This is a genomic window from Psychrobacter sp. CoH-33_TS_01, assembly GCF_058189395.1.
In genome coordinates, this window is record NZ_JBVGQI010000001.1 from 461,371 (window position 1) to 576,713 (window position 115,343).

The following is a 115,343-nucleotide window of genomic DNA, read 5'->3' on the forward strand; positions in this document are numbered from 1 at the left end:
TTACGGTTATATGACCGAGTACCCAATCGCGCGTCTATATGCTGACTCTCGCGTCCAGAAAATCTACGGTGGTACTAACGAAATCATGAAAGAGTTGGCTTCACGCTTTATGTAATGGCCACAAGGCTGGGTATGGGTTAATGAACACCAGATCAATCATTAGCGTATAAATAACAGCCTACACATTATTTTATTTATTACTTTCATTGAGAAGGCGTAGGTCTTCTCAATACCTTAATTTATTAACATCATTAATTACCGATAAAAAAGGATTTTTCATGACTGAGACAGCTTATATTTACGATTATGTTCGTACGCCACGTGGTAAAGGCAAAAAAGGCGGCGCATTGAACCAAGTTACTCCTATTTGGCTGGTGCGTGGTCTATTAAAAGCTCTAGAAGAACGTAACAATCTAGATACCTCGCAAGTAGACGATGTGGTACTGGGCTGTGTGAGCGCGGTCGGTGAGCAGGGCTCAGATATCGCTCGTGTCGCAGTCATTGATGCCGGTTGGGACGAGTCAGTTGCGGGCGTTACCCTTAACCGCTTTTGTGGTTCAGGACTAGAATCAATCAACCTAGCCGCTGCCAAAATCATGTCTGGAATGGAAGACATGGTAGTCGCCGGTGGTATCGAATCTATGAGCCGCGCAAAAATGGGCTCAGATGGCGGGGCCTGGTATATGGACCCTCGCGTTAATGATTCGACGGATTTTGTCCCTCAAGGTGTCAGTGCCGATACTGTCGCTATGATTGAAGGCTTTAGTCGTCAAGACGTCGACAGCTTTGCTGTTGAATCGCATAAAAAAGCGGCCAATGCTTGGGAAAAAGGCTACTTCGATAAGTCGGTCCTCCCTGTCAAAGACATTAATGGCATGACCATACTTGAGCGTGATGAGACTATTCGTCCTGACAGTTCGGTTGAGTCGTTGAGCAGCCTTAACCCTTCTTTCACTATGCCAGGTCAAATGGGTTTTGATGATGTGGTCTTAAGAAAATACACTCAAATAGAAAGCATCGATCACATCCACCATGCCGGTAACTCTTCAGGTATCGTTGATGGTGCAGCCTTGATGTTGCTAGGTAGCGAAGCTGCGGGTAAAAAAGCAGGCCTAAAGCCTCGTGCCAAGATTGTTATGGCCGCAGCGATCGGTTCTGAGCCAACCATCATGTTGACTGGTACTACGCCATCGCTACAAAAAGCTTTAGATAAAGCGGGTTTGACGGTAGACGATATCGATCTGTGGGAAGTTAACGAAGCCTTTGCAGCAGTACCACTGAAGACTGCAAAAGACTTGGGTATCCCATTAGATAAAATCAACGTCAATGGTGGCGCTATCGCCATGGGTCACCCACTAGGAGCTACAGGGGCCATCTTATTAGGCACGGCTTTAGATGAGCTTGAGCGTCGCGGCCTAAAATACGCTGCAGTGACTCTTTGTGTGGGTGCTGGTATGGGTGTTGCGACTATTATTGAGCGTCTTTAATTATTGATTGCTGCTAATCGCTTTTGACCGCTTAAATGCATTCCCATATCCAGACTGACTGATTATTAAATTTATAAGGACATAACATGACTACTGATGTTTGCGCTACCATGAACGCGCTACCAAATTTCTCTGCTGAAAAAGACGCTGATGGCATCGTTACCTTAACGATCGATCAAGCCGATCGTAAAATGAACGTGCTAGGCCCTGACTTTAACCCAGCTTACGCCACTTTAGCAGACGCTTTCGTCGCTGATGATTCAGCCAAGGGCTTGATCCTTACCTCAGGTAAAGACACCTTTATCGTCGGCGCTGATATTGACTCAATGACTGCTATTGAGACCGCTGAGCAAGCTTTTGAGCTGGTCGAAGACATGAAGAGCAGCATGCGTAAGCTTGAGACTTGTGGCAAGCCTATCGTAGCGGCTATGACCGGTACAGCGCTTGGCGGTGGTCTAGAAGTGGCGTTAGGTTGCCATTATCGCATTGCTATTGACTCTCCTAAGACCAAGCTCGGCCTGCCAGAAGTAAAAATTGGCTTGCTACCAGGTGGTGGTGGTACTCAGCGCCTACCACGTTTGGTCGGTATCCAAAAAGCTTTAGAGCTTATGACCCAAGGTAAAGAGCTGCGCCCTGGTGCTGCGAAAGATATCGGTCTGATCGATGACGTCGCTACTGACAAAGACGATTTGCTAGCCAAAGCCAAAGAATGGATCAAAGCCAACCCGAAAGTACAACAACCTTGGGATAAAAAAGGCTTTAAGATCCCAGGCGGCGGTAGCATGACTCCGCAGGTTGGACAGGTTTGGTCTATTGCACCAGCCATGGCCAATCAAAAGTCACAGGGCAACTATCCGGCGATCAAGCACATTATGTCTAGTGTATTTGAAGGCAGCTTGCTGGATATCGATACCGCGTTAAAAGTAGAGTCACGTTATTTCGTCGCTTGTGCCATGTCACAAGAAGCACGCAATATGATCGGCACTCTGTGGGTACAGCTGAACAAGATCAAAAAAGGCCAGTCGCGTCCTGAAGGCTTTGCGCAATATAAAACCAAAAAAGTGGGTATCCTTGGCGCGGGTATGATGGGCGCAGGTATCGCTTATGTTTCGGCCAAAGCCGGCATGGAAGTGGTCTTATTGGACCGTGATATTGAGTCTGCAGAGAAGGGTAAAGACTACTCGACCAAGATTCTCGATAAAGCGATAAGCCGTGGTCACTCGACCAAAGAGAAAAAAGAAGCGCTGCTTGGCAAAATCAAAACCACCGTATCCTATGACGATCTCGAAGGCTGTGATCTAATCATCGAAGCGGTGTTTGAAAATCGCGAGATTAAAGCGGAATGTACTAAGCAAGCTGAAGCTGTCATTCCAGCGACAGCGGTTTATGCCTCAAACACCTCTACTTTGCCGATCACAGGTCTAGCGAAAGTATCACAGCGTCCGAACCAGTTTATCGGTCTGCATTTCTTCTCACCAGTTGACAAGATGCCATTGGTCGAAATCATCATGGGTGAAGAGACTGATGATGAAACTTTGGCGAAGTCTTTTGACTATGTGCTACAGATTGGCAAAACCCCAATCGTGGTCAATGACAGCCGCGGTTTCTATACCTCACGCGTATTTGGTACTTATGTGACCGAAGGCATGGCTATGCTAGGCGAAGGTATCACGCCACGTGCCATCGAAGTTGCCGGTATGAAAGCGGGTATGCCAATGCCGCCACTAGCCTTGCAAGACGAAGTGTCTTTAGGCTTGACCATGCACGTAAGAGACCAAACCAATAAAGATCTGGTCGCTGAAGGCAAAGCAGCATTGACCCATCCTTCTGACATCGTGATCGACAAGATGGGCGGCGAGTTAAAGCGTCTAGGCCGCAAAGAGGGCAAAGGCTTCTACGAGTATCCTGAAAATGGCAAAAAACATCTATGGCCGGGCTTAAGCGATGCTTTCCCACTATTAGAAAAACAGCCACCAATGCAAGACTTGATCGATCGTCTGCTGTTCATTCAGGCCAATGAGTCTGCGCGCTGTGTCGAAGAAAACGTGGTGCGTTCAGTAGCCGATACCAATATTGGCTCGATCTTTGGTTGGGGCTTTGCGCCGCATCAAGGGGGTACGCTACAGTTCATTAATGCCTATGGAGTGAAGAACTTCGTTGAGCGCAGCCGTGAATTGGCCGCTAAATACGGCGAGCGTTTTGCCCCTGCTCAAATCGTAGTGGATATGGCCGAAAAAGGTGAGGAGTTTGTCGATGCCTAATGCAGCCAATACCCCCATTGACCTAATGGCGGATTGTCTAGCAGGGTTGCGAGTCGTTGATTTGACTCGTAACCTGCCAGGTCCTTTTGCGACCCGTTTGCTGGCCGATTTGGGCGCAGACATTGTCAAGATTGAACCTGAGAATGGCGATCCTGCCCGTGCTTTAGGCGGCCTGTTTACCGCTTTAAACCATGGCAAAACCACTGAGAAAGTGAACTTTCGTGATCCAGCCGGTATTCAAGCCATTAAAGACCACCTAAAAGACGCTGATGTGATGCTAGACAGCTTCCGTCCAGACGTCTTAAAAGGCATGGGACTAGATGCTGAGACCTTGCATGAGCTCAACCCAAAACTGGTCATGGTATCTATCACCGGCTTTGGGATGGCCGACAGTGAGGTCCAGCACGATTGGGCCGATAAAGCCGGTCACGACATCAACTTTATGGCGATGAGTGGCGTGCTAGATCAATTAAAGACTGCCAAGGGTGAGCAAGCCATGCCCAATATCCAGTTTGCTGATTTGGCCGGTGGTAGTGATACCGCAGTCATCGCGCTATTAGCCGCCGTGTTTGCCGCGCAGCGTACGGGTAAAGGTCGTCATATCTCTGTGAGCATGACCCACAGCTTGTACAATCATATGGTGATGCCAAAAGCTACTGGAGATCTGGTCAAGAGCTTCTCAGGGGTGAATCCGCCACCGCAGTATGATTTCTTAGGCGGTCTGTTGCCTTGCTACCGTCTGTACAAAACCTCAGACGATCGCTATATGGCGGTAGGTTCGCTGGAGCTGAAATTCTGGCAAGGGCTGTGTGATGTGCTGGAGTTGCCTGAGTTAAAGACCAAGCATTGGCAGATGGGTGTCATGCCCAATATGCCCGACAGCAAAGACGCGGCCAAGCAGGTTAAAGACACCTTTGCTAGCAAGCCACTAAGCCATTGGGCTGAGGCCTTTGCCGCCGCCGATGTCTGCGTGACACCAGTCTTGACGCTAGAAGAAGCCAAGGCGCATCCTTTATTTGCGCATCAAAACGAGCATTTGGCGACCCCAGGGTGGCAGGTGATCTCAAGCGTTAAATAAGCTCGGCCAGTTATTGCTATTGAGTCAGTTGGCTCACTTGTCAGTCAAGTGGGCCAGTATTAAAGCTGAGTGAAATCAGTTGAAGTTATTTTTATGAGAATGAGAATGGCCTGCTAAGGATTAGCGCCTTAAAGTCAGCAAACTTAAAGCAAGCAGACCTTTTTTATCCTCATAAACTTAATTTATTTCAGCAATGATAGGGCAATTAATATATCCAACTGAACAATATTAAACCCCTAATTATATTTAACCCACCCTTAAGCTAAGGAAAGCAAATATGGAAAGATTTTGGACCAAGAGTTATCCTGAAGGCGTTGATGCCAACGTTGATATTGGCGAATATAGCTCGTTGACCCATTTTTTTGATGAGAATCTGGCCACTTTTGCGAATTATAAATTCAGCACCAATATGGGGGTGTCTTATTCTTATGATGAAATTAATGCTACAGCTCGTAATATCAGTGCTTGGTTACAAAGCCTTAATTTAGCGCCCAAGTCCACGATTGCTATCATGATGCCGAACGTCAATCAGTATATTCCAATCTTGCTTGGGGTGATTCGCGCCGGTCACGTGCTAACGTCGGTCAATCCGCTCTATACTCCCCGCGAGCTCAAGCATCAGTTGGCAGATTCTGGGGCGGCCGCAATATTTATTTTAGAGCCTTTTTGCGCGACTTTAGAGAAGGTGGTAGACGAGCTAGATATTCAGCATGTGGTGATCAGTAAGATAGGCGATATGCTGGGCACTCCCAAAGGCACGATAGTGAATTTGGCGGCAAAGTACGTAAAAAAAGCCATTCCAAGCTATTCGCTTAAATCTAATGCTCATCATAAAGTTACTGATCTAAAGACGGTGATTGCCAAAGGTAAAAAGCTGTCTTATTCACGCCCTATTCAGGCTCTCGATGACGTGGTATTTCTTCAGTATACTGGGGGTACCACAGGCGTAGCTAAAGGCATCTTGATTACCCACCGTAATATCATCAGCGCCTCAGTGCAGTTTGATGAGTGGTTTGGCCCCATGTATAAGGAGCTGCCAGATAGTACGGTTATTAATGCTGTCTTAGCGCTACCGTTGTATCATATTTTCGCTTTTATCGTGACTATGTTGGGCATACGTCGTGGCTTTAACTTTACCTTAGTCACCAACCCGCGTGATATTGATGGCTTTGTGAAGACTTTGGCAGAGCAGCCTTTTCATATCTTCCCTGGCGTCAATACCTTGTTCCAAGCCCTGTTGAACCATCCTGATTTCAGCTCGGTAGATTTTTCGCAATTGAAAATCTCTATGGCTGGCGGTATGGCCTCGACCCCTGCCACAGCCGCCAAATGGCGCGAAGTGACCGGCTGTAGTATGCTAGAAGGGTGGGGCATGTCAGAGACCCTAGGCTGTGGTACCGCAAGCCCTATTACCAGTACTGAATACAGTGGTAATATTGGTTTACCTTTACCAGGTATCGATATTAGTATTCGCGATGAACAAGGTAAGCCACTCGGAATTAACGAAGAAGGCGAGCTGTGTATCAAAGGCGCCAACGTCATTGCAGGCTATCATAATTTAGACAATACCAAATTCTTCACCGAAGATGGTTTTCTCAAGACCGGTGATGTGGCGGCTATCGATGAGCGAGGCTATATCAAGCTTTTTGATCGCAAAAAAGACATGCTGATTATCAGTGGTTTCAACGTCTATCCTAACGAAGTCGAAGGCGTATTAGGACTGCATCCTAAGGTCAATGAGGCTGCGGTAGTCGGGATTGACCATCCTGAAAAGGGCCAATCGATAAAAGCCTTCGTCGTCAAGTTAGATGCTAGCCTAACCGAAGATGAGCTAAGAGAGCATTGCAAAGAAAACCTAACAGGCTATAAACGCCCTCGCACCTTCGAGTTTATCGATGAGCTGCCTAAGTCTACAGTAGGTAAAATCTTACGCAATGAGCTGCGCGGCTAATGCTACGAGACTAATTTTGCAAGATTAGCAAAGGCGCAATAAATAAGGACTGGGCTAATACAAGCTAGTAGTTGGCAAGCCCAGTAAGATTTAACCTAGTAGTATTCATGCTTATTTCGATAATAATAATGGCTCATCAACTTTGGTGGGCCATTTTTTTGTATTTAGCGGTGAGTTTTCAGCTTTAGCATTAAGTTATGGGGTCATTAGCAGGTAAGGTCTTGGTGAAAAATATTACTAAAAGTTATGCATTGACTGTACATACAAAGATATAAATTGACGCAATGGGTCGGGTCTAGGTAGACTCTATCCTATAGCTGTTATAACCACTCAATTACTCTAAAATAATAGTAGTATCAAGAGCCTATATTACAATCTGCCTGAGCTATACCGCTTAATAAGTCTAGCCCAATACAGCAAGGTAGGCGTACATTATTGCTGCTATCCTATTACTCTAGCCTAAGAATATAGACTATAGCTGCCCAACCATCAAAAGGATTCGATTATGCTAGCCAAAACTCTCGTACAACGTTCAAGCGATGCCATCCATAACCTAGTACCTGCCAATGTCAGCCATAATGGCTATCTTGCCATTGCAAAATCTCGCGCCAAAATCATGGGTGTGGCGATGAAACACATCCCTATGCCTCGCCCGATGCTGTATACCGGTGAGCAGGCCACAGAGGAGTTGTGTGCGTCTATGGTGCAAGCGGGGTGCAAACATGTGCTTATTGTGACCGATGAAATCCTAACCAAGCTCGGGGTGATTGACGGGGCGGTAAACTACTTACAAAGTCATGGTGTGCAATATACCGTCTTTGATGGCGTCACCCCCGATCCTACCTATAGCGTAATTGAAGCGGGACTGGCGATCTCTAAAAAAGCCGGTTGTGATTCTGTCCTTGCTATCGGTGGTGGTTCTGTTATTGATGCGGCTAAGATGATTGCCTTATCGCAAGGTAGTGGTCGTAGCCCACAGAAATTAGTAGGTTTATTTAAAGCTAGAAAGCCTTCATTGCCGTTATATGCCTTGCCATCTACTTCAGGGACCGGTTCAGAAGCAACCATCGGTGCAGTAGTATCAGACGATGTCACGCATCAGAAATCTATCGCTATTGATCCAAAAATGGTGCCTATTGCCACTGCGGTAGACCCGCATGTGATGAAAGGCATGCCGCCTAAGGTGACTGCGGACACGGGTATTGATGTGTTGACTCATGCTATCGAAGCTTGGGTGAGCCTCTTCAATGATCATGATTCAGACTATTATGCGGCGAGTGCGACTAAAAACGTCTTCAAATACCTACCAAGAGCCTATGCTGACGGTAATGATTTAGAAGCCCGTGAAGCTATGGGCATTGCCGCGCATAATGCAGGTATAGCCTTAAATAAGTGTAGCTTGGGCTATGTGCATGCTATCGCGCATCAGTTGGGCGCCTATCATGGCATCCCTCATGGCCGCGCTAACGCTATCGTACTGCCGTATGTGCTTGAGTTTAATGCTAAGGCTAGTGAGAAGCGTATTGCCAAGCTGGTCAAGCGTATAGGTACTGCAAAAGATCCTAAAGCGAGTGATGAAAAAATTGCTGCAGAATTTGTCCAAGAAGTTAAAGACTTAATCACCTCGTTAGGGATTGACCCGGTCGTCAAAGGTATGGATGAAAACAACTTTGGTGCTATGGCCAAAGCCGCGGCCAAAGAAGTCAGCGATACTTATGCAGTACCCAAGTATATGACTGCAGATGATATCAAAGGTATCTTACGTAAAATTAAAGCGGCTAGCGAAGCATAGGCTTAGCTATTAGTATTTATTAGGTATTAATGTTGGAAGCTAGAGATATTAGGAGTCAGCTATATCCGAAATATGCAAGCTTAACACAAGGGATTTAAAATCCCTTGTGACTAGCAAGTCTCTGAACCGATACTCACGGCTAATAAATTCAGCCATAAAAAAAGCTCATCACCAATCGGTAATGAGCTTTTTTTATGGCTGAGCATTTTTAGATATTAAGCAACAGGCTTTTAGCTGACGAAAGCACGCTCAACTAGGTAATCTGCAGGCACGCCCATACGTGGCGATACGGTCAGACCAAAGCCATCTAAAATCTCTGAGATTTCAGCGTTAAACGGCATACTACCGCAAATCATGACTCGGTCATCGTCTTTATTCATCGCAGGCAGGCCGATATCTTCAAACAACTTACCTGATTTCATTAAATCAGTGATACGACCAGTATTGCGGAAGTCTTCGCGAGTGACCGTTGGGTAGTAAATAAACTTTTCACGGAACCATTCGCCGAACAGCTCATCATTGGGTAAGGTCTCTTCAAACATCTCGCGATAAGCCAAATCTTCTACGCGGCGCACACCATGGCATAAGATAATCTTATCGTACTTCTCGTAGACCTCAGGGTCACGAGCAAGCGATAAGAATGGTGCAAGACCAGTACCCGTTGACATCATATAAAGATGCTTGCCGGGTAATAGGTCATCGACGACTAGCGTGCCTGTCGGTTTCTTACTGACTAACAGCTCTTCGCCAACTTTGATATGCTGCAAGCGCGAGGTCAATGGACCGTCTTGAACTTTGATCGAAAAGAACTCTAAATGCTCTTCATAATTGGGACTGGCGATAGAGTAGGCACGCATCAGCGGCTTGCCATCGACCATAATCCCAATCATTGCAAACTCACCGTTACGAAAGCGCAAACCTGCGTCCCGAGTCGTCTTAATCGTAAATAGTGACTCATTCCAGTGGTGCACATGCGTCACCGTCTCAGTGTGAAATTTTGACATACTACCCTCAGTGAATAATGACAGCGGCGTTCTTGCCCCGCGGCATTCATACAATCAATGAAAATGATTCTCAGCTCGTAAGGCGTCATATCATAACAAATTTATGCCTATAATAACGGCAAACTGCCCGAAAATGATGCAAAAAACCATGATAAAACGGAATAACGCCCCTGTTAATTGCGATAACGGGGGTGTTTTTCTGTTTGAAAATGCGGTTGTTTGTGGTGATTCGTGGGTTGTTACTCATGTTATGGGCGATTGTAAGGTAGTGACCCCACCCAAACCCTCCCCTGACCAGGGGAGGGCTTCAAAGCCAAAGCAACAATTATTAAGAATGTTCCTTCCCCTGGTTACTGCGGGCACAGCCCTTGTCTTGCGTCGCTGCAAAGACATGCTTTGCTGATCACGACTCAGGAAGGCTAGGATGGGGTTAAGGGTCATCAAAGAAATACTTTGTGTAGAGTTTAAAATACCGTGCGTTCCATCCACGCTACGGTATCTTTATTCAAAATCATGTTGGGTGTCGTAAACTCCACCCAACCTACGCAAATATGTTATTAAATGGCTGTAGGGTGCGTCCTACGCACCGTTTAAATCGGGGTGTTTATTGGTGCGCTGGGCGCACCCTACACGTAATTGTATAAAAAACAGAGGGTTTTACACCCCCTTTTTTAAAGGGGGTCGGGGGGATTTTCTTAAAATGATTATTTATATTTTATGAGGATGATTTCCGTGGGTTATCACCCACGCTACGGTATCTTTATTCAAAATCATGTTGGGTGTTGTAAACTCCAGCCAACCTACGCAAATATGTTATTAATTGGCTGTAGGGTGTGTCCCACGCACCGTTTAAATCGGGGTGTTTAATGGTGCGCCGGGCGCACCCTACGGGCGACTGTAAGGTGATGACGCCACCCTTGCGAAGCAGTGCTTCTCACCCCTAACCAGGGGAGGACTTCAAATCAAAAGCGGTGTTATTAAGAATGTTCCTCCCCCTATTTTTAGGGGGAGGTTAGGAGGGGGTTATTATCACGATTCAAGAAGTCTAGAAGGGGTTACTTTTTCCTAAAACAAAAAAACCGCCTAAAAAATTAAGCGGTTTTTTATTAATCTAAGACTATTTTGTAAGCCATTATTTATCTAGAAACGATAATTATTGGTTTGGATACGCTCATATTCTGCCGCATCCACACGAGTAAATTTATCATCTTTTGGCAAACATACCCATAAGTCATCATCGGTTTTGGCAGGGTTAAACGCGATGTCTTTTAGGTTGGTTTTCTTATATTTAAATGTGCCTGTAGTTTCAATCGTTTTTAGCAAACGAATGAAGACCGGCACAGCATAACTTGGCAGATGCTTGTTTAATTCCGCTAAGAATGTCTTGCTAAAGGCTTCATCAAATACTACGCCATCGTCTAAAGTAATCGCGGCCATACCAGCACGGCCATTGGTGCCTTCAATTTCTACACCATAGACAATCGCCTCACTAATGCCCGTACAGTCCGCGATAATACTTTCTACTTCAGTAGTCGAGACGTTTTCGCCTTTCCAGCGGAAAGTATCGCCAACTCTGTCAACGAATTGACAATGTTTAAAGCCAATATCGCGCATCAAGTCGCCGGTATCAAAGTAAGCATCGCCTTTTACGAAGACATCTTTAAAGATTTTTTCTTGGGTCTTTTCGACATTGGTATAGCCGTCAAACGGGGCTTTATCCGTGATTTCACCCAATAGCAGACCTACTTCACCCACGCGAATCTTTTGCATAAAGCCATCTTTACCACGGATTGGCTCACCGGCTTCTTGATCATAAGCGACTAACTTGAAAGGAATAGGGCAGACGCCGACAGTGTTATCAAAGTTTAGTAGGTTAGAAAAGCCCACGTTGCCTTCACTTGAGCCATAGATTTCTAACACTTCTTTGATGCCAAAACGGGTTTTGAAGTCTTTCCAAATACTTGGGCGCAGGCCATTACCGACGACTTTGGTCACGCGGTTGCCTTTTTCAGCTTCATTAGGTGGGGTCTCAATCAGATAGCGGCAGAGTTCGCCTACATAACCAAAGCTGGTAGCGTCAAACTTTTTGATATCTTCCCAGAAAGTACTGGCAGAAAACTTTCTTTGTAGCGCCAGAGCGCTGCCCCCTGCGACCACACAGCTCCAGCACACCACCATGGCCGTCGCATGATACAGAGGTAGGGTCACATACAGGGTATCTTTAGCATTTAAGTTAAAAGAGTGACCAAACAGACCAAAAGATTTCATCCAGCGACCGTGGTTAAATATGACCGCTTTGGGCAGACCGGTAGTGCCTGAAGTATAGACGTAAAACAGCGGATCTTTTAAGAAGATATTTTTGCTGGTTGCAGGACAGACTTTGGATTGCTCATGAATAATAGGCCCAATTGAGTTCATACCACTAGCTACCGGGCTGGTATCGGCTTGATGGTTATAGGTATCTCTATCATCCCACCAATAATAGCCATCATCAGGGACGTCAAGCTCTGCACGCACATCTTGCAATACATCCGCCATCTCTGCCCCAATAATCAGCAGCTTTGGTTTGACCAGATTGACACTATGAATCAGGACTTTACCCGATTGTGAAGTGTTGATTAGCGCCACTATTGCACCGGTTTTAGCCGCTGCCAAACACGCACAGAGTATTTCAGGACGGTTTTCTAAAGCCACCCCAAAGACATCGCCTTTTTTCATCCCTTGCGCTAATAAATAGTTGGCCAATTGGCTGGACCACTCATCAAGCTGCCGATAGCTCAGCTGCATATCTTCGAATTTAACCGCGATAGCATCGGGATGGGCTTTGACCGCATTGGCAAAAGTAAAGCCGAGGCCGGTATGTACGTCAGTATACTCATTAGTGGCGTACTTGAGGCCTTTTTTTAATTTAGAAAATTTTCTAAGCAGGCTAGGGATTTTGGCGAGTATCTGTGAGGCAGTAATGATGTCAGGGTGGCGCGAGGTCATAAGATATCCTTATCTTCTTTTAAGTTAGCGGCTAATGAAACTGAGGCGATCATCCATGATCTAAAGTTTTTCGGGTAGGGTCTCTAAACAATAACATAATGCCTTGAAAGGATAGCTTGTTCTGGTTTGGGTGTACACTCGTTAGTCATTATAAAAAATTTATACGGCCGTGCTAATAGTAGAATAATAGCTTATCTAGTAACCCTGATAAGTAATATTGATTTTAGAGATTGTCCGCGTAACAGCAGTAGTAGCTTGGTTTTAGTTACGGACTCCTTGCTTATGACTACTCGGGCTAGGATTTAGAGCCTGACAATGATTGAGTCTCTCGAGGCCATAAAAACACTCTGAATACCACCCCTTTGTGTGTTACTAGCGTTTCTACTATTAGCGCGTCCATACAGGTAGTATGGCGTATCGAAACGAGTTATATGGAGCAACACTGATATGGATATCAAAGACAACGCAAAACCGAAACGCACCCCCAAAGACCGCATTTTCGATCTTCTTATGGAGGCCGAGCCTACTCGCCGTCTGAATCATTTAAAAAGACTCGCGGCTGGACGCTCATTTGCAGATGAGCTGCGTCATAAAGTACAAGGCAAGCGCATTCTAGTGACGGGCGCCTCATCGGGTGTCGGTCGTGGTGCCGCTTTAGCACTGCTTAAAGCTGGGGCGCATGTGCTACTCGTCGCGCGCCGTAGCGAATTGCTACAAGAAGTGGCGGATGAAGCTGCCGATTATGATGGCAAAGCTTTTATCTACACTTGTGACTTAAGTGACGACGCCGACCGCGAAAAACTTATTGCCCAAATTATCAAAGAGCACGGCGGTGTTGATACGATTATCAATAACGCAGGTCGCTCTATTCGCCGTACTATCTACCAAGCCGCTGACCGTCTACATGACTATGATCGAGTCATGAAAATCAACTATTTTGGTGCCATCAACCTGACCATTCCTTTGGTAGACCGTATGCGCATTACGGGTAGCGGCGGTCACATCATCAATGTCTCTACGATGGGCACGCAGCTCACTGGCACGCCACGCTTTGGCGCTTATATCGGCTCAAAAATGGCGCTAGACGGCTTTACTGAGAGTGTCGCTTGTGAGACCTATCACGATGGTATCAACTGGACCACAGTGCATTTGCCTTTGACGCAAACCGATATGATTGCTCCTGCACAAAACGCTTGGAGCGGCTATCCTAAACTGTCGCTAGAGGCCGGTGTGGATATGCTGTTATATGCAGTGGCCTATGAGCCCATTCGTGTTTGGCATCCAGGCATCTTAGCTTTAGGGGTGGTTGACCGCTTATTCACCAAGCAAATGCTGAAGTTTAAAGCCAGTGAATTTCCGCGTTATCAGCCCGAAAAGCCTTTGCCCAGAGTCGCTATCATCGGGGCGGGCATGTCAGGTATCGCGATGGCGAAGACCTTAAAGAGCGCTGGCAGTACTGACTTTGTGGTCTATGAAAAAGCCGACTCAGTAGGCGGTACTTGGCGCGATAACACTTATCCGGGCTTAACTTGTGATGTGCCTGCGCATTTTTACTGCTACCAAGACGACTTATCGCCTAAGTGGAGCCAAGTATTTGCTCCGGGCAATGAGCTGCGAGACTACTTTGAAGAGGTGACTGAAAAGCGCGGCTTAACAGAATATATCAAGTTCAATAGTGAAATTGACCAAGCCAAGTTTGAAGAGGGCCGCTGGAAGATTAAAACCAAATCTGGTGAGACGGATGAGGCCGACGTGCTAGTCTGTGCGACTGGGGTACTGCATCATCCGAATATGCCCGATATCCCAGGCAAAGATACCTTTGAAGGTCCTAGCTTCCATAGCGCGCGTTGGGACCACAGCGTCCCGTTAGAGGGTAAGCGGGTAGGTATCATTGGTAATGGCTCTACGGGCGTGCAGATCGTCACCGCCTTGTCTGAGCAGTGTGAGCAAGTGACCTTATTTCAGCGTACGCCGCAGTGGGTCATCAGTATCCCTAATCCCACAATCCCTAAGCCTGTGCGTAAATTGGCCGAGAAAATCCCAGCGATTCAAAGACTGTCCTACAATTCATTTGGGTCACTATTTACCAATCTATTCCAAGCGCCACTCAGCCCAGGTTGGCAGCGCAGCTTCTTTAGTAAGGGAGCCAAAGGCAGCTTGTCTCGCGTCGCCAACGATGGCTTGCGCGCGCGATTGACCCCTGACTATGCGCCTATGTGTAAGCGTATGATCAGCTCATCGAGATTTTATGATGCCGTGCAGCAGCCCAACGTAGAGGTCTGCACCAGCAATATCGAGCGTATTGATCCGCAAGGGGTGGTCACTAAAGATGGTCAATTGCATGAGTTTGATATTTTAGTGTTTGCCACAGGCTTTCACGCGCAGTCCTATATGCGTCCTATGCAAGTGACAGGTCGTGACGGTATACCGCTGGATGCGGCTTGGAATGAAGGCCCCATCGCTCATAATACGACGATGATCCCAGGCTTCCCGAATCTATTCACTTTGATGGGTCCCAACAGCCCTATCGGCAACTCATCACTAGTGCCTATTGCTGAAGCGCAATCGAGATACGTGCTAAATTGGATGGAGCGGATGCGCCGTGAAGGGATTAGCGAAGTGGAGCCAACGCAAGAGGCTACCGATGCTTTCTATGAAGAAGTCAACGAAGCGCTAGGCGGCACAGTTTGGACCAGTGGCTGTAACAGCTGGTACTTAAACGAGGATGGTCGTCCTATCTTATGGCCATGGCCGCTTGATGAGCTAACCCGTCGTCTGACCCAAATCGTCGAATCAGACTTCCATCTAAAACGTGACGATGAGATGGATGCCCAGCTAGCCGATGGCTATAGAGCAGACTCAGAAGAAGAGTTTAACAGTCAGCTGCTAAAGCCAGATACTTTGAGCCCTCGTCCAGACTTAGCTGCTAAAAAGCAAGACACCAAAGCACAACCTGCTAAGGCTAATGAGAAAGATGCGAAAGCTATGGATGCTAAAAGTGAGAAAGGTGCTGAGGCTAGCCAAGCTGAGCAAGCTAAGTCGAAGAAAGCAGACAATGCAGCTATGAAAACTGAAAAATCTTAGGATTTTTGCTTAGCTTGCTAGTTTAGTAAGCGTGCATTGAATGATTTTAATACCAGCAGCCACTACCTCTTGTAGTGGCTGTTTGCGTTTATTCCCGTTAAAATGGCCAAATCGTGTTAAGCCTGTTAGCCTATTTTCTTATCTAAAAGGCTATTAGATTATTGCTCCTATACTGCTGATATACGGCCTATATTTATGTCCCATGCTCCTGCTGTGCCTCCTGCTATTAGCGTACCTATCATCGGCTATCACCGCTCGCCACTATCGCAAAAATTTGGGATTCCACGCCAGCCCAATCTGGTCGAGGTGCCCAGTTATATTGAAATGTTGGCGCCGTACAATACGCCCGATGCTTTCGTTGGCATAGAAGACTTTAGCCATCTTTGGCTCACTTGGCATACCCATCATAATCGCGCGCAAGCCAACTTTAAGCCGCAAGTACGGCCACCAAGACTTGGCGGCAATACTAAGCTCGGCGTATTTGCCACGCGCAGTACTTATCGCCCCTCACAGATGGGGCTATCTGTAGTGCGATTGGTTGGGGTAGAGCAGACGGACACAGGCGTTATCTTGCAGATTGCAGGGGCGGATATGGTCGATGGTACGCCCATTATCGATATCAAACCTTACGTGGGATATAGCGATGCGCTAGTAAATGCGGTGAGCGGGTTTGCGCCGGATAAACCTAGTATTAAAAAGGTTAAGATAAGCGAGGAGGCACAGCAGCAATTCGCGCAACTGATTGAGTTGGCCACTGATAAAAATAGCCTAAGTAATCCACAAAGTAGATTGAGTTCACTATTTACTGCAGCAGATATCGATATTATTTGTCAGCTTATCGCACAAGATCCACGACCGGCCTATCGTCAGCAAGATACGGACAGCGTGTTTATAATGCGCTATAAACAGTGGGACATTAGCTTTGCCATGGACGAATCAGAAGTTATTTGGATAGTGGCTGTGGTAGAGGTGGTTTAGTATGATGATAGCAATGGTTTAATTAGCTTGGTTGATATAGCCTAATAATAGTAGTTTGACCAATATATAGTTGATTCAATTTGAAACGAATATAGTGCAACTGGGAGAAATTTTTTGCAGCCTTTGAAAGCTATATGTATACAACCAGCCATAAAAATTTTTACCAGTTGCACGGCCTACTATGACTCGAATTCATTAAAACTTCCCTATAAGTGACTTTATGCCGATTCCTGATTTTTCAATGAGTATTGATTTGCGCTGGTGTCTAGACGAGCTGTTAGCGGATGGCGTGATAGACCAACGCGACTATAATCTGGTGATGACCAGTCGCCGCGATAAAGACAAGCATGCGCTAATTGTCATTACCGAATTTCAATTAACGAATAAACGCGATGGTAGCCAAAAGCTAGATTTAGCGTGGCTTAATCGCTGGCTAGCGGATAAGGCACAATTGCCTATCGTGCGTATTGACCCCTTAAAGGTTAATGTCCCTGCCGTCACCCGGATTATGTCGTTTGAATACGCGAGAACGCATTATATCCTGCCGGTCGAAGTGACCGATACGGAAGTGGTCATCGGTACCGATCAGCCCTTTTATCAAGATTGGCACAGTAACATCGAACAAATCATCAAGCCTAAGCACTACCGCACCGTCTATATTAGCCCAGAGCAAATTAACCGCTATCGTCGTGAGTTTTATCAGGTTACCCAAGCTATTGCGGGGGCGAATAATGCTCATAAACGGGCTGCATCAGACATCACCAACGTCGAAGCGTTACTGCAGCTTGGCGATAGCAGCAATCCTGATGCTAATGACCAGCATATCGTGCGGGTGGTCGATTGGTTGCTGCAGTATGCCTTTGAGCAGCGTGCTAGTGACATCCATTTAGAGCCGCGTCGCGATACTGGCAACGTGCGCTTTCGCATTGATGGGGTGTTGCATACGGTTTATGAGATGCCAGCCGCTATTCTGACGGCGGTTACGGCACGAATTAAAATCTTAGGGCGCCTAAATGTGGCGGAAAAGCGCAAGCCGCAAGATGGCCGCTTAAAGACCCGAACCCCCAATGGGCTAGAGACCGAGCTGCGACTGTCGACCCTACCGACTGCCTTTGGTGAAAAACTGGTTATGCGGGTGTTCGACCCTGAAGTACTGGTGCGCAGTTTTGCCCAGTTGGGACTATCGGGGAAGCAGCTTGAGACCTGGCAGACCATGACCTCGACCCCCAATGGCATTATTCTGGTGACCGGCCCCACAGGTTCAGGCAAGACCACCACGCTATATAGTACCCTCAAGCAACTGGCGACCGAGCAGGTCAACGTGTGTACGATTGAAGACCCTATCGAGATGATCGAGCCGGCCTTCAATCAAATGCAAATTAATGCCGGGGTAGATTTGCACTTTGCCGACGGTATTCGCTCACTTATGCGTCAAGACCCCGACATCATCATGGTGGGGGAGATTCGTGATAAAGAAACCGCAAATATGGCGGTGCAAGCCTCGCTAACTGGGCATTTGGTCCTATCGACTTTGCATACTAATGATGCGCCCAGCGCTTTAACGAGACTGCATGATTTAGGCGTGCAGCCTTTTTTGACCTCGGCAACTATCCTAGGGGTAGTGGCGCAAAGGCTAATACGTACCTTATGTCCGCAGTGTAAAAGTGGTCAGGCGGTCGCTGCCGATAGCGAAGTGGCGATTCAATGGCAGCAGTTGGTTAGTCCTTGGTCAGCGCCGATGCCTAAGCAATTCTTTCATGCAGTAGGCTGTGAGCACTGTCGCAATACCGGCTATCAAGGCCGGGTCGGGCTGTATGAAATTATGCCCATGACCAACACACTCAAAAAACTGGTCGCTGAAGATGCCAAGCTGGATGTGTTAAAAAGTGAGGCGTATAAGGAAGGGGTGCAGCCACTCAGATTGGCAGGAGCTAAGCGAATATTGGAAGGAATCACTACCTTGGAAGAAGTGATGCGGGTGGTGCCATTAAATTAGGATGAGCTGGGCTAAAGCCACAGCCTACGTTACAGCTAAACTAGCCCTTGATATTAACGCTCCCAACGGACGCCTTCACGAATGACCTTGGCTGGCGTGCCAGCGAGCATAACGTTGGGGGTCGGCACAGATTTATTGACAAAAGATCCGGCGGCAATAATACAACCGTCAGCAATCTGCACATTTTTAGAAATTGTCACATTGGCGGCAATCCAAATATGATTACCGACTATGACATCCTGAGTCGCGGTATTAAGGCGCTCACCTGACTCTATATCGTAAACTTTATGCACATCAGTCGCTCTAATCTCAATACCCCGCGATATCATACACTCAGCCCCAATCTTGACGTTTCTATCGCGAGCGAGCACGTAGCAACCAATAGCGGTGGTACGCTCGCCAATCTCAATCTGTAAGTCATTCCCGACGATTAATAATTGCCCTGAAAACTTCACCTTGTCTGCGATAGACACGATATTATTATCACCGCGGATATCGATTTTTAAATTATTAAATTTGCCATCTGCCCCAATAATCACTTGATTGCTATCGCCTTGACGAAAGGTAATTACCGAATCCCCGATAATTTTATTACCTTTACCGATAATAATTTGATTGCGCTCACCATTATCCATGACCATAAAGCGGCCGCGGTATAACAGTCTTTTAGTCGATTGATACAGGTTATGCAAAATAGCCGTCCGTATAGCAGGGAATTAATAATTAAGGGATAGTGGTTTTTAATTAAGAAGTGCGAGGGCTGTTGTTAGTGCTTAATTAAAGCCGGTTATAGGTAAGTTTAAATAAGACTGAGTCAGCATAGGCCGTGCAACTGGTAAAAATTTTTATGGCTGGTTGTATGCATATAGCTTTCAAAGGCTGCAAAAAATTTCTCCCAGTTGCACTATATCTGTTTTAAATCGAACCACTTATATTATACGGTAGCACACAACAATGTGAACCAAGTTGCCAACCTATGCTTAACCCAATGCTTGAAATCTAAATTTTGACACCAATGATATACTACCTCATTCAGCGAATCAGTACGGAAGTCAGCCCTTATGTTTACCGATACCCATTGTCATCTTAACCGCCTCGATTTAACCAAATACGATGGCGAGCTTAGCGGTGCTATTGCAGCTATGAAAGCAGCCAACGTCACCCGCGCAATGGCGATTATGTGTGACTTTGCCGAATACGATGAGATTTATAATATTGTGACGACTTTCAGCGATGATGCGCTAAATTTAGGCATGAGCGTGGGCATTCATCCTTGTGAAGATTTGGCAGTATTGCAATCGGCTACCACAGAGCGTCTAATCGAAACCGCCACGCCTGAGCACGTTTGGGCGATTGGGGAGACTGGTCTAGATTATTACTGGAGCGATGACAATAAACAAGAACAGCAAGCCAGTCTCGCGCGTCATGTCTATGCCAGTCAGGCTTTAAAGAAGCCGTTGGTCGTGCATACCCGCGAAGCCAAGCACGATACCATGGACATCTTAAAAGCAGAAAAGGCGGAACACGGCATCATTCATTGCTTTACCGAAGATTGGGACACCGCGAAAAAGGCTTTAGATTTGGGCTTTTATATTTCATTCTCGGGTATCGTAAGCTTTAAGACCGCGCAAACCATTCGCGATGCTGCTCTAAAAGTCCCTCAAGACCGGATACTTATCGAGACCGATAGCCCTTATCTAGCGCCAGTGCCGAAGCGCGGCAGACCGAATGAACCGGCATTTGTACCGTACGTCGCTGCCTGCTTAGCCGACTTATTGGGACAGACTCCAGAATACATTGGGGAAATGACTGCAAAAAACTTTGAGAATCTACTGGCACAATATAACTAAAATCGTTATCCTATGACCACTCAGTCATTTTATAAGGCTTTGTAAGGTAAAATAGAGTTGGATTTCTAGAGTTATCTTGACGCAGCGCTATAAGATTGAGAGACTTTTAATGTTAGGTAATGTCAGTTTTAGGAGTGGTCATGAGTCGTCAGCATCAGTTCAAAATGCGAGAAGAGAGCATCCTTGCAATGGCAGAGCAGTTACTGCTAGAGTCGGGGGATGGAGACATTACTCTTGACAGCTTAGCTGATCAGTTGGATTTGGCTAAAGGTACACTATATAAACATTTTTCGAGCAAAGATGAGTTGTACCTACGCATCATCATTCGCTATGAAGAGCAGCTGTTTGAGATTAATCGTATTGATGACTGTCCTTCTGCTGGTATAGCAAGAATGATATTGCAGCAACTGTTAAACCCACAAAAAGCGATGCTGCTCAATCAGATAGAAGAGCGTTTGGCGGCTTCAGTGACCGGCTTAAACCGTCTGTTTGCTGAGTTATATGATATTCGCCGTCAGCGTATGAAACGTCTGATCGATATCACTAGTGGCTATCTACAACAGACCCGTAGTAGTATGTCGACTCGCGACTATTTATCTTCTATTTGGGCGATGGGCCAAGGCGGGGCAGGTCTGCTAAACTCGAGCTTCTATCAGCGTTATTTGGGTCGCCGCGATACCTTGCGTTATGCCTTAATTATGCAGATGTTGGACCTACCAAGCCGCTATCCGACTCAAGAAGGTGAGCAGGAAGATGAGGATATGCAGGAGTTGGTGGAGCAAATCGAATCAGAGTCAGAGGCGCATAAGAATAATACTTATACCAATTAATGTTAGAGCGCTATAGTGAATTGACAGATTGTTTAAGAGAACGCTTTTTTATAAAGCGTTTTTTTATGGCCTAAAATTAGGGTGGGTTACCAAGGTCAGCGTTTAAAGCTATGGGCTAAATGGTTAGTTAGACTGCCGGCAAATATAAAAGGGATATTTTAATGGGTTTGCTTTTGAGCCTGATAGTTACGATAAATTGCGTAAGTGTATTTTGTGAATACAATGTTATGAAATCAAGCTAGAATAGAAGCCACTTTCAGTAAGCAATAAGATGATATGGGCGCTAAGCAGTCACAGCAGGGCTTTACTCTAATAGAGATTATGGTCGTCATCGTTATCCTATCTATTTTCGCAGGGATGATGAGCCTATCGGTGGGCAGTAGTGAGTCGCGTAAGAACCGTGCTTTTTATGAGCATCTTATCGATAGTATGCAGTACGTGCGGCTATTGTCTGCAGAAAGGATGCAACCGATGGGACTCAGTCTGCAAGCAGATAAGCAAGGTCAAGTACTGCCGGTTATCGTTACTTTATCAGACCCTTATAGTGCCTATCGCCAAGATACAGCCGGACAGCAAGATGGCAATGCTAAAAATGCGATGGAGCTGAGCGCGATGACGGATGATAATACGAGCAAGCCGACTTGGCAGGTAGAGGCGGGTGTGACCTTGCCGGAGCTGCCTGCTAATGTGAGTATCGCTATCAATCCCTTAGATGGGTTGACCAACACTAGCGCTGGGGCAGCAAGGCCTTTGCAGCCTTGGTTTGCCGGTCAAGAAGTCCCGCAAGTGGTCTGGTTTGGTACGGGAGAGGCCACCCCAGTCGCTATCGAAATTCTGCATGATAAGCGTCCGGTAGGTGAGGTAATCATCGTCGAGCCCAATGGCAATGTCCGTATTGGTCAATCCTCATGACTAAAAATTCCCTGCTACCAAAAGCTTCTCTACCTAAGACCCCTCTAACTGAGAGCGTCCCCCGCACCAAAATAGCCTATGGTCGCGCGCAGCAACAAAAGGGTTTTACGCTCATCGAAGTTATGGTGGCCTTAGCCATATTAGCAGTGGTCGCAGTGGCTGCCAGTCGGGCGAGCTCAGCTTACTTACGCTCAGTAGATATCTTAAAGACGAGAACCCTAGCTCATTTTGTCGCGCAAAATACGGCGGCTGACTTACGTATTAATCAAACGTGGCTTAGCGATAATCAAACTAAAAAAGTCAGCGAGCAAGGTCGTGAATGGCAAGTGGTGATGACTGTCGGAGAGACCATGACCCCTGCGATTAATAAAGTCACTATTGCAGTAGCGCCCATAGTCGATGGCACGGTGCAAAATAGCGTCACTGACCTGACTGTTATGGTGAGTAAGGCGAATACGGCCAGCACCACGGATTTACGCGGGGCAGGGCAATAATGGTTAAGCGCATCAGTAATTCAGCAAACTATCTCACAGCGGATAGCCAAACGATTAATAAGCCATCTACTAATAACAGAGCTTTTGGCAATAACGTAGCCCAGCAAGGCTTTACCCTATTAGAATTGCTGATTGCCATGACTATCTTTGCCGTGTTGGCCTTAGCCGGTTGGCAGGTCTTTGATGGGCTTAATCGTGCTAAAGAGCGCGCCCAGTATCATGCGGACCAACTGTCTGAGTTGCAGTATGCGTATCTACAGATTCAGCAGGATATGAGCCAGATTGTACCTTATCAAAAGGTGACCGCACAGGCTGCAGCGCCGACTGCTAATCGTCCTGAAGGGGAACCAGAATCACCTGCTCCTGAAGTGAAAAAGACTGCACCAACCTCACCACCGTTATTGCAGCTAGAGCCTGAGCAATTGAGCTTTGTCCGTTTCGCTGACCCTGATCCGCGCTATCAAAGCAGTCCGGCAATCGTACAAGTGACTTATCTCATTGAAGGCGAGCAGCTGATTCGTCGCCAGTTTACCCAAATTGGGGAGGCAGAGCAGGCGGTCAGTCTCGATAGTGTCTTGCTAACAGAAATTAGTGGTGCTGCTTGGCAAGCTTATACCCCAGAAGTCAGTAACCGGTTTCCCAGTGATGATAATAATGGTGGGCAGAATACATCCGCTAGCCTATTGCCGAATGCTAGCTCTACGCAAAAGCCTGTGGTAGCGCAATTGCCTAAAGGGGTAGGCTTGAGCTTTACTTATCATGATATACCGCTGTCGTGGCAATTTGCACTGGCTACACCGGCTGCGCCTAGTAAAGCGCTTAGCACGAATAATAATACTCCCGAAACTCCCAACGAGAACACTGGCGAAACACCACCAGAGCCGCCAGAAGAGAATCCTGCTCCATAACCCTAGGTGCGGATACCTGTACAGATTATGACTCGTTTATAAAACCTATTAGACTTAGCAAAGTAAGGATACTGTCCCTTTGAGCTTACCGCGTTCTACCGTCTCACTACCTACGAGTCGTCACTCTCAAGACGGCGTGGCCCTATTGACGATACTGCTGTTGGTGGTGTCGATTACGGTCGTGGCAGGGGCGATGCTGGCGAGTCAAAAGATTGCTATTCGCCAAAGCGAGTTATTGTTTCAGCAAGACCAGTTGCTACAAGATGTGCAAGCGGGCAGTCAATTTGCCACGGCTGTCATTAGCGCGGACAGCAAGCTCAATGATACGGATAGCGCGCAAGATATTTGGGCACAGCCTATCCCTCCATATCCCTTGGGTAATAATATCATCACGGTAGAAATCTATGATGAGGCGAGTCGCTTCAACCTGAATAACCTGTACCACGATGATGCCGTGGATGTAAATGCGTTGGCGGCTTTTAAACGGTTACTAAAGCAGCTCGGTATAGAAGAGAGCGTGGCCACTGCCGTGTTAGATTGGCAAGATCCTGATGGTAGTGTTTATGAAGACAGCGCAGAGGAGTCGGCTATTTATCAGTCCGCATTGGCCAGTGGCAATGGTGCGGCTGTTGCGCTACCCAACCAACCTTTTTTTAGCGTGGAGCAATTGGCCTCAGTAGATGGCATTACGGCTGAAGGCTTAGCGGCGCTACGATCCTATGTCAGTGCTGTGCCTTATTATCTGCCCATTAATGTGAATACAGCTTTACCTGAAGTGTTAGCAGCCATTGTGGAAAGCAGTACTCCAGAGCAAATGCAGGCGTTGGTACGCGGTAGAGAGTCACAGACCTTTGCCGATATAGAGAGTCTATGGCAAGTAGCGCCGTTTAATAGTTTGCCTGAAGAGTCGCGTGGTAGTGTAGAGGGGTTATTAGCAGTAGATAGCCAAGCTTTTACAGCGTTGATTACTGCTGTAGAGTTGCAAGCGGATGTAGGTCAAGCCCCTAAGCAGCGCTTTGCCACAGTGATGATTAGCAAACGGGTTGCCGATGACAATAGTGGGGGCAATGCTGCCAATACGCCTCAAGGTGTCGGAAGTAATGATGCCGAGGCTAAAAAGGATAGAGTAGTGCAAGCTTTTTCACAGCGACTCTGGCCTTATCGTCCGATAGCTTATGCGCCAACGAATAAACCGCTCAAAAATTAATAGTGTTTAAAAATTAATAACAGCTAAAAATTTATTAATGCGTCATCATCATTTCGTAAACAGAAATTACTGAGCAATAAGCTAGCAAGACACCAAATCAATAAACCATAAAAAAGAGCTACTAAAACCTTAGCAGCCCTTTATTTAACTTAGCCTATATTAAACTCAATTTTGACGTCTAGTCATTCATCAGCGTTTCTTCGCTCGACTTCCAATTGTACGCGCCATAGAACAACATTTGCGCTTGGCGAGTACAATGGAGGAGCATTTCCTGTTTTTTGGCTTCGATTTCATCATTATCGGCCTCATCATCGTGGAACTCGCTATAGCTAAGCTCAAGCCAATCGATAATCCAAGAGAAGAATAAGTTCACGCCGGCCTCTGCCAATAGACGACGGTCAAAAGCATTAATATGGGCGAATGCGGGTTGTAGCACCAAATCTTCACCGACGATAATAGACAAGAGCTTAATCTGCTCATTCAAAGCACGGCGGACGGCCTCTGAGCCGCCAAAACGTTCACTAACGGTAAATTGCCAAAAGCGCGGATGCTCATCAATAGCTTGAAAAAATATCTTAATACTCTTAGCAATCTGACGATCAAAGCTGCGCTGACGACCAATCTGTAGACGATCTCGTAGGACTATAAGGGCTTGCCCCAATTCTTCTTCGACCAACGACTTGCCTAAGGCTTCCATATCATCAAAATGACGATAAAAAGCGGTAGGCACCACGCCCACTTCGCGGGTAACCTGACGCAAGCTGATAGAGCTAAAAGCCTGGCCGGTCATGCAGAGGTCTAAAACGGCATTAAAAAAAGCACGGCGGGTTTGCTGTTTTTTTTGTTCACGAGTATTTAAGGTCATAGCGACGCTCATCTTAGGATAACGATTGGTGTGGAGTATCATACTGCGTTAGGCCACAAAAAACGAGTATCACGGCCAATTTAGCGCATTTAATCGCAGAATTAGCCTGTTTTTAATGTTAATTGGAATGATTTTACAATATTATTATAACAATTATTTTGGTTTTAGGTGAGTTAGTAGCTTTAATTGGGTCTAGCACATCGCTATGACCTTAGGATAAGTCTTACCAAACGCCGGCGCGACTGCCATTTAAATCTTGCGCTAGGCTATAGGCTTCATGGTCGTTCATCCCAGTGACGTAATCTAAAATGTTTAACACATTCTCATAAGTGTTGTCCGTCAACTGGCGATGATGGTCGGCAAAGTGGCTGTCAATTAAGCGTAGCAAGCGCTGCTGTTCAAAGGACGTTGCGCTATCAAGAGGTGTGGTTGCCAAGGGCATCAGGGCATCGAGTAGGCGCTGTAAACACTGGTTGGCCATCAGCTCCATACGTACTTTGCTCGGATGATTAAAAATTTGCTCTCTGGCCAAGGTTTTGGCGCTGCTAATCCCGGAAGCTACGGAGCGGTCGCAATGGTCAAACAGGCTGCCTTCTAGGTGACCGGTTAATAAATCGCCTGCATTATCGACAAAGGCATCCGTGACTTTATCCACCAAGCGCATCATCGCGCGACCTCTAAGTGCCGCTAATTTGTGACGGACGGGAGCATTGTTAATGACTTCGGGCGGAGCACCTAAACGCTCGCCAACCAATTCCAATAGCAGCGGCTCCACCTCGCGATAACTGATCATATCTAAATGAATGCCATCTTCTAAATCAATCAGCGCATAGCAAATATCATCGGCCGCCTCTAATAAGTAGGCTAGGGGGTGGCGGGCAAAACCATCGTGGTGTGGTGAGCGTGGCAACCGTAGACGGCTGGCGAGACGCTCTAGACTATCGGCTTCGCTAGCAAAGCAGCCGTACTTTTTAATCGAGGTGCTGGAGGTTGTGTTGAATGACTCTTGCGGCTGTGGCGGATTGCTATGACTGGACAACCAAGGGTATTTCATAAACGCACCGAGGGTGGCACAAGTTAAGCGCATCCCACCTTTATCGGGGTGATGCTCATTGCGCACTAATAGCCTAAAGCCCTGAGCATTGCCTTCATAACCCACTAAATCCATGCGTTGGTTGGGCGTCAATTGTGCTAATAAAGGTTGGCGGTCGACATGATTAAACCAATCACGAATGGCATATTCGCCGGCATGACCAAAAGGTGGATTGCCAATATCATGCGCTAAACAAGCCGCTTGGATAATCACGCCAATATCTGCTGGAGTTACGCCACGAGGCAGACCGCCAGGCAGGCGCTCATGCAATTTCTCTGCCGCCATCATCCCTAGCGAGCGACCAATGCAAGAGACCTCAAGGGAGTGGGTCAGCCGCGTATGGATACCCAATTGATTGGTCAAAGGGTGTACTTGGGTCTTTTGATTCAGCTGGCGAAACGAATGCGAGAAGACCAAACGGTCGTAGTCTTTATGAAAAGGCGAGCGCGCCGTCTCCCCTGACTTGGCTTTCTTGGAAGAGCCAAGCCGTTGAGCGTTGAGTAGGTAGGACCACTGGGTCGTCGCCGAGGAAGTCGTCACGGGAGTGCTTGTTACTAAAGAATTGCTCATAAAACGGTCCTGCATAGCCCTAATCACCCAAGCTTAATAAGAAGCCTTAGCATAGCAAAATAGCGCTCAATAGGGGGCAACTCTCGTTGTAGCAAATCCGTTACGGCTTCACATTATCTATAAGCTTATTTATAAGTGGCGTTGTTCGAAAACCCTTAATACCTCAGTGGCGATAATTATTTAACTGGCAGCTTGCTCACAAGTGAATAACGTGGTCTCGTTTTCAGGCAAGGTATCGCCATCTAAGGAATTAACATCTAAGGTCTTATTCACTAAATTCGCCTGATTACCATTGACCTGCCAGTACATGCCTGCATCGTCACTAAGGCCGATATCGGTTTCATAAACCACGGCATTAGCAACGCCAGCGGCTAGGGTAGTCAGCATTGGGGTGAGCTCGTATTCAATATCATCGATGAGCAGATGCGCGCCGGGAGGAGTGCTATGGGCGGTGTCAGTATCATAACGGACTTTAATCGTTTGCTCAGGTTGGCAGCTATAAGTCGTCATTGCCACCGTATCGTGGTCGTGATCGTGGCCAGCATGCTCGTGATGTTCACTATCATGTTCATGGTCGTGCGCATCATCGGAATGATTATGGTCATCGTGAGCAGCGGCAGTATCGTTAGTAGGGTCGGTAATGGGCGCAGCGTCTTGGCTATCTGTGGTCACGGCCTCGGGTGCTGTTTCCGTATTTTTTTGACAGGCACTTAACGGCAAGGCCAATAATACTAAGATAGGTAGGGCGGTTACTTGGTTCATTAAAGACATGGTGGGCGCTCAAAAGGTTACAGGTTAAGGAAAAATAGGCTAGTAAATATTACAGTAAATAGTAATGTTATATTATAACAATAAAGAAAGCAAAAAATTAATGGAAGCAAGGTTAAATTATGAAAGTTAAGTCAGGAAAGGTAGGTTATAGGATTTAAAGGATAGCGCACTGCAATAGCTGCCTAAAATTAAGCCATAAAAAAACCAACACCGCCGAAGCCATGTTGGTTTCAATGCCACTGACTGCTACCTATCAGCTAAACGCAGGGTCTAGCCAATATTATAGTAATGTTTAAGAGTATTAACGCTTAAACGTTAAATCTAAAGTGCATCACATCGCCATCTTGCACGATATAAGTTTTGCCTTCTAGACGTTGTTTGCCCGCAGCAGCAGCGCCTTTTTCACCGTTATATTCGATAAAGTCATCATAAGCGATCACTTCAGCACGAATAAAGCCACGTTCAAAGTCAGTATGAATCACACCGGCAGCTTGTGGCGCCGTAGCACCCACTTTCACGGTCCAAGCGCGCACTTCTTTCACGCCTGCTGTGAAGTAAGTTTGCATATCTAGCATGTCATAACCGGCACGAATTACTTGGTCTAGACCTGCTTCTTCCATACCTAAGTCTTCTAGGAAGTCGGCTTTGTCTTCTTCATCAAGTAGCGCAATTTCAGCTTCGATTTGGTTGCACAGTGGCAAGACCATCGCGCCTTCTTTTTCGGCATAGGCACGGACAGCGTCTAGATGGGGGTTATTCTCAAAACCGTCTTCGCTCACGTTGGCGATATATAGGGTAGGCTTAAGCGTGATAAGACCATAGCTACGGATGAGTTTCTTTTCATCAGCGTCAAGGTTGGCGCCACGAGCCGCCAGACCTTCAGCGACTAGAGGTTCAATTTTCTTAAACACATCTAGGGTAGCTGCAGCGTCTTTATCACCACCTTTGGCTTTTTTGGTCAGGTTGTGAATAGCGCGTTCGACGGCTTCCAAATCCGATAAAGCCAACTCGGTATTGATGGTTTCGATATCATCGATAGGGCTAATGCGGCCATCCACGTGGACGACGTTATCATCTTCAAAACAACGTACTACATGAGCGATAGCATCGGTCTCACGGATGTTAGCGAGGAACTGGTTGCCCATGCCTTCACCTTTTGACGCGCCCGCAACTAGACCTGCGATGTCGACGAATTCCATAGTCGTCGGCAAGACGCGCTCTGGGATAACGATATCGGCCAGTTTTTTCAAGCGTGGATCCGGCACCGGTACGATACCTACGTTAGGATCTTTAGTACAGAAAGGGAAGTTTTCCGCGGCGATGCCCGCTTTGGTCAACGCGTTAAATAAAGTGGATTTGCCCACGTTTGGTAAGCCAACGATGCCGCAATTAAAGCCCATGTCACAGTCTCTCTTAACAATGTCTGTTTGGTAGAATAAAAAACTTGGTCTAACGTAAGCTCGCGCGGCAAAACTAGCGACATTATTCATATCACCAGTCTGTATAGCGCTATCGCTTAAAGGGTTGAGCAGTTTTTTACTATAAAGGTAAAACTATAAGTTTTTGGATAAACGTAAGAATTGAATAAAATCGGGCGTATTGTAGCAAATATCGCCTTACTGCGTATGCTTAGATATGCGAATTTCTTTTGTTAATAGCAATCATTAATAACCGGTTGACCGCGCCAGAATCTATAAGGAGTTCCAATAAAGAGTAGGGCAAGGAGCGGTATGGCCAGCGCTATCAGTCTTTGGTCTCTACCACACCCACCATAACGCCCATACTCTTATCATCGGCCTGTTCGATAGTCGGGGCATAAAGGGCCGAGGCAATACCGCCATCTAAGAATAGCGCGTTTGGACAGCCCAGCTCGTCTTTAAATAATGAGCCAAACTGATAAAAGCTTACGGGCTGATCGCTATTCACAAATTTAATCTGCCCGTCTGAGCACACGCCAACGCCATTACGGAATTTTAGCGAAGTGCTGTTAGGGTCAAATTTCGGATGAACTTTACCATCGATGACCAGCATTGGGCCGGATTGGGTAGCATACCAAGGTTTCGCCTCGCCACTGGCTAGCAGCTTGTCCATGGCTCGGCTTTCAGTAATTTGCACCTTACCGGCTTTATCCCACCATAACACCCCATTGGGCAGGAGATGGAAGTTACCGCCGCCTTCTTTTAAGTTTAACGAGCGGATTTCTTCCCCCTGAATCACAGTGTAGCCAATGGGGGCAAAGTCATTGTTATACATACCGGCATTCGCTGCAAACTGCAATTCGGTACGCTCAGGCAGGCTCTTTAATAAAGTATCAAATTTATACAGGGTATCAGTCTTTGATTGGCTTTCTACGGCGGCAGCCTCTGTACTGGCATCGCCCGCTTTCCAAAATAACTTTAGTGAGACGCCGCTATCACTATTGGTCAGCTGCTCTTGCGACACGCTACATAACGAGTGTTTAAAAGAGATATCGCTACGAATACACGCGCCCTCAGCATCGCCACCTTGACCGATATAATCGTCAAAAGAATTGCCATTACAACTGGTTAGAGCTAGTGCTGCTCCAATCAAGCCGACTGGCAGTAAGGAGAGACGCCGTCTGGGTTTAGGTTGGGGCTGGGGTGATACATGGGGCTGATGCAGTAGATGGCTCAAGATATCCTCAAAGACAGATAAGATAAATGTGATAAATAAAATACAGCGGAGTGATCCTAGCAGGGTGAGCGCAATAGGTAGGATGAATAAAGCATAACGAAGTATAGCAGGTGCGGATAAATAGCAGAATCACTTATGATTCTAGGTCACTAAAAATAATAGGGTCTGATGCAACTGCAGCAGACCCTAACGGAAGCTTACGATTTAGCAATTAATTGTGAGGTGTCTCTGACTTCGTGATGTCAGTGGCTGCTTTATCAGCATCGGTTACCTGAATAACTTCAGTGGCCTCAGTAGCTTCAATAACTGTACCTTCATCAACCGTATTTACTTTAGCTACTTTGCTAAGCTCTGGAGTAGCTGTGAGCAGTGCACTACTGTCAGAGGGTTGGGCAGATTCAGTCACACTCGAAGAGGTTGTCGTAGTCTCAACAGGTTGACTTTCAGCCGCGTCAGCATCAGCAATTTCATTCGCCACTTTATTAGCGTCAGTATTCTTACCGACATCTCTTGAGCCTTGGTTATAAGCAATCAAGGCATCATTATTAGCGGCAAAGCTATCAGGGTCCGCCATAATCCACATCTGGTTAAACACTTCTGAACGGGCAGTGCCGTCTAAAAGCGCTCCGGAATCCGTATAGTAATAGTATTTGGACAGCAATTTAATCTGACCATCCTCTAGGCGACGGGCAATGTGGTAGGGCTTTAAATCTTTAGGATGCGCAAGCCCGACAGCACTCACGATACTGCCTAGCGACTTCAAGGTATTTTGATGGAAATTGGCTACACGCTGTGATTTGCTAGGCACATCCAACGCTTGTTGGCGGTACGGATCTTGGGTGGCCACGCCGGTCGGGCAAGTATTGGTATGGCAAGAGCGCGCTTGGATACAACCGACGGCGAACATAAAGCCACGTGCTGAGTTACACCAATCTGCCCCAAGGGCTAGCATACGGGCAATATCAAAGCCTGACACGATTTTACCACTGGCACCCACCATGATTTTATCGCGAATACCGGCGCCTACTAAAGTGTTGTGAACCAACAATAAACCATCTACTAGCGGCATACCGATACTGTCCATAAACTCGACTGGAGCCGCACCCGTACCGCCTTCAGCACCATCAACCACGATAAAGTCAGGGTAATTGTCCATCTCAATCATGGCCTTCACGATAGCCATAAACTGCCAAGGCTGACCGATACACAGTTTAAAACCTACGGGCTTACCACCGGATAATTCACGCAGTTGCTGCCAGAAGCCCACCAACTCACGAGGCGTGCTAAAGGCATTGTGACTAGAGGGAGAGATACAATCTTCGCCCATAGGGATACGGCGGGTATCAGCAATCTCTTGAGTGATTTTTTCTGCAGGCAACACGCCACCTTTACCAGGCTTGGCGCCTTGAGAAATCTTAATCTCAATCATTTTGACTTGGGGGTCAGCAGCTTGCTCAGCAAACAAATCAGGATCAAAGTTACCTTGGGCATTACGGCAGCCAAAATAACCTGTACCCAACTCCCAAATCAGGTCACCCCCAAAACGACGGTGGTAAGGACTAATCGCGCCCTCTCCCGTATCGTGCGTGAAGCCGCCAAGTTTTGCACCTTGGTTGAGGGCTAAGATAGCATTGCCGGATAGACTACCAAAGCTCATCGCTGAGATATTAAAGACCGACATATTATAAGGTTGGCTACAGTCCTTACCGCCGACGGTAATGCGGAAGTCTTTGTCTAACGCAGGCTGGCTAGCGGCCGATTGTAAAAACCACTCTTTACCGCCTTGATATAAATTGTCCAAAGTACCAAAAGCATTGGTATCACTAATATTTTTGGCACGCTGATACACCATCGAACGCTGTTGGCGCGAAAAAGGCACTTGCTCTTTTTCATCTTCGATTAAGTACTGACGAATCTCAGGACGGAAATCTTCTAAAAAATAGCGAATGTGTCCAGCAATAGGGTAGTTGGCAAGGATAGAATGCTTACTTTGAAAGATATCGTAAACACCGACATAGACGGCGGCGCCAGCAATAATAATTAGCCACCAATTCACAGTGACCATGCCCACTATAAAGAGGACGACAGCGATGGCCATTACGCTATAGCGCATAAGGATGCCGATGACGTATGGTTGGTTATTATTAGGCTCTGGCGTTAGGCTATTACGAGAATTTGACATAGTGGCTCTTATCTAATTATCAATCCAGAAATATTGGATAATGGCTAAATTGCAATGATTAAGCTCTGAACAAGTCTGTCCAGAGCCATTAAAAATTGTGGTGCTAAGCGTATGAAATACTGATTATTATTAGAAAATAGCAGGGTAAAACATGAGGGGTAATCCACAGTATTAAGGGTAGCACGCAAAGCTAAAGTTTAAGGTTCGCGAATAAAGTCAATTATATAAAGTAAGTCATTCATATGAATAACTCAGTTATACAAATAAAGTCACTCATGCTCAAGGGTTAGCTAGCATAGTGAGTCGGGTCAGCAATACCGGCATCTTGGAAGCCTTGCTTGCGCAAAGTACAACTGTCACAGCTGCCACAAGCTTGTCCTGCTAAGTCCGCTAGATAGCAAGAGATAGTTTGCGAGTAGTCTACCCCTAAGGATACCCCAAGTTCGATGGTTTGTGCTTTGGAGAGCTGTTGTAACGGTGTTTGGATATGTAATTTGTGTCCTGTTACTCCTGCCTTGGTGGCAAGGTTGGCCATCACTTCAAAAGCATGGATATATTCAGGGCGGCAATCCGGATAGCCTGAGTAATCGACCGAGCTCACTCCAATGACAATATGGTTGGCGTCAGCGACTTCGGCCACGGCTAGGGCATAGGATAAAAAGATAGTATTGCGCGCTGGCACGTAAGTGTTTGGAATAGCGTCGTTATCAATGCTGTCAGTATGAGTAGGGAATTTATCTGCGTCGCTATCGGGCACACTCATCGTATGGTCGGTCAGTGAGGAGCCGCCCAATTGTGCGATATCAATATCGATAATACGGTGGGACACCCCTGCTTGCTCGGCGATCTGCTTGGCCGCGACCAATTCGCTATTATGACGCTGACCATAATTAAAGCTGACGGCTGTGACCTGTGCATAACGCGCTTTGGCCCAATACAAACAGGTGACCGAATCTAAGCCCCCTGAAAGTAGGACAACGGCATTTTGGTCGTGGGTGTCTTGGGGTGTGTCAAGCGTTGCAGAGGCAGGTTTTTGGTCTGTAGAATTAGCGGTAGTAGCGGCAACAGTCATAATAAAGGTCAGATTAATGATAAAGGCGCTATCTTAACAAATAACGTCTCAGTAATTAACCGGCAAAAAGGGAAAAGACCCCAACTAATCTTTAGCTAATAATTTTTATCAATGACTTATTGGCATTGATTGGGGATATTTGGATATCCACGGGTAAAAACTGCTGAATCAGCCAAGCTTGTGTCTCCGTATGTCGACTAATCGTGCGCGCTGTGAATTCCCCACCACCCGCTAAGGCTAGGGGCAATAATAGCTGGTCTGTTAAATACTCATCAACTAAGGCATCGCTATCTAGTAAATAACGTTTAACCATACCTGCCAAGCGGTTGCCCATATTTTCTGCTGAAGTGCGCCTTTCTCCTAACAGAGAAAAAACTTCATGGTGTACTTTGTTAGTATGAGGACTGGCGTTTGCCGTACCCTTTACCTGATGCTCTACTACCGCATAACAAGTATTGCCTTCACCAATGCCGGTTAATTTGGCGCACTTGCTAGTAATTACGGCGTCATCGATGCCGGCATCTAACAAACAGGCGGTGGCGCTAGAAAGTTCGCGCTTGCAGATATCATAGTCGAGGTTTAAATTGCTTGCTACGAGTCTTATAGCAACTAAATCACTGCGTTTGCTCAGTTTAAAGGGAGCGGTACCAGCGCGGCGGACAAAGGGTTGAATCGTAGCGATAATCTCACCACCACCCAATGGCGCAAAGCCAGTCTGTCCTAACTCGATAGCGACTTGCATGCCCAGTTTGGCAATAGCAGGAATAAAAGCCAGCTGTAAAAAGTCTGTAGTGGGGGCTAGGGGATTATGCGTACCGCCTTTAATCGTTATGGTGGCAGCTGTAGGGTCATTTAAGGTCGCTGTCGTAGAATTAGCAAAGAGTAGAGCAGGCAAGACAGTTTGCAGAACTAAACTGGTACTCCCAGCTGAACCAATATCAAAAGTATAATCGCCCGAAGTAATGTCGTTAGGTGCAAAACTAAACGCTGTACTGCCCAAGTGTGCACCCGAAACTTTAGCATTAGATATCTGTTGCGATGCCTGCACACACATCAAATGCTGGCGCATTAAGCCGGGTTTAGCTCGGCCAGCACGGATATTATTAATCTCAATAGGCGTGCCGGTCAGCATCGACAAAGCTAGGGCGGTACGGATAATCTGCCCGCCACCTTCGCCAGTACTGCCGTCTATTTTTAGGACTTTTTCTTTTATTGCTGACATCTTTACTGCCTATATTGTTGTTGCTACTCTTAATAATTGCTTTAACCCCACCCAAACCCTGAGGCAGGATATAGAAAGTGTCTGGGAGACACTTTCCCTGCCGCAAGAGAAAATCTATGATTTTCTGATATCTTTTCTCACCAAGGGAGGACTTCGGAGCTTTTGTCTCCCCATCTAATTAGGGGAGGTATGGAGGGGGTTTCGTTAGCAGGGTTTCTAGACCCTAAAGAAAGCCAATCTTCATTTCTTTCACCACTTCTTTATAGCTCATCTCTTCGATATTGGTCAGCTCGGCTAGTGACATCGGCACCTCAACACGCAGCTCACTATCGATGGAGGCCAGATAATCATTGGCTCTCTCGGTAGCGAGCAAGCCAAATTTATACTCAGCGATTAAGCGACCTTTACGCAGCAGCGCTTCATCCACCTTGGAAATGTCCGAGTTAAAGGTACAGATAAACTGGCATTCTAAAATGTCGGAGAGCATGCCATCAGCAATGTTCAAAATCGACGAGACCACATCGGTATTCACATCATCTGCGGTACGTTCGGCGATATAGTTTTCGCAATCCTCGAGCACCAAGATTGAATTTTTATTATCAATCAGCATCGACATAAACTCAGGGTCGGTCAGATAGCTGATCATATTGGTCGGCACAAAGATAAACTGTTTGTTGGGCACCTGACTGGTCAACCACTTGATGTAGTTGGTTTTACCTGAGCCGGCGATACCATGCAGCAGCACTACGCCTTTATTGTCATTGGCCAGTTTATTCTTGATGTGCTCATGAACTGGGGCAAAATCTTCGTTATACATCAAATTTAGCTTTAGCGAATACGGCTTGATACGATGGGTCTTAAATACTAGACCGTGGGTCTCTTTTAGCAGAATCGATACCTTGGCGTCATCCGACTCATACTTTTGCAAATAGCGGTCAAATAACGTATTCATATTGGCGGGCGCTTGCGGATTAATCGACTCGTAATAGACGTTGCTAATCTTCAGCATGCCGTCTTGCTTGATACGTTCATCGTATTCGTTGGATAAGTCCATGTTTGCTAAGATAAACACTTCAAGCTCAGGGTGAAAATAGCACAGCTCCCCGTCATAGCATTGGTTCAGCTTCATATCATAGTTGACGGTATAAAAATCTGTGCAGCGCGCAAACTCTTCGAGTAAATTGACAGGGATTACTAGGCTGGCATTGCCCGTATACACACCCGGCAGGATATCATCGAGTAGGGACTCAAACGGGTTGTACTTACTCAAATACTGACGCTCATCCTCCTGCGCGGTCACCAAACATGGGGAGTCACTGGTCAGCGTCAGCAGTCTGCGGGCTTTAAAAAATCGAGATTGCAATATTTTCATAAATACGGTCCGTTGTTGAGCAAAAATTGGTGCTTAAAAATTATCTATCATACTCTTAAAATTCGCCACATTCTGAGTTGGATTTTGCTGCATTTAATTTTGATTGTATTGGCCAGTTTAATGTCTTGAGGTAGGTAAGGTGCATACAATATTGGATATATCAGAGAAAACTGTATCTGGTATAACGTAACTTACTAGCTTGCTTACTTTGTTGTTATTAATAAATTCATCTGAGCTAGAGTATCTGACAGAGCTAATATCTTTTGATGAATTTTTATCACAATAAAAATAGGTTTGGGTCTGAGTATATTCTCCTGTAGGGCTTACTATCTTCCACCAAGCTTGCATATGTGAGCTAGCGAAGTCTATATTTCCATTTCCGTAATTTACAGCTTCGTACTGGTTATATTTTTTTATAGATTTAGTATTTACGTAATATTTGAAACCCCCCACGGAATTACCAACATATTCCCAAGGTGAGTATTCAGAAGCAATTTGTGATGCCATTTGAGCATCTCGCACTTCTTGTTCAGCTTGTTTTACTGAGTGCTCCATACTTGGTTGTAAGCTTAGGTTACTAGTTGCGCATGATGACAATTCAAATGGTAATAAAAAAACAAACGATAGTGTGAAAACCTTTCTCATAATTAATCCTTGTCTATTCTTTGTAGGGTGCGCTCGGCGCACCGATATATGAAAACATTCATTTGGCTATATTAAAAATTGAGTAGTTATTTCTTTAAGACTACTGAGAGTAGGTTTAAAAAAATATTCACCCAAGTTAACCAATAACTTTCTAAATGGTGCGGGGGCCGCACCCTACGCCAAATAGCGCTATTAAAATATGCTGGGCTAAAGCCACAGCCTACGGAGCCTTCAGCATTCAATGCAGCTTTTAATCTGAGCTAACAAAGACTCTGTGTTAACTACTACAAATGAAGTTTCGCAAGAATATTCCCTCCTTTTCTAAAGGAGGGTTAGGGAGGATTCGCAGTTATACTCTCGTTTATAAAAGGAGAGCAATGGAGGATTTCCAGAGATGCCCTAAGTAAAAAATATTGAAACCGACCGTCAGTGCCTGGTAGTAAGGTCTAAAGTGTAACTTATGACCAGTGACTAGTTCGGGGCATGAGTTGTAAAAGGTACGCCTGCCCGCAACGTGTAGCCGAGCCTAGCAGTATATTTTCAACCCCCTGCTTGGCTTAGTAAGGGGTCTGACACTCGCCCAGTCGGTTCCAAACTGGTATTCCTTCGACTTAGATTAGCCGATGGGAAAATTCTTAAAATTCGGTGTTAACGGTCTAGTCGACCAACTCAATCTGCCAATTATTCGACTGGATAATCAGGTTAATCTGGCGAAGTTTCATCGCGATATCATCCGCTTGCTTTTGTAGACCAGAGATCGAGACCATCACATTCCACCTTATCTCACGCGGGCTATAGCGGTCTACCTCACCATGCGCCGCTTCGATAGCCTCAAGCAATAGCTTATGCCGCATCTCCAAGGTTTCGCGATCCACCAATAAGGTGAGCATCGATTGACCTTTATCCGTCTTAGCAATGGCATTGGTCCGGTGAATGCGTTCAATCAAAGCGTTTAGCTCAGTGATAATTTGGCTGGCTTGCAGCAAGAGCTCGTTGGGGTCTTCACTGGGCGTATCGCCTTCTTGTACTTTAACATTATTCTTAATGCGTGCTTTTAGCTGAGCAAGCTTTTTTTGCATATCACTGCGGATTAGTAGGGCTTCTGCTAGTTTCATTTTGATTCTCCTCGATACTTATAATATTTTTAATTTTTGTTAAAATTATATTTAGATTTCAACTAATAATCTGGTTTTATTTAAATAAATTCATAAGTATAATCAACATATTTCGAGTAGTTATACTTTTTATAAGGAATTTAAATTGAAAAAAGTTCTCAGTGTCTTAGTCGCCTGTTCTGCTTTAGTTCTAGCTGCTTGCGGTGGTGAAAGTGATAGTTCGTCAGAGGCTAATAGTAGCGGCTATATTGGCAATATGACGTTACCCACGGGCAATAGATATACTTGTTCCTCTGAACCCGCCTATAAGTTATGTAAAGACGATAAAACCTGTGCGGCTAACTGTAAGCTGATAGCTACCGATGCCCTTCCAGTAAATCCTATTAATCCCTCTGTCACGACTACGTGTAAGAAAGAGGGCGTTAATATATATGGTACTAAAGGCAAATCCTGCATCATCCCTATCAATACCTTCAATAATTCTGATGGGAAGCGTTTGAATTTGGATTGTTCAGCTAGTGGTGGCGCAAGTATTGAGCCGAACATAAAAGCCGGTGGTAGTATCAATCTCAATGGCTATAAGTTTAGCTGCCGTTAAGTCAAAGATTGAGCTGTTATTTAAGGTGCTGCTAGTCTAGTAGTACCTTTTTTTATGGCTTCTAAATATAAATCCATATGAAAAATACGCTAGCGCTAACCACACGCTACGTTCTTATTTAATAGAGGCCTCGCTTTTAATAAAGGCACCTCTGCCATTCCCATCCCCACCAAAAACCCTCAATCCTCCCAATAAAAAAGCCCATCATAAAAAGACACATAATCATCTGTTAATACCGTGGGAATGGTGACTCCTATATCTAGCGGAGTATCTAACGCTGCTTGCTTTAGACGCCTCAACCCCTTGGCAGTCAATATCTTTTCGACCTCTATAGCCAGTCCTGCCACTGCATCATTGGTTAATTTATCTACCAATTTACGACTGGGAAGGTAGCTACTGCGGCTGGCAGGATCAGCAGTTTTCCATGACTTTGACCCTTGCATAAACACATAGTAAGGTAAGTGTTTATGCACAAGGACGACTAGCCCTTCGTAGCTCTCAATATCAGCGGCAAACTTATTATCAAAGTCAGGCGTCTCTTTATAGAACCAAGCGTCATAAAAAGACGCATAGCCTGAGCTATAACTGTCTGGTTCTACATAACATAAGGCTTTAGTGCGACGTTTCACCTGTTTATACAGATTTTGATAGAAAGTCACCACAGTGCTTTCTCTACCGGTATGAAAAGGTGCTTCATGCCAAATGATAGGCTTTTTCTCTAAATGGATTTGTATTATAAAGTCCAATAAATTTATTATTTTTGTCATGATTTTAGCCCTTTACGCATACTACTTGACGGAGAGTATGCACCACTTCTACCAAGTCACGTTGCGCATTCATCACTGCATCGATGTCTTTGTACGCTGCCGGAATCTCATCAATCACCGCAGCATCTTTACGACATTCTACGCCTGAAGTCTGGGCTATTTGATCAGCGACTGTAAATTGTTTTTTCGCTTCGGTACGTGACATCACGCGACCAGCACCGTGCGAGCAGGAGCAAAACGACTCCTCATTCCCTTTACCTTTTACGATAAAGGATTTCGCACCCATCGAACCCGGGATAATGCCGTATTCGCCAACGCGGGCACGAACAGCACCTTTACGTGTCACAAAAACCGATTCACCGTAATGCTCTTCTTTTTCCACATAGTTGTGGTGACAGTTAACCGCTTTCACTCGTGCTTCAAACGGTTTAGTAATCACTTCGCGTAGGGCCTTGATAGCGTTTTCCATCATGATTTCACGGTTCTTAAAGGCGAAACGCTGCGCCCAACCCACGGCAAACCAGTAGTCTTCAAAGTGCGCCGTACCTTCAGCGAAATAGGCTAGGTCTTTGTCCGGCAAGTTAATAAACCATTTGCGCATATCTTCTCGCGCCAACTCGATAAAGTAGCGACCGATAGCATTACCCACACCACGAGAGCCGGAGTGCAGCATAATCCAAACTTGGTTGGTCTCATCTAGGCACACTTCGACGAAGTGGTTACCTGTACCCAAAGTACCCAGATGGTTCAGGTTATTGGTGTTCTTCAACTTGGGGTGCTTTTGGCACAAGTAGTTAAAGTCATCGACCAAGGTTGCCCAACCTGCTTTTACCGTCCCATCCGGGTTGGACCAAGCGCCCACATCACGGTTCGATCCGCGACCACGGGTAGCACTACGACCATGCGGAATAGCTTTTTCTAACTCAATACGTAGACCACGCAGGTTATCCGGCAAATCGTTAGCGGTTAGGGTGGTTTGCACCGCCATCATGCCGCAGCCGATATCCACGCCGACCGCCGCAGGGATAATCGCTTCTTTGGTAGGGATGACGCTACCGATAGTTGCGCCCATACCGAGATGCACGTCTGGCATTACCGCCATCCATTTATAAATAAAAGGCATTTGCGAGGTCTTGATCAATTGCTCGCGGGCTTGCTCTTCGACAGGGACGCCATCGGTCCAAAGGCGGATCGGGGTACCACCTTCCTGAATCACGCTATGAGTAGTGGGTTGCATGGTCTGCTCCTTAATCTTAATTATTAATCATTCAATCTTCTCCACTTGTTATATAGGTTGCGAAAGCTGTGCCAACTTATATTTTATAATTATTATTTTTAACAAGTAGTTGATTTTATTATATAAAAATTTTAAATAGGAATTTTCTATATTTTTTGAGCACTAGTAATGGGTTTAGAAAAATAGTTAAATTTCTATCTTTATATAATTTTATATATTTAGGCGAGAGCTATTTAAGGAGGTTTTAACCGCACAGCTCGCTCGCTGAATAAGGAAAGTTTTCAGCTTCTCTTTTTTTAAAGGCTTTCTATCTGCAAAGCCAAGTTCTGTAACTTTGGCACAATATAATCAACGTAATCCTCCGCTAACCAATTGGCCTTTGGCACGCTGGCATTCAAGGCATGGGCGTATTTACCAGTAGCACGATCGAATAATGGCACAGCTATGGCTAAAATATCGGGCGAAAATTCACCATCCGATAAGCAATAGCCTTGTTGGGCATACTTCTGCGAGCTTAAAGCTAGTATTTCTGCGGCTTGGTTGCGGTCTGCTAGAGCAGTGGATAGTGATAGGCTGTTGATAAGTTGCTGCTGCTGACTTTGCGGCAGTACAGCGTAATAGGCGCGACCAATAGCGGTGTCGGCAATGGGTACGGAGGAGCCCACAGATAGGTTGACAGCGAGGCGGGCAGGGCTGCGGCAACAGGCTACATAGCGGATTTCCCCTTCAACTTCGGTACCAATATTGACGGAGACTTGATGCTGCCGCGCAAACTCTCTCAGTAGCGGCATAGCATCATCTACTAAATTATAGCGACTCCACGCGCTGCTGCTTAGCTTCAGCAAACTCTTTGCCAGCTGGTAGCGCTCATCCTCAGTGCGTTTTAATAAATCCAATAACTCTAAGGTGTGAATCAAGCGGCTTACAGTCGCCTTTGCCAAGCCAGTCGCGGCACAAATCTGCTGATGGGTCAGCGACTGCTCATGTTCAAACACACTGAGTACGAGCATCCCACGGCCTAAAGCACTCACAAAAGCACGGTCCTCGATCACTTTAGCTTGCTCAAGGGTCGCGGCAATCGTCTCACTCAACGTGGTATTACGCAGGGTAGGGGCAGTGGCTAGCTCATTAGTCATAACTTTTATTTCCCTTCAAAAATGTTACAGCAGTAATTTTATTACCTTTATGCAGCGCAATTATCTTTACTTCACGGATAGCTTCTGCTTTAATAGTTTTATTAAATGAAACTAAGTTTCGCAATGCGGAACTAAAGCCAGTTTAAAGCGTTTTTACTTTACCGGCAAGCCATATTTATTAATAACTTTTATCACGTTCAACCAATGATTCATATCACCATCATAGACATGACGACATTAACAGGGAGATAGCGATGTCCAACCATAGCAAGCCTACTTTTGAATGGAACGACCCGTTTTTATTACACGATCAACTCACCGAAGAAGAAAAGATGGTGCAGAATTCTGCGCGTAGCTTTTGTCAAAACGAGTTGATGCCGGGGATTAAAGACGCCAACCGTAATGAGACCTTTGACCGCGATATCATGTTAAAGATGGGCGAGCTAGGCTTGCTCGGCGTGACTATCGACGGTTATGGCTGTGCAGGTCTGTCGAGTGTGGCTTATGGGCTGATTGCTAAAGAAGTGGAAGCGGTCGACTCAGGGTATCGCTCGGCGATGAGTGTGCAGTCGAGCTTGGTGATGCACCCTATCTGGGCGTATGGTACCGAAGCGCAAAAGCAAAAATACTTACCTAAGCTTGCGACGGGAGAATACGTGGGCTGTTTTGGTCTGACTGAGCCCGATTCAGGCTCTGATCCTGGGTCAATGACGACGCGTGCTAAAGCGGTTGACGGCGGCTATCAGCTCAAAGGCAATAAGATGTGGATTACCAATAGTCCTATTGCGGATGTGTTTGTCGTCTGGGCGAAAGATGACGAAGGGCAGATTCGTGGTTTCGTCTTAGAGCGTGGTATGGAAGGACTAAGTACACCAAAAATTGAAGGTAAGTTCTCGCTGCGAGCTTCTGTCACTGGTGAAATCGTCATGGACAATGTGTTTGTCCCCGAAGAAAACGCCTTCCCTGATATCCGTGGTCTCAAGGGACCATTTGGTTGCTTAAACAAAGCCCGTTATGGCATCGCTTGGGGCGCAATGGGCGCAGCACAATTCTGCTGGGAGGCCTCACGTCAATATACGCTCGATCGCAAACAGTTCAATCGTCCGTTAGCCGCTACCCAGTTGGTGCAGTTGAAATTAGCTGATATGCAGACTGAGATTGCGTTAGGACTACAGGCGGCACTGCGAATAGGGCGCTTGATGGATGAGCACAATGCGGCGCCTGAGATGATTTCTTTAATTAAGCGCAATAACTGCGGCAAAGCGCTGAACATCGCCAGAGTCGCACGCGATATGCACGGCGGTAATGGTATCTCTGATGAATACCACGTCATCCGTCATGTGATGAACTTGGAAGCCGTGAATACTTATGAAGGTACCCATGACATTCATGCGCTCATCCTAGGGCGTGCGCAGACGGGTATTCCAGCCTTTGCTTAGAGCGTAACAATGGGACAGCGTTGTCCGCATTAACCTGTTTATAAGCTATTAGTTTTAATGATAACTGGCGTCAACAGGGCTTTGGCGCCATCCCAATTTATAGATTTTCAGAGCTGATTTTAATAGCCAGGTTTAGATGTAGGTGAGATAAGTATGGATGCTGATATGATGCCAGAGAATGCTACTGACACTAAGACTAGCGAGCAACAAGCTGCTGCACCGCAAGCGCTGGCAGGGATTAAGGTGTTGGATTTATCGCGGGTTTTGGCGGGACCGACCTGTACGCAAGTGCTCGCTGATTTAGGGGCAGACGTCATCAAAGTAGAGCGGCCTGTGACCGGAGATGAGACGCGACATTGGCAGCCACCGACGTTTAAAGATGGTACCTCGGCTTACTTTGCGACCATCAACCGTAACAAGCAATCTATCACAGTAGATATGACCAAACCTGAGGGGCAAGCGCTGCTAAAAAGATTGGCGGCTGAGAGCGATGTGCTGGTCGAAAACTTCAAGGTAAGCGGGCTGAAAAAATACGGCCTCGACTACGAGTCTTTAAAAGCTATCAATCCACGCTTAATCTATGCCTCACTCACTGGCTTTGGTCAGACCGGTCCCGATGCCCATAAACCGGGCTACGATTATATTATCCAAGGGCTTTCTGGGCTCATGAGCATTACTGGGCCTGCCGATGGTGAGCCGCATAAGGTGGGGGTGGCCGTGGTAGATTTATTTTCAGGATTGCAGCTGACCATTGGTATCCAAGCGGCTCTGCTAGCCCGGCAGCATTCAGGCCAAGGGCAACACGTTGATGTGGCGCTGCTCGATAGTGCTATTGCGATGTTGGCCAATATCGGTATGAATCAATTGGCGACCAATACCACCCCGCCCAGACTGGGCAATGCCCATCCGAATATCACGCCTTATCAAGTCTTTGCGACCGGTGATAATAATCATTTCATCTTAGCTTGTGGTAACGATGTACAGTTTGGCAGGATTTGTGAAGCGCTAGGTCTAGAGCTGCATTTAGAAGAGCGCTATATGACCAACCCTAAACGAGTGGCCAATCGCGACACCTTAACTGCAGTATTTAATGAGGTCTTTGCCAGCAACACGCGTGAGCATTGGCTGGAAGTGCTGCAAGCCGCTAAGGTCCCGTGCGGTCCGATTCATAATGTGACCGAAGCCCTTGCCATGCCGCAGGTGCAAGCCCGCAATATGGTGGTGAGCTTTGCCGACAGTCCTATTCGGGTACTGGGCAATCCGATTAAGCTCTCAGCGACACCGGTGCAATATCGGACGCCGCCACCTGCTCTTGGGGAGCAAACGCAGCAGACTTTAACCCAATTAGGGCTGAGTGCGGCTGAGATTCAAACTTTGCAGGATCGGCAGGTCATTTGATGAAATAACAGGGTGAATAAGATTTATTAATAGAGCCTTATTCACCAATGCTTAGTAATAACTCCCTATGCCTTAAAGCTCAGCAGTGGTTTTAATCCCAAGGTTCTGTTTAATACCTTCCGCTAGTAATAATAACTCTTGGCTGACTTGATCCTTGTGCAATAGGTACTCGTCTTTTAAAAAGCTTATGGCCATTCCCGCTATAGGCTTGCCATAACTGTCGAGAATACAAGTGCCTATACAATACATACCCTCTCTTAACTGACCATCATCTAATGAAATACCCGTGCGTCTGACCTCATCGAGCTCGGCGTACAGCTTGTCTAAAGTATTGACGCTATAGCAGGTCATCGGCTTGGGCATAGCGCTAGCAAACATCTGCGCTAAAGTGGCGTCTTCAAAAGTGGCGAGCATAGCTTTGCCGGTAGCTGAAAAGGGCGCGGGTACCCGCACGCCAGCGTGAAAGGTAAAGCCTAGCGGAGCTGGAGACTCATGACAGGCTAGAAACACGACTTCATTACCATCGAGTTTAGATAGGGTGACAGTGTGTTTTAGCAAGATAGGGTGGTGAGTGATTTGCTCATGAAAAACTTGGATGAAGTTATGCTGTTGCTCATATTTACCCGCCCAATACAACAGATAGGAGCCCAATTGAAAGCGATTATCTCGGTCTTTAAACACCAAGTGTTTGCCCAATAAGCTCTGCAAAATATTGTGCGTACTGCTCTTTGGCAGCTCAAGTTGGGTAGCTATCTCTGCAGAAGTTAAAGGATAGGGGCTAGTGGTGAGTAAGTCTAAGATAAGGCACATTTTATCTATAGCAGGCACAGTAACGGTAGCTTTCAAAATTAATATCCTATAACCAGTAAATAAGTCGTAAGCAAAAAAAACTAAATAAAAGTAAATCAGTAGCAATTGGCTATTGCAAAGCGCCTGATAAGCACCCTATAATAAACCTATTCCATATATGAGATACGGATTCAGTATATTGAATTAGTATAGTCGGTTAAGACTACGGATAGGATTAAAAGTGTGACTGGGAAGTTGCGTAAAGCCATAACCCCTCCTGACACCTTGATACCTAAACACCTATCCTCTCTAAGCTATGACTCTATTTATGCGCACCTGTTAGATGCACCTGCAGTGACAGCGCTGCGCAATGATAATAATTAACACAAGGAGTGTTATCGTGATTACCCTTAAAAATACCTCACTACTCAAGTCTCAGTGTCTGGTCGGCACTGCCGATACGGGCTGGATCGATGCCGCTGATAATAGCCTCATTGATGTCATCAACCCTTTTAATGGCGACAAAGTGGGCGAGGTGCCAAGCTTAAGCAAAGCTCAAGTTGAGCAAGCCGTCAATGCTGCTTATGAAGTGCAAGTTGAATGGGCCGCCAAAACTGCTGGCGAGCGCAGCCAATTGCTCAATAAGTGGGCCGATCTAATCGACGAAAACTTAGAAGACTTAGCTGTATTAATGACCGCTGAGCAGGGCAAGCCACTAAAAGAGTCGCGTGGTGAAATTGGCTATGCCAACAGCTTTATCCGCTGGTTTGCCGAGGAAGGCAAGCGCATCTATGGCGATACTATTCCTGCGGGCAAGACCGAACAGCGTATTACCGTATTAAAGCAGCCAGTAGGGGTGTGTGCCGCTATTACCCCGTGGAACTTCCCGGCAGCTATGATTACTCGTAAAGCAGGTCCGGCGCTAGCAGCAGGCTGCACTATGATTGTTAAACCTGCTACGGAAACCCCATTATCGGCATTGGCTCTCGGTGAGCTGGCTATTCAAGCCGGTATTCCTAAAGGCGTCTTGCAAGTCGTCACGGGTAAATCTTCTGTCGTCGGCGAAGTGCTAACTCAAGACAACCGTGTCCATAAGCTGTCTTTCACGGGCTCTACTGAAGTCGGCCGCACGCTGATGGCGCAATGTGCTGATACTATCAAAAAACTCTCTTTAGAGTTAGGGGGTAATGCTCCCTTTATCGTGTTTGACGACGCCAATTTAGAAAAAGCGGCTGATGGGTTAATCGCAGCTAAATACCGCAATGCAGGTCAGACCTGTGTGTGCGCTAACCGTATCTATCTACAAGACAGTATCAAAGAAGAGTTCCTCGATATCTTCGTCAAAAAAGTCAAAGCTTTGCAAGTAGGCGATGGCATGACAGAGGGCGTCGATATTGGTCCTTTAATCAACCAAAAGGCGTTAGATAAGGTCAAAAGTCTATTACAAGATGCCCTAGATAAAGGCGCAAAACTCATCACCGGTGGTCAAGAAGACGACGCTTCTAAATTAACCTTTGAAGCTACGGTCATCAGCGACATCACTGAAGATATGGACATTGCTTCCGAAGAAATCTTTGGCCCCATCACGTCTATCTTTACCTTTAGCGAAGAAGCGGAAGCCATTGCCGCGGCCAACGATACTATCTATGGTCTCGCAGCATATTTCTACAGCCAAGATTTAGGCCGCTCATGGCGTGTCTGTGAAGGCTTAGAGTACGGTATGGTCGGTCAAAACACCGGCTTAATCTCTACGGAAGTAGCCCCATTTGGTGGCGTAAAACAGTCTGGCTTTGGCCGTGAAGGCTCGAAATATGGTCTAGAAGAATATGTGGTTACCAAATATTGGTGCCAAGATATTAGCTAAGGACTGACTTAAGGTCTCTTAGCTGGCGGTTTAAGTTGCCATGCTGGCTAGGAGGTCGACATTAATACAGGCATATGTAGACCTGTAACCCAAGCGATTCATTCACAATAAATTATCATTACTATCTCTGTAAAAGGATGTCACTATGAGTACTCTCACTAATAAATCTCTACTTGAGCGCCGCCAAGCTGTCCTGCCTAAAGGCTTAGGCGTGGCTTTCCCTATCTTCGCTGAGCGTGCTGAAAATGCAGAGCTATGGGACGTAGAGGGCAACCGCTATATCGATTTTATTGGCGGTATCTCAGTACTAAATACTGGCCATACGCACCCTAAGATTACCCAACGCGTGCATGAGCAATTGGATAAGTTTTCTCACACGGCTGCCCAAATCGTCAACTACGACAGCTATGTCACCTTGGCAGAAAAGCTATGTGAAAAAGCCCCTATCAGTGGCGCTAAAAAAGCCGTCCTCTTTACTACCGGCGCTGAAGCGGTCGAAAACACCATCAAGATTGCTCGTGCTAGCACCAAACGTCACGGCGTTATCTCATTCGTCGGCGGTTGGCATGGTCGTACTATGATGTGTATGGGTCTGACCGGTAAAGTCATTCCTTACAAAAACAACTTTGGCCCTATGCCAGCCTCTATCCATCATGCCGCCTTCCCAGCGCCAGAGCTTGGCGTGTCTGAAGAAGAAGCATTACGCAGCTTAGACATGATTTTCCAAGCCGATATCCATCCAAGCGATGTGGCAGCGATGATTATAGAGCCTGTCCAAGGTGAGGGTGGCTTTCACCAAGTGACGCCTTCTTTTGCAAAAGCCCTGCGCCAAATTTGCGACGAGCATGGCATCGTATTGATTTTTGACGAAGTACAATCAGGCTTTGGTCGTACCGGCACCTTATTCGCTACTGAGCAATTGGGCGTTGAGCCGGACTTGATGACCAGTGCGAAGAGCTTGGCAGGTGGTTTCCCTATCTCTGCGGTGATTGGTCGTGCTGAAATCATGGACGCGCCACAACCTGGTGGCCTAGGCGGAACGTATGCCGGTAACCCATTAGCCTGTGTCGCAGCCCTAGCCGTTATGGAAGTGATTGAAGAAGAAAATTTACTTGAGCGTAGCCAAATTCTAGGCGACAAAATCGCTGGTTTCTTAGCCGATTTAAACAGCCCTAAGATTGGCAATATTCGTCATAAAGGCGCTATGTTGGCCTTTGACTTGGTCGATAGCGAAGGCAAGCCAGACCCTGCCACCGCTGCGGATCTAAAAAATGCCGCTTTTGCTCAAGGTCTACTGCTAGCCTCTTGTGGCCGCTATGGCAACTCTATGCGCATCATGGTGCCATTAACGGTATCGGATGCAGTATTAGAAGAAGGCTTAGCGATTATTAAAGCTGCGCTATAGGCCGCTGTAAATTTTTAAATAGATAAGTCCGTAAGGGCAGGTGTTATAAGGAGCTACTACCTCACAAGTAGGCCCCTTCAGTTGATAGCATCCTGCCCTTTTTGCCCTCTAAAATCGCATAATTTTGCATAAATAGGGCGCAGTTAACGCTATTACCGCAGTTAACACTATTACCGCAGTTAACACTATTACTGCAGTTAACGCTGTTACATTGAAAAATTACATTGAAAAAATGCGTCACAGGATGTTGATGCATTCTCTGACTGACTTATGAGCTATACCCAGTATCTCTATAGCTACTTTCACTATTTGAAATATATAGAGCCCTGATATAGCAGACTATGACTTAAATTAAAATGAAATCATAAGCAAAGGAATGATTATGTCTGGATTAAAAAAATCACTCGGCAAGCTCGATATCATCGCCCTGGCTTTTGGCGCTATGGTGGGCTGGGGCTGGGTAGTACTCGCAGGCGGTTGGGTTATTTCGGCCGGTATTTGGGGGGCTATATCGGCCTTCATATTAGGAGGTTTCGCCGTTATTCTAATTGGCGTGACCTATGCCGAGCTCGCAGCCTCTATGCCCTTAACCGGTGGGGAACACACCTATACCCATAGAGCATTAGGCGTGCATATCTCCTTTATTTGCTCTTGGAGTATCCTCTTCGGCTATCTGTCCGTCGTGGCTTTCGAAGCGGTTGCCTTACCCACGGTCGTCGAATACTTTATCCCCAATTATAACCAAGGCCTGCTGTGGAATGTCGCGGGCTGGGACGTCTATGCGTCTTGGGTCGCCGTCGGTATGCTCGGCTCGGTGTTGGTCACTTGGTTGAATATTCGCGGCGTCGCGGTCAGTGCTTGGTTCCAAAAACTGGCGGTAATGGGCATTATGTTCGTCGGTTTGCTACTATTTATCGGTGCTATCCTTTATAGCCCAGAAAACTCTACCGCAGTACAGGCACCAGCCTTTATCGGTGGCATTGGCGGTATGATGGCGGTCATCGTCATGGTGCCCTTCATGTTTGTTGGCTTTGACGTGATTCCGCAGGCCGCAGAAGAGATTGACCTGACCCGTCCTGCTATCGGTAAGTTTTTGATTATCTCGTTAGTGATAGCGGTTCTTTGGTACATCGGCGTGGCTTGGAGTGTAGGCCGTACCTTACCGTTAATCGAAGCACAAAACTCCACCCTAGCTACGGCAGACGCTATGACCAATGCTTGGGGCGGTAAATGGGCAGGTATCTTACTGGTCGTCGGTGGCGTCTTAGGTATCCTATCCAGTTGGAATGCCTTCTTAATTGGCGGCAGTCGCTTACTTTATGCCATGGCTCAATCCCACATGTTGCCGAGCTTTTTGGCCAAAATTCATCCAAAATACAATACCCCCGTCAACGCTATCTTATTGATTGGTGGTCTGGCCACACTAGCGCCTTTATTCGGACGCAAAATGTTAGTTTGGATTGTAGATGCTGGTGGGTTTGGGATTGTTATCGCTTATACATGTGTCGCCATCTCTTTCTTGGTGCTGCGTTACCGCGAGCCGAATATGGTGCGTCCGTTTAAAGTCCCTGCAGGCAAGCCAATAGGATTTTTGACCGTCATATTAAGTTTGGGCTTGCTCATTTTGTATCTCCCAGGCATGCCTTCAGCGTTAGCCGGTATCGAGTGGTGGATCTTCTTGGGTTGGACCGTGTTAGGTATTGCGCTTTATAGCTATGCTACAGCCAAGCAACCGGGCAAGAGCAAAGCCTTTATGGATGCTGAAATTGAAGCACTGAAAAAGCATAATATTGAGTGGTTAAAAGAGAATAACTTGATGTAGGTAATAGCCATCAAGAACTACAATAATTAGCAATTGGACCCAGTTATCTTGTTAGTATGATGATTGGGCTTTTTTGCCTTAAACGGTTTCGAACAAGGAATGTTCAATGTTAAATATGACTTTTTTGACCGCCCCAAAGATAGTCTGTAAATCTGGTGGGCTAAGCGATGAGCTTGGCGCACTGGCTTTGAGCTTATTATCAAAACAACCTACTGAACCAGCAGCTTTGATAGTGACGGATCCCGGTATCACGCAATGCGGATATGCTGAGCAAGCCGCAGAGTCCCTACGGCAAGCGGGCTTTACTGTGGCTATATACGATCAAGTACAAGCAGATCCGCCTTATAGTGTCGTCCGTGAAGCCGTCGCTGTAGGTCAGGATATCAATGCAGATGTCGTGATTGGTTTGGGTGGCGGCAGCTCCATGGATACGGCTAAGATCGTAGCGTTAGCGATGCACTCTAGCCAGTCATTAGATGACATGGTGGGTGTGGAGCAGGCCACTGGTGAGCGCTTGCCGTTAATTGCTGTGCCTACTACAGCAGGCACTGGTTCCGAGGTAACTTTTGTCTCGGTATTAACAGGGGATGCTGGCGATAAAAAAGCTATTTATTCTGCAAAATTACTGCCTGATATTGCTTTACTTGATGCCACGCTAACTGTGGGTATGCCGCGTCATGTGACGGCCGCTCCTGCGCTTGATGCAATGGTCCATTGTGTCGAGGCCTATACCAGTCGCACTAAAAAAAATCCTATCTCCGATGCCTTAGCTATCAAAGGTTTGCAACTATTAACGCAGAACTATATGACGGTTCTCGAAGACGGGACAAACCTAGTGGCGCGTGAAAATATGCTGCTAGGCTCAACCTTGGCTGGCATGGCTTTCGTCAATGCTTCAGTAGCGGCTGTACACGGACTGTCTTACCCTTTGGGCACTAGGTTTCACGTCCCTCATGGTCACTCTAATGCGCTCGTCATGGGACCAGTATTTCGCTTTAATATTGCAGCTGCCAGTCAGCAGTATGCGGAATTAGCCCAAGTTATCTTGCCCCAGCAAAGCTTTACTGATGAGGTCGCGGCAGCACATGCTTTTGTCGATACGTTAGAAGGCTTTCTCGAACAAAGCGGTATGCCGACACGACTGAACGAGCTTGGCGTGGTTGCAGCAGACTTGTTGCCAATGGCTACCGAAGTTGTGGAAAAGATTGCGCGACTAATAGCCACGAATCCGCGAGATATGACAGTGGAAGATGTGGAGCAAATTTATCGCAGCGTTTTATAAAGCTAGCTTTTATATCCTTAGCTTGTATACGACTAGCTTTATCAAAGTAACAAATGGAATAAAGAATAAGTGACATCTATCGAGATTTAACCAGTAGAACCAAACAAGCAGGATCGCTTATATTACTTAACATAAGGAAGATTTATTATGAGTCAACGTGAATTCAAAACTTTAGCCACAGGCTTTACTTATACCGAAGCGCCAAGATGGCGTGATGGTAAGTTGTGGATATCAGATTTTTATACCAAAGCGGTTTATGCCATAGATTTAGACGGTACGGTGACCACAGTGGCTGAAGTACCTAACCAACCCTCAGGCTTGGGTTGGCTGCCCGATGGGACGATGCTAGTCGTCTCCATGAAAGATAAAAAAGTCATGCAGATTAATAAGGACGGTAGCCTAACAGAGTATGCCGATTTATCCGGTATTGCTAAGGGCTATTGCAATGACATGTACGTCGATGAAGTAGGCCGTTGCTACGTGGGCAATTTTGGTTTTGACTTGATGAATGGCGGTGATATGGATACCGCCCGTCTTATCATGATAGACACAGATCGTAGCTTAAAAGTGGTAGCCGATGAGTTGTATTTCCCAAATGGGACAGTTAGAAGCCCAGATAAAAACACCTTAATCGTTAATGAATCCTTTGGTAATAGAGTCTCGGCATTTGCTATTTTAGAAGATGGTATGTTGGGTGAGCGGCAAGATTGGGCGGTGTTTGGTCCGCTAGCGACGGGTCCTAACTTTGGAGATTATGCCGCTGCTTCAGTCGTTGCACCTGATGGCTCATGCATTGACGCGGAAGGCGCGGTTTGGATTTCTGATTGCTTAGGGCAACAAGCGATTCGGGTAAAAGAGGGCGAGATTGTAGAGACCATTGATTTAACTTCTCATAACGTTGGTACGTTTGCTTGTGAGTTGGGTGGCGAGGACGGTAAGACACTATTTTTATGCATTGCGCCAGATTTTGATGAGCATAAACGTATTGCGGCTCGTGAAGGTGAAATTTGGACCACCCAAGTCGCGGTGCCAGCGGCATAATTTACTTATAAATTAAGTCTTTTCACTATAAGTAGGCAGTATTGATAAGAGAAAATCCTTATTGATATTGCCTATTTTTTTGCGTTGTGCTTCTTTAAAGCCAGGATAGAGATACTATCTAAATGTTTTTAAACCATTAATCATAAAAATTCAAACCCAACGAAAAATAACTATCCTCCTATAAATATAACTATAATCAGAGCAGTAATTTTAAAATAAAAGAATACTATGACCAATAAAACTGCAGTCATCGGCTTCCTCGGCACCACCTTAGACAATGGCTATAATGATAAGCGCTGGCAACGTTGGCGCCCGACGGTCAGCCTATGTTTGCACGATGATATGCTCGTCGATGAGCTGCATCTGTTATATAGCAAACGCGATAAGCAGCTGTTCGATATTATCGTAGCGGATATTGCTTTGGTCAGTCCCACTACGGAGGTGATTGGCCACGATATCAAACTAGAGAGTCCTTGGGACTTTGCCGAAGTCTATGCCGAGCTGTATGACTTTGTCGCTGACTTTGCCTTCAATGACGATACGCAATATTTGCTACACCTGACCACCGGTACCCACGTTGCCCAGATTTGCTGGTTCTTATTGGTAGAAGCGGGCTTTATCCCTGCCGACTTGATTCAGACCTCGCCCTGTCCCAAACCCGAGCAAATGGATCCACAAGGGCGCTATCAGACCATTGATTTGGATGTGTCACGCTATGACACTTTGCGTGAGCGTTTTGAAGCGGAGAAGGCACAACATTGGCAAACGCTACAAGCCAATCTAATCACGCAAAATGCCGCTTACCAACAACTGATCTCTGATATTGAAAAAGTAGCCACGCGCTCAACTGCGCCAATATTATTAATGGGGGCGACAGGGGCAGGCAAGTCGCAATTGGCTACGCAAATTTATGCGCTAAAAAAAGCCAGTAACCACACTACGAGAACGGCTAAAACCACGGAGCAGAGTAAATATACGCTAGGTAAATTCGTCGAGGTGAATTGTGCCACCCTACGCGGTGATGTCGCTATGAGTGTGCTGTTTGGTCATGTTAAGGGGGCATTTACCGGAGCCGCTAGCAGTCGGGACGGTTTATTAAAGTCGGCTGATGGCGGGTTGTTATTCTTAGATGAAATCGGTGAGCTTGGTTTAGACGAGCAAGCGATGTTATTGACCGCTTTAGAGGAGCAGCGTTTCTATCCGGTCGGTAGCGATACGCCGGTCAGCGTGTCTTTTCAGCTGATGGCGGGTACCAATAAAGACTTGCGCCAAGCAGTAGCGGATGGCGAGTTTCGTGCCGATTTATTTGCTCGTTTGAATACGTGGACGTTCTTTTTACCGTCGCTAAAAGACCGCTTAGAAGACCTACCTGCCAATATCGATTATGAGCTGGCTAGATTGGGCAGTGAGCAACAGCAGCAATATCGCTTTGAGCCTGCCGCGCGGCAGCGCTATGAGACTTTTGCTACTAGCCTTGATGCGACTTGGCAGGGAAATTTCCGTGACCTAACCGCCAGTATGACCCGGCTAACGACCTTAGCGGACAGTAAGGTTATTCGCGTGGCGGATGTCGAGGCAGAAATTGAGCGATTGTGTCACCTGTGGGCACTACCAAATAATAGCACGCCTGGCTCAAAAAATAGCCTAAGTAATAAGAAAGCAGATAGTCATTTCAATACTGATTTTAATACGCAGCAAATAGAAACAGCGAGCGATGCTTTACTTGAGCGGTATGTCGAGGAGTCTGTATTAGACATCATCGACCCTTTCGAAGCGGTACAGCTTGCCTATGTGATTGGGGTGTGTCAGCAGCATAAGAATCAGGCAGCAGCCGGGCGTTATCTCTACGCTAACTCGAGAGAGCAGCTAAAAAGTCCTAACGATAGCGATCGACTGCGCAAATATCTACTCAAGTTTAGTCTAAGATTTGATGATCTCAACTAGTTAAAATTAGCTAAAACCAGTTAAGCTATTGGCTAAATTTAATTTATATCGAGTAATGTTTAGGGGTATCAAATCAGTAGCACTATATAGGGTTATTACCTTTGAATATTATCTATACAAATGTAAGCATTAGCGTACAACATTTTGAGCCTTTAGCTGCTATTCACCCACCTCGTTAATCACTACAATACATCCATCAACACAGGGATATGCATGGATGCAGTGTTGAAGTAGCAACGCTAGATGGTTGCTGCTACGGACCTAGGATAGGTCACCAAGGAAGAGAAAATAATAATAACAACATCATGAAGCGCCCAAAACCCGAACCCATCGCCCTAGGTTCGGGTTTTTCTTTGTGTGTATATTTTTTATTTATAGAAGTTAGATATTGAAATAGTTTAATTAAGATACATCATAAGAGGTTTTTTAAATATACGTTTTTATTTTTATAAGATTTAAAAAACCTCAGAGAATTTTAAATTTCTGAGGTTGGTAAAGTGCTTCTTTTAAAAATAATGATGGTAACTTATCTTTGAGCATAAACTTTCAATCGATAAATACAGTAGCTAGTACTACAGTTATACATTGTGGTCTTGATAGTATAGTTGCCTGAGTAATTAGCTTTAAAATTCGTCACGGCTAAATAGCTACTATCATTATCTTTACCTACTGTGTCGCCATATTTATCAGATACCTCTACGTCTATGTCTCCACAATCGTCATCACACACTGCTGCAACAGCATAAGTAGTGCCAGCAGAACCTTGCATAGTACTATTGGCTGAAGAGGACTTAGTTAATTTGCTGCTGTAATTATTACTTTGAGTAGGGTAATAGCCGCTACGAGCCATTAAAGCGTCAATGGCTTCTATTTGTTCTGCAGTGGTTAAAGCTAAAGCAGATGGCATAGTTAAAGATACTATTAATATAGATACGAAAGTCTTTAGTGTTTTCATGACATTCTCCCTAAAAACTATTAATACTCCCTGTATAAAATAGCTATGATATTAGTCGAAAAAACATCTAAAAAATACAATAGCTATCGCCTGTCACACTCTTATATAATTTATTTTTATAATCAAGGTAATTATTATTTATATAATATACTATATACTCCATAAATCACTGTTTGACAAGAAGAAAATTTCGATAAAAGCGCTTTAATTAAATTTTATTAGTTATAGTGAAGCTTCCAGTCTTCTAACTCATAAAACCAACAACCACAATCAACAACCAAACAAAACTAACCACCCTAGAAGTTACCGTATAGCCGTCTCTCAGCGTAAACCAAGCAAAGATATAAGGCATAAAAAATATCCCCATACCCAATAAGAAAGTCATGCGACCTTGAGCCACGACTGGATTATTGTGTGAAGGATTTTGCTGATTATAAATAGGTAAGGGCGGTTGGCTAGGATGTCGCTCGACTCTAGGCGGTGAGCTGGTCTTGCGAGATGGTTTATTATGGGCGGAATAGCTAGAATGGGACAGGCCACTACCGGGAATGCCGACCGTGGTGCGCGTGCCTTTTTTATTAATATTAACGGTAGCGCCAGGACGACCGACCGATAAACTAGACAGTCCTTTTTTGCTGATATTAATGCGGACGCCAGGTGCTATCTTGATACTTTTTCTAAATCGGTACCCCATAAGACCTCCATTATCCTAGAGTAGGGCCTAATATAAATGCCTAGAGATAAACGCTAGGCCATATGGTTTTTATATAGTTTTATTGGTATTAAAATGTCAGTAACGCTCATCATGGCAAATAAGGGTTTTAACGAGTTAAGACTCTAAATTTGTCTCTCTACAGCTTTTTGCTCAGGAGCTATTTTTCCAATATTGGTTTTGCCCACTACTGGTTTCTCAAGCCCTTTTTTATCCCGAGGTTGGTTCTCTAATGCCTTCTTCTTTGGTTTCTCTGCAGGGGCATTCTCTGCCTGCCGCTCCTCATACATCTGCTGATAGACCGCGAAAGTCTCTGACACCATTTGCCGCATGGTAAAGGTATCGGGCATGGTAGGCCGTGTCACGCTCTCTAATTGGTTGCGCACAGCTTTGCACAGCGCCAAGGCATTATGACGTTTGACCAAGCCTAGCGGATATAGGGGCTGTAGGATTTCAGCAAAAGCCGCTTTTTCCCAACCGATGACCGGCGTCCCTAAGTGTAGTGCTTGTAAGGCATTAATCCCAATCGACTCGGGCTGATTTGACAGCGCCAAGACGATATTCGCCGCCGATAGCCACTCGCGATTGTCATTGCGCTTACTGCCCACGAAGGTAATGCGATCTTCTAAACCTAGCGTAAAGACGCGCTGACGAAACTCTTGATACAGCAGCTCGCCATCATCGCGGTCCTCATCCATGATAATCACATGAATATTAGGGAACTGCTCTTGTAGATTGCCCAAAATATCTATCAGCCACTCCTGCCCATATTCAGGACCGATAATGGTAGGGAAGAGCAGCCATTTTTTATGCTCAAGCTCAGGAAACTCTGCAAAAGTACGCCGCAGCCAATACACAGAAGGGTTGTGCCGATAAGGGAAACGGCGGGTATCGACACCGCGATAAATACGCACGACATTTTTGACCTGCAGCCCGGTATGTTTAATCCCCGTGATGAGGTAATCCCGCACACTATCCGAAACCGTAATGACCGTATCCGCCTTAAGCAGGGGGCGCGAGTATTTATTAATCGGATAAAAGCCGTACATGGTGGAGACAATCTTGGGAAAGGCTTTGACCCGGGCGCCTTTAAGCGCAAAATGCAGCACCCACGCAGGGGTACGCGAATGCACATGGATGACATCAGGGTTGTATTTTTCGATGAGCCGGCGTAGCGGTACCACTTGCAGCAGTGCCCACCATGACTTTTTGGGCATATTCAGCTGATGATAAATCGTGCCATCGCGTTTGAGCCTAGTCACCAACTCATCGTCTTCATCGGCACTGGCGATAATGATGGAGGTGTGGCCATTTTTAATCAAAGCTCGACCCAGATGAAAGATTCCGCGCTCGGATTCATCGTGTTTTAGGGAGGAGAGCAGGCGCATCACTATCATAAGAGGGCTTTGAGAGACTTAAAGACTGTCATTGTCAGATATATCCACAAAAAACTCAACCTTCTTCACTGTGCGGCAAGGTTATAGAGAGTTAAGTAAGGTTTTAATAAGGTAGCAGAGCATTATTTTCGCAGCGATGAATGGTGTTCTTGTCCATCAGACTAGCGGCGTTTTTGCAGGTGGGCCGCATCAGGCAAGACTTGTTTTTCACTGAGGTATTTCCAATAGCGCTGCGGCAAGTATTGCTTATGCAGGCGTGGGTTTTTGCGCTCGGAGATATTCACGTTTTTAAAATATCCTTGCCAAAACTTTTGATAGCGCTGCTCATTGGGGCTGTGCACGCTAGTGGGGTCATGCAATACGGACTCGTCGACATCGGTAATCGTCTGTAGGGCAGCAGGCCGTGAAGGGGTGCTGAGACTCTTATCGTAATAAATACCATAGCCACGATACAGGTCATAAATAGCCCAGTGTTGGTCTTGGTAGCGCTGCCGAAAATGCTCACCGATTAATGGTAAGACATTAAAGTCGGGCTCTACGCGGGCGAAATAAATATCTTCAGTGGTATGCTCAAAACGCACAAAGGCTTCCATGCGGTGCTTTTCTCGACCGACTGACTTAACCGTTTGCGCCAATTCTAAAACATCCATATGGCCTAAATCTTGTAAGACTTGTCGTTTCGGATAGTCGATAGCATATTTCACAATGCGAAACAACGTGGTGCCAATATCGTCTTTTTCGGATAAATAACCCCAAAGTATTTGCCGAATACCTGATTTGCCTACTAGCATATTTAGCTTAATAAGTACTCGTTCGGCATGCTCGTCATTACAGGGCACGCTTACGCAATTGTCTATCAAGGAGGGTACGTAGTCGTCTTCCGCAAAAAGTCTTAGCGTGGCATCTGTTTGCAGCTTATTGGCATAAACATAGAATACGGCGCTGAGCCACCCCTCAAAACTGGACTCATACAACACGATGCTGGGTTTTAGGTCTCCGATAGCATAGTTGTAGTTTTGGGAGGAGGGGACAAGCAACGACATATCGTAATCCAAGGCTAATGGCTAATAATTAAAGACAGAGCGTATTAAGCATTATGAGGTTAATAAAAGCTTTCAAGTTCATAAGAGTTCTAAAGTCTCGTGTTGCAAATAATTCTAGAACAACGCCAACTGGCCGCTACGTTGGTCTTTAAATTTGGTTTGGGTCTGCGCAAGCACAAACTGGCGGAAGTTATCGCGGGTCAGATGCGCTAAGTGTTCATTTTTACCCGTGGTCGCAATAAAGTACTTCGCTCGGTTGACCGCAGCCCCCATCTTTTTTAAATGCTCTAGGGTAATTTGATTAAACCTACGCGCCTTCATGATTTTCTTAGCCGTCTTAGTGCCGATACCAGGGATGCGGACAATCATCTCTAACGAGGCGGTCTGAATATTCATCGGGAAGTGCTCGCGATGACGAATCGCCCAAGCTAATTTTGGGTCACAGTCTAAGTCTAGAAAAGGCGAGTCCGGCTCAAGGATTTCGTGGGCACCAAAGCCATAAAAGCGCATTAACCAATCGGCTTGATACAGGCGGTTTTCGCGCACCATCGGCACTGGCGTACCAATTGCAGGCAGGCGACTGTCGGATAACATCGGCACGTAGCCGGAATAATAGACGCGCTTGAGACTGTATTCTTTATAGAAATGGCTGGATAGCTGGATGACTTGCAAATCGGTCTCGTTACTAGCGCCGACAATCATCTGACTGGTCTGACCGGCAGGGGCAAATTTAGGCGCTTTTTTATGGGTCTTACGGCTTTCTTTCAGTGTGATGATTTCAGTCTTGATGGTTTCCATCGGGGCTTTGAGTTGCTCGTGGGTCTTCTCTGGTGCTAGTAATGCCAAGCCGGATTTAGTCGGAATTTCGATGTTGACGCTTAAGCGATCTGCATACAACCCGGCCTCTTTGAGCAACTCTTCCGAAGCGCCAGGAATGGTCTTAAGATGGATATAGCCGTTAAAGCGTTCGCGGGTGCGGAGAATCTTAGCGACCTCGACCAAACGCTCCATCGTATAGTCGCCACTTTTAAAGATACCGGAGCTTAAAAATAGCCCTTCGATATAGTTGCGGCGATAAAATTGCATGGTCAAATCGACCACTTCTTCGACACTAAATGCCGCACGCGGAGTGTCATTACTCTTACGCGAGGTGCAATAGGCACAGTCGTAGATACAATGATTGGTGAGTAGAATTTTGAGGAGGCTGACGCAGCGGCCATCTTCGGTATAGCTGTGGCAAATGCCGGTTTTGGAAGCATCACCGAGACCACCGCCTTGATTTTTGCGGTTGCCGCCTGATGAGGAGCAAGACACATCATACTTAGCCGCGTCTGCTAGGATGTTGAGTTTGCCTTGTAACCTTTCATAATTGATGCTTGCCATAATAGGAAATTACCAACAGTTGATAGGGTCCTATTTTACCAAATTGGCGGGTTACTCTACGTAAGTTTAGCGCAAATCCATAAACTAGACGACAACTGCTGTCGCCAAAGCTGCTTTCATCTGCTAAAAGATACCTTCTGTTTTTCTTGATTAAATGCTTGTTAATTAACCGCTTGGCAAGGGTTGGGAAGTATAAATTTCGGCTGGCGGGCCATAAAATTACGCACAGCCAACTGACTATCTTTGTTGAAATCTAAGGTGTACTTTAGGCCGGCTGGGGTATATGAAGTGCCCACTGTTTTTGGTAGATCGATAGTCTTATTAGAAAAGAAAGGCCGCGCTACCCATAGCATTTTTGTTTGATCATATTCAGCGGTACAGCGACTGGCGACGTCATAAGTAAACCACCAGCCAAAGTCCTGATCTTGATGCCCCCGGCCAATTAAGGTATTGCTACCGCAGTAATTGCCACAGCTGAGGTGCATAAGGTAAGTATCGTTATCCAGTTGTTTTAGCGTCGTACGATACCAAAGCGTAGCGGGGATATCGTCCATGACGATGGTCTCGCGCACCTGACCATCCGCCAGTCGCTCACTCTTTAGCACATAGCCCTCTTCGCAACTCATGCCATCCTCGTCTTGAGGGCTCACTTCGCGGCAGACCTTAGTCACATAAAAACTATCATCGAATACAGGTTCTGCGGTCACCGTTCTTGCTTGGGCTTGGCTACCTAGCAAAATGAGACCAATTAGGCAAATTGAGGGTATTACTGATATTAAACGCGATGTTAAAATAAGGCGAGCTGTAGTCATAAGTACGGACTTTCAATAGAGGACGTTAATGGGGAATCATATAGTAACTGACTGATAGTTAGTAGCAGGCTGATATTTAAGAGCAGACCTATATTCCTTGGCTGCTCTCTATTCTTTAGCGGGTTACTCTATAGATTATTAATGAATTACTGAAATAAAAATATGATGAGGTGTGATGAAAATATTACCTTACGTGTTAATCAGTTTGCTCGGTGGCGCCATCGTGCCCATTCAACTGGCCATGGTCAGTGCCTTTCGAGAGGCGACAGGGGCAGAGCAAATTCAAGCCACTTTTTATCTGTACGTTGGCGGGGCTATTGCTTCCCTAATACTGGCGTATCTAATGAGCGGCGGCATCAAACCACCCAATATGAGTGCAGCAAGTTGGTGGATGTGGTTGCCAGGCTTGCTAGGTAGTTTTTATATTCTCTTTATGTTTATCGCAGCGCCCAAGATTGGCTCGGCGAGTACCTTGCTTTGGGTGTTTTTGGGGCAGATGTTTTTTGCGGTATTAATTAGTCAGCTAGGGTGGTTTGGCTTAGAGACGCGAAAACTGGATATTTATAAATTAGGCGGCTTAAGCTTAGTGGTCATTGGAGGGTTATTAATGATCTATGGTGAGGCAAAGTCGTAAAGGACAGGTCGTTATCTAGTTCTTCTAATTCTAGAGGCTATGAGCACAGTGCTACCTTAAATAAAAATCTGCTCCGCCACCAATCCCAGTACCAAACCACCAGCCATACCCGCGACGCCAAGCAAAATCAGAGGAATCGCCAGAAAGGTCAAAAACTGCGACTGACTCTCACGAATCTCCAGCGAGTATTTACTCGTATCCATATCAGGTAAGGGGAGGGCAGTACCCACTAGTCGTAGCACACTAGAGATGCTGGAGCCCGCTACTAATGACATTTCATAATTACCTTTGGGCGCATGGAAAGTAAAGATCTCCATTTCCCCGTTAGAGAAACTGTTGCTACGTGGCGACATTATTGAGCGATGTATAGGAATCACTTCCCCAGTGACCGTATTGCGGATATGCGGTCTAAACTTAGCCAGTGGGGTTTTCTTAAGCATCGGCCCCTTTTGCCAAATGGAATGATACCCGGCTTTAGCAATGGTAAATGCACCGACGTTATCATTATAGGGCAGCCGCAATAAAACCTGCCCATTAAAGGCGCTGATTAGAATTTTAATAGCCTTAATTAAAATCAGTAAGCCTAGAGGAATTAGAGTAAAAAATAAGATTCTATAAGTTAAGATGCTCATATTATGGTTCTATTATTTTATAAGGAATCAAGACTAGGTTTCGATATTATTCAATCTACCATTTATCTAGTCATTATTCATATAACTTATTATTTTTAATAGAAAAAATACCTTGTCAAAATAAGGCTCCCATAAAAAAAGGCCTTGAGTTCTCAAAGCCTTTATAGGGAATAATTCTTGACCTAAAAACTATTGTACTTTCGCCCGCATAGTCACAGTCTGTTTCGCATTGGGCGCTAAATCCACTAAGTCCCATTTAAGACCCGTATAGTTCTCTTGAATCACCGTGGTATTGCCCACTTGGCTAATGGTCTGATAGCTGTTGCCGCCAGTCGTGGCTAGGGTAGTGATAGGGCTATTCAGCGAGACTAATTTAACGCTATTCGGTAGCGATACCGTCGCATTAATATTGCTCACAGGCTGTGGCGTAGTGTTGATATAAGTGGTTTGGTATTCGATCACATCACCAGGCGCGACATGGTTGGCCGGCACTGCAAATTCTTTGCCCGTGCTGTCTTTTAATATCTTCATGACCTTGGTTTGCGCATTGACCACGTTGGGCGTGCTAAACGTCGGCGTCAACTGCAACGTGTCTAGCGCAACTGTGGTCGTTAATTGATTGGTCACAGCAGGCGCAACGGGGGCTACCGCTACTTGTTGCACAGCGACTTGTTGTACATTTTGTACCGGCATAGGCGCACTCACTATCGTAGCCGGCGCGTTGGCTACTGACACGGTGGTACCTACTGGCGCATTCACCACGGCAGCCCCTTGTACGCTATAGCTATAACGCGGAACGTTGGTCACCTGAGTGATCGCATATGGCATGCCATTGCGCATAGTAATGCCATTGGGGGTCGCAGTAATAGTGGCAACCTGACCATTCGAGTATTGCTCAACCATAGTGGTACTGCCCGTGACGGGCTGCACTACGGTCACATCGGGAGCAGCATGGCTTGCAGTAGCGGCTAGCATCAGGCTTGTGCCTAAAACAGTTAGAGCAGTTGAGCGAGTAGATAAGGTCATGAGACGGTCCTTGTAAGCATTAAATAGCATGTTATCGTTTTATATGAATTTTACGTCCTCTAAAAAGCTATTATGCCCCGAGCTTAGAATGGGTAATAGGCAGCGTTATGTAAATAGGCATAGGCTTTTGCTAGCGTACTGTAAATCTTAGGAGCGCCGTGTTATAGAAAACAGCGAATATAAACAACTGTTTAGCAGCCACGAGAGCATCATGCCCTCTCCTTTTTGTAAAGCTGCTTTATAAGTCACTGTGCTTTACGCGTTAGTTAATTTGCTTAGTTAAAAACTATAAATAAAACCTGCAGGCATAAAAAACGCCCCAGACAGGACTCAGTAATGACTGAACTTATCTGGAGCATCCTTTGTAACTGACTATTATAGGCGTAGCTAACGATGAATCAGCTAAGTCTCAAGCCTATTACTCGTAAATCACTTTCATGATTTCGTATTCGACCACACCGCTTGGGGTCTCGATGCGTACTTCATCGCCTTCAGACTTACCAATTAAGCCACGCGCGATAGGCGAGTTGACTGAAATTTTACCAGCTTTAAAGTCGGCTTCGTCATCCCCTACGATTTGATAGGTCTTTTCTTCTTCGGTGTCCATGTTTTCAATAACGACGGTCACGCCAAAGATGACACGGCCTTCACGAGGTAGGGTAGCAGGATCGATGACCTGAGCACCCGAAAGCTTGGCTTCGATATCACGAATACGCGCTTCACAAAACCCTTGCTGCTCACGAGCGGCATGGTATTCAGCGTTTTCTTTTAAGTCGCCGTGTTCGCGAGCTTCAGCGATAGAGGCAGTGATACGCGGGCGATCGATTGTTTTTAGCGTTTTTAACTCAGCTTCGAGTGCAGCGTGCCCTTGTGGGGTCATTGGATAACGTTGCATAGTAATTTCCTTAACTATTTAATAATAACAATCTGACAAAACGCACATGACTAAGGCAGTCCTCGTAACAGTGAGCGACTAGCTTGGTGTTTTACGACTTGGTCAGGTTAGATAAAAAAGACAAAACAGAATAGTGCTGATTCTGGGCAAATTAACTATAGGACACCTTTATTATAGGTCTCATTATCAGTGGTGATTTTTGCCGCAGACATAACAGAACACCCCAAATCATTGGGGTGTATTAGCAATATAATTTAAATAAGGGTATGAGTATCAGAGCATTAATATGTCTCTATAGCCCTATTATACTCAAACTAATGAGGATGTGCTACATCTCAAATCGACTATTATAGTAGCAGCTTTCACAGCCAGTGAATAGCGGTAATTCTGGCCATTATTCGCTAAATACTGACCGAAAAGTCGCTGCTTAACGGGGTATGAAAATAGGCTTGAGCTTCATAAAAACAGTTTAGCTAGCAAGATATTTGCCCAAGCTTATACCCATTTAACCAAGCGGATAATAAGAAAGAAGCGCCTGACCAGCAGACGCTTCTTTTGATAGAGCTAGGTTTATTTTATAGGCAACTGGCTAGCCTATATTTTTTATACCAGTAGCTTGGACTTATAGCGCTTTAGCTTGCTCATGTAAGTCTTGCAGCTTATAGACCTCAAATGGTAGCTGTACGGCATAAGACTTACAAACGGCATCCGCTGCGCCCAGAGTGGTCACATAGAACACTTTACCTTGTAAGGCGTTACGGCGAATAGAGAACGAGTCCTCTTGCGCTTGCTTGCCTTCAGTGGTGTTTAGGATGATATCAATTTCGCCATTTTTGATAGCGTCTACGATATGCGGACGACCTTCGGTGACTTTATTGATTAGCTTGCTGTCTACGCCATGCGCTTCGAGTACCTTTTGCGTACCGGCTGTCGCTACGATTTTAAAGCCATAATCGCTCAGCTGTTGTGCGATAGCGACGACGCTTTCTTTATCGCTATCACGTACTGAGATAAAGGCCGTCTTAGTTTCGCCTTCTTGCGGCAGACCTGGTAGACGCTCACCGGTACCGATGATGGCTTTATAGAAAGCTTCGCCGAAAGTTTTGCCGACGCCCATGACTTCACCCGTTGATTTCATCTCAGGGCTTAATACTGGGTCAACGCCAGGGAACTTCGCAAATGGGAAGACCGCTTCTTTTACCGAGAAGAATGATGGGACGATTTCTTGAGTAAAGCCTTGGTCTTTCAAGCTAGTGCCAGCCATACAACGGGCAGCGATTTTAGCCAATGACGCGCCGATGCACTTAGAAACGAAAGGTACCGTACGGGCAGCACGTGGGTTCACTTCCAAGATATAAACCGTCTCGCCTTTTACAGCAAACTGGACGTTCATTAGACCGACTACGCCTAGCTCTTTCGCCATAGCGACGGTTTGCGCACGCATCACATCACATAATTCTTCTGATAATGAATACGGCGGTAATGAACAGGCAGAGTCACCAGAGTGGACGCCCGCTTGTTCGATATGCTGCATGATGCCGCCAATCACGACGTCCGTACCATCACAGATACAGTCGACATCGACTTCGATAGCGTCGTCTAAGAAACGGTCTAGGAGCACAGGCGCTTCGTTTGAGGCTTGTACGGCAGTACGAAGGTAATGTCTTAACTCTTCTTCGTTATAGACGATTTCCATAGCGCGGCCACCCAATACGTAAGATGGGCGTACCACTAATGGATAGCCTACGTCTTTGGCTTTAAGCAGGCCATCTTCTAAGCTGGTCGCTAGTGCGTTGGTAGGTTGCACTAGGTTAAGCTGTTGGATCATATGCTGGAAGCGCTCACGGTCTTCAGCGCGGTCGATAGCGTCTGGTGAGGTACCGATGATATTCACGCCAGCGGCTTCTAAAGCACGGGCGAGTTTCAATGGGGTCTGACCGCCGTACTGCACGATCACGCCATCTGGTTTTTCGATACGGACGATTTCTAGCACGTCCTCTAAAGTGATCGGCTCAAAATACAGACGGTCTGAAGTGTCATAATCGGTAGAGACGGTCTCAGGGTTACAGTTGACCATGATGGTCTCGTAGCCGTCTTCGCGCATTGCCAATGCCGCATGGACACAGCAATAGTCAAACTCGATACCTTGGCCGATACGGTTGGGACCGCCACCGATAACCATGATTTTCTTTTTGTCCGTCGGGTTGGCTTCACACTCTTCATCATAGGTCGAGTACATATACGCCGTTGAAGTAGCAAACTCGGCCGCACAAGTATCCACGCGCTTATACACAGGATAGATGTTTAAATCCCAACGTTTTTTACGCAGTTGCTTTTGTGATACACCCAGTAGAGTCGCTAAGCGTAAGTCCGATAAGCCTTTACGTTTAAAGCGGCGTAAGTTATCCGCATTAAGACCGCCAAAGCCTAGGGCTTTCACACGCTCTTCGGTCGCTACGATATCTTCGATTTGTACCAAGAACCAAGGGTCGATGTTGGTTAGCGTGAACACGTCATCAACGCTCATACCCAAACGGAAAGCATCTGCGATGTAGTAGAGACGTTCTGGTGTAGGGACGGTTAGGCGATTCTTAACATCCGCCATAGCTTTGTCTTTTGATAATTTGCCGTCTTTGATAGCAGCAAAGTCGATTTGCTCATCAAAACCATTCGCGCCTGTTTCCATACCGCGGATAGCTTTTTGCATAGACTCTTGGAAGTTACGGCCAATCGCCATGACTTCGCCCACTGACTTCATCTGGGTCGATAGGATGTTGTCCGCTTGTGGGAATTTCTCGAAGTTAAAACGTGGAATCTTGGTGACGACGTAATCGATAGCGGGCTCAAAGCTCGCAGGCGTTTTGCCGCCAGTGATGTCGTTTTGTAGCTCATCTAGGGTATAACCGACCGCTAGTTTCGCTGCGATTTTGGCGATAGGGAAACCGGTCGCTTTTGAGGCTAGTGCTGACGAGCGTGATACGCGTGGGTTCATCTCGATGACGACCATACGGCCGGTATCAGGGTTAATACCAAACTGTACGTTAGAACCACCGGTTTCAACACCGATTTCACGCAGTACCGCCAATGAGGCATTACGCATGATTTGGTATTCTTTATCCGTCAACGTCTGCGCTGGAGCGACGGTGATTGAGTCACCGGTATGCACACCCATTGGGTCAAAGTTTTCAATGGTACAGACGATGATGCAGTTGTCGTTTTTGTCACGAACCACTTCCATCTCGTATTCTTTCCAACCAATTAATGACTCATCGATAAGCAACTGATGGGTAGGCGATAGGTCAAAACCACGCTCACAAATCTCGATGAACTCGTCGCGGTTATAAGCGATACCGCCGCCTGAGCCGCCCATGGTATAAGAAGGACGGATAATGGTAGGGAAGCCAAGTTTCGCTTGAATCTCAAACGCTTGCTCCATCGTGTTGGCAATATCAGCACGCGGACATTCTAGGCCAATACGCTTCATCGCTTGGTCAAATAAGTCGCGGTCTTCTGCCATTTCGATAGCGTCTTTACTCGCGCCAATTAATTCACAACCGTATTTTGCTAATACACCGTGCTTGTCTAATTCTAGCGCACAGTTCAAGGCGGTCTGACCACCCATCGTAGGCAAGATAGCATCTGGGCGTTCTTTGTCGATGATTTGCTCAACCGTCTGCCAAGTAATCGGCTCGATATAAGTGGCATCTGCCATGGCCGGGTCAGTCATGATGGTCGCTGGGTTTGAGTTGACCAAGATGACTCGGTAACCTTCTTCTTTGAGGGCTTTACACGCCTGTGCGCCTGAGTAATCAAACTCACACGCTTGCCCGATGACGATAGGGCCTGCGCCAATGATTAGAATGCTTTTTATGTCGGTACGTTTTGGCATGGCGTATTTAAATCCTATTTGGCGAGTTAATAGTTATAGCGGTAGTTTTTATAGGGGGTGGCATAAAGCGCTATGGGACAGCCTTTTGCTACTATAAATACTATCTATAGTCGTTATATATGGGGTCGAGCGGGTCGTTTTATAACGGTCTTAACGGTCACTAGAAATATGACTATTATCTATAAGTGGTTAAGACCGTAACTCCAGCCCAGTATCTAAAGCGCAAGTTAGACATTAAGCTGTCGCAATAAGCCGCTTAATGGTAGCGCTAAAGACAAGCGGAATAAAACGTAGGGTTTCTAAGCTTTTGCAGCAGCCATCATGTCAATAAAGCGATCAAACAGTGGCGCACAGTCATGCGGGCCAGGGCTGGCTTCAGGGTGACCTTGGAAGCTAAATACTGGCTTATTGGTCAGCTCGATACCTTGGTTTGAACCGTCAAATAATGAGCGATGCGTCACGCGTACATTATCAGGTAGGGTCGCTTCATCCACCGCGAAACCATGGTTTTGACTGGTGATCATGACGATGCCTTTATCCAAGTCTTGTACCGGATGGTTGGCACCGTGGTGACCAAATTTCATCTTAACGGTGTTGGCACCGCTGGCAAGACCAACCAACTGATGACCTAAGCAGATACCGAAAGTCGGAATGTCTGTCTCTTCAATCACGTGACGAACCGCATCGATGGCATAAGTACAAGCGGCTGGATCGCCAGGGCCATTCGATAAGAAAATGCCGTCTGGGTTTTGCGCGAGTACGTCAGCGATAGGGGTCTCAGCAGGCACCACGGTCACTTTACAGCCACGGTCAACTAACATACGTAAGATATTGGTCTTCGTACCAAAGTCATAAGCGACGACATTGTATTTTTGCTCGATGTGGTTGCCCAATTCTTTAAAGTAGCCGCCAGTTTTGCTGTTGGCACTGCTCTCGCTATCACGATTCAATAGGGTGTCAGCTAATTCCCAAGTGCCTGCAGTCCAAGTGTAGCCTTCTGGATGGCAGCACTCTTTGGCTAGGTCCATACCGGTTAAGCCGGCAAAGCCTTGTGCTAATTTGATGGCTTTTTGCTCGTCTTCACTGCTCAAGCTCGCGCCCGCTGCTGCCGTTAAAATACAGCCGCTTTGTGCGCCAGTCTCACGCAGGATACGGGTTAGTCTACGGGTATCGATTTCAGCGATAGCTACCGTGTCATGATTCTTTAAATAGTCTGATAAAGATTCGCTATTACGGAAATTTGAGGTGACCATAGTTGCGTCACGAATGATGAGGCCTTCTGCCCAAACTTGATGACGCTCAACCACGTTGCCCGACTCGCTGTCTTCATTATTGGTACCCGTATTGCCGATATGCGGGTAGGTGAGGGTGACGAGCTGTTTGGCGTAGCTGGGGTCGGTGAGGATCTCTTGATAGCCGGTCATCGCAGTATTAAATACGACCTCGCCGACGCGGTGCCCTAAAGCACCGATGCTGATACCACGAAAGATAGTGCCATCTGCCAATGCTAAAATTGCTGCTGTCTCTTCGCTCGCTACTGCTGGTGATGCCACTGTATTCAAGGTTGCCTCCGCTCGTTTATAAGATGCTTTTTCGCTCTGTGATGCCAAAAATTGGCCACAAAAAAGCGAGAAGACATTATTGATAGCAATTACGAAACAGACTAAGTTGCATAAGTCGTAGTTCGTAAAAGTATCATGTCCGCTCGCTTTGGCACAGATTTTGCGCATTATATATAATAAACCCACTAATAGCCACCCGTTTTTGTAGGGTAATGGCTATAAGCTACATTATAGCGGTAAGGGCATCGTGCTATAGCTCACTCTATAATATCTAGTTCGTTCAATAAGTTATGGTTAAGTTATTAATACTGATAATGCACGGTTAACCCATAATAGTCAGGGGATAAGGTGGTGGCGATATATAATTGCTCATCATAGCTAGTCGTTAAATACCTACTACTAGCAATACCTAGCGCTGCGCCCGCTCGCACATCGGTCAAATCATGCCTGTCTGCCTCAACTCGGCTATAAGCGACAAAACCGGCTCCTACATAGGCGGGAATACTATATTCTAATCCATAACGTTTATGAATAAAGCTAGCTCCTTGAAAGGCTAACGAGGTATGCCCGGATGGAAAAGATTGATTATCACTGCCATCGGGTTGCTCTTTATCCACAGTAGACTTCAACGCATAAGTCGTAACAAGATTCGCTGCAAATGAGTGGTAAAACTGCTGCCGCCCAGCTTTATCCTCCATATAATAGGTACTACCGTAGGCAATCGCCGGTATGGTCATGGCAACGATGTCTCCGGCTCTTTCGATATCAGAAGTATTACCTGCATAGGCGGGGCTCGCTATAAATAGACTGCTAGACAACAAAATTATAGAAGCATGTCTTTTGCCATTCATCATTTTATTCCTAAAGACGTTTTACTAAAGATATATTTTTTAGAGCCAAGTTTTTTAGAGATGGTTTTAATATTGAAGGCATTTTTAGCGAAATTGTGTCGCAAGGCAAGTGTACTATAAACGCTATAGCGCGCATTATATTAAATGCAATGCAACAAATGACCTATAGAGAAGGTATGGCAAATATCCTCTGTAAAATGCTAGATTAACTGATTGAAAGTATTGTTGAATTTAAAGTGCAGTGGCTCTTAAAGAAGCTTAACTATTCCAGCCCAATATTCCCCGCCAGACTACTATGTTAAGGACGATTTATGATATTTCAGTATTTAGACAAAACGCCGAGCTTTGCCAGCCCTTTTAAAGGATGGGTAGCGGACACCGCCCGGGTCATCGGTGATGTGTATCTAGGCCATCAAGCCAGCGTTTGGTTTGGCGCTGTGATTCGGGGGGATAATGAAAATATCCATATCGGGGACTATAGTAATGTGCAAGAAAATGCAGTGATTCATACGGATGCTGGTATTGAAGTCAAGATTGGCAACTACGTAACGATTGGGCATCTGGCCATGTTGCACGGCTGTGAGGTAGGCGACAACAGTCTGATTGGGATTGGCGCGGTCATTCTTAATAATGCCAAAATTGGTAAAAACTGCATCATTGGCGCTAAGGCACTGGTGACAGAAGGGAAAGAAATTCCGGATAACTCTTTAGTGATGGGTGCGCCGGCCAAAGTGGTGAAGACTTTAACTGATGAGCAAGTCCAGTTCCTTAAATTATCAGCCGTCCATTATGCGGAACGCTGTCAAAAATTCCGTACGGGGCTGATGCTAGTCGAAATGCCCGAGTAACACTAAAAAGGAAGTAATAGTAGAGGTTGAAGGTTGGTACAGGGAGAAAGATGATTGAGAGCTATCTTATATCGCTTTTATTTGAGTGCGGTGTAGGCCAAAGCTATGACGGCTAGCAACACAGTGCCCTTAATCAGACCGCGATTAATATCTTGCTGTAGCACCTTAGGATCGAGGTAGGGCAGTCTAATACGCCCATTGCGATAACTAGTATTGCTATCGACATCGGTCAGGCACATGGCAAAGGTACCAATCATAGCCCCTATGACGAAAGCGAAAGGGGAGAAGAGCCAAAAGACGCTGTGATCGGCCCCTAAAATGAAAAGGGATCGTCCTATCGCCACGATTATGTCGAGCAACATTCCCACTAGACCATAGACCACTGCGGTAATAACCGCATAGACGATACGAGCAAGAATAGAGGCGCGCGGCTTTTGCGTGGTTCTGGCCATCCTTGAGTATCTAGGCCGCCGGCGAGGGATATCTGCAGAGCTGCGCTGTTGTGCTTTGATATCGAAGTCGTCTATATTGTCATTATCTAGAGTAAAGTCGTCTGCATCTAAAGCCTCTTGGGTCAGACTGTCATCAGCAAAAGCATCGTTTAAACTTTCCAAGAGCGTATCGTCTGTGAGTTCCGTGGTGCGCTGTGAATAAGACTTAGTCATCGGGGTATTATGCTCTGCTAACTGAGGTTGGAAGGTAGGCGACTCTGGGCGCGACGACTTTGCATCGTGAGAAGTAGGGCGAGGCGATAGCATGATAATATGGCGTCCCAAAAAGTAAGGCTATTTGCAGGGCAATAAGAGCGCAGTAAGTACACCATGCTAACAGATTAGTATTTTTAAATTACCATATAACTAAATATAATTCAGTAGGAAAATGCTTTATGCAAGATTCAGTTACCGAAAAATCAAATCCAGAAAATCCCACTAATATTAGCAAAGAATTGGCGCTTTTTGATCTCGACCACACTCTGTTAGATGTCGATAGCGACTATCTATGGGGTGAGTATATCGTCAAGCATGGCTTGGTCGATGAGGCGCAGTACCAAACGGCCAATCAGAGATTCTATGAAGAGTATATCGCAGGTACTTTAGATGCCACAGAATACAATGAGTTTGTCGCGGACTTTTTGACCACCCAACCGATGGAGCGGTTACATGAGCTGCGTGAGCACTATATCCAGACTGAGATTGCGCCGCATATCCGCCCCAAGGCTTTAAGCGCCCTTAAGCATCATTTAGAAGCCGGTCACGACGTAGTAATTATCTCTGCTACTAATGACTTTGTAGTCTCTGCTATTGCGCAGCGTTTTGGTATCGAGGCCGCATACGTGTTGGCAACGCCACTAGAGATTCAGGACAACCGTTATACGGGTAAATTGACGGATAAGCCTAACTTTCAGGGTGGTAAGATTTATCATTTAGAGAAATGGGTCGCGAATCAAGAAGCGCAAGGCATTACTTATAGTAAGACTTATGGCTATTCGGACTCCAAAAATGACCTGCCTTTATTAGAGTGGGCGGATGTGCCAATTTGTGTGACGCCAGATGATACTTTGCATGCTCATGCTTTGGCTCATCGTTGGGCTGTTGAGGATTGGGGTATTTAGGTTTATTTCTAAACGGCTTAACCCCGAACCCCCTCCTGACCTCCCCCTAAAAACAGGGGGAGAAACATTCTTCATAAGTATTGCGTTTGCTTTGAAGCCCTTCCTTGGTTTGGGTGGGGTCTTGTTAGTTAGTAATATAAAGAGCAAGCAAATCCCCCCGACCCCCTTTAAAAAAGGGGGTGAACAAAGCTCCACGCTTTATAAGATTGTGCGTAGGGTGCGCCCCGCGCACCAATTAATATCACGATATAGAAGGTGCGTGGAACGCACCCTACAATTCTTCTTTATTAATAAGTAACGCTTTTGCTCTAAAGCCGTTTATCGGTTAGGGTGAGATTTAGATAGGGCACGATGCCGTAGCGTGGGTGCTAACCCACGGAAAAATCATAACCCCATCCTATCCTTCTCTTAAAGACAGGGGAAGGGACACACTTTATAAGTATCGCTGTTGCTGTGAAGTCCTCCCTTGGCTAGGGGAGGATTTAGGTGGGGTTATCTTTAACAGCAATGTATTACCATCAATACGGAAATCCCCTAACTTATTTGTTAAAATACCCCCAATTTCAGCCAAACGGTTACAGGAACCTCAATGGAAATCAATCAGTACCAAGAGCAAATCAAAGACCTAAGCGCACGCGCAACTGACCTTCGGGGGTATCTTTGACTTCGACGGTAAGTCAGAGCGCCTAGAGGAAGTCAACCTCGAGATGGAAGGTCCCGAATTGTGGAATGACCCCGAGCGAGCGACCAAAATTAGCAAAGAAAAGAGCCAATTAGATGGCGTGATTAATACTATCGTGGATTTAGAGGCGACCTTAGAAGACGCCGCCGCGATGTTAGAGTTGGCGGTTGAAGCAGAAGATGAGAGCCTGCTGACCGAGGTGCAGAGCGAATTGAACGCTGCTCAGGCTCAGGTCGAAGACCTTGAGTTTAAGCGCATGTTTAATGGAGAAATGGACCCTAATAATTGCTACCTCGATATCCAATCGGGCAGTGGCGGTACCGAAGCGCAAGATTGGGCAGAGATGCTGCTGCGCATGTATACGCGCTGGTGTGACGCACATGGTTTTAATGCCGAGGCTATCGAAGTCTCTTCGGGTAGCGTCGCTGGTATCAAGTCAGCCACCCTCTATATTAAAGGTGATTATGCCTTTGGCTGGCTACGGACTGAGACCGGTGTTCATCGTCTCGTGCGCAAGTCGCCTTTCGATAGTAATAATGGCCGTCATACTTCTTTTGCTGCGGTATTCGTGTCGCCAGAGATTGATGATGATATCGAAATCGACATCGATCCTTCAGATCTGCGCATCGACACCTACCGCTCAAGTGGGGCGGGTGGTCAGCACGTGAACACTACAGATTCTGCGGTACGTATTACCCATGAGCCCACCAATATCGTGGTAACTTGTCAGAATGAGCGCAGTCAGCATGGCAACAAAGCTACTGCAATGAAGATGCTACGTGCCAAATTGTATGAGCTAGAGATGCAAAAACGCATGGAGAAACAGCAAGCCGTCGAAGACAATAAATCCGACGTCGGTTGGGGCAGTCAGATTCGCTCTTATGTGCTGGATGACTCTCGCATTAAGGATTTACGCACAGGCGTAGAAACCTTCAATACTGGTGCGGTGCTCGATGGTGACCTCGATCAGTTTATCGAGGCTAGCTTGAAGGCAGGGTTATAATTTAATCCGTCATTCTTGCTATAAAACGGCGGTGTCCATATTGAAAATGGGATGCCGCTTTTTTTTGCCTGATTTCTAGGAAAAGTACGTTCTGCACTCTATTTAAAAAACTACCCCTCAACTTATTCAAAAAATACCTTCCGCAGTCCATCAAAAGCAGTAGATAGGTTAACGTTCTGCAGCAAAGTAGCGGCAGACTTTTCCAAGTTGCGTTCTTGCCAGTCAATATCAGAGTCAGGAATCAAGCAAACTGTCTTTACTTTATCCAAATATATATCCTTAGCGTCTATCGTAAACACCGCTTCTTCCTCGCATTTAATAGACTGGCCAATCTCATTACTGAAAATAAAGCCATCCGGCACAGCGCTAACTTCAGCACCACTAACATACTCTAAGCCTAAATCCGTAATGATAGGATTGCCATGGCCCGAGATATCAGCAATTAATTTATAGTCAGCGTTGATATTACCGCCATTAGTGGCACAAAGTTCAGTGAGCTCAGCGGTCGGTCTCACTACGAGAACGTTATCTTTGAGTTGGTCTCGATTTAAATCGGTGTTGATGGCGCTATCAATCAGCAATAGGGTCGAGAGTCGTAAGGATGACAGGGTGGTAAAACTTTCGTCTTTAATCTGACAGTCTGAGGCTAAGATGCTGGCGCTTATCGTATTAATAGGTCGTATTTGAGTTGTTGTCGCTACTGCAGGGGGGGCAGGCGCGTTGACTTTACCAAGGGTAGTGTCACTAATCACTCCACAAGAGGTCAGCAATAATAAACAGGGCAGAATAGCTAGGTATCTACGCATAAGCACTCTTAAGATGAATGGGGGTAAAGTAAAGCAGGGTTGTAGCTAGCTGATTATAGTGCAATACTCAGGTCATTACGGCACCGTTAATTTACTCAAATAAGGGGATAGCGATGACTACGAACGAGACGATGCAACCGACACAGACCCCAAAAAAGACCGTCGGTATCCTGATATTTAATGAAGTCGAAGTGTTGGATTTTGCTGGCCCCTTTGAGGTGTTTTCTCTAGCAGACGGGGGCTCAGAGAATAAAGAGGCAGACAAAGTCTTTAACGTCGTCACTATTGCCCAATACCCAACCCCTATATTTGCAAGGAATGGCCTGCAAGTCGTGCCCGATTATCACTTTGGCAATCATCCCGAATTGGATGTGTTAGTCGTACCAGGTGGTTACGGTGCGCAGTTTATTGCCCTGCATAATCCTGAAGTGATTACTTGGATATTGGCTCAGGCGCAACAAGTCGAGCTCACTTTAAGTGTGTGTACTGGGGCATTTTTATTGGCGCAGGCTGGGCTACTCGATGGCAAGTCGGCGACCACACATTGGCAAAAAATAGCTACCCTCACGCAGCAATTTCCGGCGATAGAGGTGCAAAGTAATGTCCGTTATGTCGATGCTAGCGACGCTGAGATGAATTTGGTCACTGCCGCAGGGATTAGTGCGGGTATTGAGGCCAGTCTGTATTGCGTGTCCAAACTGACTAGCCCTGCTATAGCGAACGCATCCGCCAAACGTATGGAGTATGATTTTCAAATTTAAACATGTTTAACGAATTGGCTAAAGTAAAGTGTGATATGTGTCTGCTATCATCACCAGTCAGCACGCATATTCAGCAATTAAGCGCTCGCAAAGCAATAAATCATCTAGGAAAGTAATCCCCCATGGACCAAAAAACAGAAGAGCGTAAACGATCTAAACTCCCAATTAAACACTTTCTTATCAGTCTGATAATCGGTTTATATACCCTGTATCTAATAGATTATCGTTGGGGCAGTTATGGCTCTACTAGCGACTTCCTAGTTCCCCCTATATTTACCCAATCTAATCTACTGTTTAGCCTGTGGTTTGTCCCCTTTATGCTAATGTATTTCGTGTCTTTGAGAAAGGTGTCTAAGGCTATTTTGAATCGCGGCGAGTAACGTTGACTGATAAACGTCTATTGAATCCGTCATGTTTTATGCTAATGGTAGATAAATTCAACAATATTTAGTTCGTTTGCGACATTAGATGTCGTAAGTTGGGTTTAACGTATTGCTAAGTCTTAAATAGTCGAATAAAATCTGCTGAATAGCGAAAGATAATTTAACTATTGATATCATGACATTACAGGGATGACAGGCGATTATGAAAAAGACTTTGATGATAGTGGGCGTGGCTTTATTAGGACAAGCAGCTATGGGTAATACGGCCAATGCTGCGACCGATATGACGGCTTACTTTAAACCGATGCTGGCAGGCTGTGATTATCCAATCATGAGTGAAGGGATACCGGCTAAATATAAAGCCGCTGTAGCCAATAAAAAAGTTAAAGGCAACTCTGAGACTGACAGCGAGGTGTATACGACTTATACTTTTAAGAATGCCACAGCTTTTGGGCAGCCACTATTAAAGGCTGAGTATCTGCAAGGGATGGAATGGGGTGGGTTAAAGCTGTATTTTAAAGATACTAAGTTTATGACTTTGCGTCCGCAATTCAAAACACCAAAACTTGAAGGCAATTTAAAAGTCGTTAAGAATAATGCTTTGGGATATGAAGTGAATGGTGAGTCGTATACTGTTCTCGAATTTAACAAGACTAAGAAAACTATTAGCTGTGATGCAGGTTATGGTGGTTAACTCTATCTGTTATACATAGACTGATATTTAGGTCATAGCAAAGAGCCCTGCAACAGCAGGGCTTTTTTTTATGGTCAGCGATAACAGCTAAGATCACTCATGAGCAGTCTAATCATTCGTTTGCACATAAACCGAGATGGTTAATACCAAGACTTTCTCGTCCTTTTGATTGACCAATTCACCAGCGTAACTGATTAGCGCGCGTTTGCGTTCAGGCTCAGAGTGGATATCGGTCACGGTCAGCGAGCCGGTCAAAGTATCGTCTGGATACACCGGGCGACGGAACTGTAAGTCTTTAATCCCCGCACCCCCAATTACCTTTATATTCTGCGAAAAACTCTGGATAGACAGGCGCTGAAACACCGCCATAGTCTGGATGCCACTGGCGATAATCCCGCCAAAGAAGCCTTCGGTCGCGGCGCGCTCAGGATCGGTATGAAAAAACTGTGGGTCCCATTGTTCAGCAAAGCTAATAATCTCCTCCAAAGTGAGGGTATAGCTGCCAAGTTGGTTGCGGTCGCCTACGTTAAAGCCTTCGATTTTTAAGTCTTCCGTGGCTGCATTATTAGTGGTCATAGTGTTTTTCTCTTATTTAAAGTATGGCGGTCGTTATAAATAATTTGCGAGGACATCCTATCTTCGCAAGGGGTGCCAGTACTAGACAGTCTAGTAGAGAATCGATACATAATGAACCGTTTAAGTGCAAATGGTAATGGCGTTCTAGTGTGGGGGTTAGATAGGCAGGCAATCGCAAAAAAGCCCCGCAATCAATGCAGGGCTATTTTTAAGGTATATAGGCTTATGAAGTCTTAAGAATAAAGGCACTGCTTAATAAATAAACTTATCAATAAATACTGATTAAAGACTCAGCTTAGTCACAAGTCACTTTTTTAGCGGCCTTATTAATACAAACATACTCATCATTCTGTGACCCAATAATAGCTTGGCCATCAACGAAATTAAAATGATCCGCTGCCATGTAATTTACGCTTAATCTTTGTACGTTTTTATCTGCATATTGGAAAGGAATTACGGTTTTATTAGCACCATCGATAAAGCCCCATTTGCCATTCTTTAGCACGCCCGCTAAGCCTTCTCTGAAGGGTCGTGCATCGTCATAAATAAAAGGTACAGCAACTTTACCCGTCTTAGTGATAAAGCCCCATTTCTTGCCCTTAGCGACACTTACTAGACCTTCGGTAAATCCGTAGTATCCACCAAAGTTACCGTTGATGTAGTCGTATTGCGGTGCTATTACTTCTTTACCATTAAGGTTTATAAAGCCCCATTTACCAGCTTTCGACTCTACTGCTGCCATCCCTTCGCTAAATTCATCAATATAATCATATTTATTATTGAACGGTAAGATGACTTTATTAGCCGTGTCGATAATGCCAAATTTACCATTTTTACGAACGATAATTCGTCCATCCATGACGCTATTAGCCCAAGTTTCATCGTATTTGTCATCAGGGTCTTGTAGGTCATCATAGATTGTTGGAACTACTAATTTTCCTTGAGTCGTCATGTAGCCGACTTTGCCATTCTTCTGTACCGCAAAGTAGCCACTCTGCATACTCCACTGATCTACATTTTCATATCCCTTTAAATTTGCGAGAACTTTGCCTTGTTTATTAATAAGGGCTTGCGGTTGGTAATCTTTATTATGAGCAACAAAGAGATGGTTATCGTCAGTACAGTACACTTCTGCATAGCTTGTTTTAGGAGGTTTGCATTCGTAATCATAGGCTTGAGCAGGGAGCGCAATACTGGTTAATGCGATAGCAGTGGTAAGGGGAAGTAGGCGGGCTAGGCTGGCAAGAGGGGTAACTTTCATAATGGTCATGTCCTTATAATGACGAGCAGGCTCAGTAAAAACAATTTTAAATAATTAAATCAATATATTGCATTGAATAACGCCCTCTTAAATTATTATGAAACCCTACTTTTGTCAATAAAAATCCAAGATTGCTAACTTGCTATACTTGAGCCCTAAGGATTTCTATGAGATAGGCTTTAATATCTAGGCATTAAGCTATATTATCAATATAAATTAACAGAGTTAACGACACTAAATGTCGTGCATCATCCTTCTGATATAGACTTCCTAATTTATCTACTCTACTATCCATTGCGATTTAAGTGAGCTAAGCACCATGAGCTTTAACGAAGATTCCCGTGTCAAAATCCCGACTATCTTACACTTGATGAAATTAGGGTATCAGTACTTATCTCTTAAAGGTGCTAAGTGGGATATCGAAACTAATATCTTCCCTGACTTATTCCGCGATGCGATGCTGCGTATCAACAATGGCATGAAAGAAGAGGATGTTAAGCGCTTATTTGAAGATGTAAAACTTCTCTTGGACAACGAAGACTTGGGCAGGGCTTTCTTTGAAAAATTGACAGAACGTTCAGGGACAAGGCTAATCGACTTTGAAGATTTCAATAATAATAGTTTTCATGTGGTTACAGAGCTGCCCTGTAAGAATGGCGATGAGGAGTTCCGTCCTGATATCACGCTGCTTATCAATGGTATGCCTTTAGTTTTTATAGAAGTCAAAAAGCCTAATAACCGAGACGGTATTATCGCTGAGCGCGATCGTATTAATAAACGCTTTAGTAATACCAGGTTCAGGCGCTTTATAAACATCACTCAGTTTATGATCTTCTCTAATAATATGCCTTATGAGGATGGAGATCCTGAACCCATTCAAGGGGCGTTTTACGCCAGCACTTCTTATAACAAGCCTATCTTCAACTACTTCCGTGAAGAAGAGACGTTTAATTATACTTCGTTATTAAAACCACTGACTGAGACTGATGAGCTAAGTGTATTAAAAGATAATAATTTAACCGTTATCCGTAATAGTCCAGAGTTCCAGACCAATACTGCTGTAGAGAAACCTACCAACTATATTTGCACATCGTTAGTGAGTCGAGAGCGCTTAGCGTTTGTTTTACAGTATGCCTTAGTATATGTCCAAGAGAGCAAAGGGCTAGAGAAGCATATCATGCGTTATCCGCAGATATTCGCGACTAAGGCGATTGCGGACAAACTAAATGAGGGTATCAAAAAAGGTATCATTTGGCACACTCAAGGCAGTGGGAAGACGGCGTTAGCTTTTTATAATGTACGTTTTTTGACGGATTACTTCCAAAAACGTCAGATTATTCCTAAGTTTTATTTTATTGTCGATAGATTGGATCTACTACAACAGGCTCAACGAGAATTTACGGCCCGTAACCTACGAGTTCGTACGGTTAATTCACGAGATGAGTTCGCTCGGGATATCAAGGCGACCCAGGTCATCCATAATCACTCAGGTGAGCTTGAAATCACTGTAGTTAACATCCAAAAATTTAAAGATGACCCAGATGTTGTATCGACAAAAGATTATAACCTCGACATTCAGCGAGTATATTTTTTAGACGAGGTGCATCGTAGCTATAATCCAAAAGGCAGCTTTTTGGCAAACTTAACCCAATCTGATAATAATGCTATCAAGATTGGTCTGACTGGGACACCGTTACTGGGCGATGACTATAACTCTCGAGCGTTATTCGGTGATTATATTCATAAATACTATTACAACGCCTCCATTGCCGATGGCTATACCTTACGCTTAATTCGTGAGCAGATTAATACCAAGTATAAAATGAAGCTAGAGGAAGCTTTAGCTGAAGTTGAAGTGCTGATGGGTCAAGTAGACCGCAAGGAGATTTATTCGCACCCAAATTTCGTAGCTCCTATGCTCAAATATATTATCGATGATTTTGAAAAGAGTCGCGCCGCGTTGAATGATACTAGTATTGGTGGGATGGTCATTTGTGATAGCTCCGAGCAAGCACGGCAGATGTATAAAATCTTTAATAATGTCTATGCGCCAAAATCTGAGACAACGATGGATATTGAGCAGTTAGAACAAACTACTGAGTCAAAGTCTGACGACTATATTGAGTCATTAAAACAACGAGTCAAAGTAAAGTCCGCTAAACTTATTTTGCATGATAACGGCACTAAAGAAGAGCGCAAAGAGTGGGTAGAAGACTTTAAGGCGGGTAAAGTCGATATTTTGTTTGTCTATAACATGCTATTGACGGGCTTTGATGCCAAACGACTAAAAAAGCTTTATCTTGGTCGTGTCATCCGTACGCATAACTTACTGCAGGCCCTAACCCGTGTAAATCGCGCTTATAAGAGCTTTAGGTATGGCTACGTCGTCGATTTTGCAGATATTCGCAAAGAGTTTGAAGCGACTAATAAAGCCTATTTTAAAGAGTTGCAATCAGAGCTTGGTGATGAGATAGAGCATTACTCCAATCTGTTTAAATCAGAAGAAGAAATTAATAAAGAAATTGAACAAATCAAAGACGTGCTATTTCGCTTTGAAACCAACAATATGGAAGTATTCTGCGACCAAATTAGTCAAATGCAAGATAGGGAGGCAGTATTAACGCTGAAAAAAGCGCTTGGCGATGCTAGGGGCTTATACAACTTAATTCGTCTGCAAGGCTATTATGACCTTTTAGAAACCCTCGATTTTGGCAAGCTAAGCATCTTGTATCGTGAGACCAGCAATCATCTAGACCTGCTTAACACTAGAAAAAATCTTCAAGAAGGGTCTAATACTAGTAATTTACTCAACCAAGCCTTAGAGGATGTAATCTTTAAGTTCACAAAAATAGGTGAAGAAGAGTTAGTACTGGCGGATAAACTCAAAAATACTTTGCGTAAAACTCGTGAAGCTTTGGCGGGTAACTTTGATCAAAAAGACCCAGAGTTTATTAAATTAAAAGAAGAGCTAGAGCGAATATTTAAACATAGAAATCTTAGTGAAGTCTCACAGAGTGAGATGACTGCTAACATTGATGAGCTTGCAAAAGTGTATCAGCGTATCAAAGAACTCAACCGCATGAATGAACAAATACGACAAAAATATGATGGTGACACAAAGTACGCGCGTATTCATAAGCGGCTTGTAGAGCGCCAGCAACATGGGGATATTAACGCTAAAGAGTTCAGTATCCACGAGGCTTTGATGGCGGTGAAGCGAGATGCTGACGAAAAGGTGCTCAATAACCGTCAGATTATCGATAATGAAAGCTACTTTGAAGGTCAGATGATGCCGACCGTCATTAGTCGCTTCATGAAGGACCATAAGATTAAATTAAAACCTGATAGCTCGCGCTATATCAATAAGTTAGTCGTCTCAGAATATATTAATGAATACCACACTGGAGCCCGTACATGGTAGAGCTTGAATTTAAGATAAAAACCCAAGAGTTAATTGATAGCCTAAAGAGCATTTGTGCCAATTATGGACTAGGCAATGATGGGAATGAGTTCAAGATCATCACGCAAATATTTCTCTATAAATTTTTGAATGATAAGTTTGCCTATGAAGCAAAAAAGATAGATGAGGATTTAGCGAAAGTAGACCACTGGGAAGAGGCACTCAGTAACATGAGTGAGGAAGAGTTTGAGATGCTGCAACTGCAAATGAATGCAGATACTGCTAGATTGCAACCTCATCACTTTATAAGTTATCTGTTTAGTCAACAAAATACCCCTGAGTTTGCCAAGCTATTCGATGACACATTGATAGATATTGCTGCAACCAATAATGAAATCTTTGCGGTAAAAACCGACAGTGGCTCTAAAGTCGTCTTGTTTGATCGTATTAGCCGCTTTATCGCTGATGAGTCTAAGCGAGATGATTTTTGCCGTGCCGTAATTAATAAGTTAGTGGCGTTTAGCTTTGAGCGCATCTTTACCCAGAAGTTTGATTTCTACGCCAATATCTTCGAGTACTTGATTAAAGACTATAACAGTAACTCAGGCGGCAAGTATGCAGAGTACTTTACCCCTCATGCTGTCGCACGCATTATGGCAGAGATCCTCGTACCGAAAGCAGTACGCGGTAAAGTTAAGGATGTCACCTGCTACGACCCTTCGGCAGGGTCAGGCACTTTGCTCATGAATATCGCGCATGCCATTGGTGAAGACCGCTGTAGCATTTATACCCAAGATATTTCGCAAAAGTCCTCTAGTTTATTACGCTTAAATTTAATCTTAAATAATCTCGTGCACTCTATTCCTAATGTAGTTCAGGGTAATACTGTACTGCATCCTTACCATAAAGAAGGGGAGGAGCTTAGGAAGTTTGACTACATCGTCTCCAATCCACCATTTAAGCTAGATTTCAGTGACTTTCATGCTGATCTCAATAGTAAAGAAAACAAAGAGCGCTTCTTTGCAGGTATTCCTAAGATTAAGCCTAAAAGCAAAGATAAGATGGAGATCTATCAGCTGTTCTTACAGCACATTATTCATTCGCTCAAAAAAGGCGGCAAAGCGGCTATTGTTGTACCCACAGGTTTTATTACTGCTCAATCAGGTATCGATAAAAAGATTCGCCAGCGATTAGTCGAAGACAAGATGCTGGCGGGCGTGGTGTCTATGCCATCAAATATCTTTGCGACGACCGGTACAAACGTCTCTATTATCTTCATCGATGACAGTAATGATGGCGATGTAGTGTTAGTCGATGCGTCTAACTTGGGCACAAAGATCAAAGATGGCAAGAATCAAAAGACGGTATTAAGCGCTGAAGAAGAAAAGCAAATTATCGATGTCTTTAATGATAAGCAGCAAGTTGATGAGCTTTCAGTGACGGTCAGCTATGAAGACATTAAGAAGAAAAACTATAGCTTAAGTGCGGGCCAGTATTTTGAAGTAAAAATAGAGTACACAGACATTACACCTCAAGAGTTCTCTGAAAAGATGAAGGGATTTACTAGTACTTTGGAAAACTTGTTTAAAGAGTCACATGAGTTGGAAGCTGAGATTAAAAAGCAGTTGGTGAGGTTAAATTATGAGTAAGTTTCCTATATCAAATTTGAAAGGTAAAGTGCAAATAAAGCATGGTTTTCCATTTAAAAGTGAGTTTTTTACTAATCAAGAAACTGATTATATTGTTCTAACGCCGGGTAATTTTTATGAAGAAGGCGGCTTTAAACGACAGAAAGGCAAAGAAAAGTTTTATTCAGGAGAAATACCTAAAGAATATTTACATAAAAAAAATGATTTAATCGTTGCAATGACGGAGCAAGCTGAAGGTTTGCTCGGTAGTTGTGCTCGTATTCCTGAGTCTGATGTTTATTTACATAATCAGCGATTAGGTCTGGTTACTACCGACTCTAAATATATAATCAAAGAGTACTTCTACCATCTTTTTAAGACTAAAACAGTTCGTGAGCAGATTCGTCTTACTTCCTCTGGATCTAAAGTAAAGCATACTTCACCAGAGCGAATATGTGCTGTAAAAGTTCCATTGCCCACTGTTGATGAGCAAAAACGCATTACACTATTACTAGACTTTTTAGAAGATAAAATAAATTTAAATAATCGTATCAATGCTGAGCTTGAAGCAATGGCCAAGACGTTATACGACTACTGGTTTGTTCAGTTTGATTTCCCTGATGCCGATGGTAAGCCTTACAAAACATCTGGCGGTAAGATGGTGTATAACGAGACTCTTAAACGTGAAATACCTGAGGAATGGGAACAATCAGTACTTGACGACATTATAGTAATTCACGATTCAAAAAGAGTGCCTTTATCAGGAAGGCAGCGAGAAAAAATGCAAGGGAAAATACCTTATTATGGGGCAACGTCCATTATGGATTATGTCAATGATTATATATTTGATGGTGAGTATGTGCTTTTAGCTGAAGATGGCTCAGTGATAGACCCTGAGGGCTTTCCTATTCTTCAATTTATTAGTGGCAAAGTTTGGGTTAATAATCATGCTCATGTGTTAGAAGCTACTAAGGGCTTTTCAAATGCTCTTCTTTATCAAGTTTTGAAAAATATTCCTGTGATAAATATGATGAGCGGGTCAATCCAAAAAAAAGTCAATCAAAATAATTTAAAGAATACACCCATTATTATTCCTCCTATAGAAATATTAGCTACTATAAACCCAATAATGGAAAATATTTATTTAGAAGTTATCGTTAAAGAAAGGCAGAGCAAGCAATTGAGTGAACTTAGAGACTGGCTACTCCCGATGCTAATGAATGGTCAGGTGACGGTTAAGACGTAATTAAGTCTAATGAACAATTTATATAATAAATAAGAGAGTCATAATGTTTAGAGAGCTCCATAATCATGTAAATAATGCGGTAGCAGATAAGTTTGAACAATATATTAATTTTTTTAGGGCTGTTTCGGCTTCTTCTGGTTATAGATATTTACAGGCAGAAGGAAGTGACTTTAAGCTTAACTCGAGTGAATTGACTCTAGTTTTTAGTCTACAAGAAGCGTTTAGTCGCGTAAGAGTAGAGGGTGACGACTATCTAATTTCTGAAATTAATAGATTATTATTAGAGCTGTTAGAACTCAACATCTCCATATTTAGGTGCGATTATCTATTCGTTCAAGCGCTTATAAGGTTCTTACATGATGTTTTAAGAAGCCTTACGGATACAGGTCGGGAAGATTTAGACCTGAATGTAGCTCTCGCTGGTACTGCTCAGCTATCATTGGACTTAGCAGCAAGTTATGAAAAGCTCGGTACAAGTTATAAAGACGTTGAGCGTAAAGAGGACTGGTTTGACACTTATATAAAAGAGCGTAATGAAAAACTATTTGATCTTTTATCTGGCGTCAGTGATTTCGCTACCTTAAGCTCTAGGGATGACTTCATTGAACAAACGGTTAGGGTTATTAAGTCAGAGTATAGAAGTGTTGAAGCATTAGATGACGAGTTCAAAAATTTATTTGAGTACTTTGGCATCCTTAATTATCATGGCAACGATCATTCAATGTATCAGACAGCTATCGATGAATTAGAGTCCAGAATATATCGTGCTTTAGATGATTTATCCTTACCTGATTTAGTAGTTGCTATGAGTGACGATATTGATAGTGTTATTAACGAAGATGGATCAGAAGATATCGACAGTTGGGATAAATTTAGACACTTTATTACGTCGAGTGACGAGTATGATGATCTTGTTAAAGAGATAAAAAACGACTTTTTAAGAAGTGTGCCTGAATATTTTCCTGACTAATACAATACCTAAATATTTAATATCTGATTAACCAAAAGCCCCGCAATTGCAGGGCTTTTTTTATGGGTATAAGGCGTGGCCGTAGCAAATAACGCAGAAACCACTTAAGCCGCTATTAATCAACAACAAAGGTGCTAATATAAAAAGTGGAGCACAGGCAAATAGCTTAAGTTTTAGGAGAAGGCCACTATGAAAAACACTCTGATAGTCTTAAGCATCGCCTTACTGGGTCAAACCGCTATCGCCCAAGCAGCCCAATCCACAACAGATATGACGCCTTACTTTCAACCTATGATGACGGGATGCACGCTGCCTGATACAGATGCAGCAATACCTAAGCAGTATCACGACGTCATCGTTGGCGTAGTAGGGGAGAATTATTCAGACGGCGCGTCATTACTCATGCTCACTACCTACAGCTTAGAGGGTGCTACCGTATTTGGCTATCCATTAGAAAAGTTTGAATATGCAGAAGAGTCGGGTTGGGTTAATTTGAAACTATACTTTATGGACAGCAAGTTTATGGCGTTAAGACCGCAGTTTCAATTGCCGGTTAATCAAGACAACGCTGCGAAATTCAGCGTCAAGGCAAATAATAATCTGGGTTATAAAGTGACGGAATCGGGCGTCACTACGCTTGAGTTTAATAGCGAAGAAAACAGTATTGCTTGCACCTTAGCAACAACGGAATAAATTTGCTGGGGTCAAACGCGGCAATCCCCACTGAAGAAACTATAAAAGCAACTAGAAAGCCAACGTATCATCCAAAGGAATCTGTACCTTAGTTCTGCCACCACTGACCACTTGCCACGAGGCGACTCTCACCTCTACGATCTCTCGGCGCATGCCTAAACCATCTTTAATAAATCTAGGCTGTAGCCGTCCCGTTAACTCTATATGCGTGCCGCTTTTGCACTCATCGACAAACTCCTGTGCCGACTCTCCCCACACCACGCAGCGGTGCCAATCTTGAATCTTTTGTGTGCGGCTTTCATCATCCACCCAAGCGGTTAGGGTCGCCAGATTAAAGCGGCAAAATACCTTGCCATCGGGGGCAGTTTTTAGCACGGGGGGATAGCCAAGGTGCCCTGCCAACATCACTCGATTGACGTACAAACTATCCTTCATATCGCCTTCCTTAAAATACGCTGCGGACGAGGTGGGAGACATCGCGACGGTAGCGCAGATTGATCATCTCTGGACTCTCGGGCAAAGGGTCGGTATGGCTGACTTGACCCAAAATATCGGCGGCTGATAAGCGCAATTCGCCGGTGCTAAGCGACAGTTGCAAAAAGTGCTCGTGCATTAACCGGCAGTACAGCATGATTTTTTTGATATCGCCACCCAATGCGGTAGATAAAGGATGGCGGAGACTGATAGGGTCGTACATACACGGGTAGTACTCGACCACGACGCTCTCCTCTAAAGGGATGCCGAGCTTGGTCAAATAGTCAGGGGTGGCCTCAATCAAGAGAAGATCTAAAGAGTTGGTATAGACGGTCAGATAAAACATAAAATGCTGATAACCATCAGAGTCTAGGATAGCTTGTGTCTCTGCATCGTATTGATAGTTAGGGTCAGGGGAATTCTGACTATTTATATCAGATATTTTGCAAAAGAAGCTCTCTAGGGCAGGCGGTAAGCGAAAAGGAAAAGATAGGAAGCACTCCGCTAAATCTATAGTTCTATGAAAAATAGCGACATCGATAGGCAGGGTAGGACGCACAGCCAAGCGAAAGGGTAGCGGCGGCACCTTTTGCTCAAAGAACTCTTCGATAGTCAGCATCTCTACTCCCTTATATGTGGCTATTTTTATGATTAACGCACCCTCATTAGTGTGACAAATCAGCACGGTTGAAACAAGCCATGCTAGCGTTAAGACGACACATAATGACGCTTGCAATAACGGGCTATAAATAAGCGCTTACTTTATAGAGTGAAATGGCATGCTTACTAGATAAGTCATTATTTATAGAGAATAATTTGCTACTATGACTAGCAAGATACGGAGTAAAAATATCCGCCTTAATGCTGCTGATAATCTGCCTGTTAAGGTGACTTTGACTACTTCTCCACTGACTTGTTTTAGGAATAATAGCTATGCAGAATAAATGGATTATTATAGCGGTGGCTTTATTGGGGCAAGCGGTGGTGAGTAACACAACTGCGGCTACGATAGGAACAACGAAGGCGAATAAGACGACCGATTGGACCCCGTATTTCAAGTCCATGCTGGCAGGCTGCGATTATCCTTATCCGGTTGAAGACCCACTGACCCAATACAAAGCCTCCATCGTCAAAAAAAATACCAAGGGCGATTACTCCGTCGATGAAGAGGGCGAAATCACCACTTATACTTTGAAGAATGCTAGGGTATTTGGTCAGCCATTGCTGAAGTTTGACTACGTACAAGGCTATGAGTGGAGCCAGATGAATTTGTATTTTACAGATACTAAGTTTATGGCGTTACGACCAAAGTTTAAATTGCCTGAGCTGATAGAAGGCTATTCTGATGTGGGTAAAAATACCGCAACCGGTTATGAGGTCGCGCAAGGCGGCTATGTTGAGTTGACCTTTGATAAGGCCGCAAAAACCATCACTTGCGAGTCGGGTGTTTAATAGCTTTAACGCTAAATTATCATTTTTTAAATTTCCCTAATTTTTCTCCGCCTCCTTTGCTTAAAGGGGGATGGGTTCATTGTTATGATAGGACTGTCCTTTGACCAACTTTACTGCACCATCCATCCCTACGATAGACAATCCCGCTCTACAGCAACAACTTCAGCAAATCCTTGATAATAAAACCAAACCTTTTGGTGCGTTAGGGCGCTTAGAGTCGCTAGCATTGCAAATTGGTATGATTCAAGGCACGACTAGTCCGCAGATTGAGCAGCCGCAGATTCGGGTATTTGCTGCCGATCATGGGCTAACGCAGCATGGCACTTCCGCCTATCCAAGTGCGGTCACGGCACAGATGGTACTGAATTTCTTACAAGGTAGGGCAGCGATTAATGTCTTGGCACGCCAGCATAATATCGAGCTTAAAGTGGTGGATGCTGGGGTCGCTACGGACTTTACTAGCCATCCGCAACTGCTCGATTATAAGGTGCGTCATGGCAGTCGCGATGCCTTAACTGAAGCGGCGATGAGTACTGAAGAATGCGTGTTGGCGTTACAGCATGGTATGACGATTGCGGAGCAACTTGAGGGTAATTTGCTAATCGCTGGCGAGATGGGTATTGGCAATACTTCGGCGGCGAGTTTGTTGCTGGCTAGACTGGGTAACGTACCGATTGCGGATTGTATTGGTCGCGGGACGGGATTAGATGATGCGGGCTTGCAGCATAAAACGGCTATCTTAAGCCAAGTGCTAGTGCGTCATAGTGAGGCAACTTCACCGCTAGCCGCATTGGGAGCATTGGGTGGGTTAGAGATAGCTATGATGACTGGTGCTTTTATTCAGTCAGCAAGCGAGCGACATATCCTACTGATTGATGGCTTTATTGCCAGTGTGGCTTTATTGGTCGCTGAGCGTTTGGCGCCAGGTGTGCGTCAGTTTGCTATCTTTGCCCATCATTCGGTCGAGCCGGGTCATGCGCATCTGTTGCAGTTACTAGACGCTAAGCCGTTATTAGATTGGCAAATGCGTTTGGGTGAGGGCAGTGGTGCGGCGTTGGCCTATCCGTTATTACAGTCGGCGTGCGCTATCTTAAATGAGATGGCGAGCTTTAGTGACGCTGGGGTGAGCGAGGCGAGTGCGAAAGAGAGCGTTGATGCTGACGTGAAACCTTAATGGGCACTTCTAAGCTTCCTAATTCGAGTTCTACAAATTCTAACCCTGCCGCTACTTTGCTAGGGCGATTGCGCCATGAAGGGATATTACTTTTAGTGGCCATGCAGTTTTTAACGCGGCTGCCCATTCCAGAGTTAAAAAACTATCAGCCACAGTGGCTGCACCAAAGCAGTCGTCATTTTCCGGCAGTGGGCTTATTAATTGGCATACTGTGTGCTGGCGTGTTTTGGCTCGGTAGCAGTCTGTTTACCCCGTTAGTCGGGGCGGTGATAAGTACCGCATTTGGGATTAAGCTTACCGGTGCTTTTCACGAAGATGGGCTTGCGGATACTTGCGATGGTTTGGGCGGCGGTCTGACTCGTGAGCGCACCCTGACCATTATGAAAGATTCGCGATTAGGCACTTATGGCACGCTAGGACTGGTGTCGGCGTTATTATTAAAAGTGACTTTACTAGCCGCTATGCCACTCTACGTTGCTATCGTTGCACTGATTGTTGGCCATACCGCCTCGCGCTTATGTTGTATTAGCCTAATTGCGTTGTTGCCTTATGGTGGTGAAATCGAACATGCGAAAGCCAAACCGATGGCGCAACAATTGACTGCACGGCAGGGGCTATTTGCTAGTAGTTGGTTGCTGTTTGCGGTCATCGTAGTTTGGATGGTATTCCCACAAACCGTATGGCAAATCACTCTGGGAAATTGGGTATTAGCAATAGTATTGGCTTTAGTCGCAACTGACTATATGCGCCGGCTGCTAAAACGTCGCCTTGATGGCTATACCGGAGATGGATTGGGCGCTACTCAACAGTTGAGTGAAGTGGCTATTTATATGGGATTGGCGGCTACCTTACCTATTCTTTAAATTTATTCATTCACTATATTCGCCTAAGCTATACCGATTTATTTAAATAACGCCTTACTACTAAGAGCCCTCTATGACCATGACTTTATACATTTGGCGACATCCTAAACCGTTAGCCGTCGAGGGTATTTGTCTGGGTCAGACCGATAGGGGCGTGGCAAAGCGCAAACTAAAGCGACTGGCGAATCAAATCCATAAATATGCGCAACGGCATCATTTACCCAAAGTCATTTGGGTGAGTCCGTTACAGCGCTCCTTACAAGTTGGAGAGCTATTAGCAGCGCGTGGTTTCGAGTGTCGTATTGCGCCTGAGCTAATGGAAGTGAATTTTGGCGAGTGGAATGGTTTGCCGTGGAGTCAAATACCTTGGCATGAGATTGATGCTTGGTGTGAGGATTTTGCTGAGTATCAACCGGGCAATGGCGAGAGCGTACGGCAGTTATTCACTCGGGTTGAGCAATGGCTTAGTCAGCGGATGTCAGCGAATGGGGAGGCGCCGATACTGGTCGTAGGGCATGCCGGCTGGATTAATGCGGCGAAGAGGCTTGCGACTGGTGCAGGGGTGCCGCAAGTGGCTGCGGATTGGCCACGGTCGGTGGGCTATGGGGTGCTGACTGTGTTGAAATTACCTTAGTCCTTAAATAAAGGGGTATGCGTTGCCATGACCGCACCTAAAGTCCGACCATAGCAAAATGACAATAAAGGAGCATGAAAAGTAAGGAATCTTTAAGTACAACACTCTTAATTACAAAACCCTTAATTACAAGAGCCTGCCGAGCTACATAATTTTTAGGCTGCGTGATTTAAAGATAGCTTTCGGCATATAAAAAGACACTACCCAGTTGGGTTGATCAACGACTTCACTGATTTTTAATTGTCCTGCCACACTGCACAGCGCATAGGCCGTTTCTTCGTCCATACCGGCTTTTTTATGCAGCCGATCAATCATAAAGCGCAGCGCGTCTTTGGCACCCGTCATCAAATCTGGACCTACTCCGGTGGTCACAACATAGCCTTCATTGACCTGATCGCTAGCCACGGCTGGCATGTCAAACATAGGCATAGGGATACTATCGCCCTTGTGCAGTCTTAACGTTGCAGTAGCTGCCATGCGGGTTTCTACCGCTGTGCCGCAAACCTCACCATCCCCTTGACAGGCATGGGTATCACCAATACTAAACAGACCACCGGGTACTTGCACAGGTAAGTAAAGCTTAGCACCTTGTACCAAATCACGAATATCTAAGTTACCACCACAATAGCGGGGTGGCACAATAGAGTGAGCGCCGGGCTCGGCAGGGGCTAGACCCATGGTGCCGGCGAAGGGACGAAACGGAATCACGATATCATTATCGAAGTAGACCGACTCGCTATCGTATTCAGTAATCTTCAGCCACGGCGAGCTAAACTCGTCCGCCAATAAACCAAAGCCCGGTATGATCGCGGTCCAGCCCCAACCGCCCGGCTCAAAGTCTAATAACTCAACTTCAATGACGTCACCGGGTTCAGCGTCTTCCATATACAGCGGCCCGCAGACGGGATTTAGCTTATCAAAAGGCAGTCGGGTCATCAGCTCAGCTTTACTATCACGAGCGACTAGACCGCCACTGGCATCCTGGATATCAAAGCGCCGCGTATCACCGGAGCTGATGGTCTCGAGCGGGGCGATATCGTGGTCGAAACAATGATGTACTTCGTGAATCGTTTTAATTTTCATATTAAATCTCCATATTGACTTGCTGGCCACGGCGCTTAGCTAGGTAATAAATACCTACACCTATCAGGGCCCAAACTGCACCAATTAAAATAGTATAGCCCTCAAAGCCACTCCAAATATACCCTACCACGCCTACGCCGAGCAGAGGGCTGAGAATATGCAAAAAGACGTTGTAAGATTTTTTCTTAATCACAAAGTAATATAGCGTACTGATATTGAGGATCATAAACGCGGTTAATGCCCCTATGGTGACAATAGAGGTCAATAGCGCTAAATTTGTCATAAAGGCTAGCCCAACCACGATAGAAACCAAACTCACTAACAGCGTACTGATATAAGGCGTCTTGTAGCGAGAGTGTACCCGAGACAGCGCAGAGGGCAGCAGGCGATCACGCCCCATACTATAGAGAATACGGGCTGTAGCGACCTGTGCCACTAACGAGTCCGCTATACCCCAAGCTAGTGCTGTAGTGGCCGCGGCTAGTACGCCAAGCCAGTTGCCACCCGCTATGCGAGCGGTATCATAAAAGGCGGTATCCAGGTTCGCAAACTGCTTAGGATCAGGCTGAATCAAAGCCGCTATCCAAGTTTGCGCAATGAATAAGCCACCGATCACGAATAGCACAATGAAAATTGCCTTACTCACCGCCTTACCGCCACCTTTGGCTTCTTCCGCTAAGGTAGAAATACCATCAAAACCCAGAAAGCTTAATACAGCGATAGGCACGGCAGAAACAATAAGTCCCAGTGAAAAGGTATCGGGTTGATAAACGGGGGCGATAGAAAAGACCGCGCCATTGACATTATTGCTAATAGCTATCACGCCCATCACTAGGAATATAACCAGCACGATAAGCTCGGCGACTAACATCCAGCGGTTGAAGACCGCCGTAAAGCTAATGCCGCGAATATTAATATAAGTATTAAAGATGACAAAAGCGATAAGTAAAAATACGGGGGATAGCGAGGGGAAAATATCGTGAATGGCAAAGGCCCCTACGACATACAATAGGGCGGGTACTAGAATATAATCTAGCAGCATAATCCAGCCCGCTACAAAACCAACAAAGCTACCAGCACCTTTTGACACATAAGAATATACGGAGCCGGCTATCGGGAATTCTTTGGCCATCTGTGAGTAGCTGATAGCGGTGAACAGCATGCCGATTAGACCAATAATATAAGCGGTGACAATCATGCCGCCACTGGCATTCATGACATGACCGAATATACCGAAGGGGGCGATAGGCACGATAAAGATAAAGCCATAGATGACCAGATCTCGCAGTTCCAGCGTCCGTGAAAGTTCCTGCGTATAACCAAAACGCTCTAGGTTATGGTCACTCATTGTGAATCTCCGTCTATTTAAGGGTTAACTCCTAGCACGCGTCTGTAAATAGATAGAGTTTAGTAAAGTATAAGTCTGCAGCCATACAATGTTGCTGTACAATGCCGCTGTCTTGTTTCGTTTGGGTATTGATAGCAGTTATGCCGACGCTAACCAGTCAAAGCTTACTGCGATACTCATCATCCAAATTGATGAAACCCCTAATCCTTACTGTTAAATCTAATTAACGAAACGTATGTTCTCTCGTATAGTAAGGGAGATAAAGTGGCAAGTAAATCGCTAATTATGGCCTTGAAGTTTTATAAATAAGGTAACAAGAGCGCTATAGCAACTCCTTGATAGACAGCGTTTAATAGCATTAAACCCATACGCCTACAGTTCGCCTATTAGGAGTGACCCCTCATGCTAAAAGCACTCTGTATCCTTGTCCCTTGTTCGTTACTATCGGTCAGTGCGTTGGCAATGGTAGCGCCCGTCAAAGGGGACACGACCTGCACCCTCGTGACTGCCTTGTTAGAAAGACAGGCTGTGGAAAAGCCGTGTGAATTCGAGGGCGTCAGCGGCGCCAGCATGGTTTATTATGTGAAGGAAATAACCTTTACTTTACCCAAAGGTAAAACGGTCGATACCGTGAATAATGCTACTTTTCGTTTTGATGAAGAGGGAGAGATGCAAGATTTGGAAGAGGAAATCTTGCTAGATGGGCAGCCTGCAAAAGTGATTCATATTAATTCACGCACGCTACGGCCTATCTCCCTACAGCAACTCAATAAGCAACATGAGGCGAAAGACCCTGACTATTCAGAGGTGCTACACTGCTTAAAACCTATTAAAAAGGACAGCGCTTTTTGTATTCCTTATGAGTTAATGATGAGTATTTCTTAAGGTCGACTCTAGGCGTTTATTGGCTTATTGGCTTATTGTTTTATAGGATTGTCATCATTAAACTAATGAGGTTAAAGCACCGCTGCTTGTGGCGCTATTTTATCAGTATCGCCTAGCTCCTCAGCTCTGAGCGTCAGCACCTCATAACCCTTCGCTGTGACGGCTATAGTGTGTTCCCACTGGGCAGACAATTTCTTATCCGCAGTTACCACCGTCCAACCATCCTTTTTATTCTTTATCTTAGCCTTGCCTTGGTTGATCATCGGCTCAATGGTAAAAGTCATCCCCTCTTGGAGCACCAAGCCTTTGCCAGCGCGGCCATAATGCATGACTTCAGGCGCTTCGTGCATCTCACGGCCAATCCCATGACCACAGTATTCACGCACTACGCTGTAGCCGTTTTTTTCGGCATGGTTTTGGATAGCATGGCCGACATCGCCTAAGGTGGCGCCGGGCTTGACCACGTGGATACCTTGCCACATGGCTTCATAAGTCTTTTCGACCAAGCGTTGGGCTTGTGGGGAGACCTCACCAATCAGATACATTTTGCTAGAGTCGGCGATAAAGCCGTTTTTTTCTAAGGTGATATCTAGGTTGATAATATCGCCAGACTTTAGGTGCTGGGTTTCAGAAGGCATGCCATGACAGACCACGTCGTTGAGGGAAGTGTTCAGCGAGTACTTATAACCATATTGTCCTTTACTGGCGGGGCGAGCGCCTAACTCATCGACAATATAACGCTCTACCAAGGTGTCGATTGCCATAGTGGACATACCCACGCTGATATGGTTATCGAGATAGGCAAAGACAGCCGCCAAGAGTTTGCCCGACTCGCGCATAAGGGCTAGTTCCTCTGCGGTTTTACATTCAACCTTATCCATCTATCAGCTCCTCCGTAGGCAGAGCTACAGCCGCATTAAAGGTCACTTTATTAACGCTAATCTTATTAACGCTAATCTTATTAACGCTAACTTGGGCTTGCTCTAGCTGCTCACTGATGATTTGCGAATAACTAAGATTGGGGTTGGCTTCAGCGAGCATGCCAATCTTAATCCAGTACTCGGCTTGTGCGTTGATAGAGCGCACCATAACCCCGCTGGCCTTGCGAATCTCTTCGTGCAGTGCGTCATCTATTTTGACGATACCCATAGTTTTCCCTTTAATTTTTGCCTTAATGTTTAGCCTAATTGCTAATATATGAAACGTATACGAATCGTATATGAATAGCTAGCAGGCAGCAAGATGCTCTCGGTAGTATTTTGTGAATAAACCGAGGGCAATCTAGAGGTTGGAGTTTGACTATAGGTTTTATACTGTGGGAAAGATAACCGCTTGTTCTATGCTAAAGATAACCACTTATTGAGTGGCAAAGGTAATGGCTTGCTCTACAGCAAAATAACTAGGCGCGCCAGTCTCCAGCAATCATCACTCGGCTCAGCGGATTAAAACCAATCTGATACGCCAAATCTGCAGGACGGGTGATATCCCATAATGCTAAGTCTGCATCCATACCTATGCCAATCTGCCCTTTATTAGCCAAACCTAACGCTTTTGCCGCATGAATGGTAATACCAGCGAGCGCTTCCTCTGGGGTCATGCTAAATAGCGTGCAGCCCATATTGACGGTGAGCAATAGTGAGGTCAGGGGTGAGGTGCCGGGGTTGCAGTCGGTCGATAAGGCGATGGGCACTTGGTGCTCGCGTAGGGCGTCCATCGGTGGCAGTTTGGTCTCTCGCAAGGTATAGAAAGCCCCGGGTAATAACACCGCGACCGTGCCACTTTTACCCATTAAGACGGCGTTTTTGACGCTTAAGTATTCTAGATGATCGCTCGACAACCCTTGGTATTCAGTAACCAGAGCACTGCCATCCATATCGCTAAGCTGCTCGGCATGGAGTTTGACGGGTAAGCCTAAGTCCTTTGCAACTTCGAACACCCGCTGCATTTGTGCGACGGTAAAACCAATATTCTCACAGAAGCCATCGACCGCATCGACCAATCCTTCTTTATGTAAGATAGGCAACCAGGTACAGACCTGCTCGATATAGCCATCCGCATTATCTTTATACTCCGGTGGTAAAGCATGCGCCGCGAGATAAGTGGTCTTAACAGTGATGCCGTAATCTGCGCCCAACTGCCGCGCGACTTGTAGCATCTTACGCTCAGTCGCTAAATCCAAACCATAGCCCGATTTAATTTCGATACAGGTCAGGCCTTCTTTTAATAGCGCTTGCAGGCGTTTTTCACTTTGCTGATACAGCTCTGCGCTGCTGGCTTGACGGGTCGCGGATACGGTGGCGACAATACCGCCGCCATTTTCAGCGATTTCTTTATAACTGACGCCTTTGAGTCGGGCTTCAAACTCATTGCTGCGATTGCCACCGTAGACCAGGTGGGTATGACAATCGATTAGACCAGGGGTCAGCCAACGGTTTTCGGCATCGATAAGTTCGTAATGCGGCTCTAGTTCGTCTTCAGCTGCCCCAATGACGTCTTCGTGATGGGCGCCTAACCCATCTAAGGCGGTCTGACTGTCGCCTAGCCAAACGATTTGGCCGGCTTGAATAGCTATGGCGGCGTCTAATAATTGACCATAAGGGACGTGGTCTTGCCCGTCGCTTGGGTGGCTAACAAAGCCATAATGCTCATTAAAGGTAGCTATGTTGGCATGGATGATTAGCGTATCAAAGTCGCTTGGGAAAGGGGTGTAAGGCGTCATAAGTAAATATCCTTATAGTTTATTGTTAGTCGATTTAGGGATGAGAGGGCATTTAAAATAGGTCATGGATAAGAGGTTTTTGCAAACTATGCTTAAGCTGCAGACTCTTTATTAACCACTAATAAATGATACTCAATCATTAGCGCCAATAAGCGTGCAGCCACTTTGCTACTGCGACCATCGATATCGTAATTGGGATTCAGCTCGGCAATATCCGCCATCTTAACTTTACCTTGCGCAAAGATGTGCTCTAAGCAGCGCTCAACGAAATCTAAAGAAATACCTTTGGCGGCAGGGGCGCTTACTCCCGGCATCACGCTGGCGGGTAGGCCATCTAAGTCTATCGTGACATAAATGATGTCTACTTGCGCGATAAAGTCGCTAAGCTGCTGGGCAATATTCTCCCAGGATGCGCGGGCACACGTATCATCACTGATTACCGTCACACCAAGCTCTTCAGCGCGGTCAAAGAGAGCGGCAGTGTTAGAAAACTGACTGACCCCGATGCAGCAATAATGAAAAGGCTGGTCATGGGCCTGGCAATGTTCAGCAATTTGTCGGAAAGGGGTGCCAGAAGTGCCTTTAGGCGCTTTGCGGATATCGAGATGGGCATCAAAGTTAATGATACCGATTTTGGGTAATGGATTTGCTCTAGCATTTGCGGTATTAGATGTAGTCAGCTCATTGGCGTTAAACGCCTGCCATAAGCCCTGATAGCTGGCATAAGCAATAGCATGACCACCGCCAAGCCCAATAGCCAGGTTGCCTTGCTGGATAATACGCCGGACTTGTTGGGAGTACTGCGCTTGCGTTTGCTCGAGAGTATCTGGTGCTAGCTCACCGCCATCGTGACAGAGAATATCACCCGCATCGCCCACCAGTGAGGTAAGGGCAGTGGTAGCAGTGGTAACAAAGCTATCTTGCAATACTGCCGGACAAGGTAACTTCGCAAACGCTTGGCGAATATGGTTAGGCCCCGTCTTGGCGCCCACACGACCTAAATTACGCCTTACCCCTTGATCACAGGCAAAGCCGACCAAACCCACTCGCTGATTATCATAACTATCCAGCAGCTGGTACCAATAGCGCGCCCGCTCTGACTCATCCGGCTCATGACGTCCTGTCCAAAGACTAGGGTCAAAAGGAATGTGCTCGCAGCCTAACATTGTCGTGAGTGGTGAGGGCACGCTTTGTGAGGAGCTGCTTTTGGGGAAAGTGTTAAGTGGCTGAATAGACATGGGGCGTTCCTTAATGCAGGGTATAGCTCAAGAAATAGGGTCGATATAAGGCGGTACGGGCAACTGAGGAAGCTGTAAAACCTTTTCCCCAGTTGCCCTACGTTAGTTTGCAAGTCTAACGAACTAAACTAATAGTTACGGTTGTAAATACCAGTCTTAGTGTTGTAAATACCAGTCCGCTCGCAGGTCCGCCCAATGCGTGGTCAAATCGCCAGACAATACCAACTGCTTAGCCGCTTCGATATCCGGGGCAAAATAGCGGTCTTTATCATAAAAAGTGACCTTATCGCGTAACAGCTGGTGCGTTTGCTCGAGTAGGGCTGAAGTCTTTAGACCGTCATGGAAGTCGATACCTTGCGCGGCAGCCAATAGCTCGATACCGACGATGGTCGCGGTATTTTGCACCATGTCATATAAGCGACGGCCACAGTAAGTGGCCATTGACACATGGTCTTCTTGGTTGGCTGAAGTTGGGATGCTGTCCACGCTACCAGGGTGGGCGATCGATTTGTTTTCTGAGGCGAGTGCCGCAGCGGTGACGTGAGCAATCATAAAGCCTGAGTTGACGCCAGGGTTGTTGACCAAGAACGGAGGCAGACCGCCTGATAGGGTAGCATCAATTAATAAAGCCACGCGGCGTTCTGACATGGAGCCAATTTCAGAGATGGCCAGGGCTAAGATATCGGCGGCAAAGGCGACTGGCTCAGCGTGGAAGTTACCACCCGAGATAGCCACAGGACCGTCGTCATTTTCAAAAATGAGTGGGTTGTCGGTGACGGCATTAGCTTCGATTAATAGGGTTTGCCCAGCTTGGTTAATAATGTCTAAGCACGCGCCCATAACTTGCGGCTGGCAACGTAGGCAATAGGGGTCTTGAACGCGGTCGTCGTCTTCGCCTTGGTGGGAATGGCGAATCTCACTGCCTTCAATAAGGTGGCGATGCGTTTGTGCGATTTGCATCTGGCCATGATGACCACGGACTTCGTGAATACGGGCATCAAATGGGGCATCTGAGCCTTTAGCCGCATCGATAGATAGTGAGCCAACTACCGTAGCCGTTTCTAATAAATCGCGAGCATGGAAATAGCCGCGTAAAGTCAGGGCGGTCGAGACCTGTGTGCCATTAATCAACGCCAAGCCTTCTTTTGCCGCCAGTATAATTGGCGATAAACCTGCTTGTGATAAAGCCTCTGCAGCGGGCAGTTGCACACCATTAACATAAGCTTCACCAACGCCCATTAACGTCAACGTCATATGTGATAATGGGGCCAAATCACCAGAGGCACCCACCGAGCCTTTAGCCGGGATATTAGGGATGATGTTGTTATTAATCAAAGCGATTAAGCCGTCTACTACCTCACGACGGACGCCCGAGAAACCGCGCGCTAGGCTAGCGACTTTCATGACCATAATCAAACGCACGACGCCATCATCTAGACGCTCGCCGGTACCGACCGAATGTGAGACGATTAGGTTATATTGCAGTAGTTCTAGCTGGTCATCGCTGATGCGGGTCTTAGCGAGTAAGCCAAAGCCCGTATTAATCCCATAGGCACTTTTATCGCGCGCGATAATGGCTTTGACCGCATTATGCGACTTTTCAATATCGTCATAAGCGCCGGCAGGTAGGGTGATGGTCACCGGCGTGTCATAAATCTGGCGCAGCTGGGCAAAGGTGATTTCTTTGGGAGCCAAGGTTAATGCGGTATGGTTTTGTTTAGTCGTTGTCATATTATTATCCGTTATTTTGGTGGTTGTATTAGGGGGGTAGTGACCGTCCTTGGTCAGGGTATGCTAGGCAGGACTTGCCTTACCTACTTAATCATAGGTAAATTCAAGCCATAATCTTTAGCCGTCTTAATCGCTAGCTCATAGCCCGCATCCGCATGACGCATGACCCCAGAGCCACAGTCATTGACCAACACTCGCGCTAGGCGTTTCGCTGCCGCATCGGTACCATCCGCCACAATGACCATGCCGGAATGCTGCGAGTAGCCCATACCGACGCCGCCGCCATGATGTAAGGATACCCACGTTGCGCCGCCTGCTACGTTCAACATGCCATTTAATAATGCCCAGTCTGAGACCGCGTCGGTACCATCTTTCATGCTTTCTGTTTCGCGGTTAGGACTAGCGACTGACCCCGTATCCAAGTGGTCACGGCCAATCACGATAGGACCTTTAAGCTCGCCGTTTTTGACCATTTCATTGAAGGCTAAACCGGCTTTATCGCGCTCACCTAAGCCCAACCAGCAGATACGCGCTGGCAAGCCTTGGAAGTGAATGCGCTCATTGGCCATATCTAACCAGCGGTGTACGTGGTCATTTTCTGGGAATAACTCTTTGATTTTCTGATCGGTTTTATAGATGTCTTCTGGATCACCCGATAGCGCGACCCAGCGGAAAGGCCCTTTGCCTTGGCAAAATAGCGGACGGATATAAGCGGGGACAAAACCTGGGAAATCAAAGGCATTTTTCAACCCAGCATCGAAGGCCACTTGGCGGATGTTATTGCCGTAATCCGTAGCAGGAATGCCTAGCGCTTGTAAGTCTAAAATCGCTTGTACATGAACCGCGCACGACTCAGCCGCGGCTTCAGTGAGCGCTTGATGTTGGCTGGGGTCTTCTTGCGCCGCTTTCCACTGCTCTACCGTCCAACCGATAGGTAAATAGCCGTTGATTAAGTCATGCGCTGACGTTTGGTCAGTGACCAGATGCGGTCTAATAAAGCTGCCTTCTGGGCTTTCTTTGGCACGGCGCGCCATCTCAGGTAGGATTTCAGCGGCGTTACCCAGTAGCGCAATCGATACCGCTTCACCGGCTTCAGTATGCTGTTTGATCAAGGCATAAGCATCGTCTAAATCCTTGGCTTGTTTATCGACATAACCGGTACGTAAACGGAAATCAATGCTCGACTGTTGGCATTCGATATTCAGAGACACGGCCCCAGCAAAAGTCGCTGCCAAAGGTTGCGCGCCGCCCATACCACCAAGACCTGCGGTCAAGATCCAACGGCCTTTCCAGCTGCCATCATAATGCTGACGACCGGCTTCCGCGAAGGTCTCGTAAGTGCCCTGTACGATGCCTTGGGTACCGATATAGATCCAGCTGCCAGCGGTCATCTGGCCATACATAAATAAATCTTTGCGGTCCAATTCGTTGAAATGGTCCCAAGTGGCCCAGCGAGGTACTAAGTTTGAGTTGGCAATCAGTACACGCGGCGCATCTTCGTGGGTCTTAAATACGCCAACAGGCTTACCCGATTGCACCAATAAGGTCTCGGTGTCTTCTAAGGTCTTTAGCGACTCTAAGATTTGGTCGTAGCATTCCCAGTTACGCGCGGCGCGGCCGATACCACCATAAACCACCAAGCTTTTTGGGTTTTCAGCGACATCCGGATGCAGGTTGTTTTGTAGCATTCTAAACGGTGCTTCGGTCAACCAGCTTTTGCAGGTCAGCTCAGTACCGGTTGGCGAGGCGATATCACGGCTGTCATCACGGCGAGTAAATTTAGATGTGGTCATAGTCATTCCTTTGAACGTTGCAATGGATTTAATGCTGAAGATTAGTACAGGGTAAATTGAGATTGCTCAGCAAAAGGCAGCTAAGAGCAAACTCGGTATTAATTTGTATATACAAATTATCAAGAAAAAAATTATTGTGCAAGAAATTTTTCTGAAAAAAGACAAAAAAATTGTGATTAAAATAAAAAATAATAGCCAGTAAATAGCGAGAATCCCTACAGCCACAGGCCATGCGAAGGAGGTGCAGCTGGGGTAAAAAAAGTAAGAAGTGCGCTGCTAGATAGGGCGGGATAGCAGGGTTGGCGGCTAATATTTCAACTGAGAAAATTTATTTATAAGGATTGTTGAGTGCAGAACAGGGGACAGATAAGGCGGAATTGACAACACGGCAGAGCAAAATTTGCTACCATGGGCTATTGAAATTTTATGATTTAAGTTCTCTAATTTAGGTAATGCGATTATGGCCAAAAATGCCTTGCAGGCGCAACTTTTGAAAGCGGGATTGGTGGACAGTAAAAAAGCCAAAAAAATCAGCAAACAGAATGAGCATGCCAAACGTACCGGCAACTCAGACGATGCGGAAGTCAAAAAAGCTTTGGCAGAAGCCCAAGCAAAAAAGTTAGAAAAAGACCAAAAGTTAAATCAACAAAGACAGCAGGCTTTAGAGGAAAAATCTTTAAGAGCCAATGTCGTGCAGATGATTAAACAGCATCAGATTACCGATACGCAAGGCGAGGTCACTTATCAATTCGTCGATGAGTCTAAGATTAAAAAAATAGACGTCACGCAAAAGTTATATGACCAAATCGTCGCCGGTCACGTGGTGATTGCTCGTTTAGAGACTGGCTATGCTTTACTGCCGCGTCCGCTTGCCGATCGTATTAACGCTAAACTTGAAGGCTTTATGGTGGTGTCCAATGATAAGTCTGATAGCGAGCTGGATGAAGACGATCCGTACGCCGCCTATGTGATTCCTGATGATTTGATGTGGTAGCCTTAGCCACTTATCGATTGTCAGCTAAATTATAAGCCAACTAAGCAACTAGCCAGCCCATTAAACCAGCAGTGTTGAATTACAGCACTGTAGCGAATCCTTCATAGCCTCAGCCGCTATGAGGGATTTTTTTGCGGCAGAGGTTAAGAGTTAAGAGTTAAGAGTTAAGCTGCCGTGTTGAATAGGGAGGTGGTTTTAAGGAGCTGTGGCTGCTGGGATAATGACTAGCAAAACGGCTCGGTCGGTAGCGCACGCTCCGAGCTTGACCCTGATCTGTAGAAATTGATATACAATGATTGACTTATCGTGCCTTTTTTATTTTTTGAGCCATTAAACTGTGAACAGCTATGTCTAAATCTACGCCCATATCCGACCCTATTGCCAAGCCTAACGCTAGGCCGCAAAAGCAATCGCTGACCAAGTCTACTGGTACTACTCCCTCTAAAGCCAAAGCTATTCCGGCTTATCAACGCATCAAAGACAGTATCTTACAAAATATTCATTCGGGCTTGTGGCAGGCGGGTGATGCTATCCCTACAGAATTTGCTTTAGCAGACACTTTTGGGGTGTCGCGCATGACTGTGAATAGAGCACTAAAAGAATTGAGTGAAGAGCGGGTATTAGAGCGCCGTCAAGGCTCAGGGACTTTTGTGGCACAGCAGCAGTTTAACCATACCTTTGTCGAAGTGAGAAACATCGCTGAAGACCTTAAATCCGCCCACAAAACCTATGAAGCCAAAGTATTAAGCGCGCAGCGTATGCCGTTAAGAGCTATCGATGAAAAACTCAGAGCACACTTTCAAGCGGCTATCGTTAGTGAAGGTAAAAAAATGCCCGCTTTAGACGCAGAGGTGGACGAGGTCAAGATTGTCCATATCGCCGATGGGGAGGCCATGCAGTTCGAAGAGCGCTGGGTAGATGCGCAATTGGTGCCCCACTTTATTGAACAAGACTTTAGGGTGACCAATACCAGCGACTATTTGATTGCGCACGTGCCTTTAGAGGGCGGCAGCTATACCATCAAAGCGGTTGCAGCCCCCGCAGAGGTCGCTCAAGTTTTGGGTATTAGCGAAGGGGCGCCGGCGTTACTATTAAGCCGTAAGACCTATTCTGCGGGGCAAGTGGTCACCTATGTGAATATGTGGCATGCGGGCAATCGCTATCAGTTTTCGGGCACCTTATAGCCGCCAATGGGTTGACGGACGGGATCTTTAGCTTACGCCCCGCCCGCACCTTGGCGCGATTGGTCACTGTTCTCTACCAAAATATTCGTCGCGGTCTGCTTCAGGCTCTGCCACTCGGCGTCATCTACATAGATGCCTGATTTCCAGGCCTGTTGGTGTAGCTCGATAATTTGCTCTGAGCTGATGCGGTGGCTGTAATCATCGCGATGATAAGTGGGCAGGTCAAAGTTCAGTAGGGATAATTCAATGACCAAGTCCTGGGTACGATAGTCGCTGCTGGGGTTGTCGTCAAAAAAGTACAGCTCAGGGTAGCTGTTGCCTTGGTTTAGCACAAATAGGGTGTGTTTGGGCGCACTGCCATTGTCCCAACGGGCGACGCACGCGATGCCTTTGGAGGCCAGCTTGATTAGCTCGCCATAGGCCAACCAACGGTTGTGGCAGTTATGCAGGTCTAAGATAATATGCGGACAGTCTGTCATACGCTCGAGTGCGTAATCGAGGATAGCGGGGAGGTGGCAAGCGATACTGCTGCCATGCACATCAAAGACGATAGTGGTGCTGGTCAGCAACTCTTGAGCACCGGCATGCTCTGTGACACCGTCAGAAAGAATATCGATGGGCGCATCTTGTTCTGTCAAAATATAATCGCTAGCATTATTAAAGTGACGAATACCTTCTAGCCCAGCCATTTGCAGCTCTGCTACCATATTCGCAATCAAATCAGCTTCACCGGTCTCGCGGTGCATACCTAGAAAAGCTTTATTAACCAAAGTGACAATTTCGTTGTGTGAGACAATCATGACTGCGCTCCAAAATTAGCCGATACCAGCGGGCTAGCCACTGGGATATCTGCATTGATAAAAGTATCCGCATTCAGATCAGCACGGGTAGGTAGTAGCGGGAATAACCACTCATCGCTATGGATTTCGTCAAATAGCGGTGCGCCCTGAAAGAGGGTGACACGGACCCAGCGGTCAGAGCGTGGATCAAACTTAGTAGCGCCGAACATGGATAGCTTGCAGCGCAGCAGATGCATAGGCAGAGCGTCTTTATGCAACACATTCATCTGAATATCTCCCATAAGTCGGTGCCCCAGCGTCCAAACGCGCCGTGCTATAGCTCGGTACTTGGGATGTTTGAGGATAAAGGCCACAATAGTCTGTGATTGATCAGTATCTTGTAACGCGGCATATAGACGCTGTACCTGCCGAGCAATATCAAGCGGCAGTTCTTTATCGACCCCAGGCTCTTGACCCCGGATGCCTAAGCGCGGCTCTTCTTTATCTTCTGAGCGGTACCAAAACCAATAGGCATTATCGCTACTGTCAAAGTCTGTATGAATAGCCCACGCATAGCGCTGCTCTAAGACCTCGATAAGATCAGCAATAGTCTTACCTTTGGGCAATTCTAAGTTTTCATCGGTATTCATTAAATCTTCAAAGGCATCGACTTGCTCAGGGTACAGCTCCATTAAGCAAGCAATAAGGACTTCTTGCGCCTCAAAGCTTAGCTCGTTATGCGCTTGCAAAAACGCTCCCCATGTATTGTTATCAGCTAGAACTTTAGCGTTTTGGTTCATATTGCCGTCAGTATTTGCGCCCGTAATTTCACTGCCATTAACAGCAGATTTTTCTTCCTTAAAACCAGCCATTAGCGCGGTCAGCTCAGTGACAGCTTGAGCGTTGCGTTGTTGCTGCGGCTCATTAATAGTGACGGTTTCATCAAGATGACGGATAGCTCGGCTCAGTAGTTTTTGTAAATACTTGACCGGTTCAGGGGTTATGGGATTGGCTAAGACATTCGCTAAGGCGCGCTCACGAGTACTTAACCATTGATCGACGATGCAAGGGTGGGTAATAAGATAGGGTGCCATGCCTAAACCAGTTGCATTGCCAACGCCCAGATAACGTTTAAGCTGAGGATGTAAGCTAACGGCTTGACTGCCACCACGCTGCTGCGCCAGATAGTCTACCCAGTCCACGCTAAACTGTTTAAGCAGATAGACCGCACACATTTGCACGCTAAAGGACTGACCAAAGTCCGCATCATTTTTGAGCGGGGTAAAGTCATAGATACCAAATTTGCCATTACCATAGACCGCAGTGGTGCGCAGAATATAACCGACTTGCGCCAAGATTTCTGGGTCAGGCTGCTCGCCTTGCGCTAAGCTGCTAACAATATGGTCAAACACCCGCACACTTTTATTCGCCCGCGCTAATACCATTACCATATTAGAGTTGCGACCCGCTTCTTGTAGCGGCACGTTATCTTGCAGTTGTTGTAGCAGCTCCTCGTGGACTTCACCGTAAACTAGGCAAAAGGTCACGTCCCATTTTTGTGCGATGACCCGGTCGTTACGCTCGTCATCGGCGATCTCATTGCAGAATACTACCAGATGGTAGATAGCGTTAGGGGTGGTTAAGCGGTAGATGACATGACCAAAACCTGCGGGCGAGAGGGCCCAGACGTGCTTGGTTAATTGCCAAGACTCTCTATCAATCTTACGTAACAGTCGGCGCACAAAACTTAAGCGAGTCTGGTGCATGGCGCCCAGTCTTTCAGGCTGCATGACCACGTTTGGAGAGCGGCAGAGGGCATCTGTAGCAGTAATCTGCGAGTCATGAGACCAAGGTTGGGATAGGGGTTGGGCTGGGGGCAGCGTGGCAGATAGCGGAGTATTAAGGTTTTGAGTATTCATGGCAAACTACCTTGTTAAGCGTAATGACCCTGATCCTTGGGTCATTACCGAGCATAATTTTAATGGGTTTTTTAATGTATTACTGTTATAAGTTTTGTTCGTCGGCCATTTGCCTAGCAATCTGCGGGCCATTCCACAAGGAGGGCAATAGGATTAGCGAGACAGGCACCGCGGTGATGACAATAAAGGACTGGAGTGCCGTAACCCCACCGGAGCCAAGTGAGATTAGCACGATAGCCGTAACCCCCATCATGACGCCCCAAAAGGTACGAATCATGGCATTAGGCTCAGATTCACCGCTGATAACCACACTGATGGTGTAAGTCATAGAGTCGCCGGTGGTCACGATAAAGATCGTGGTCAAAATGATAAATAAGACAGAAGTTAATAGGGGAAAGGGCAGCTGCTGAGTGACGGCAAGTAAGGCGCCCGGTAAGTTGAATCCTTCAAAAGCTTGACTGACACTGCCCGGGTTAGCGATTTCAAAGGCAAGACCTGAACCCCCAACGATAGTGAACCAAAAGCAAGTGACTAGCGGTGCAACGATACTAACGGTGACAATCAGTTGGCGGATAGTGCGGCCACGAGAGATACGGGCGATAAAGATAGCCATCATTGGACCGTAACCCAAAAACCAACCCCAGAAAAATACGGTCCACCAACTAAGCCAACCTTCATCACCACGGAAAGTCGCCATCGGGATAAAGTTATCTATCATCGTGCCCATACCTTGGATATAGCCATTAATGATAAAGTTAGTGGGGCCAAAGATAAGGATATAGACCATTAAAGCTACAGCCAAGATGACGTTAAAACGGCTGAGTAATTGCATACCGCGATTAAGGCCACTGATCGCTGAGAGGGTATATAAGGCGATAGCAAATAAGACGATGATAAGCTGGGTGGTAAAGCCATCAGGAATGCCAAAGAGGGCATTTAGCGCATAGCTGACTTGTAGGCCCAAAAAGCCAATAGGACCAATCGTACCCGCAGCGACAGCGATGATACAGCAAGCATCAATAAGCGCACCGGTATGACCTGTCAAAGCACGTTCGCCAAGCACAGGGTAGAGCAAAGTGCGGGGTTTTAGCGGCAAGCCTTTGTCATAGTGTAAATGCATGACTACGATGGAGGTTAAGCTGCCGACGATGGCCCAAGCCAAGAATCCCCAGTGCATAAAAGACTGCGATAAGGCATTGAAGGCGGCTTGTTGTGGGTCGCTTTGCACGCCATATAAAGGCGGTGCTGTGACGAAGTGAGCGATGGGTTCAGCGGCTGCCCAAAAGACTCCGCCACCGGCGAGTAGGGTACAAAATAAGATGGCCATCCATTTAAAGTTGTCCATTTCTGGAGCGGCAAGGTTGCCCAATACGACTCGTCCCGTGCGGCCAGCAGCTAGCAAAAGCCCTATCACGAAGGTAGCGAGCAATAAGATTTGCCAATAAGGTCCAAAGATTTTCACCGACCAAGCAAAGCCTGTGTCCACTAAACTGGCTAGGAGCTTTTCATTAAAGATCGCCATAAGTACAAATATGGCAATAAAGCCACCGCTATACCAAAGCGCAGGGTTTTTGAGCCCCAAGGCATCTGTAGCGCTAGCGTCAGTAGGCTGGACAGGGCTAGTGGTAGTGATGGGCTGAACATTGACTTCATTAATAGGTGGCATGGTTTTGCTCCCTGAAAGAACCATAGGGTCAAACCCAGCGAAGCTTAACTACTAGAGTCGCGGGTATGGACCTCGGCTTCCTTGCCGATAAGTGGAAGTTTAAAGCGCTGATAGCGATGACAGAACCTAGCTTTAAGGTAGGCTGAAACTAAGCAAGACTTAGTTAGGCATCGGCGCCAATTGGCGTAAGGTTATGAGCTTGATTAAGCTCAGTCATAGGGGTCAGCGATTGTTGTAAAAAATCTACCCAATTGCCGCCAATAATTTGACCGGCTTCAGCATCTGAAAAGCCCGTCTTTAACAATCCGTTATAAATATTTTCCATTCCTGACTTGCCCGCAAACCAAGGGAGTGAGTCCGGCCAACCGGCGTTACTGGCTGAGCCTTCACCATAATCCATGTCTTTGGACCAGCGACCATTGCGCATCCATTCGAGGACGGCGGTTGGCTGATTCAGACACAAGTCACTACCAATACCTAGGTGCTGCACACCCACCATATCGGCGGTGCGGGCTACCATACTGCAGAAATCTTCTAGGCGGCAGTCGCTACCATTGGGCAGATGAAAAGGATAGAGGCTAAAGCCGAGCAAGCCGCCTTTGGCGCACAGAGCTTTGATCACGGTGTCTGATTTATTGCGCAGTGCATCGTGAGCAAAGGTAGGGTTGGCATGGCTGATACAGATAGGACGCCCGGATAGCTCGATGGCCTCTAGCGTGGAGCGCTCAGCGCTGTGTGACATATCGATGATCATGCCCACACGGTTCATTTCACGGATGACCTGACGGCCAAAACGGGTGATGCCGGTGTCATTTTTCTCATAACAGCCCGTAGCCAGTAAGCTTTGGTTGTTATAAGTGAGCTGCATGATGAGCAGTCCTTGTCGGCGCATCACGCTAACTAGACCGATCTCATCATCGATGGGGGAACAATTTTGTGCGCCAAATAGGATACCCACTTTGCCTTGAGCTTTGGCCTGTGCGATATCAGCTACCGAATATACGGGCATGATAATATCGGCGTTGCGCTCAAAGCGAGCATCCCACTCAGCAAAGCGCGTCAAGGTGGCGCGGGCGTCTTCGTGGTAGACCAAGGTGGCGTGGACGGCGTGGATACCACTGGCTTGCAGCATTAAGAAATACTCGCGTGTCCAGTTGCTATACTGCAATCCATCAATGACGGTGTGCTGCTGATACATAATATGTCCCTATAGGCCGTTGCCGGCCACATCCTGATTGTCTTTAACTCACGGTCTTTAACTGACGGTCTAGCCAATAGCCTAATAAGCGCGTTGATACGTAGTTTTGACGACCGTGTAAAATTCTTTGGCGTACTGACCTTGCTCGCGCGGGCCAAAGCTCGATGACTTACGACCGCCGAACGGCACGTGATAATCGGTTCCTGCTGTAGCAAGGTTGACCATCGTACAGCCGGCTTGGACTTGCTCTTTAAACAAAGCACTGTTGCGCAAGCTCTGGGTGATGATGCCGCCGGTCAAACCAAAACGAGTCGCATTGGTTAAGGCGATGGCCTCTTCGATATCATCTTCAATACGGATGACGCAGGCGAGCGGGGCAAACACTTCTTCTTGGTTAATATCCCAGTCGTTTTGCGTATCGACGAATAGGGTAGGAGCCATGTAGTAGCCTTCATGGGGCATGTCGAGGCGCTCGCCACCATGAGCAAGTGTCGCACCCAACGCTTTGGCACGGTCAATCCACTGTAGGTTGGCAGCCAGTTGTTTGTCATCGACGACCGGTCCCATAAAGATACCGTCCTCTAATGCGTGCCCAACTTTTAGGCCTTTCATACGCTCTGTAAGCAGCTCAACGTATTCATCATAGATGCTGTCCATGACCAGTAAGCGCGAGGAGGCAGTACATTTCTGTCCAGCACCTGAAAAAGAGCCTGCTATAGTGGCCTGGATAGCGATTTCTAAATCGGCGTCGTTGGCGATGACTAGAGCATTTTTACTGCCCATCTCAAGCTGGCAGCGTACAAAGTTAGGCGCTGTTGCGGCAGCGACTTTGCGACCCGTAGGCACCGAGCCGGTAAAGCTAACCGCGTCTATATCTGGCGAGTTAATCAAAGCATCACCGACGCTACTGCCACTGCCCAATACCAAGTTAAACGTACCCGGTGGCAGACCATGACGATGAATAATTTCGGTCATGGCGACGGCACTGGCAGGAGTGAGGTTAGCCGGCTTCCAGATGACACTGTTGCCAAAAGCGAGTGCGGGAGCAATCTTCCAGACGGCAGTGGCTGTAGGGAAGTTCCATGGGGAAATAATGGCCACAACACCTACTGCTTCGCGGGTCACTTCGACCTTTACGCCAGCTCTCACTGAGTCTGCAAGATCGCCCATTTGGCGCAATACTTCAGCGGCAAAATAATGAAAAAACTGACCTGCACGATAGATCTCACCGCGACCTTCAGCAAAGGGTTTGCCTTCTTCACGAGACAATAGGCGACCAAGCTCATCACAGCGAGCGATCATTTCATCACCGATAGCCTGCAAGATGGCTTGCTTGCGCTCCATAGGCGTCCGCTCCCACAGCGGTTGTGCTTGCCGCGCTGCTGCTATGGCTTCTTGCACATGCTCGGCATTGCCTTGCGCATACTCGCCAATGGTTTCGCTGATATCAGAGGGGTTAATATTGGTCACAGTGTGGTCGCCTGTGCGCCATTCACCATTGATATAGAGGGCGTTTTCAGTAGGGTGCGTGGTCATAAAAAGTCCTATTGCTAAAAGTGAATTAAAATAAATCAAAGACTATTAAAAATAAAATGAGAGGCGGTTTAAAATAAAATTAAAGGTTATTTGCGAAAAGTTTATTGCCTGGTTCTGCTTATTGGCTGGTTGCTGAATTAAGGTGTGGCCGTCGCAGCATAGACTACAAACTCTACCAACATCTCTTCGCGGGCGAGCCCAGCCACTACCATTGCCGCGCGATTGGGATACGGCGGTGTGAAGTATTCGGCATAAACTTGGTTGACTGTAGTTAGGTAGCTACGATCCGTGACATAGATTAAGACTTGCAGCACCGAATCCATATCTTCGCCTGCGCAAGCTAGTGTGTGTTTTAGATTTTCGAAAGTCTGTCGCGTTTGTGGCTCGATACCACCTGAGACCACACTGCCGGTTTCATCGATAGGAATCTGTGCGGTGTAAAGCGTCCCTTGGCTGGTCACTGCCCATTCTAAGGGGGCTTTGGAAGCATAAAGAGAGGTCTTCACGGGGGTCTTTTTTGGGGTTGTGTTGCTCATGGGGTCATCCTGATTATATTATTACCTCGTCCATCCTTACTATTATCGTCAATATTAATAGAAGCGCTTGAGGATTACCCTGTATGCTACGCCACAGTAAGTGATAAATCTAACAAGTTATATTTTAATTATGATAGATTTTATCTATCAGTCACTGCGAGATGATAGCGCGATCTAAGCCAGATAAAAGAGAGATTTATGAATATAAAACTACAGCAATTGCGGCATTTTTTACTGGTGGTCGCAGAAGGTGGCTTTCGAGCAGCATCGAGTAAAGCCAATCGCTCACAGGCGTCTTTATCCTCATCGATTAAGGCTTTAGAGGAGATTTTAGGGCAGCGTTTATTTGAGCGCGGCAATAAGGCGACACTCACCCCTTTTGGCGAGGTATGCCTAGTAAAAATTCAGCAGTTTATGACCTCTTATGAGATATTAGAGACCGATTTAAAGGCGGCCGCCATTGGTGAGCAGGGTAAGGTGCGTATTGCGAGCGTACCTTCACTGGCGACTAAGCTGATACCGAATGTCTTAGCCGAATACTCTAAACGCTATCCCAATGTCGAGGTCAGTTTAGTCGATGACAGTTCCGTTGGCGTTACTAGGCGGCTGCTGGCAGGAGAGGTAGATATTGCGCTCGGCAACTATACGTCAGTAGCTTCGGCTGAGATAGACTTTCGCTATTTGCTGTCCGATCCCGTAGGTGTGGTTTGCACTATCGATCATCCTTTGGCTCAATTTGCCAATGGGGTGACTTGGCAAGATTTAGTAGCGCAGCCTTTTATCTATAATGGGACTTGTCGTCTATTGGAGGGCACAGCGGCACAAGAGCTGAATCAGAAACCAAGATATGTCGTAGAAAATATTACCTCGCTGTTTTCTTTGCTCAAGCACGGGTTGGGTATCACCACGCTGCCTAAATTGGCTTTTCCGGCCCATGAGCCCACCTTGGTTTGGCTGTCTCTACTAGAGCCTGCATTACAACGGAAAATTGGGATATTCAGCAATGCGGGAAAAAGTATCTCGCCACAAGCACAGGCTTTCTCTGACTTGTGTGTGGATTATGTGCAAGGCATTACTGAAAATGCTCAGCCGTAAGCGGGCAACTAAAAATAAATACCTAATAATATACAAAATTATATAATATTTAATGTTATAATGATTTATAATCATCTACACTGTGATTGAACGGGTGCTTTCGCTTTCTTATAAATTGGCTTTCTTATAAAGCGCTTGCTGATTAAGATAGCGCTCACCGTGTTCATAGCTCCAAAGGAAAATTTATCATGACTTTGTCTACCTTAGATGTGGCAGCGCCTGTCGCCGAAATTGATTTCGATCAGCTCAAAGCTGCCGCGACAGATGCCTCGAATTTATTGAAATTACTATCGCATCCCGATCGCTTACTGCTCCTATGCCAACTGGTGCAGGGCGAGGCTTGTGTGCAAGATTTAGAGACGCTAACGGGCATTAAGCAGCCGAGTTTATCGCAGCAATTGGGCAAATTGCGCGAGCATGATTTGGTCTTGACTCGCCGTGAAGGCCGTCAAATTTACTACAGCATTGCTAGCGAAGATGCTATGGCTGTGATGGAAGTGCTTTATCAGCGCTTTTGCGGTCCTGCCAAAGACGCTTAATAGCCAGTTTTAACGGTCGTCTGAACAGCCTTTGCCAATCTACCAAAGCTGCTCATTAGCTTAGCTGCTCAGAGCTTATGTCTTTGAGCGGTTAACTCATACCTCATACCTTTATCACCATATTTATTATGATTTTACGCTCTATTAGGAGGGCGCATGGACACTTGGATAGATTTTGCAAACTTTACCCCGGGTAGCGCCTTGCTTGGCGGTGCCTTAATAGGTCTGGCCGCAGCTATTCTTATCATCGGTATCGGCCGCATCCTCGGGGTCAGTGGTATCGTGAATAGTATGTTGACGCAACTGCCCAAATTCAGTTGGCAGATGGCCTTCCTTATCGGGATGGCGCTGGCGACTTGGGGCTATGCTATGACTATTGGTTTCCCAGAGTTAACCATTGATCAGCCCGTTTGGCGCATTATCTTGGCCGGTCTCTTAGTCGGCTTTGGTACCCGTCTTGGCTCAGGCTGTACCAGTGGTCATGGGGTTTGTGGTATCTCGCGGTTATCGACGCGCTCAGTGGCGGCGACGGTAACTTTTATGATTGGTGGTATTGCTACCGCCTCGCTATTTGCGCTTTTATAAGACGGTAGGAGAGACTCACTATGAACCGAACCATGACCCTCGTTATCAGCTTTATCGCTGGGATTGTATTCGCCATTGGTCTTATTATCGCGCAGATGGTAGACCCTAATAAAGTCGTGGCGTTCCTACGTGTATTTGATCGTTGGGACCCGTCGCTAGGGTTAGTGATGGGGGCTGCGATTGCCGTGGCCATGCCGGCGTTCTTTTACGTGAAGCACCGTATCCGTAAGCATCAAGCTGCCCTTAACGGTGATGATATTGAGCTGCCCACGGCTAGCCAAATTACCCCGAAACTAATCATCGGCAGCATGTTATTTGGTATCGGTTGGGGTATGTTAGGGTTTTGCCCAGCGCCCGCCTTAGTTACTGCCTTAGCCGGCTATTCTGAAGCCATGTTATTCCTCGCAGCCATGCTAGTTGGCTATTGGGTGCATGCGAAGACGGTAAAGAGTTAGGCTTA

Annotated in this window: 95 protein-coding genes and 1 pseudogene (1 of these 96 running past the window's edge); 46 read left to right on the plus strand and 50 right to left on the minus strand. The window is 46.0% G+C overall.

The genetic code is table 11. The features are described 5' to 3' along the window. The 6 genes from ACZ2XM_RS01885 to ACZ2XM_RS01910 form a co-directional block, all read left to right on the plus strand. Positions 1-115: the final stretch of an acyl-CoA dehydrogenase family protein gene (locus ACZ2XM_RS01885; RefSeq protein WP_490588516.1), read on the plus strand. It extends 1,037 nt beyond the left edge of the window; 115 of the gene's 1,152 nt are visible here — the last part of the coding sequence; its start codon lies off the left edge, out of view; the stop codon is at positions 113-115. A gap of 163 nt (positions 116-278) precedes the next feature. Next, on the plus strand, positions 279-1,487 hold the full coding sequence (locus tag ACZ2XM_RS01890; protein ID WP_490588515.1) for an acetyl-CoA C-acetyltransferase: 1,209 nt from the start codon (positions 279-281) through the stop codon (positions 1,485-1,487). Between the two features lie 86 nt (positions 1,488-1,573). Beyond that, positions 1,574-3,748, plus strand: a complete 2,175-nt coding sequence (locus ACZ2XM_RS01895) for a 3-hydroxyacyl-CoA dehydrogenase NAD-binding domain-containing protein (protein ID WP_490588514.1) — start codon at positions 1,574-1,576, stop codon at positions 3,746-3,748. After that, entirely contained in the window at positions 3,741-4,826 is a 1,086-nt protein-coding gene (locus ACZ2XM_RS01900) for a CaiB/BaiF CoA transferase family protein (RefSeq protein ID WP_490588551.1), read from the plus strand. Before ACZ2XM_RS01895 ends, ACZ2XM_RS01900 begins: the two co-directional genes overlap by 8 nt. A 277-nt stretch (positions 4,827-5,103) precedes the next feature. After that, entirely contained in the window at positions 5,104-6,777 is a 1,674-nt protein-coding gene (locus tag ACZ2XM_RS01905) for an AMP-binding protein (protein WP_490588513.1), read from the plus strand. Between the two features lie 505 nt (positions 6,778-7,282). Beyond that, positions 7,283-8,569 (plus strand): iron-containing alcohol dehydrogenase, encoded by a 1,287-nt coding sequence (locus tag ACZ2XM_RS01910; RefSeq protein WP_490588512.1) that lies wholly within the window; start codon positions 7,283-7,285, stop codon positions 8,567-8,569. Between the two features lie 230 nt (positions 8,570-8,799). Here the strand turns inward: ACZ2XM_RS01910 and ACZ2XM_RS01915 are convergent, their stop codons facing one another. Both ACZ2XM_RS01915 and ACZ2XM_RS01920 read right to left on the minus strand, forming a co-directional pair. Continuing rightward, the gene (locus tag ACZ2XM_RS01915) at positions 8,800-9,573 is read right to left on the minus strand and encodes a ferredoxin--NADP reductase (RefSeq protein ID WP_201497417.1); all 774 of its coding nucleotides are present in this window, start codon (positions 9,571-9,573) and stop codon (positions 8,800-8,802) included. 1,140 nt (positions 9,574-10,713) lie between these two features. After that, a complete protein-coding gene (locus ACZ2XM_RS01920) occupies positions 10,714-12,561 on the minus strand; it encodes a long-chain-acyl-CoA synthetase (RefSeq protein WP_490588511.1) in 1,848 nt (615 codons plus the stop codon). A 447-nt stretch (positions 12,562-13,008) separates the two neighbouring features. On the opposite strand from ACZ2XM_RS01920, the gene ACZ2XM_RS01925 reads away from it, so the two are divergent. From ACZ2XM_RS01925 to tfpB, 3 genes are all read left to right on the plus strand, one after another. Next, the gene (locus ACZ2XM_RS01925) at positions 13,009-15,645 is read left to right on the plus strand and encodes an SDR family NAD(P)-dependent oxidoreductase (protein WP_490588510.1); all 2,637 of its coding nucleotides are present in this window, start codon (positions 13,009-13,011) and stop codon (positions 15,643-15,645) included. 195 nt (positions 15,646-15,840) lie between these two features. Continuing rightward, a complete protein-coding gene (gene tsaA, locus ACZ2XM_RS01930; RefSeq protein WP_490588509.1) occupies positions 15,841-16,623 on the plus strand; it encodes a tRNA (N6-threonylcarbamoyladenosine(37)-N6)-methyltransferase TrmO in 783 nt (260 codons plus the stop codon). Positions 16,624-16,843: 220 nt separating this feature from the next. Beyond that, the gene (gene tfpB, locus ACZ2XM_RS01935) at positions 16,844-18,619 is read left to right on the plus strand and encodes a type IV pilus assembly ATPase TfpB (RefSeq protein ID WP_490588508.1); all 1,776 of its coding nucleotides are present in this window, start codon (positions 16,844-16,846) and stop codon (positions 18,617-18,619) included. A 53-nt stretch (positions 18,620-18,672) separates the two neighbouring features. Here tfpB and ACZ2XM_RS01940 read toward each other — a convergent pair whose 3' ends face one another. Then, complete coding sequence (locus tag ACZ2XM_RS01940) at positions 18,673-19,311, minus strand: acyltransferase (RefSeq protein ID WP_490588507.1); 639 nt, start codon at positions 19,309-19,311, stop codon at positions 18,673-18,675. A gap of 369 nt (positions 19,312-19,680) precedes the next feature. Here ACZ2XM_RS01940 and ACZ2XM_RS01945 point away from each other — a divergent pair, with 369 nt between their 5' ends. From ACZ2XM_RS01945 to gspK, 6 genes are all read left to right on the plus strand, one after another. Beyond that, entirely contained in the window at positions 19,681-20,469 is a 789-nt protein-coding gene (locus ACZ2XM_RS01945; protein WP_490588506.1) for a TatD family hydrolase, read from the plus strand. A gap of 140 nt (positions 20,470-20,609) precedes the next feature. Continuing rightward, positions 20,610-21,299, plus strand: coding sequence for a TetR/AcrR family transcriptional regulator (locus ACZ2XM_RS01950; protein WP_490588505.1), 690 nt, complete (start codon positions 20,610-20,612; stop codon positions 21,297-21,299). A 276-nt stretch (positions 21,300-21,575) separates the two neighbouring features. Beyond that, positions 21,576-22,211 (plus strand): prepilin-type N-terminal cleavage/methylation domain-containing protein, encoded by a 636-nt coding sequence (locus ACZ2XM_RS01955; protein ID WP_490588504.1) that lies wholly within the window; start codon positions 21,576-21,578, stop codon positions 22,209-22,211. Continuing rightward, positions 22,208-22,705: a type II secretion system minor pseudopilin GspI gene (gene gspI / locus ACZ2XM_RS01960; RefSeq protein WP_490588503.1), complete on the plus strand. Its 498-nt coding sequence runs from the start codon at positions 22,208-22,210 to the stop codon at positions 22,703-22,705. The genes ACZ2XM_RS01955 and gspI overlap by 4 nt, the downstream gene beginning before the upstream one ends. After that, entirely contained in the window at positions 22,705-23,613 is a 909-nt protein-coding gene (locus tag ACZ2XM_RS01965; RefSeq protein WP_490588502.1) for a type II secretion system protein GspJ, read from the plus strand. The genes gspI and ACZ2XM_RS01965 overlap by 1 nt, the downstream gene beginning before the upstream one ends. A gap of 79 nt (positions 23,614-23,692) precedes the next feature. Further along, a complete protein-coding gene (gene gspK / locus ACZ2XM_RS01970) occupies positions 23,693-24,820 on the plus strand; it encodes a type II secretion system minor pseudopilin GspK (protein WP_490588501.1) in 1,128 nt (375 codons plus the stop codon). Between the two features lie 178 nt (positions 24,821-24,998). On the opposite strand, the gene ACZ2XM_RS01975 is transcribed toward gspK, so the two are convergent. The 11 genes from ACZ2XM_RS01975 to ACZ2XM_RS02025 all read right to left on the minus strand — a co-directional run bounded on the left by ACZ2XM_RS01975 (position 24,999) and on the right by ACZ2XM_RS02025 (position 38,382). Further along, complete coding sequence (locus ACZ2XM_RS01975; RefSeq protein ID WP_490588550.1) at positions 24,999-25,697, minus strand: TetR family transcriptional regulator; 699 nt, start codon at positions 25,695-25,697, stop codon at positions 24,999-25,001. Between the two features lie 211 nt (positions 25,698-25,908). Beyond that, positions 25,909-27,348: a deoxyguanosinetriphosphate triphosphohydrolase gene (locus tag ACZ2XM_RS01980; protein ID WP_490588500.1), complete on the minus strand. Its 1,440-nt coding sequence runs from the start codon at positions 27,346-27,348 to the stop codon at positions 25,909-25,911. A 180-nt stretch (positions 27,349-27,528) separates the two neighbouring features. Continuing rightward, a complete protein-coding gene (locus tag ACZ2XM_RS01985; RefSeq protein ID WP_490588499.1) occupies positions 27,529-28,119 on the minus strand; it encodes a hypothetical protein in 591 nt (196 codons plus the stop codon). A gap of 308 nt (positions 28,120-28,427) precedes the next feature. After that, positions 28,428-29,519 carry a redox-regulated ATPase YchF gene (gene ychF, locus ACZ2XM_RS01990; protein ID WP_490588549.1) on the minus strand — a complete coding sequence of 364 codons (1,092 nt, stop codon included), beginning with the start codon at positions 29,517-29,519 and terminating at the stop codon, positions 28,428-28,430. Positions 29,520-29,862: 343 nt separating this feature from the next. After that, positions 29,863-30,774 carry a phosphodiester glycosidase family protein gene (locus tag ACZ2XM_RS01995; protein WP_490588498.1) on the minus strand — a complete coding sequence of 304 codons (912 nt, stop codon included), beginning with the start codon at positions 30,772-30,774 and terminating at the stop codon, positions 29,863-29,865. A gap of 211 nt (positions 30,775-30,985) precedes the next feature. Then, on the minus strand, positions 30,986-32,956 hold the full coding sequence (locus ACZ2XM_RS02000) for an FMN-binding glutamate synthase family protein (RefSeq protein ID WP_490588497.1): 1,971 nt from the start codon (positions 32,954-32,956) through the stop codon (positions 30,986-30,988). Between the two features lie 286 nt (positions 32,957-33,242). Then, on the minus strand, positions 33,243-34,028 hold the full coding sequence (gene queC / locus ACZ2XM_RS02005; protein WP_490588496.1) for a 7-cyano-7-deazaguanine synthase QueC: 786 nt from the start codon (positions 34,026-34,028) through the stop codon (positions 33,243-33,245). Between the two features lie 91 nt (positions 34,029-34,119). Further along, positions 34,120-35,250 (minus strand): RNA 3'-terminal phosphate cyclase, encoded by a 1,131-nt coding sequence (gene rtcA / locus ACZ2XM_RS02010; protein ID WP_490588495.1) that lies wholly within the window; start codon positions 35,248-35,250, stop codon positions 34,120-34,122. 223 nt (positions 35,251-35,473) lie between these two features. After that, positions 35,474-36,622, minus strand: a complete 1,149-nt coding sequence (locus tag ACZ2XM_RS02015) for an AAA family ATPase (protein ID WP_490588494.1) — start codon at positions 36,620-36,622, stop codon at positions 35,474-35,476. A gap of 117 nt (positions 36,623-36,739) precedes the next feature. Then, positions 36,740-37,267, minus strand: coding sequence for a hypothetical protein (locus tag ACZ2XM_RS02020; RefSeq protein ID WP_490588493.1), 528 nt, complete (start codon positions 37,265-37,267; stop codon positions 36,740-36,742). Between the two features lie 656 nt (positions 37,268-37,923). Beyond that, positions 37,924-38,382, minus strand: coding sequence for a DIP1984 family protein (locus ACZ2XM_RS02025; RefSeq protein ID WP_490588492.1), 459 nt, complete (start codon positions 38,380-38,382; stop codon positions 37,924-37,926). 145 nt (positions 38,383-38,527) lie between these two features. On the opposite strand from ACZ2XM_RS02025, the gene ACZ2XM_RS02030 reads away from it, so the two are divergent. Further along, on the plus strand, positions 38,528-38,980 hold the full coding sequence (locus tag ACZ2XM_RS02030; RefSeq protein WP_490588491.1) for a hypothetical protein: 453 nt from the start codon (positions 38,528-38,530) through the stop codon (positions 38,978-38,980). A 179-nt stretch (positions 38,981-39,159) separates the two neighbouring features. On the opposite strand, the gene ACZ2XM_RS02035 is transcribed toward ACZ2XM_RS02030, so the two are convergent. The 3 genes from ACZ2XM_RS02035 to ACZ2XM_RS02045 all read right to left on the minus strand — a co-directional run bounded on the left by ACZ2XM_RS02035 (position 39,160) and on the right by ACZ2XM_RS02045 (position 42,120). Next, on the minus strand, positions 39,160-39,747 hold the full coding sequence (locus tag ACZ2XM_RS02035; RefSeq protein WP_490588490.1) for a hypothetical protein: 588 nt from the start codon (positions 39,745-39,747) through the stop codon (positions 39,160-39,162). A 4-nt stretch (positions 39,748-39,751) separates the two neighbouring features. After that, the gene (locus ACZ2XM_RS02040) at positions 39,752-40,984 is read right to left on the minus strand and encodes an RtcB family protein (protein ID WP_490588489.1); all 1,233 of its coding nucleotides are present in this window, start codon (positions 40,982-40,984) and stop codon (positions 39,752-39,754) included. Between the two features lie 296 nt (positions 40,985-41,280). Further along, positions 41,281-42,120 carry an IclR family transcriptional regulator gene (locus ACZ2XM_RS02045; RefSeq protein WP_490588488.1) on the minus strand — a complete coding sequence of 280 codons (840 nt, stop codon included), beginning with the start codon at positions 42,118-42,120 and terminating at the stop codon, positions 41,281-41,283. Positions 42,121-42,374: 254 nt separating this feature from the next. Here ACZ2XM_RS02045 and ACZ2XM_RS02050 point away from each other — a divergent pair, with 254 nt between their 5' ends. Together ACZ2XM_RS02050 and ACZ2XM_RS02055 are read left to right on the plus strand one after the other, a co-directional pair. Next, a complete protein-coding gene (locus ACZ2XM_RS02050; protein ID WP_490588487.1) occupies positions 42,375-43,559 on the plus strand; it encodes an acyl-CoA dehydrogenase in 1,185 nt (394 codons plus the stop codon). A 165-nt stretch (positions 43,560-43,724) separates the two neighbouring features. Then, positions 43,725-44,957, plus strand: a complete 1,233-nt coding sequence (locus tag ACZ2XM_RS02055; RefSeq protein WP_490588548.1) for a CaiB/BaiF CoA transferase family protein — start codon at positions 43,725-43,727, stop codon at positions 44,955-44,957. Positions 44,958-45,029: 72 nt separating this feature from the next. Here ACZ2XM_RS02055 and ACZ2XM_RS02060 read toward each other — a convergent pair whose 3' ends face one another. Next, positions 45,030-45,803 carry an IclR family transcriptional regulator gene (locus ACZ2XM_RS02060; RefSeq protein ID WP_490588486.1) on the minus strand — a complete coding sequence of 258 codons (774 nt, stop codon included), beginning with the start codon at positions 45,801-45,803 and terminating at the stop codon, positions 45,030-45,032. Positions 45,804-46,116: 313 nt separating this feature from the next. Between ACZ2XM_RS02060 and ACZ2XM_RS02065 the strand changes: the two genes are divergently transcribed. From ACZ2XM_RS02065 to rtcR, 6 genes are all read left to right on the plus strand, one after another. Continuing rightward, a complete protein-coding gene (locus tag ACZ2XM_RS02065) occupies positions 46,117-47,610 on the plus strand; it encodes an NAD-dependent succinate-semialdehyde dehydrogenase (RefSeq protein WP_490610511.1) in 1,494 nt (497 codons plus the stop codon). Between the two features lie 145 nt (positions 47,611-47,755). Next, on the plus strand, positions 47,756-49,015 hold the full coding sequence (gene gabT / locus ACZ2XM_RS02070; protein WP_490588484.1) for a 4-aminobutyrate--2-oxoglutarate transaminase: 1,260 nt from the start codon (positions 47,756-47,758) through the stop codon (positions 49,013-49,015). A 382-nt stretch (positions 49,016-49,397) separates the two neighbouring features. Then, positions 49,398-50,837, plus strand: coding sequence for an APC family permease (locus ACZ2XM_RS02075; protein ID WP_490588483.1), 1,440 nt, complete (start codon positions 49,398-49,400; stop codon positions 50,835-50,837). A 106-nt stretch (positions 50,838-50,943) separates the two neighbouring features. Further along, the gene (locus tag ACZ2XM_RS02080; RefSeq protein ID WP_490588482.1) at positions 50,944-52,119 is read left to right on the plus strand and encodes an iron-containing alcohol dehydrogenase; all 1,176 of its coding nucleotides are present in this window, start codon (positions 50,944-50,946) and stop codon (positions 52,117-52,119) included. 147 nt (positions 52,120-52,266) lie between these two features. Continuing rightward, positions 52,267-53,160 (plus strand): SMP-30/gluconolactonase/LRE family protein, encoded by an 894-nt coding sequence (locus ACZ2XM_RS02085; RefSeq protein ID WP_490588481.1) that lies wholly within the window; start codon positions 52,267-52,269, stop codon positions 53,158-53,160. A gap of 228 nt (positions 53,161-53,388) precedes the next feature. Further along, complete coding sequence (gene rtcR / locus ACZ2XM_RS02090) at positions 53,389-55,104, plus strand: RNA repair transcriptional activator RtcR (RefSeq protein WP_490588480.1); 1,716 nt, start codon at positions 53,389-53,391, stop codon at positions 55,102-55,104. A gap of 526 nt (positions 55,105-55,630) precedes the next feature. Here rtcR and ACZ2XM_RS02095 read toward each other — a convergent pair. From ACZ2XM_RS02095 to ACZ2XM_RS02120, 6 genes and pseudogenes are all read right to left on the minus strand, one after another. Then, entirely contained in the window at positions 55,631-56,059 is a 429-nt protein-coding gene (locus ACZ2XM_RS02095) for a hypothetical protein (RefSeq protein WP_490588479.1), read from the minus strand. A gap of 522 nt (positions 56,060-56,581) precedes the next feature. Beyond that, positions 56,582-56,753: pseudogene (locus tag ACZ2XM_RS02100) on the minus strand (DUF4236 domain-containing protein); the annotation flags it as partial. A gap of 143 nt (positions 56,754-56,896) precedes the next feature. Continuing rightward, positions 56,897-58,168 (minus strand): glycosyltransferase, encoded by a 1,272-nt coding sequence (locus ACZ2XM_RS02105; RefSeq protein ID WP_490588478.1) that lies wholly within the window; start codon positions 58,166-58,168, stop codon positions 56,897-56,899. 161 nt (positions 58,169-58,329) lie between these two features. After that, positions 58,330-59,211, minus strand: coding sequence for a TIGR03915 family putative DNA repair protein (locus ACZ2XM_RS02110; RefSeq protein ID WP_490588477.1), 882 nt, complete (start codon positions 59,209-59,211; stop codon positions 58,330-58,332). Positions 59,212-59,325: 114 nt separating this feature from the next. Further along, positions 59,326-60,594 (minus strand): putative DNA modification/repair radical SAM protein, encoded by a 1,269-nt coding sequence (locus ACZ2XM_RS02115; protein WP_490588476.1) that lies wholly within the window; start codon positions 60,592-60,594, stop codon positions 59,326-59,328. Between the two features lie 161 nt (positions 60,595-60,755). Beyond that, entirely contained in the window at positions 60,756-61,301 is a 546-nt protein-coding gene (locus tag ACZ2XM_RS02120; RefSeq protein WP_490610512.1) for a hypothetical protein, read from the minus strand. Positions 61,302-61,581: 280 nt separating this feature from the next. Between ACZ2XM_RS02120 and ACZ2XM_RS02125 the strand changes: the two genes are divergently transcribed. Beyond that, a complete protein-coding gene (locus ACZ2XM_RS02125) occupies positions 61,582-62,040 on the plus strand; it encodes a DMT family transporter (protein WP_490588474.1) in 459 nt (152 codons plus the stop codon). Positions 62,041-62,096: 56 nt separating this feature from the next. Here ACZ2XM_RS02125 and ACZ2XM_RS02130 read toward each other — a convergent pair whose 3' ends face one another. From ACZ2XM_RS02130 to ACZ2XM_RS02155, 6 genes are all read right to left on the minus strand, one after another. Further along, positions 62,097-62,672, minus strand: a complete 576-nt coding sequence (locus tag ACZ2XM_RS02130; protein ID WP_490588473.1) for a hypothetical protein — start codon at positions 62,670-62,672, stop codon at positions 62,097-62,099. 189 nt (positions 62,673-62,861) lie between these two features. After that, entirely contained in the window at positions 62,862-63,698 is an 837-nt protein-coding gene (locus ACZ2XM_RS02135) for a hypothetical protein (RefSeq protein ID WP_490588472.1), read from the minus strand. A 418-nt stretch (positions 63,699-64,116) separates the two neighbouring features. After that, positions 64,117-64,593, minus strand: coding sequence for a transcription elongation factor GreA (gene greA / locus ACZ2XM_RS02140; RefSeq protein WP_490588471.1), 477 nt, complete (start codon positions 64,591-64,593; stop codon positions 64,117-64,119). Positions 64,594-65,215: 622 nt separating this feature from the next. Further along, positions 65,216-68,482, minus strand: a complete 3,267-nt coding sequence (gene carB, locus ACZ2XM_RS02145) for a carbamoyl-phosphate synthase large subunit (protein WP_490588470.1) — start codon at positions 68,480-68,482, stop codon at positions 65,216-65,218. Between the two features lie 299 nt (positions 68,483-68,781). Then, the gene (gene carA, locus ACZ2XM_RS02150) at positions 68,782-70,035 is read right to left on the minus strand and encodes a glutamine-hydrolyzing carbamoyl-phosphate synthase small subunit (protein WP_490588547.1); all 1,254 of its coding nucleotides are present in this window, start codon (positions 70,033-70,035) and stop codon (positions 68,782-68,784) included. A gap of 311 nt (positions 70,036-70,346) precedes the next feature. After that, a complete protein-coding gene (locus ACZ2XM_RS02155; RefSeq protein ID WP_490588469.1) occupies positions 70,347-70,898 on the minus strand; it encodes a phosphatase PAP2 family protein in 552 nt (183 codons plus the stop codon). 308 nt (positions 70,899-71,206) lie between these two features. Here ACZ2XM_RS02155 and ACZ2XM_RS02160 point away from each other — a divergent pair, with 308 nt between their 5' ends. Then, positions 71,207-71,743: a gamma carbonic anhydrase family protein gene (locus ACZ2XM_RS02160; RefSeq protein WP_201497378.1), complete on the plus strand. Its 537-nt coding sequence runs from the start codon at positions 71,207-71,209 to the stop codon at positions 71,741-71,743. 77 nt (positions 71,744-71,820) lie between these two features. Here the strand turns inward: ACZ2XM_RS02160 and ACZ2XM_RS02165 are convergent, their stop codons facing one another. Continuing rightward, the gene (locus ACZ2XM_RS02165) at positions 71,821-72,501 is read right to left on the minus strand and encodes a hypothetical protein (RefSeq protein WP_490588468.1); all 681 of its coding nucleotides are present in this window, start codon (positions 72,499-72,501) and stop codon (positions 71,821-71,823) included. A gap of 128 nt (positions 72,502-72,629) precedes the next feature. On the opposite strand from ACZ2XM_RS02165, the gene ACZ2XM_RS02170 reads away from it, so the two are divergent. Both ACZ2XM_RS02170 and prfB read left to right on the plus strand, forming a co-directional pair. Then, on the plus strand, positions 72,630-73,355 hold the full coding sequence (locus ACZ2XM_RS02170; protein WP_490588467.1) for an HAD family hydrolase: 726 nt from the start codon (positions 72,630-72,632) through the stop codon (positions 73,353-73,355). Between the two features lie 589 nt (positions 73,356-73,944). Continuing rightward, a protein-coding gene (gene prfB / locus ACZ2XM_RS02175) for a peptide chain release factor 2 (RefSeq protein ID WP_490588466.1) occupies positions 73,945-75,040 on the plus strand; the annotation gives its coding sequence in 2 pieces (ribosomal slippage) (positions 73,945-74,016 and positions 74,018-75,040; 1,095 coding nt in all). 122 nt (positions 75,041-75,162) lie between these two features. Here the strand turns inward: prfB and ACZ2XM_RS02180 are convergent. After that, positions 75,163-75,846 carry a hypothetical protein gene (locus ACZ2XM_RS02180; protein WP_490588465.1) on the minus strand — a complete coding sequence of 228 codons (684 nt, stop codon included), beginning with the start codon at positions 75,844-75,846 and terminating at the stop codon, positions 75,163-75,165. A 113-nt stretch (positions 75,847-75,959) separates the two neighbouring features. Here ACZ2XM_RS02180 and ACZ2XM_RS02185 point away from each other — a divergent pair, with 113 nt between their 5' ends. Beyond that, on the plus strand, positions 75,960-76,607 hold the full coding sequence (locus ACZ2XM_RS02185) for a DJ-1/PfpI family protein (RefSeq protein ID WP_490588464.1): 648 nt from the start codon (positions 75,960-75,962) through the stop codon (positions 76,605-76,607). 585 nt (positions 76,608-77,192) lie between these two features. Beyond that, positions 77,193-77,684 (plus strand): hypothetical protein, encoded by a 492-nt coding sequence (locus ACZ2XM_RS02190; RefSeq protein ID WP_490588463.1) that lies wholly within the window; start codon positions 77,193-77,195, stop codon positions 77,682-77,684. A 108-nt stretch (positions 77,685-77,792) separates the two neighbouring features. Here the strand turns inward: ACZ2XM_RS02190 and ACZ2XM_RS02195 are convergent, their stop codons facing one another. Further along, a complete protein-coding gene (locus ACZ2XM_RS02195; RefSeq protein ID WP_490588462.1) occupies positions 77,793-78,260 on the minus strand; it encodes a MaoC/PaaZ C-terminal domain-containing protein in 468 nt (155 codons plus the stop codon). 295 nt (positions 78,261-78,555) lie between these two features. Beyond that, positions 78,556-79,521 carry a WG repeat-containing protein gene (locus ACZ2XM_RS02200; protein WP_490588461.1) on the minus strand — a complete coding sequence of 322 codons (966 nt, stop codon included), beginning with the start codon at positions 79,519-79,521 and terminating at the stop codon, positions 78,556-78,558. 319 nt (positions 79,522-79,840) lie between these two features. Here ACZ2XM_RS02200 and ACZ2XM_RS02205 point away from each other — a divergent pair, with 319 nt between their 5' ends. From ACZ2XM_RS02205 to ACZ2XM_RS02225, 5 genes are all read left to right on the plus strand, one after another. Further along, complete coding sequence (locus ACZ2XM_RS02205; protein WP_490588460.1) at positions 79,841-82,942, plus strand: type I restriction endonuclease subunit R; 3,102 nt, start codon at positions 79,841-79,843, stop codon at positions 82,940-82,942. After that, positions 82,936-84,570, plus strand: coding sequence for an HsdM family class I SAM-dependent methyltransferase (locus ACZ2XM_RS02210; protein WP_490588459.1), 1,635 nt, complete (start codon positions 82,936-82,938; stop codon positions 84,568-84,570). The genes ACZ2XM_RS02205 and ACZ2XM_RS02210 overlap by 7 nt, the downstream gene beginning before the upstream one ends. Then, positions 84,563-85,795, plus strand: coding sequence for a restriction endonuclease subunit S (locus tag ACZ2XM_RS02215; RefSeq protein WP_490588458.1), 1,233 nt, complete (start codon positions 84,563-84,565; stop codon positions 85,793-85,795). Before ACZ2XM_RS02210 ends, ACZ2XM_RS02215 begins: the two co-directional genes overlap by 8 nt. Before the next feature lie 43 nt (positions 85,796-85,838). Then, positions 85,839-86,765: a hypothetical protein gene (locus ACZ2XM_RS02220; protein WP_490588457.1), complete on the plus strand. Its 927-nt coding sequence runs from the start codon at positions 85,839-85,841 to the stop codon at positions 86,763-86,765. 189 nt (positions 86,766-86,954) lie between these two features. Then, positions 86,955-87,458 carry a hypothetical protein gene (locus ACZ2XM_RS02225; RefSeq protein ID WP_490588456.1) on the plus strand — a complete coding sequence of 168 codons (504 nt, stop codon included), beginning with the start codon at positions 86,955-86,957 and terminating at the stop codon, positions 87,456-87,458. A 51-nt stretch (positions 87,459-87,509) separates the two neighbouring features. Here ACZ2XM_RS02225 and ACZ2XM_RS02230 read toward each other — a convergent pair whose 3' ends face one another. Both ACZ2XM_RS02230 and ACZ2XM_RS02235 read right to left on the minus strand, forming a co-directional pair. After that, entirely contained in the window at positions 87,510-87,893 is a 384-nt protein-coding gene (locus ACZ2XM_RS02230) for a single-stranded DNA-binding protein (protein WP_201497368.1), read from the minus strand. Between the two features lie 10 nt (positions 87,894-87,903). Then, on the minus strand, positions 87,904-88,551 hold the full coding sequence (locus tag ACZ2XM_RS02235) for a hypothetical protein (RefSeq protein WP_490588455.1): 648 nt from the start codon (positions 88,549-88,551) through the stop codon (positions 87,904-87,906). 314 nt (positions 88,552-88,865) lie between these two features. Here ACZ2XM_RS02235 and ACZ2XM_RS02240 point away from each other — a divergent pair, with 314 nt between their 5' ends. The 4 genes from ACZ2XM_RS02240 to ACZ2XM_RS02255 all read left to right on the plus strand — a co-directional run bounded on the left by ACZ2XM_RS02240 (position 88,866) and on the right by ACZ2XM_RS02255 (position 92,055). Further along, on the plus strand, positions 88,866-89,384 hold the full coding sequence (locus ACZ2XM_RS02240; protein WP_490588454.1) for a hypothetical protein: 519 nt from the start codon (positions 88,866-88,868) through the stop codon (positions 89,382-89,384). 100 nt (positions 89,385-89,484) lie between these two features. Next, a complete protein-coding gene (cobT, locus tag ACZ2XM_RS02245) occupies positions 89,485-90,558 on the plus strand; it encodes a nicotinate-nucleotide--dimethylbenzimidazole phosphoribosyltransferase (RefSeq protein ID WP_490588453.1) in 1,074 nt (357 codons plus the stop codon). Next, positions 90,558-91,421 carry an adenosylcobinamide-GDP ribazoletransferase gene (gene cobS / locus ACZ2XM_RS02250; RefSeq protein ID WP_490598315.1) on the plus strand — a complete coding sequence of 288 codons (864 nt, stop codon included), beginning with the start codon at positions 90,558-90,560 and terminating at the stop codon, positions 91,419-91,421. The genes cobT and cobS overlap by 1 nt, the downstream gene beginning before the upstream one ends. A 73-nt stretch (positions 91,422-91,494) precedes the next feature. Then, a complete protein-coding gene (locus ACZ2XM_RS02255; protein ID WP_490588451.1) occupies positions 91,495-92,055 on the plus strand; it encodes a histidine phosphatase family protein in 561 nt (186 codons plus the stop codon). A gap of 144 nt (positions 92,056-92,199) precedes the next feature. Here the strand turns inward: ACZ2XM_RS02255 and ACZ2XM_RS02260 are convergent, their stop codons facing one another. Both ACZ2XM_RS02260 and ACZ2XM_RS02265 read right to left on the minus strand, forming a co-directional pair. Continuing rightward, positions 92,200-93,138, minus strand: coding sequence for an acetamidase/formamidase family protein (locus ACZ2XM_RS02260; protein WP_490588450.1), 939 nt, complete (start codon positions 93,136-93,138; stop codon positions 92,200-92,202). Between the two features lies 1 nt (position 93,139). Continuing rightward, on the minus strand, positions 93,140-94,486 hold the full coding sequence (locus ACZ2XM_RS02265; protein ID WP_490588449.1) for an APC family permease: 1,347 nt from the start codon (positions 94,484-94,486) through the stop codon (positions 93,140-93,142). A 402-nt stretch (positions 94,487-94,888) separates the two neighbouring features. Between ACZ2XM_RS02265 and ACZ2XM_RS02270 the strand changes: the two genes are divergently transcribed. Next, positions 94,889-95,371: a hypothetical protein gene (locus ACZ2XM_RS02270; protein ID WP_490588448.1), complete on the plus strand. Its 483-nt coding sequence runs from the start codon at positions 94,889-94,891 to the stop codon at positions 95,369-95,371. Between the two features lie 71 nt (positions 95,372-95,442). On the opposite strand, the gene map is transcribed toward ACZ2XM_RS02270, so the two are convergent. The 6 genes from map to hutU all read right to left on the minus strand — a co-directional run bounded on the left by map (position 95,443) and on the right by hutU (position 102,858). After that, the gene (gene map, locus ACZ2XM_RS02275; protein WP_490588447.1) at positions 95,443-96,252 is read right to left on the minus strand and encodes a type I methionyl aminopeptidase; all 810 of its coding nucleotides are present in this window, start codon (positions 96,250-96,252) and stop codon (positions 95,443-95,445) included. After that, a complete protein-coding gene (locus ACZ2XM_RS02280) occupies positions 96,245-96,520 on the minus strand; it encodes a ParD-like family protein (RefSeq protein WP_490588446.1) in 276 nt (91 codons plus the stop codon). The genes map and ACZ2XM_RS02280 overlap by 8 nt, the downstream gene beginning before the upstream one ends. Before the next feature lie 250 nt (positions 96,521-96,770). Further along, positions 96,771-98,090, minus strand: a complete 1,320-nt coding sequence (hutI, locus tag ACZ2XM_RS02285; protein ID WP_490588445.1) for an imidazolonepropionase — start codon at positions 98,088-98,090, stop codon at positions 96,771-96,773. Between the two features lie 92 nt (positions 98,091-98,182). Further along, positions 98,183-99,256, minus strand: a complete 1,074-nt coding sequence (gene hutG, locus ACZ2XM_RS02290) for a formimidoylglutamase (protein ID WP_490588546.1) — start codon at positions 99,254-99,256, stop codon at positions 98,183-98,185. A gap of 228 nt (positions 99,257-99,484) precedes the next feature. Next, positions 99,485-101,059 (minus strand): histidine ammonia-lyase, encoded by a 1,575-nt coding sequence (hutH, locus tag ACZ2XM_RS02295; RefSeq protein WP_490588444.1) that lies wholly within the window; start codon positions 101,057-101,059, stop codon positions 99,485-99,487. 83 nt (positions 101,060-101,142) lie between these two features. After that, positions 101,143-102,858 (minus strand): urocanate hydratase, encoded by a 1,716-nt coding sequence (hutU, locus tag ACZ2XM_RS02300; protein WP_490588443.1) that lies wholly within the window; start codon positions 102,856-102,858, stop codon positions 101,143-101,145. Positions 102,859-103,312: 454 nt separating this feature from the next. Here hutU and ACZ2XM_RS02305 point away from each other — a divergent pair, with 454 nt between their 5' ends. After that, positions 103,313-103,846 carry a DUF2058 domain-containing protein gene (locus ACZ2XM_RS02305; RefSeq protein ID WP_490588442.1) on the plus strand — a complete coding sequence of 178 codons (534 nt, stop codon included), beginning with the start codon at positions 103,313-103,315 and terminating at the stop codon, positions 103,844-103,846. Between the two features lie 347 nt (positions 103,847-104,193). Beyond that, complete coding sequence (hutC, locus tag ACZ2XM_RS02310) at positions 104,194-105,030, plus strand: histidine utilization transcriptional repressor HutC (protein WP_490588441.1); 837 nt, start codon at positions 104,194-104,196, stop codon at positions 105,028-105,030. A gap of 32 nt (positions 105,031-105,062) precedes the next feature. Here the strand turns inward: hutC and ACZ2XM_RS02315 are convergent, their stop codons facing one another. The 6 genes from ACZ2XM_RS02315 to ACZ2XM_RS02340 form a co-directional block, all read right to left on the minus strand. Further along, a complete protein-coding gene (locus ACZ2XM_RS02315) occupies positions 105,063-105,830 on the minus strand; it encodes a DUF3726 domain-containing protein (protein WP_490588440.1) in 768 nt (255 codons plus the stop codon). Beyond that, positions 105,827-107,728 carry a hypothetical protein gene (locus ACZ2XM_RS02320; RefSeq protein WP_490588439.1) on the minus strand — a complete coding sequence of 634 codons (1,902 nt, stop codon included), beginning with the start codon at positions 107,726-107,728 and terminating at the stop codon, positions 105,827-105,829. The genes ACZ2XM_RS02315 and ACZ2XM_RS02320 overlap by 4 nt, the downstream gene beginning before the upstream one ends. An 85-nt stretch (positions 107,729-107,813) precedes the next feature. After that, complete coding sequence (locus ACZ2XM_RS02325) at positions 107,814-109,394, minus strand: BCCT family transporter (RefSeq protein WP_490588438.1); 1,581 nt, start codon at positions 109,392-109,394, stop codon at positions 107,814-107,816. A 163-nt stretch (positions 109,395-109,557) separates the two neighbouring features. Next, a complete protein-coding gene (locus ACZ2XM_RS02330; protein WP_490588437.1) occupies positions 109,558-110,592 on the minus strand; it encodes a membrane dipeptidase in 1,035 nt (344 codons plus the stop codon). An 81-nt stretch (positions 110,593-110,673) separates the two neighbouring features. Next, on the minus strand, positions 110,674-112,128 hold the full coding sequence (locus tag ACZ2XM_RS02335; protein ID WP_490588436.1) for an aldehyde dehydrogenase family protein: 1,455 nt from the start codon (positions 112,126-112,128) through the stop codon (positions 110,674-110,676). Between the two features lie 137 nt (positions 112,129-112,265). After that, positions 112,266-112,664, minus strand: a complete 399-nt coding sequence (locus ACZ2XM_RS02340) for a RidA family protein (protein WP_490588435.1) — start codon at positions 112,662-112,664, stop codon at positions 112,266-112,268. Between the two features lie 198 nt (positions 112,665-112,862). On the opposite strand from ACZ2XM_RS02340, the gene ACZ2XM_RS02345 reads away from it, so the two are divergent. The 4 genes from ACZ2XM_RS02345 to ACZ2XM_RS02360 all read left to right on the plus strand — a co-directional run bounded on the left by ACZ2XM_RS02345 (position 112,863) and on the right by ACZ2XM_RS02360 (position 115,338). Beyond that, positions 112,863-113,759: a LysR family transcriptional regulator gene (locus ACZ2XM_RS02345; protein ID WP_490588434.1), complete on the plus strand. Its 897-nt coding sequence runs from the start codon at positions 112,863-112,865 to the stop codon at positions 113,757-113,759. Between the two features lie 188 nt (positions 113,760-113,947). Next, positions 113,948-114,298, plus strand: coding sequence for an ArsR/SmtB family transcription factor (locus tag ACZ2XM_RS02350; protein WP_490588433.1), 351 nt, complete (start codon positions 113,948-113,950; stop codon positions 114,296-114,298). Between the two features lie 156 nt (positions 114,299-114,454). After that, complete coding sequence (locus ACZ2XM_RS02355) at positions 114,455-114,883, plus strand: YeeE/YedE family protein (protein ID WP_490588432.1); 429 nt, start codon at positions 114,455-114,457, stop codon at positions 114,881-114,883. A 20-nt stretch (positions 114,884-114,903) separates the two neighbouring features. Further along, on the plus strand, positions 114,904-115,338 hold the full coding sequence (locus ACZ2XM_RS02360; RefSeq protein WP_490588431.1) for a DUF6691 family protein: 435 nt from the start codon (positions 114,904-114,906) through the stop codon (positions 115,336-115,338). Positions 115,339-115,343: the final 5 nt, after the last annotated feature.

Bases quoted from the DNA above. Each gene is read 5' to 3' on its own strand.
- ACZ2XM_RS01890 (WP_490588515.1), top strand. From the start codon at position 279: ATGACTGAGACAGCTTATATTTACGATTATGTTCGTACGCCACGTGGT.
- ACZ2XM_RS01895 (WP_490588514.1), top strand. From the start codon at position 1,574: ATGACTACTGATGTTTGCGCTACCATGAACGCGCTACCAAATTTCTCT.
- ACZ2XM_RS01900 (WP_490588551.1), top strand. From the start codon at position 3,741: ATGCCTAATGCAGCCAATACCCCCATTGACCTAATGGCGGATTGTCTA.
- ACZ2XM_RS01905 (WP_490588513.1), top strand. From the start codon at position 5,104: ATGGAAAGATTTTGGACCAAGAGTTATCCTGAAGGCGTTGATGCCAAC.
- ACZ2XM_RS01910 (WP_490588512.1), top strand. From the start codon at position 7,283: ATGCTAGCCAAAACTCTCGTACAACGTTCAAGCGATGCCATCCATAAC.
- ACZ2XM_RS01915 (WP_201497417.1), bottom strand. From the start codon at position 9,573: ATGTCAAAATTTCACACTGAGACGGTGACGCATGTGCACCACTGGAAT.
- ACZ2XM_RS01920 (WP_490588511.1), bottom strand. From the start codon at position 12,561: ATGACCTCGCGCCACCCTGACATCATTACTGCCTCACAGATACTCGCC.
- ACZ2XM_RS01925 (WP_490588510.1), top strand. From the start codon at position 13,009: ATGGATATCAAAGACAACGCAAAACCGAAACGCACCCCCAAAGACCGC.
- tsaA (WP_490588509.1), top strand. From the start codon at position 15,841: ATGTCCCATGCTCCTGCTGTGCCTCCTGCTATTAGCGTACCTATCATC.
- tfpB (WP_490588508.1), top strand. From the start codon at position 16,844: ATGCCGATTCCTGATTTTTCAATGAGTATTGATTTGCGCTGGTGTCTA.
- ACZ2XM_RS01945 (WP_490588506.1), top strand. From the start codon at position 19,681: ATGTTTACCGATACCCATTGTCATCTTAACCGCCTCGATTTAACCAAA.
- ACZ2XM_RS01950 (WP_490588505.1), top strand. From the start codon at position 20,610: ATGAGTCGTCAGCATCAGTTCAAAATGCGAGAAGAGAGCATCCTTGCA.
- ACZ2XM_RS01955 (WP_490588504.1), top strand. From the start codon at position 21,576: ATGGGCGCTAAGCAGTCACAGCAGGGCTTTACTCTAATAGAGATTATG.
- gspI (WP_490588503.1), top strand. From the start codon at position 22,208: ATGACTAAAAATTCCCTGCTACCAAAAGCTTCTCTACCTAAGACCCCT.
- ACZ2XM_RS01965 (WP_490588502.1), top strand. From the start codon at position 22,705: ATGGTTAAGCGCATCAGTAATTCAGCAAACTATCTCACAGCGGATAGC.
- ACZ2XM_RS01975 (WP_490588550.1), bottom strand. From the start codon at position 25,697: ATGAGCGTCGCTATGACCTTAAATACTCGTGAACAAAAAAAACAGCAA.
- ACZ2XM_RS01980 (WP_490588500.1), bottom strand. From the start codon at position 27,348: ATGAGCAATTCTTTAGTAACAAGCACTCCCGTGACGACTTCCTCGGCG.
- ACZ2XM_RS01985 (WP_490588499.1), bottom strand. From the start codon at position 28,119: ATGTCTTTAATGAACCAAGTAACCGCCCTACCTATCTTAGTATTATTG.
- ychF (WP_490588549.1), bottom strand. From the start codon at position 29,519: ATGGGCTTTAATTGCGGCATCGTTGGCTTACCAAACGTGGGCAAATCC.
- ACZ2XM_RS02000 (WP_490588497.1), bottom strand. From the start codon at position 32,956: ATGTCAAATTCTCGTAATAGCCTAACGCCAGAGCCTAATAATAACCAA.
- queC (WP_490588496.1), bottom strand. From the start codon at position 34,028: ATGACTGTTGCCGCTACTACCGCTAATTCTACAGACCAAAAACCTGCC.
- rtcA (WP_490588495.1), bottom strand. From the start codon at position 35,250: ATGTCAGCAATAAAAGAAAAAGTCCTAAAAATAGACGGCAGTACTGGC.
- ACZ2XM_RS02015 (WP_490588494.1), bottom strand. From the start codon at position 36,622: ATGAAAATATTGCAATCTCGATTTTTTAAAGCCCGCAGACTGCTGACG.
- ACZ2XM_RS02020 (WP_490588493.1), bottom strand. From the start codon at position 37,267: ATGAGAAAGGTTTTCACACTATCGTTTGTTTTTTTATTACCATTTGAA.
- ACZ2XM_RS02025 (WP_490588492.1), bottom strand. From the start codon at position 38,382: ATGAAACTAGCAGAAGCCCTACTAATCCGCAGTGATATGCAAAAAAAG.
- ACZ2XM_RS02035 (WP_490588490.1), bottom strand. From the start codon at position 39,747: ATGACAAAAATAATAAATTTATTGGACTTTATAATACAAATCCATTTA.
- ACZ2XM_RS02040 (WP_490588489.1), bottom strand. From the start codon at position 40,984: ATGCAACCCACTACTCATAGCGTGATTCAGGAAGGTGGTACCCCGATC.
- ACZ2XM_RS02045 (WP_490588488.1), bottom strand. From the start codon at position 42,120: ATGACTAATGAGCTAGCCACTGCCCCTACCCTGCGTAATACCACGTTG.
- ACZ2XM_RS02050 (WP_490588487.1), top strand. From the start codon at position 42,375: ATGTCCAACCATAGCAAGCCTACTTTTGAATGGAACGACCCGTTTTTA.
- ACZ2XM_RS02055 (WP_490588548.1), top strand. From the start codon at position 43,725: ATGATGCCAGAGAATGCTACTGACACTAAGACTAGCGAGCAACAAGCT.
- ACZ2XM_RS02065 (WP_490610511.1), top strand. From the start codon at position 46,117: ATGATAATAATTAACACAAGGAGTGTTATCGTGATTACCCTTAAAAAT.
- gabT (WP_490588484.1), top strand. From the start codon at position 47,756: ATGAGTACTCTCACTAATAAATCTCTACTTGAGCGCCGCCAAGCTGTC.
- ACZ2XM_RS02075 (WP_490588483.1), top strand. From the start codon at position 49,398: ATGTCTGGATTAAAAAAATCACTCGGCAAGCTCGATATCATCGCCCTG.
- ACZ2XM_RS02080 (WP_490588482.1), top strand. From the start codon at position 50,944: ATGTTAAATATGACTTTTTTGACCGCCCCAAAGATAGTCTGTAAATCT.
- ACZ2XM_RS02085 (WP_490588481.1), top strand. From the start codon at position 52,267: ATGAGTCAACGTGAATTCAAAACTTTAGCCACAGGCTTTACTTATACC.
- rtcR (WP_490588480.1), top strand. From the start codon at position 53,389: ATGACCAATAAAACTGCAGTCATCGGCTTCCTCGGCACCACCTTAGAC.
- ACZ2XM_RS02095 (WP_490588479.1), bottom strand. From the start codon at position 56,059: ATGAAAACACTAAAGACTTTCGTATCTATATTAATAGTATCTTTAACT.
- ACZ2XM_RS02105 (WP_490588478.1), bottom strand. From the start codon at position 58,168: ATGATAGTGATGCGCCTGCTCTCCTCCCTAAAACACGATGAATCCGAG.
- ACZ2XM_RS02110 (WP_490588477.1), bottom strand. From the start codon at position 59,211: ATGTCGTTGCTTGTCCCCTCCTCCCAAAACTACAACTATGCTATCGGA.
- ACZ2XM_RS02115 (WP_490588476.1), bottom strand. From the start codon at position 60,594: ATGGCAAGCATCAATTATGAAAGGTTACAAGGCAAACTCAACATCCTA.
- ACZ2XM_RS02125 (WP_490588474.1), top strand. From the start codon at position 61,582: ATGAAAATATTACCTTACGTGTTAATCAGTTTGCTCGGTGGCGCCATC.
- ACZ2XM_RS02130 (WP_490588473.1), bottom strand. From the start codon at position 62,672: ATGAGCATCTTAACTTATAGAATCTTATTTTTTACTCTAATTCCTCTA.
- ACZ2XM_RS02135 (WP_490588472.1), bottom strand. From the start codon at position 63,698: ATGACCTTATCTACTCGCTCAACTGCTCTAACTGTTTTAGGCACAAGC.
- greA (WP_490588471.1), bottom strand. From the start codon at position 64,593: ATGCAACGTTATCCAATGACCCCACAAGGGCACGCTGCACTCGAAGCT.
- carB (WP_490588470.1), bottom strand. From the start codon at position 68,482: ATGCCAAAACGTACCGACATAAAAAGCATTCTAATCATTGGCGCAGGC.
- ACZ2XM_RS02155 (WP_490588469.1), bottom strand. From the start codon at position 70,898: ATGATGAATGGCAAAAGACATGCTTCTATAATTTTGTTGTCTAGCAGT.
- ACZ2XM_RS02160 (WP_201497378.1), top strand. From the start codon at position 71,207: ATGATATTTCAGTATTTAGACAAAACGCCGAGCTTTGCCAGCCCTTTT.
- ACZ2XM_RS02165 (WP_490588468.1), bottom strand. From the start codon at position 72,501: ATGCTATCGCCTCGCCCTACTTCTCACGATGCAAAGTCGTCGCGCCCA.
- ACZ2XM_RS02170 (WP_490588467.1), top strand. From the start codon at position 72,630: ATGCAAGATTCAGTTACCGAAAAATCAAATCCAGAAAATCCCACTAAT.
- ACZ2XM_RS02180 (WP_490588465.1), bottom strand. From the start codon at position 75,846: ATGCGTAGATACCTAGCTATTCTGCCCTGTTTATTATTGCTGACCTCT.
- ACZ2XM_RS02185 (WP_490588464.1), top strand. From the start codon at position 75,960: ATGACTACGAACGAGACGATGCAACCGACACAGACCCCAAAAAAGACC.
- ACZ2XM_RS02190 (WP_490588463.1), top strand. From the start codon at position 77,193: ATGAAAAAGACTTTGATGATAGTGGGCGTGGCTTTATTAGGACAAGCA.
- ACZ2XM_RS02195 (WP_490588462.1), bottom strand. From the start codon at position 78,260: ATGACCACTAATAATGCAGCCACGGAAGACTTAAAAATCGAAGGCTTT.
- ACZ2XM_RS02200 (WP_490588461.1), bottom strand. From the start codon at position 79,521: ATGAAAGTTACCCCTCTTGCCAGCCTAGCCCGCCTACTTCCCCTTACC.
- ACZ2XM_RS02205 (WP_490588460.1), top strand. From the start codon at position 79,841: ATGAGCTTTAACGAAGATTCCCGTGTCAAAATCCCGACTATCTTACAC.
- ACZ2XM_RS02210 (WP_490588459.1), top strand. From the start codon at position 82,936: ATGGTAGAGCTTGAATTTAAGATAAAAACCCAAGAGTTAATTGATAGC.
- ACZ2XM_RS02215 (WP_490588458.1), top strand. From the start codon at position 84,563: ATGAGTAAGTTTCCTATATCAAATTTGAAAGGTAAAGTGCAAATAAAG.
- ACZ2XM_RS02220 (WP_490588457.1), top strand. From the start codon at position 85,839: ATGTTTAGAGAGCTCCATAATCATGTAAATAATGCGGTAGCAGATAAG.
- ACZ2XM_RS02225 (WP_490588456.1), top strand. From the start codon at position 86,955: ATGAAAAACACTCTGATAGTCTTAAGCATCGCCTTACTGGGTCAAACC.
- ACZ2XM_RS02230 (WP_201497368.1), bottom strand. From the start codon at position 87,893: ATGAAGGATAGTTTGTACGTCAATCGAGTGATGTTGGCAGGGCACCTT.
- ACZ2XM_RS02235 (WP_490588455.1), bottom strand. From the start codon at position 88,551: ATGCTGACTATCGAAGAGTTCTTTGAGCAAAAGGTGCCGCCGCTACCC.
- ACZ2XM_RS02240 (WP_490588454.1), top strand. From the start codon at position 88,866: ATGCAGAATAAATGGATTATTATAGCGGTGGCTTTATTGGGGCAAGCG.
- cobS (WP_490598315.1), top strand. From the start codon at position 90,558: ATGGGCACTTCTAAGCTTCCTAATTCGAGTTCTACAAATTCTAACCCT.
- ACZ2XM_RS02255 (WP_490588451.1), top strand. From the start codon at position 91,495: ATGACCATGACTTTATACATTTGGCGACATCCTAAACCGTTAGCCGTC.
- ACZ2XM_RS02260 (WP_490588450.1), bottom strand. From the start codon at position 93,138: ATGAAAATTAAAACGATTCACGAAGTACATCATTGTTTCGACCACGAT.
- ACZ2XM_RS02265 (WP_490588449.1), bottom strand. From the start codon at position 94,486: ATGAGTGACCATAACCTAGAGCGTTTTGGTTATACGCAGGAACTTTCA.
- ACZ2XM_RS02270 (WP_490588448.1), top strand. From the start codon at position 94,889: ATGCTAAAAGCACTCTGTATCCTTGTCCCTTGTTCGTTACTATCGGTC.
- map (WP_490588447.1), bottom strand. From the start codon at position 96,252: ATGGATAAGGTTGAATGTAAAACCGCAGAGGAACTAGCCCTTATGCGC.
- ACZ2XM_RS02280 (WP_490588446.1), bottom strand. From the start codon at position 96,520: ATGGGTATCGTCAAAATAGATGACGCACTGCACGAAGAGATTCGCAAG.
- hutI (WP_490588445.1), bottom strand. From the start codon at position 98,090: ATGACGCCTTACACCCCTTTCCCAAGCGACTTTGATACGCTAATCATC.
- hutG (WP_490588546.1), bottom strand. From the start codon at position 99,256: ATGTTAGGCTGCGAGCACATTCCTTTTGACCCTAGTCTTTGGACAGGA.
- hutH (WP_490588444.1), bottom strand. From the start codon at position 101,059: ATGACAACGACTAAACAAAACCATACCGCATTAACCTTGGCTCCCAAA.
- hutU (WP_490588443.1), bottom strand. From the start codon at position 102,858: ATGACTATGACCACATCTAAATTTACTCGCCGTGATGACAGCCGTGAT.
- ACZ2XM_RS02305 (WP_490588442.1), top strand. From the start codon at position 103,313: ATGGCCAAAAATGCCTTGCAGGCGCAACTTTTGAAAGCGGGATTGGTG.
- hutC (WP_490588441.1), top strand. From the start codon at position 104,194: ATGTCTAAATCTACGCCCATATCCGACCCTATTGCCAAGCCTAACGCT.
- ACZ2XM_RS02315 (WP_490588440.1), bottom strand. From the start codon at position 105,830: ATGATTGTCTCACACAACGAAATTGTCACTTTGGTTAATAAAGCTTTT.
- ACZ2XM_RS02320 (WP_490588439.1), bottom strand. From the start codon at position 107,728: ATGAATACTCAAAACCTTAATACTCCGCTATCTGCCACGCTGCCCCCA.
- ACZ2XM_RS02325 (WP_490588438.1), bottom strand. From the start codon at position 109,394: ATGCCACCTATTAATGAAGTCAATGTTCAGCCCATCACTACCACTAGC.
- ACZ2XM_RS02330 (WP_490588437.1), bottom strand. From the start codon at position 110,592: ATGTATCAGCAGCACACCGTCATTGATGGATTGCAGTATAGCAACTGG.
- ACZ2XM_RS02335 (WP_490588436.1), bottom strand. From the start codon at position 112,128: ATGACCACGCACCCTACTGAAAACGCCCTCTATATCAATGGTGAATGG.
- ACZ2XM_RS02340 (WP_490588435.1), bottom strand. From the start codon at position 112,664: ATGAGCAACACAACCCCAAAAAAGACCCCCGTGAAGACCTCTCTTTAT.
- ACZ2XM_RS02345 (WP_490588434.1), top strand. From the start codon at position 112,863: ATGAATATAAAACTACAGCAATTGCGGCATTTTTTACTGGTGGTCGCA.
- ACZ2XM_RS02350 (WP_490588433.1), top strand. From the start codon at position 113,948: ATGACTTTGTCTACCTTAGATGTGGCAGCGCCTGTCGCCGAAATTGAT.
- ACZ2XM_RS02355 (WP_490588432.1), top strand. From the start codon at position 114,455: ATGGACACTTGGATAGATTTTGCAAACTTTACCCCGGGTAGCGCCTTG.
- ACZ2XM_RS02360 (WP_490588431.1), top strand. From the start codon at position 114,904: ATGAACCGAACCATGACCCTCGTTATCAGCTTTATCGCTGGGATTGTA.